General features: G+C 37.4%; 90 protein-coding genes, 1 pseudogene and 1 riboswitch (2 of these 92 cut by a window edge). Of the genes and pseudogenes, 79 read left to right on the forward strand and 12 right to left on the reverse strand.

Annotated features, from left to right (window positions below; genetic code table 11):
• Both CLO1100_RS08520 and CLO1100_RS08525 read left to right on the forward strand, forming a co-directional pair.
• On the forward strand, positions 1-277 hold the 3' end of the coding sequence (locus CLO1100_RS08520) for a radical SAM protein (RefSeq protein WP_014313351.1). Its footprint begins 740 nt before the window's first position; the window shows 277 of its 1017 coding nt (coding positions 741-1017); its start codon lies beyond the left edge, outside the window; its stop codon occupies positions 275-277.
• Between the two features lie 136 nt (positions 278-413).
• Positions 414-674, forward strand: a complete 261-nt coding sequence (locus CLO1100_RS08525; RefSeq protein ID WP_004620400.1) for a stage V sporulation protein S — start codon at positions 414-416, stop codon at positions 672-674.
• 46 nt (positions 675-720) lie between these two features.
• Here the strand turns inward: CLO1100_RS08525 and CLO1100_RS08530 are convergent, their stop codons facing one another.
• The 3 genes from CLO1100_RS08530 to CLO1100_RS08540 all read right to left on the reverse strand — a co-directional run bounded on the left by CLO1100_RS08530 (position 721) and on the right by CLO1100_RS08540 (position 2716).
• Complete coding sequence (locus CLO1100_RS08530) at positions 721-1392, reverse strand: superoxide dismutase (protein WP_014313352.1); 672 nt, start codon at positions 1390-1392, stop codon at positions 721-723.
• Between the two features lie 140 nt (positions 1393-1532).
• Positions 1533-2102: a spore coat protein gene (locus CLO1100_RS08535; RefSeq protein WP_014313353.1), complete on the reverse strand. Its 570-nt coding sequence runs from the start codon at positions 2100-2102 to the stop codon at positions 1533-1535.
• Positions 2103-2299: 197 nt separating this feature from the next.
• On the reverse strand, positions 2300-2716 hold the full coding sequence (locus CLO1100_RS08540) for a hypothetical protein (RefSeq protein ID WP_014313354.1): 417 nt from the start codon (positions 2714-2716) through the stop codon (positions 2300-2302).
• A gap of 228 nt (positions 2717-2944) precedes the next feature.
• Between CLO1100_RS08540 and CLO1100_RS08545 the strand changes: the two genes are divergently transcribed.
• The 11 genes from CLO1100_RS08545 to CLO1100_RS08595 all read left to right on the forward strand — a co-directional run bounded on the left by CLO1100_RS08545 (position 2945) and on the right by CLO1100_RS08595 (position 21286).
• Positions 2945-3709, forward strand: coding sequence for a nitroreductase family protein (locus tag CLO1100_RS08545; protein WP_014313355.1), 765 nt, complete (start codon positions 2945-2947; stop codon positions 3707-3709).
• Positions 3703-4893, forward strand: a complete 1191-nt coding sequence (locus CLO1100_RS08550; protein WP_014313356.1) for an aldo/keto reductase — start codon at positions 3703-3705, stop codon at positions 4891-4893. The genes CLO1100_RS08545 and CLO1100_RS08550 overlap by 7 nt, the downstream gene beginning before the upstream one ends.
• A gap of 140 nt (positions 4894-5033) precedes the next feature.
• A complete protein-coding gene (gene smc, locus CLO1100_RS08555) occupies positions 5034-8606 on the forward strand; it encodes a chromosome segregation protein SMC (protein ID WP_014313357.1) in 3573 nt (1190 codons plus the stop codon).
• Between the two features lie 83 nt (positions 8607-8689).
• On the forward strand, positions 8690-9598 hold the full coding sequence (gene ftsY / locus CLO1100_RS08560) for a signal recognition particle-docking protein FtsY (RefSeq protein WP_014313358.1): 909 nt from the start codon (positions 8690-8692) through the stop codon (positions 9596-9598).
• Between the two features lie 27 nt (positions 9599-9625).
• Positions 9626-12457 (forward strand): UPF0182 family protein, encoded by a 2832-nt coding sequence (locus tag CLO1100_RS08565; protein ID WP_014313359.1) that lies wholly within the window; start codon positions 9626-9628, stop codon positions 12455-12457.
• Between the two features lie 255 nt (positions 12458-12712).
• Positions 12713-14593: an APC family permease gene (locus tag CLO1100_RS08570; RefSeq protein ID WP_014313360.1), complete on the forward strand. Its 1881-nt coding sequence runs from the start codon at positions 12713-12715 to the stop codon at positions 14591-14593.
• A gap of 53 nt (positions 14594-14646) precedes the next feature.
• Positions 14647-15624, forward strand: a complete 978-nt coding sequence (locus CLO1100_RS08575; protein ID WP_014313361.1) for an ROK family protein — start codon at positions 14647-14649, stop codon at positions 15622-15624.
• Positions 15625-15650: 26 nt separating this feature from the next.
• Positions 15651-15872, forward strand: coding sequence for a YdbC family protein (locus CLO1100_RS08580; protein WP_014313362.1), 222 nt, complete (start codon positions 15651-15653; stop codon positions 15870-15872).
• Positions 15873-16384: 512 nt separating this feature from the next.
• Positions 16385-18697 (forward strand): anaerobic ribonucleoside triphosphate reductase, encoded by a 2313-nt coding sequence (locus CLO1100_RS08585; protein WP_014313364.1) that lies wholly within the window; start codon positions 16385-16387, stop codon positions 18695-18697.
• A gap of 68 nt (positions 18698-18765) precedes the next feature.
• The gene (gene nrdG, locus CLO1100_RS08590; RefSeq protein ID WP_187288916.1) at positions 18766-19275 is read left to right on the forward strand and encodes an anaerobic ribonucleoside-triphosphate reductase activating protein; all 510 of its coding nucleotides are present in this window, start codon (positions 18766-18768) and stop codon (positions 19273-19275) included.
• A 124-nt stretch (positions 19276-19399) separates the two neighbouring features.
• Positions 19400-21286: a sulfatase-like hydrolase/transferase gene (locus CLO1100_RS08595; RefSeq protein WP_014313366.1), complete on the forward strand. Its 1887-nt coding sequence runs from the start codon at positions 19400-19402 to the stop codon at positions 21284-21286.
• Positions 21287-21359: 73 nt separating this feature from the next.
• Here CLO1100_RS08595 and coaW read toward each other — a convergent pair whose 3' ends face one another.
• Together coaW and CLO1100_RS08605 are read right to left on the reverse strand one after the other, a co-directional pair.
• On the reverse strand, positions 21360-22205 hold the full coding sequence (coaW, locus tag CLO1100_RS08600; protein WP_014313367.1) for a type II pantothenate kinase: 846 nt from the start codon (positions 22203-22205) through the stop codon (positions 21360-21362).
• Positions 22206-22227: 22 nt separating this feature from the next.
• Positions 22228-23880 carry an OPT/YSL family transporter gene (locus tag CLO1100_RS08605; RefSeq protein ID WP_014313368.1) on the reverse strand — a complete coding sequence of 551 codons (1653 nt, stop codon included), beginning with the start codon at positions 23878-23880 and terminating at the stop codon, positions 22228-22230.
• A gap of 440 nt (positions 23881-24320) precedes the next feature.
• Here CLO1100_RS08605 and CLO1100_RS08610 point away from each other — a divergent pair, with 440 nt between their 5' ends.
• The 44 genes from CLO1100_RS08610 (at position 24321) to CLO1100_RS08810 (ending at position 78606) form a co-directional block, all read left to right on the forward strand.
• Entirely contained in the window at positions 24321-25097 is a 777-nt protein-coding gene (locus CLO1100_RS08610; protein WP_014313369.1) for an NYN domain-containing protein, read from the forward strand.
• A 115-nt stretch (positions 25098-25212) separates the two neighbouring features.
• The gene (gene ylxM, locus CLO1100_RS08615; protein ID WP_014313370.1) at positions 25213-25569 is read left to right on the forward strand and encodes a YlxM family DNA-binding protein; all 357 of its coding nucleotides are present in this window, start codon (positions 25213-25215) and stop codon (positions 25567-25569) included.
• A 35-nt stretch (positions 25570-25604) separates the two neighbouring features.
• Positions 25605-26951 (forward strand): signal recognition particle protein, encoded by a 1347-nt coding sequence (gene ffh, locus CLO1100_RS08620; protein ID WP_014313371.1) that lies wholly within the window; start codon positions 25605-25607, stop codon positions 26949-26951.
• 42 nt (positions 26952-26993) lie between these two features.
• On the forward strand, positions 26994-27239 hold the full coding sequence (gene rpsP / locus CLO1100_RS08625; RefSeq protein ID WP_014313372.1) for a 30S ribosomal protein S16: 246 nt from the start codon (positions 26994-26996) through the stop codon (positions 27237-27239).
• Positions 27240-27386: 147 nt separating this feature from the next.
• Complete coding sequence (locus tag CLO1100_RS08630) at positions 27387-27617, forward strand: KH domain-containing protein (RefSeq protein ID WP_031341788.1); 231 nt, start codon at positions 27387-27389, stop codon at positions 27615-27617.
• 68 nt (positions 27618-27685) lie between these two features.
• Positions 27686-28195 carry a ribosome maturation factor RimM gene (gene rimM, locus CLO1100_RS08635; protein ID WP_014313374.1) on the forward strand — a complete coding sequence of 170 codons (510 nt, stop codon included), beginning with the start codon at positions 27686-27688 and terminating at the stop codon, positions 28193-28195.
• Positions 28195-28884 carry a tRNA (guanosine(37)-N1)-methyltransferase TrmD gene (trmD, locus tag CLO1100_RS08640; RefSeq protein ID WP_014313375.1) on the forward strand — a complete coding sequence of 230 codons (690 nt, stop codon included), beginning with the start codon at positions 28195-28197 and terminating at the stop codon, positions 28882-28884. Before rimM ends, trmD begins: the two co-directional genes overlap by 1 nt.
• Positions 28885-29068: 184 nt before the next feature.
• Positions 29069-29239 carry a YezD family protein gene (locus tag CLO1100_RS20225; protein ID WP_014313376.1) on the forward strand — a complete coding sequence of 57 codons (171 nt, stop codon included), beginning with the start codon at positions 29069-29071 and terminating at the stop codon, positions 29237-29239.
• Positions 29240-29374: 135 nt separating this feature from the next.
• Positions 29375-30283, forward strand: coding sequence for a radical SAM protein (locus CLO1100_RS08645; RefSeq protein WP_014313377.1), 909 nt, complete (start codon positions 29375-29377; stop codon positions 30281-30283).
• Between the two features lie 28 nt (positions 30284-30311).
• Entirely contained in the window at positions 30312-30659 is a 348-nt protein-coding gene (locus CLO1100_RS08650) for a NifB/NifX family molybdenum-iron cluster-binding protein (RefSeq protein ID WP_014313378.1), read from the forward strand.
• A gap of 16 nt (positions 30660-30675) precedes the next feature.
• Entirely contained in the window at positions 30676-31554 is an 879-nt protein-coding gene (gene nifH / locus CLO1100_RS08655) for a nitrogenase iron protein (RefSeq protein WP_014313379.1), read from the forward strand.
• A gap of 18 nt (positions 31555-31572) precedes the next feature.
• Positions 31573-33054: a nitrogenase component 1 gene (locus CLO1100_RS08660; protein WP_014313380.1), complete on the forward strand. Its 1482-nt coding sequence runs from the start codon at positions 31573-31575 to the stop codon at positions 33052-33054.
• Entirely contained in the window at positions 33038-34354 is a 1317-nt protein-coding gene (locus CLO1100_RS08665) for a nitrogenase component 1 (RefSeq protein ID WP_014313381.1), read from the forward strand. The genes CLO1100_RS08660 and CLO1100_RS08665 overlap by 17 nt, the downstream gene beginning before the upstream one ends.
• Positions 34355-34392: 38 nt before the next feature.
• Entirely contained in the window at positions 34393-35574 is a 1182-nt protein-coding gene (locus CLO1100_RS08670) for a PLP-dependent aspartate aminotransferase family protein (RefSeq protein WP_014313382.1), read from the forward strand.
• An 8-nt stretch (positions 35575-35582) separates the two neighbouring features.
• Positions 35583-36491, forward strand: coding sequence for a cysteine synthase family protein (locus tag CLO1100_RS08675; protein WP_014313383.1), 909 nt, complete (start codon positions 35583-35585; stop codon positions 36489-36491).
• Positions 36492-36982: 491 nt separating this feature from the next.
• A complete protein-coding gene (locus CLO1100_RS20770) occupies positions 36983-37132 on the forward strand; it encodes a hypothetical protein (protein WP_014313384.1) in 150 nt (49 codons plus the stop codon).
• Positions 37133-38188, forward strand: a complete 1056-nt coding sequence (rsgA, locus tag CLO1100_RS08680) for a ribosome small subunit-dependent GTPase A (RefSeq protein WP_014313385.1) — start codon at positions 37133-37135, stop codon at positions 38186-38188.
• 152 nt (positions 38189-38340) lie between these two features.
• A complete protein-coding gene (gene rplS, locus CLO1100_RS08685) occupies positions 38341-38691 on the forward strand; it encodes a 50S ribosomal protein L19 (RefSeq protein ID WP_014313386.1) in 351 nt (116 codons plus the stop codon).
• A 184-nt stretch (positions 38692-38875) separates the two neighbouring features.
• The gene (gene lepB / locus CLO1100_RS08690) at positions 38876-39577 is read left to right on the forward strand and encodes a signal peptidase I (RefSeq protein WP_014313387.1); all 702 of its coding nucleotides are present in this window, start codon (positions 38876-38878) and stop codon (positions 39575-39577) included.
• A 27-nt stretch (positions 39578-39604) separates the two neighbouring features.
• The gene (ylqF, locus tag CLO1100_RS08695) at positions 39605-40483 is read left to right on the forward strand and encodes a ribosome biogenesis GTPase YlqF (protein ID WP_014313388.1); all 879 of its coding nucleotides are present in this window, start codon (positions 39605-39607) and stop codon (positions 40481-40483) included.
• A gap of 133 nt (positions 40484-40616) precedes the next feature.
• Positions 40617-41384, forward strand: a complete 768-nt coding sequence (locus CLO1100_RS08700) for a ribonuclease HII (RefSeq protein ID WP_014313389.1) — start codon at positions 40617-40619, stop codon at positions 41382-41384.
• Positions 41385-41440: 56 nt separating this feature from the next.
• Positions 41441-43219, forward strand: coding sequence for a hypothetical protein (locus tag CLO1100_RS08705; RefSeq protein ID WP_014313390.1), 1779 nt, complete (start codon positions 41441-41443; stop codon positions 43217-43219).
• A gap of 40 nt (positions 43220-43259) precedes the next feature.
• Positions 43260-43556, forward strand: coding sequence for an EscU/YscU/HrcU family type III secretion system export apparatus switch protein (locus CLO1100_RS08710; protein ID WP_014313391.1), 297 nt, complete (start codon positions 43260-43262; stop codon positions 43554-43556).
• Positions 43549-43926: a YraN family protein gene (locus CLO1100_RS08715; RefSeq protein ID WP_014313392.1), complete on the forward strand. Its 378-nt coding sequence runs from the start codon at positions 43549-43551 to the stop codon at positions 43924-43926. The genes CLO1100_RS08710 and CLO1100_RS08715 overlap by 8 nt, the downstream gene beginning before the upstream one ends.
• Before the next feature lie 40 nt (positions 43927-43966).
• Complete coding sequence (locus CLO1100_RS08720) at positions 43967-44905, forward strand: dipeptidase (protein WP_014313393.1); 939 nt, start codon at positions 43967-43969, stop codon at positions 44903-44905.
• 601 nt (positions 44906-45506) lie between these two features.
• Positions 45507-46784, forward strand: a complete 1278-nt coding sequence (locus CLO1100_RS08725) for an aminotransferase class I/II-fold pyridoxal phosphate-dependent enzyme (protein WP_014313394.1) — start codon at positions 45507-45509, stop codon at positions 46782-46784.
• Between the two features lie 251 nt (positions 46785-47035).
• Positions 47036-48463: an adenylosuccinate lyase gene (gene purB / locus CLO1100_RS08730; RefSeq protein ID WP_014313395.1), complete on the forward strand. Its 1428-nt coding sequence runs from the start codon at positions 47036-47038 to the stop codon at positions 48461-48463.
• Between the two features lie 97 nt (positions 48464-48560).
• Entirely contained in the window at positions 48561-49301 is a 741-nt protein-coding gene (locus CLO1100_RS08735; RefSeq protein WP_014313396.1) for a GntR family transcriptional regulator, read from the forward strand.
• A 74-nt stretch (positions 49302-49375) separates the two neighbouring features.
• Positions 49376-50455 carry a serine hydrolase gene (locus CLO1100_RS08740; protein WP_014313397.1) on the forward strand — a complete coding sequence of 360 codons (1080 nt, stop codon included), beginning with the start codon at positions 49376-49378 and terminating at the stop codon, positions 50453-50455.
• Between the two features lie 128 nt (positions 50456-50583).
• A complete protein-coding gene (locus tag CLO1100_RS08745) occupies positions 50584-51225 on the forward strand; it encodes a DedA family protein (RefSeq protein ID WP_014313398.1) in 642 nt (213 codons plus the stop codon).
• 102 nt (positions 51226-51327) lie between these two features.
• On the forward strand, positions 51328-51489 hold the full coding sequence (locus CLO1100_RS20230) for a DUF1540 domain-containing protein (RefSeq protein ID WP_014313399.1): 162 nt from the start codon (positions 51328-51330) through the stop codon (positions 51487-51489).
• 89 nt (positions 51490-51578) lie between these two features.
• Positions 51579-52934, forward strand: a complete 1356-nt coding sequence (locus tag CLO1100_RS08750) for an amino acid permease (protein ID WP_014313400.1) — start codon at positions 51579-51581, stop codon at positions 52932-52934.
• A 1004-nt stretch (positions 52935-53938) separates the two neighbouring features.
• The gene (locus CLO1100_RS08755; RefSeq protein ID WP_014313401.1) at positions 53939-57952 is read left to right on the forward strand and encodes a cohesin domain-containing protein; all 4014 of its coding nucleotides are present in this window, start codon (positions 53939-53941) and stop codon (positions 57950-57952) included.
• A 114-nt stretch (positions 57953-58066) separates the two neighbouring features.
• Positions 58067-60229 (forward strand): cellulase F, encoded by a 2163-nt coding sequence (celCCF, locus tag CLO1100_RS08760; protein ID WP_014313402.1) that lies wholly within the window; start codon positions 58067-58069, stop codon positions 60227-60229.
• A gap of 131 nt (positions 60230-60360) precedes the next feature.
• Positions 60361-61743: a glycosyl hydrolase family 8 gene (locus CLO1100_RS08765; protein WP_014313403.1), complete on the forward strand. Its 1383-nt coding sequence runs from the start codon at positions 60361-60363 to the stop codon at positions 61741-61743.
• 56 nt (positions 61744-61799) lie between these two features.
• The gene (locus CLO1100_RS08770) at positions 61800-63977 is read left to right on the forward strand and encodes a glycoside hydrolase family 9 protein (protein ID WP_014313404.1); all 2178 of its coding nucleotides are present in this window, start codon (positions 61800-61802) and stop codon (positions 63975-63977) included.
• Positions 63978-64071: 94 nt separating this feature from the next.
• On the forward strand, positions 64072-66729 hold the full coding sequence (locus CLO1100_RS08775) for a glycoside hydrolase family 9 protein (RefSeq protein WP_014313405.1): 2658 nt from the start codon (positions 64072-64074) through the stop codon (positions 66727-66729).
• A 162-nt stretch (positions 66730-66891) separates the two neighbouring features.
• The gene (locus CLO1100_RS08780) at positions 66892-67572 is read left to right on the forward strand and encodes a cohesin domain-containing protein (RefSeq protein ID WP_014313406.1); all 681 of its coding nucleotides are present in this window, start codon (positions 66892-66894) and stop codon (positions 67570-67572) included.
• 26 nt (positions 67573-67598) lie between these two features.
• Positions 67599-69812, forward strand: coding sequence for a glycoside hydrolase family 9 protein (locus tag CLO1100_RS08785; RefSeq protein WP_014313407.1), 2214 nt, complete (start codon positions 67599-67601; stop codon positions 69810-69812).
• A 143-nt stretch (positions 69813-69955) separates the two neighbouring features.
• On the forward strand, positions 69956-72229 hold the full coding sequence (locus CLO1100_RS08790) for a glycoside hydrolase family 9 protein (RefSeq protein WP_014313408.1): 2274 nt from the start codon (positions 69956-69958) through the stop codon (positions 72227-72229).
• Positions 72230-72268: 39 nt separating this feature from the next.
• Positions 72269-73543 (forward strand): dockerin type I repeat-containing protein, encoded by a 1275-nt coding sequence (locus tag CLO1100_RS08795; RefSeq protein WP_014313409.1) that lies wholly within the window; start codon positions 72269-72271, stop codon positions 73541-73543.
• An 86-nt stretch (positions 73544-73629) separates the two neighbouring features.
• Positions 73630-75210, forward strand: coding sequence for a glycoside hydrolase family 9 protein (locus tag CLO1100_RS08800; RefSeq protein ID WP_014313410.1), 1581 nt, complete (start codon positions 73630-73632; stop codon positions 75208-75210).
• Between the two features lie 150 nt (positions 75211-75360).
• Complete coding sequence (locus CLO1100_RS08805; protein WP_014313411.1) at positions 75361-76728, forward strand: dockerin type I domain-containing protein; 1368 nt, start codon at positions 75361-75363, stop codon at positions 76726-76728.
• A gap of 273 nt (positions 76729-77001) precedes the next feature.
• Positions 77002-78606 (forward strand): cellulase family glycosylhydrolase, encoded by a 1605-nt coding sequence (locus CLO1100_RS08810; RefSeq protein ID WP_014313412.1) that lies wholly within the window; start codon positions 77002-77004, stop codon positions 78604-78606.
• A 73-nt stretch (positions 78607-78679) separates the two neighbouring features.
• On the opposite strand, the gene CLO1100_RS08815 is transcribed toward CLO1100_RS08810, so the two are convergent.
• Positions 78680-80341 (reverse strand): sialate O-acetylesterase, encoded by a 1662-nt coding sequence (locus tag CLO1100_RS08815; RefSeq protein WP_014313413.1) that lies wholly within the window; start codon positions 80339-80341, stop codon positions 78680-78682.
• Between the two features lie 196 nt (positions 80342-80537).
• Positions 80538-81503, reverse strand: a complete 966-nt coding sequence (locus CLO1100_RS08820) for a LysR family transcriptional regulator (protein ID WP_014313414.1) — start codon at positions 81501-81503, stop codon at positions 80538-80540.
• Between the two features lie 174 nt (positions 81504-81677).
• Between CLO1100_RS08820 and CLO1100_RS08825 the strand changes: the two genes are divergently transcribed.
• Positions 81678-82745 (forward strand): SGNH/GDSL hydrolase family protein, encoded by a 1068-nt coding sequence (locus tag CLO1100_RS08825; protein ID WP_014313415.1) that lies wholly within the window; start codon positions 81678-81680, stop codon positions 82743-82745.
• A gap of 69 nt (positions 82746-82814) precedes the next feature.
• Positions 82815-83564, forward strand: coding sequence for an N-acetylmuramoyl-L-alanine amidase (locus tag CLO1100_RS08830; protein ID WP_014313416.1), 750 nt, complete (start codon positions 82815-82817; stop codon positions 83562-83564).
• 11 nt (positions 83565-83575) lie between these two features.
• On the opposite strand, the gene CLO1100_RS08835 is transcribed toward CLO1100_RS08830, so the two are convergent.
• Positions 83576-84538 (reverse strand): metallophosphoesterase, encoded by a 963-nt coding sequence (locus CLO1100_RS08835; RefSeq protein WP_014313417.1) that lies wholly within the window; start codon positions 84536-84538, stop codon positions 83576-83578.
• A 168-nt stretch (positions 84539-84706) separates the two neighbouring features.
• On the opposite strand from CLO1100_RS08835, the gene CLO1100_RS08840 reads away from it, so the two are divergent.
• From CLO1100_RS08840 to CLO1100_RS08900, 13 genes are all read left to right on the forward strand, one after another.
• Positions 84707-86566 carry a sulfite exporter TauE/SafE family protein gene (locus CLO1100_RS08840; protein ID WP_014313418.1) on the forward strand — a complete coding sequence of 620 codons (1860 nt, stop codon included), beginning with the start codon at positions 84707-84709 and terminating at the stop codon, positions 86564-86566.
• Between the two features lie 36 nt (positions 86567-86602).
• Complete coding sequence (locus tag CLO1100_RS08845; RefSeq protein ID WP_014313419.1) at positions 86603-89095, forward strand: heavy metal translocating P-type ATPase; 2493 nt, start codon at positions 86603-86605, stop codon at positions 89093-89095.
• A gap of 126 nt (positions 89096-89221) precedes the next feature.
• Positions 89222-89362: riboswitch (cyclic di-AMP (ydaO/yuaA leader) on the forward strand.
• Positions 89363-90259, forward strand: a complete 897-nt coding sequence (locus tag CLO1100_RS08850; RefSeq protein ID WP_014313420.1) for a C40 family peptidase — start codon at positions 89363-89365, stop codon at positions 90257-90259.
• Between the two features lie 242 nt (positions 90260-90501).
• The gene (locus CLO1100_RS08855) at positions 90502-91578 is read left to right on the forward strand and encodes a uroporphyrinogen decarboxylase family protein (protein ID WP_014313421.1); all 1077 of its coding nucleotides are present in this window, start codon (positions 90502-90504) and stop codon (positions 91576-91578) included.
• Positions 91559-92248 (forward strand): HAD family hydrolase, encoded by a 690-nt coding sequence (locus CLO1100_RS08860; protein WP_014313422.1) that lies wholly within the window; start codon positions 91559-91561, stop codon positions 92246-92248. The genes CLO1100_RS08855 and CLO1100_RS08860 overlap by 20 nt, the downstream gene beginning before the upstream one ends.
• Before the next feature lie 37 nt (positions 92249-92285).
• Positions 92286-93836 (forward strand): ABC transporter substrate-binding protein, encoded by a 1551-nt coding sequence (locus tag CLO1100_RS08865; protein ID WP_014313423.1) that lies wholly within the window; start codon positions 92286-92288, stop codon positions 93834-93836.
• Positions 93833-94774: an ABC transporter permease gene (locus tag CLO1100_RS08870; protein WP_014313424.1), complete on the forward strand. Its 942-nt coding sequence runs from the start codon at positions 93833-93835 to the stop codon at positions 94772-94774. Before CLO1100_RS08865 ends, CLO1100_RS08870 begins: the two co-directional genes overlap by 4 nt.
• Positions 94775-94785: 11 nt before the next feature.
• Positions 94786-95586, forward strand: a complete 801-nt coding sequence (locus CLO1100_RS08875) for an ABC transporter permease subunit (protein WP_014313425.1) — start codon at positions 94786-94788, stop codon at positions 95584-95586.
• Positions 95587-95608: 22 nt separating this feature from the next.
• Positions 95609-96586 carry an ABC transporter ATP-binding protein gene (locus CLO1100_RS08880; RefSeq protein WP_014313426.1) on the forward strand — a complete coding sequence of 326 codons (978 nt, stop codon included), beginning with the start codon at positions 95609-95611 and terminating at the stop codon, positions 96584-96586.
• A gap of 1 nt (position 96587) precedes the next feature.
• On the forward strand, positions 96588-97544 hold the full coding sequence (locus CLO1100_RS08885) for an ABC transporter ATP-binding protein (protein WP_014313427.1): 957 nt from the start codon (positions 96588-96590) through the stop codon (positions 97542-97544).
• An 18-nt stretch (positions 97545-97562) separates the two neighbouring features.
• Positions 97563-98477, forward strand: coding sequence for an alpha/beta hydrolase (locus tag CLO1100_RS08890; RefSeq protein WP_014313428.1), 915 nt, complete (start codon positions 97563-97565; stop codon positions 98475-98477).
• 113 nt (positions 98478-98590) lie between these two features.
• Positions 98591-100222, forward strand: coding sequence for a hydroxylamine reductase (gene hcp / locus CLO1100_RS08895; protein WP_014313429.1), 1632 nt, complete (start codon positions 98591-98593; stop codon positions 100220-100222).
• A gap of 169 nt (positions 100223-100391) precedes the next feature.
• Positions 100392-101288 carry a glycoside hydrolase family 11 protein gene (locus CLO1100_RS08900; protein WP_014313430.1) on the forward strand — a complete coding sequence of 299 codons (897 nt, stop codon included), beginning with the start codon at positions 100392-100394 and terminating at the stop codon, positions 101286-101288.
• 106 nt (positions 101289-101394) lie between these two features.
• On the opposite strand, the gene CLO1100_RS08905 is transcribed toward CLO1100_RS08900, so the two are convergent.
• Entirely contained in the window at positions 101395-102438 is a 1044-nt protein-coding gene (locus CLO1100_RS08905) for a peptidylprolyl isomerase (RefSeq protein WP_014313431.1), read from the reverse strand.
• A 239-nt stretch (positions 102439-102677) separates the two neighbouring features.
• Here CLO1100_RS08905 and CLO1100_RS08910 point away from each other — a divergent pair, with 239 nt between their 5' ends.
• The 4 genes and pseudogenes from CLO1100_RS08910 to CLO1100_RS08925 all read left to right on the forward strand — a co-directional run.
• Positions 102678-104411 (forward strand): glycosyl hydrolase, encoded by a 1734-nt coding sequence (locus CLO1100_RS08910; RefSeq protein ID WP_014313432.1) that lies wholly within the window; start codon positions 102678-102680, stop codon positions 104409-104411.
• A gap of 37 nt (positions 104412-104448) precedes the next feature.
• Positions 104449-106785 (forward strand): glycoside hydrolase family 9 protein, encoded by a 2337-nt coding sequence (locus CLO1100_RS08915; RefSeq protein ID WP_014313433.1) that lies wholly within the window; start codon positions 104449-104451, stop codon positions 106783-106785.
• 128 nt (positions 106786-106913) lie between these two features.
• Positions 106914-108851, forward strand: a complete 1938-nt coding sequence (locus CLO1100_RS08920; protein ID WP_014313434.1) for a glycoside hydrolase family 9 protein — start codon at positions 106914-106916, stop codon at positions 108849-108851.
• 95 nt (positions 108852-108946) lie between these two features.
• Positions 108947-110656 (forward strand): annotated as a pseudogene (locus CLO1100_RS08925) (glycoside hydrolase family 9 protein); the annotation flags it as partial.
• A gap of 91 nt (positions 110657-110747) precedes the next feature.
• Here the strand turns inward: CLO1100_RS08925 and CLO1100_RS08930 are convergent.
• Complete coding sequence (locus CLO1100_RS08930; protein WP_014313436.1) at positions 110748-110954, reverse strand: DUF1657 domain-containing protein; 207 nt, start codon at positions 110952-110954, stop codon at positions 110748-110750.
• A 145-nt stretch (positions 110955-111099) separates the two neighbouring features.
• On the opposite strand from CLO1100_RS08930, the gene CLO1100_RS08935 reads away from it, so the two are divergent.
• The 3 genes from CLO1100_RS08935 to CLO1100_RS08950 all read left to right on the forward strand — a co-directional run bounded on the left by CLO1100_RS08935 (position 111100) and on the right by CLO1100_RS08950 (position 114807).
• Positions 111100-112344, forward strand: coding sequence for a hypothetical protein (locus CLO1100_RS08935; RefSeq protein WP_014313437.1), 1245 nt, complete (start codon positions 111100-111102; stop codon positions 112342-112344).
• A gap of 518 nt (positions 112345-112862) precedes the next feature.
• Complete coding sequence (locus CLO1100_RS08945; RefSeq protein ID WP_014313439.1) at positions 112863-113720, forward strand: YitT family protein; 858 nt, start codon at positions 112863-112865, stop codon at positions 113718-113720.
• Between the two features lie 100 nt (positions 113721-113820).
• Positions 113821-114807, forward strand: coding sequence for a CBASS cGAMP-activated phospholipase (locus CLO1100_RS08950; protein WP_014313440.1), 987 nt, complete (start codon positions 113821-113823; stop codon positions 114805-114807).
• Between the two features lie 73 nt (positions 114808-114880).
• On the opposite strand, the gene CLO1100_RS21025 is transcribed toward CLO1100_RS08950, so the two are convergent.
• Complete coding sequence (locus CLO1100_RS21025) at positions 114881-115048, reverse strand: hypothetical protein (RefSeq protein WP_242836709.1); 168 nt, start codon at positions 115046-115048, stop codon at positions 114881-114883.
• Between the two features lie 56 nt (positions 115049-115104).
• Positions 115105-115343, reverse strand: the 3' portion of a protein-coding gene (locus tag CLO1100_RS21030; protein ID WP_041700196.1) for a copper amine oxidase N-terminal domain-containing protein. Its footprint extends 106 nt past the window's final position; the window shows 239 of its 345 coding nt (coding positions 107-345); the start codon falls outside the window, past its right edge; its stop codon occupies positions 115105-115107.

The following is a 115343-nucleotide window of genomic DNA, read 5'->3' on the forward strand; positions in this document are numbered from 1 at the left end:
CAGCGAATCCGGAGAGGTTGTTGCAGGGCCTTTTCATCCTGCTTTCAGACAGCTTGTGGAATCAAGGCTTACGCTTAAAAGAATTAAACAATATATAATTAATAATAAACTTGATAAATTACCTGAAATAATTATACAGTGCAATCCTAGGTATATTTCTAATGTAATAGGGCAGAAAAGGGTTAATATCAATACACTTAAAAACGAGTTTAATTTTAAAAATATTCAGATTATGGAGAAGCTTAATGTCGAAAAATTCGAAATTATAGGAACATAAATAAATAAACAAAATTTTTTAAAAAATTTTAAATGTAAAAAGCAGGAATTCGATGAAATATATAGAATAGATATAAATACAATTATATTTTATTTTTTTGCTTTTTTTAAAGCATTTTTTTAGGAGGATGTATAATATGGAAGTACTAAAGGTTTCAGCTAATTCACAACCCAAATCAGTTGCTGGAGCATTGGCTGCAGTTTTGAGGGACAACAATTATGCAGAGATTCAGGCAGTAGGAGCCGGAGCAGTAAATCAGGCAGTCAAGGCAATAGCAATAACAAGAGGTTTTGTAGCACCAAATGGAATTGACCTTGTGGCAGTTCCTGCATTTGCTGAAGTAAATATCGATGGAGAAGAAAGAACAGCTATAAAATTCTACATACAACCTCGATAATTCAGTTTATTGAAATTAAAGGCTCGCTTATATAGCGGGCCTTTTTTTATGGGTTTTTATAACTCATTGTATTTATTGTAGTTAAGGGTATTTGACCGTTTGAGGCAAAAATCAGCCTGTTTTCCACCTCATTCCAGTTTACGATTCCCCACCATGAATCTATAAACTTTTTCCGTTCGTTCTGATAGTCAAGGTAATATGCATGTTCCCAAACATCACAAACCAAAATCGGGATACCTCCCCATTGAGTATGGTTCTGGTGCTTTTCAGCCTGAAGGATTTCAAGTCTTCTCCATGCAGGCTGCCAAATAAGGATAGCCCATCCTGAACCTTCCACTTTTTCAGCTGCATTTGTAAATTGTTCCTTAAAGGCACCAAAATTACCAAAATAGTTATTAATATAATTAATGGTTTGCATACCGGGATTCCCTCCCATACCGGGTGGTGCCATAATAGTCCAGAAAATACTATGCAGAATATGCCCTGACCCATTAAACGCCAACTCGTTTGCCCAGTACTTTATATATTCAAAGTCATTTTTCCTTCTTGCATCCGCAAGACTGATTTCTGCTTTGTTTAATCCGTCTACGTAGGCTTTGTGGTGCTTATCATGGTGAATTCGTAATGTTCTTTGACTTATAACCGGCTCAAGAGCATTATAAGAGTATGGTAGAGGAGGCAATTGATGTTGTCCTGTCGGAATATAATTATAGTTCATAATACATGTACTCCAAATAATATGCTAATACTAATATATTATTTTCTATTAGAAAAATGTGATAAATAAAAACAGATATAGTAAAAATAGCTTACTTAAGGATATTTTATTAACCTTTTGTAAGCTATTGTAAAATGTAATTAGTGTACTGTTTCAAAAGTGCTCTGTTCAACTGTGTTATACATACTCCCAAGCTTCTCCATGGTTTCAGCGGGAGCGGCTTCGAGGGGATAATAGCCTTTTTGAACCATCCATTGCCATATATCATACGCATGGTGTGAACTCATTTTAAATGCGTCTTCTAAGAACATTCTGATTTCAGGATTACTTACTTCCATTGCAGCCCAGGCATATTCTCTACCTGCACGCTTTAGTGTAAGCAGGTAGGCTGTTGCAATTTCACGGTCATTCAGTTCCTGTACATCAGTTCTTGGAGTAACAGGAACAGGGGTGGTTTCTGAACTGGTGTAATTCTGAATAATATTTGTTATTGGGGGAATAGGCAAGCCGGTTTTTGCTCCGGAGGTTCTGCTCAGGTATTCCACCTTTGTATTGTAATCTTTAATATGATACGGTAAATGCTTTTGAATCAAAGATTTTAGTTCATTGTCCTGTACTGAATTTAGAAATAAGGCCATGTTTGTAATTGAATTTACACAGCTTGTAGTTAGTTCTCTAAGATCATTTACTTCATGAGAAGCTAATTGCATATTTATTCCTCCTAAGTGATTATTTTTTACTCAGAATCGTGTCTCACTACATATTCTATTTTTACCTCAGTTTTCACAATTATTCGAAGTTAAATTTGCGATATAAAAAACAGGCAGCCTTTGTGAATTAAAGGCTACCTGTCTTGCTCGTGAAAAAATGTAGTATTAATAGATGCAGAGATTAACTTTATTACTGATTAAAAACCGCTGAAACCAAACGGAAAGAATGGACGGCGTCTTCTCCTTAATAATTCCCTAAGCAAGAGAATTGTTATGAGATCGCGTCTGAAACGTCTTCTGCCTCCGCCAAATCCATCGAATACGAATTGTCTGTTTTCACACCCTTCAAAATCCTGATAGTCCATATCAACATCTGCACCAACCCTATTGTCGATATCATCGACCATGGAGTCCATCATTTGACGGCTTGGATTAAACATGGGTCCGTATTGTGCACACATTCTATCGCACATACGTCCAACTTCAGGCATTATAATATGGTAGCATCTGGGGAACATGGCCTGTAGCTGATCTTGAGGCATCTCCATCATGGGTGAAAATTGGCTGGGAACATTCATCATTTGCATATAATCATTACAATTAAAATTTTGCATAATTCCTCCTCTAAAAAAATAATTCCATAGTATTTTATGCACTTTTCTTTCACTTGGTTACATTTTGAGATATTATGTAAATTGAATCGGGAAATAACAGTCCTTTTTTATTGACACTCTAAAATCAGAAATATATACTGAAAACTATAAATATACTAATTTAGGCTGAATTATACGGATACAGATGAATAGAACTTTTATTTATTCAATAAATTGGAGGCAGGTTGTATGATTAACGAAGAACTCTACAAAACGATTTTTACCAGAAAATCTATTAGAAAATATGATATGATACCCCTGACGGATCAAAAGCTAATAGAAATAAAGAACTTTGCTGATAATGTTAAGCAACTGATACCAAGTATAAAGTGTGAATTTTCTTTTCTTACCGATGACAAAGTAAAAAATATACTGCCTATAAAGGCGCCGCATTATATTTTAATTTACTCAGAAAAAAAAGAGGGGTATTTATTGAATGCAGGTTTCATGCTTCAGCAGGTTGACTTGTTTCTTTCATCAGTAAACTTAGGAAGCTGCTGGTTGGGTATGGCAAAGCCTTCTAAAGAAGTTCCGGCTTTACAAAACGGTCTGGAATTTGTTATTATGCTTGCCTTCGGCAATACGCAGGAGAAGCTACACAGGGCTGATAATTCTGAATTTAAACGGAAGGGCATTTCAGAAATAACATCAATTAACGGAGCAGACCAATTGCTGGAAGCGGCCAGACTTGCACCGTCGGCATCCAACTCTCAGCCATGGTATTTTAGCGGTAATACAAATGAAATCATTGTTTGCCGTGAAAAGTTGAATTTATTGAAAGCTCCTATTTATAATAAAATGAATCAGATAGATACGGGGATTGCTTTATGCCATTTATGGCTTTCAATTGAGCATCAGGGTAGAACAGCCTGTTTTGATTATACAAATTCAAATGCCCCGAAAGGATATGAATTTATGTTGAAAGTTAAAGTTGAGGGAGATACATCATGTTAACAAGAATAAATCAAAAAAACGGAGAAGAACTGTCTATTCTGGGATTCGGGTGTATGAGGTTTCCAACCAGAGCAGGAGGAATTGACGAACCAAGAGCAATAGGGATGATACACAATGCTATAGAAAAAGGTGTAAACTATTTCGATACAGCTTATATTTATCACGGAGGAAAAAGTGAAAGTCTCTTGGGAAAGGCTTTGACCGGAGGCTACCGTGAAAGGGTCAAAATAGCTACAAAATTACCCCCATTTATGGTAAAAAATCTTGATAATGCAAAGAAAATATTCAATACTCAATTGGAGCGCCTTCAAACTGACTATATTGACTATTATCTGCTTCACATGCTGACAGACAAAGCGGGCTTCGACAGACTTGCAGATATGGGTGTATTGACGTGGATGGAAGAGCTTAAAGCAAAAGGTACAATAAAAAATATTGGTTTTTCCTTTCACGGAGCTAAAAATGAATTCGAACAGATTCTGAGGGCATACCCCTGGGAATTCTGTCAGATACAATATAATTACATGGATGAAAATAATCAGGCCACAAAGGACGGATTAATTCTTGCGAATGAGATGGGAATACCTGTAATTGTCATGGAGCCGTTAAGGGGAGGGAAACTGGTTACAAACCTGCCGGAAGACGTAAAAAAGGCATTCGCAGAATGCAAACGTGACAGGTCTCCGGCAGAATGGGCCTTGAGGTGGATTTGGAATCATCCGCAAGTAAATGTGATTTTATCGGGAATGAGTGATGAGGCTCAGGTTGAGGACAATATAAGAATAGCCTCGAATTCACATGCCAATTCCCTTACGGATGAAGAACTTGTTGTCTTTGATAATGTCAAAAGGATATTGCATGAAAGAACAAAAATACCTTGTACTGCTTGTGGTTACTGTATGCCATGTCCTGCAGGAGTTGACATACCCGGTTGTTTTTCCCACTATAACGATAAGTATCTTATTAAGGATAAGGGAATAAGATTTCAATATTACAGAAACTTAGGAGCGGTTGCAGCACAGCCTTCCTATGCTTCCCAGTGTAAAGACTGCGGAAAATGTGAAAGCCACTGTCCCCAAAAAATAAGTATAAGGTCTGAACTAAAAACCGTAAGTAAGGAAATGGAAAGTATACTTTATAAAGCAGGAATAGCAATTGCAAGGAAAGTTATGAAAATTAAATAAAAATGTTAACCTTCCAATAAATCACAAAGTATGCTAGAATTATTGAATATTAAGTCATTTCTTTTATAGAAATGACTTAATATTTATATGACATAAACAAAAGAAAAATTACTACGCTTAATCAATTACAGGGGTGCGGCATGTACTTAAGAAAACTTGAAATACAAGGATTTAAATCATTTGCAGATAAAATATCACTTGATTTTAATAGCGGTATAACGGCAGTTGTAGGACCAAACGGCAGCGGAAAAAGCAATATCGGCGATGCTGTTAGGTGGGTACTCGGTGAACAGAGTGCAAAAACATTAAGAGGAAGCAAGATGGAGGACGTAATTTTTGCGGGTACTGAACACAGAAAGCCGGTTGGTTTTGCGGAGGTATCGTTGACTATTGATAATGACGATAATTATCTTCCGGTGTCCTACAGTGAAGTAACCATTACAAGAAGAGTATACCGTTCGGGAGAAAGTGAATATTACATAAATAAGACATCCTGTCGTCTTAAAGATATACATGAACTGTTTCTTGATACAGGAATAGGCAGGGACGGATATTCAATAATCGGACAGGGTAGAGTTGATGAAATACTGAGTACCAAATCGGAAGACAGAAGGCTTATATTTGAAGAGGCCTCAGGTATAATGAAATATAAAGTAAGAAAACAGGATGCAGAGAGGAAGCTTGACCTTACTGAGCAAAACCTTGTACGCATAACTGATATTATAAATGAACTTGAGTCTCAATTGGAGCCTTTAAGAGAACAGTCTGAGGCAGCCAAAAAATATCTTACCTTACGTGAAAGCCTTAAAGAGCTTGAAGTTAATGTCTACCTTAATAATATAGATAAGTTAAAGGAAAAAATAAAAGAGTATGAGAACCAATTTAAAGATATAAGAGATAATATAGAGGCAGAAGAGAGAAGACTGAGGAGTATTACTACTCAAAATCAACAAAAGACTGAACTCCTTAAAAATCTTGATGAGCAGATAACAGAAGCAAGAGGGAAGTTCTATATTATTGAAGCGAATCTTGAAAAGAACAGTTCTGAGGTTAAGCTCAAAAATGAAAAAATAAACAGCCTTGACGGGAACATTGTTCGATTAAACGAAGAAACCTCAGAAATCAGCTCAAAACTGGAATTATTAAACACAGAAGAGAAGAACCGCCAGAAAAAAATAGAATACTTAAATGGCCAGTATAATGATTTTTCCAAAAAACTTGAAAAATATCAGTCTGAACTTGACGGGATTCTGTCAACTCTGGATGAAAGCGAACGACATATTGAAATGCTTAAATCCGGTATTATGGACAAGCTTGATATTCAATCTGACAAAAGGACTCAGATAAACAATATAAAAAATCATATAGAAAACATGAGAAAAAGGCAAAACTCTATTGGCACAGAAATTTACTCCTTGAAGCTTGAAAAAGACAAGGACAATATGAAAAAAGAGGACTTGATTGAGAGTATAAGAAATACTTCCACTCTTATAAAACATTCGAGTGAAAAAATAAATGAATTGAATAACGAGAAGACAGAACTCAAAGGAACTCTGTCTGAACTGGAAAAACAGCATGGGATTATAAGAACCGATATACAGGTAAAAACCTCCAGACACAAGATGCTTAAAGATATGGAAAACAGTATGGAGGGATACAGCAGAAGTGTAAAGGAAGTAATGACAGCCTGCAAGCAATCACCTGACCTGGGCAAAGGGATACACGGTACAATTGCACAGTTGGTAGAAGTAGATAAGAAATATGAAACAGCTATAGAAATGACTCTTGGAAGTGCCTTGCAGAATATAGTTACGTCATCCGAAGATGCCGCAAAGAAAGCCATAGAATTCCTAAAAAGGAATAGGGTGGGAAGAGCTACCTTTCTGCCGATTACATCTGTAAAAGGAAAACGTCTTGACGATAATACTTTACGCAGATTGGAAAACTGTCAGGGCTTTTGTGGTGTTGCTTCAGACCTTGTAACCAGCGATCCGGCATACAACGGAATAGTTTTAAACCTGTTGGGCAGGGTTGTAGTGACAGAAAATTTGGATAGTGGAATCAGCATAGCCAGAAAATTCGGCTATACCTTTAGAATTGTAACTCTGGAAGGGGATATATTAAGCACAAGCGGGTCAATGTCCGGAGGAAGCAGCGACCATAGGAGTTCCGGAATACTAAGTAGAAGCAGAGAAATTTCAGAATTGGAGAACATAATAGAAGGACTAAAAAAAGATGAAATTAAGTATGGTGTTAAGATAAACGATGTTAGGCAAATGTTGTTGGAGATAGATACTGAATTCAATGAGCATAACAATAAGCTCAGGGATAACGAGCTTATTAAAACCAGAGACGAGAATCACCTGCAGATGATTGAGGACAATTTAAAAAAGACAGACGCCAAAATCGGCATGCTTATAAATGAGAAGGATCAAATGGCAAAGCAGGAACAGGAAACATTATTGGAACAGCAAAAATATGAGGCTGAGCTTGAAGCCATAGAAACCGACATATCCGAAACAAAGTCGATAATTGCTGAGCATCAGGAGAAATTCAAGGCAGATCAGACAGTTAGAGATGATTTACATCAGGAGATAACTGATTTTAAGATATCTGTAAATTCAATAACGGAGAGTATACAGAGTGTAACAGAGAATCTTGACAGAATAAAAGGAGAAAGAGAGGCTTTAACCAGAAGTCATACACGGAAACAGGAAGAAATAAACAAAGCAAACACTGAAATTGAATTATTAAAGCAGGAGATAAACGGTCTGGACAACTCAACCAGAAAACTTCAGGATGAAAAGACAGGGAAAACCTTGGAGATTGACAGGCTGGTTGAAGAGAAAAAAGTGTTGGAGGAAGAATCAACCGACTTTATTGAAAAATTAAATGCAACCAACAAGACAATTCATCTCCTGCACGAAGAATATAACAGAATTGACATAAAAAAAGCCAAAGCAGAAGCAGAAATGAAATCAATTCAGGACAGAATGTGGGATGAATATGAGCTTACCTATAGTAATGCTGTTGAGCTTAAAAAAGAAATAGAAAACATATCTGAAGCCCAAAGGAATATATCCGAATACAGGGCGCAGATAAAGGCCCTTGGTCCTGTAAACGTATCGTCCATAGATGAATACATTAAGACAAAAGAACGTTTTGAATTCATGTCTGTTCAGAAGAATGATATGGAGCAGGCTAAAGATAAGCTTCATAAAATCATATATGAGATGGTGCAGGTAATGAAAAAGCAGTTTGTTGAACAGTTCAAGCTTATAAATGAAAACTTTGGAATAGTATATAAGGAGCTGTTCGGAGGAGGAAGAGCTGAACTTATAATTTCTGATGAGGACAATGTTCTTGAAAGCGGTATAGAAATTGAGGTTCAGCCCCCGGGAAAGAAACTCCAGAATATGATGCTATTATCGGGTGGAGAACGTGCATTTACAGCAATAGCATTGTTATTTGCAATACTAAGGCTGAAACCTACACCATTCTGCCTACTTGATGAGATAGAGGCTGCGTTGGATGATGCAAATGTATACAGGTTCGGAGAGTACCTGAAAAAATATTCTCAAAACACTCAGTTTATAATGGTTACACATCGTAAGGGAACAATGGAGTCAGCTGATACCATGTATGGAGTAACCATGCAGGAGCATGGTGTATCCAAGGTTGTGTCAATGAAAATGGGTGAAATGGCAAGTTAAACAAAAATAAAAATTGTTTTTAAAAGACATTTATATAGTAAGAGAGTACATTATAATATAAAAATATCTTACGGAGGCTGCAAATGGGATTTTTTGATAAACTTAAAGAAGGACTTCAAAAAACACGTAAAAGTATAACTGAAAAAATAGACCAGGTACTTGTATCTTTTGGAAAGGTAGACGAAGAACTTTTTGATGAACTTGAGGAGATATTGATTACTTCTGACATTGGAATTGAAACAACAATGCGGGTTATAGAGGACTTGAAGGAAAAAGTTAAAGAAAGGAAGATAATCGACCCAAAGGAGGTAAAAGGCCTGCTCAAGGAGACACTTAAAGAGATACTGGAAAAGGGCGGTAATGAAATGAAGCTCAATACAAAACCGTCTGTCATTATAGTAATAGGAGTAAATGGAGTTGGAAAAACAACCTCTATAGGCAAAATTGCAAATCTGTATAAAAGTCAGGGTAAAAAAGTTTTATTAGCAGCAGGAGATACCTTCAGAGCTGCTGCCATTGATCAGCTGGAGGTATGGGCACAAAGAGTTGGTACTGAGATAATAATGCAAAAGGAGGGTTCGGACCCGGCAGCTGTTATATTTGATGCTGTTCAGGCTGCAAAATCCAGAAATGCAGACCTTTTGATATGCGATACTGCAGGCAGGCTTCACACCAAAAAGAATCTTATGGAAGAGCTTAAAAAGGTTTCAAGGGTACTTGACAGGGAACTTCCGGGAGCAGACAAGGAAACACTTCTGGTGCTTGACGCAACTACAGGTCAGAATGCCATATCACAGGCCAAAACTTTCAGCGAAACTTCTGATATTACTGGAATAGTATTAACAAAATTGGATGGAACCGCTAAAGGAGGAATAGTTGTAGCCATAAAATCTGAGCTTGATATACCTGTAAAATTAATCGGTGTAGGAGAACAGCTGGATGACTTGCAGAAATTTGACGCAGAGGAATTTGTAGAAGCCTTGTTTTCATAGAAAATGAATGTGAAGGGAGAAGAATAAATGGAAGAAGTATACGATTACTACAAAGAAAAGGATAAGAGGCAAAAAAGCGGAAAAGGCCGTAAAGGAAAAATTACAGCTTTGATAGTTTTTGCACTAATAGTAGTTGCTGCAATAATAGGAAGCTCTATATACATGGAGCTGATTCAGCTCAAGGAGTTAAACCCAAATGCTGATTACACTACCGTATATACAAAAAACCTCTTATACAAGACGGTATTCTTTATAATAAGTTTTGTGTTTATCACTTTATTTGTATTTATTACAAACAAAGTGATGGGGAAAAATCTTAAAAAGTACTTTACAAACAATAACCTTGAGCAGAGGAAATTGATTAATGCTCCTGTTGCGTTGGTAATAGGTATAATTGGAGCATTTCTCACCAAGGAGTTCTTTTTTAATAAGGCTCTTCTGTTTCTCAATTCAGCAAATTTTGGTATAAAAGATCCTCAATTCGGACAGGACATAGGCTATTACATGTTTCAGAGGCCTTTTTATATGTCCCTGTTTAATTTTATATCTAATTTGTGGCTGTTCCTTGTATTTTATACAGCTGCATACTATTTAATTGTCCTGATGGCAGCTTTAAACAGCACTCTATCTACTAAAGACCTCAAGGATAAAACTATTTTAAGACACAATCTCATAAATATAGCAATATTCTTTGTGCTTAAAACTATTTCCTTCAAGTTTCAAAGGGAATCGCTGCTTTTTTCAAACTTTACAAATAAGAATATAACAGGTGCTGGCTACGTTGATACAAATATATGGATCAAGTACTATACAATAGCTCCCGTAATTGTTCTTGTAATTGTTTTATTGACAGGTTTCTTCATGTGGAAGGGTAAGTTAAAAAAGTCAGCTGTTGTAATTGCAGCTTTCCCAGCATTATTTATTTTACTTACTTTAGTTTCAACAATAATACAAAATGCTATTGTAGGACCAAATGAAATTGAATTTGAAGATAAATATTTGAAAAATAATATGACTGAAACCAGGACGGCTTTTGGGCTGGATAAAATTCAACCCTACGATTTCAGCAAAATAGATGAACTGACCCCTGAAATAATAAACAATAACAGAAACACCGTGGACAATATACGTGTAGTTGACTATACACCTACTTTGAACAGCAACAAACAGCTCCAGAGTAATACGAATTTTTACACCTTCCATAACGGAGATATTTTAAACTACACAGTTAACGGTAAAGAAATACCTGTACTGATTTCTGCCAGAGAAATAAACTCGAATTATCTCAGGAATCAGAACTTTGTAAATAAAACCTTTAAATATACACATGGTTATGGTGTTGTTGTAAATCCTATAAATAAGTTGACAGCACAGGGGCAGGTAGATTTTTTAATAAGCGGACTTAAAATGGATACTGTTGACAAGGTTAACCTGAAGGTTACCGAGCCAAGGATTTACTACGGACAGCTAACAAACAATTACGTAATAGTAAACCCAAAGAGTGCCGGGAAGCTTTCAGAAATAGACTATGATGGAACGACATTCAGTTATTTTGATGAACAAGGAAACAAGTATGAAAAAATCAAAATGAATCTATTGAACAGGATACTGTTTTCAATAAAATATGCCGATACTAACCTTCTGGTTTCCAGCAATATATCATCTAACTCTAAAATTCTACTCAATAGAAATGTTGTAGAGAGGGCCCAGAAAGGAATACCATTTTTAAAAGTTGATTCTGACCCTGCACTGAACATAACTGCTGACGGAAAGCTTGTATGGGTTCTGGATGCTTATAGCATATCCAACAACTATCCGTATTCACAATATTATTATACTCAATCTGAGGACGATGACCTTCAAGCACTTAACGGTATCAATTATATAAGAAATTCCGTAAAAATAACCGTTGATGCCTATGACGGGACAGTGAAGTATTACGTTATAGACAAGGAAGACCCTATAATAAAAGCTTATCAAAGTGTATATCCGGGACTTTTTGCTAAAGATGAATTTCCTCAGGACCTTGCATCCCATGTAAGGTATCCAGAAACGCTTTTCAAGCTTCAAACAGAGGTACTTAAGAAATACCATCTAGACCCCAAAAAGGAAGATAATATATCAATCTTCTATACAGGACAGGACGAATGGAATATTGCAAAATACCCTGATCCAAATAACGAAAGCGGTGCAAGGGATATTGATGCATACTATAATATGGTGAAACTCCCCGGGGATATCGGCAAAAATGAGGAACTTATTCTTATGAGGCCTTTCACACCTTCAGGGGAGAAGCACAACATGGTATCATGGCTGGCAGTTCGTAATGATATGGCAAACTATGGAAAAATGATACTGTTTAACTTCCCTAAAAATACTAATATTCTTGGTCCTGACCAGTTTGAGGTAAATATAAATCAAATTAGTGAAATATCAGAGGATATGACACTGTGGGGGCAGGGTGGATCAAGGGTATTCAAGGGAAGCCTTCTTGTAATACCTATAGAAAACAGCATTTTATATGTGGAACCAATATATATACAGGCAAACAGTGCTTCATCCATCCCACAGGTTAAAAGGGTGGTAGTCGGATACCAACAGGGAGCAGATTTCAAGCATGGTATAGGAGATAACCTTGATAGTGCCATAAACAATCTGTTTGGAGGCAATGTAAAGCCTGCCGATAAACCTGAACCTAATAATCAAAACCAGCAGGACGAGGACAATACAACGGCTCCTCCAGCGGATGAATCACAAAGTTTAGATAGACAAAAGCTGGATGAATTGCAACAAAAGCTGGATCAACTTATGAAACAATCTCAGGAAATTAATGATCTTTTAAAAAGCTTGAGAAACTAAGAATAGTTAAGGATTATGGGAATAGTTTCCTTAAATGGAGCTATTCCCATTTTTGTTGTAGAAAAATGTTGCTAAATTATAAAAAATGTATATAATACTATGTTATGCAGCAGGATATTATTTATTAAATTTGCTATTGAAAATTGCTTAGAAAAGTATTAGAATACAATAAGCGTTTTGCCATAATATTCCTTGCGACAAAATGCAGAAAAAGCAAATAATAAAAACTAAATAACTTAAAATGGTGGGGCATTTATGTTTAAAAAAGTAAGAAGAATATTGGTCGGCAAACCGTTGAAAAATGAAGCATTGAAAGATCAAAAAATGGGAGTTCTCTGGGGTCTTCCGATTTTGTCCAGCGATGCTATTTCGTCGGTAGCCTATGCGGGTCAGGAAGTTCTGATGGTTTTGATACCTGCTGTGGGTATGCTGGCATTCAGACAGTTGTCGTATATATCTATTGCAATTATATGTCTGCTTATGATACTGATGTTGTCATACAGACAGGTTATTGACAGTTATCCAAATGGAGGCGGGGCATATGTAGTTGCTAAGGAGAACCTGGGAATTCTTGCAGGTGTTACAGCCGGTGCTGCATTGTCTGTCGACTATGTAATGACTGTAGCAGTAAGTATTTCTTCAGGAGTTGAACAATTTACAACTGCGTTTAAGGGCTTTAAGCCTTATTCGGTTATCATAGCAGTTGCCATGGTAATTTTGCTTATGATAGGTAATTTAAGAGGAATAAGAGAGTCTTCGAGAGTTTTTGGTATTCCTGCTTATGCATTTATAATAGGTATGGTTGTTATGATAGCTGCCGGTTTCGCAAAGGTAGCGGGAGGATATGTTCCGCCACCGGCACAGGATATGCCTGACATTGTTAAACCTTTGACACTAATGTTGGTGCTGACTGCTTTCTCAAATGGTTGTGCGGCTGTTACAGGCGTTGAGGCAGTGAGTAATGCAGTACCAAACTTCAAGAATCCAAGTACAAAGTATGCTAAAAGAGTCCTGTTTCTTTTGTCCATGGTTATTCTTGTTTTATTCGGGGGAAGTTCTATTATAGCAAATATATACCATGTTAATCCTTCTCATGGTAATGCAATGCTCGTAATGATAGCAGGTGAAATTTTCCACAATACCAAGTTTGATTTTATGTTTTATTATATAACTGCTACTACATTTATCATACTTGTTCTTGCAGCTAATACGGCTTATTCGGGTTTCCCGATGCTGATATCAATTATGGCAAAAGACGGATATGCTCCAAGACAGCTCAGTATGAGAGGTGACAGACTGAGTTATGATAATGGAATAATTTTGTTGTCCGTACTTGCAAGCGCCTTAATGATTGTATTTAAGGCAGATGTTTCAAAGTTGATAGGACTTTATGCAATAGGTGTATTTATCTCCTTCACACTGTCTCAAACGGGTATGTTCATTAAGTGGAAGAAGAGTAAAGAAAAGGGCTGGAAGCACAAAGCTATAATCAACGGAACAGGAGCAGTTGTATCGGGTATTGTTGTTATAATCATTGCCTTTACTAAGTTCAGGGAAGGCGCATGGCTGGTTGTAATACTTATTCCGATTCTTATATTGTTAATTTTTAAGGTAAAGAAGCACTATGAAGCTGTTATGAGACAGTTGAGGCTCAAGCCTGAAGAAATTGCTAACTTTGATATAAATAAGGCTGTTTACAGGAACAGAGTTATTGTTCCAATAGAAAGTATTAACAGGTCAAGCCTGAGAGCCCTTCGATATGCAAAAACAATATCGGACAATATAACTGCTTTTAGTGTGGTCATTGATGAAGCAGATGCGAAAAAAATAAAAGAAAAATATAATGCACTAAATATGGATATTCCTATAGTTGTCAAATATTCGCCTTTCAGAAAAGTTGTTGATCCGATGCTGAAATTTATTGAGTCGGCTGAGTATGACTATCAGAACGGTGATATGATAACGGTTATACTTCCACAATTTGCAGTTAAGAAATGGTGGCATAGATTCCTGCACAACAATACCAGATATTATGTTGAAAAGGAACTTTTAAAGCATAAGCATATAGTTGTATCAGTTATGCCATTACAATTAAGGGACGATGATTTTGTCCTTAACAGTCATAAATATGATTGATTAGCATGTTATATAGAAATAAATAATATCATTATATAAATGAGGCGTGTTAAATGAAATATACTATTGGTATTGAATTGGGAGTCAAAAATATCGTTGCAGGTATACTTGATAAAAATGGTAAATTAATTCGCAGAGATACTGTACCCACGAATAAAGACAGAGAATTTCAAGAAATAATTAAGGATGTTTGTGCATTAATAAGAAAGATAACTGCAGATGAGGATATTGAAATAAAAAATATAAAATATATAGGAGTAGGATGTCCCGGGGTAACCGATAATAAGAGGGGCATTGTTTTAAAAAACTACTCGCTAAATTTCACAAATGCCCATGTCAGGAATGAGATTCAGAAGCACATAAACCTTCCTGTTTTTGTTGAAAATGATGCAAACTGTGTAGCTATAGCTGAATATCTGCTTGGTGCCGCATACGGTACTGAAAGTTCACTTACTATTAAAGTAGGAGTGGGTATCGGCGGAGGAATTATTATTGACGGAAGTATATATAACGGATTTAACTTCGGTGGGACAGAGTTCGGTCATATGGTTATAGAGTATAACGGAAGGCCGTGCAGCTGTGGCAGAAAAGGTTGTTGGGAGCAGTATGTGTCGGGATCTTCACTTATTAATCAAACCAAACAACTGGCAGCAGAAAATCCGGATTCCATTTTAGGAAAAATGGTTATGAACAATGTTGCACAGATAACTGAATTAACAATATTCGAAGCTGCCAAGGCAGGTGATGAAAAGGCCAAAAAACTGTGCTCTGAATTCGTTGAGTATTTTGCTGAGGGATTAACAAACATTGTAAATATATTAATGCCTGAAGTTGTAATAATCGCAGGGCCTATAAGTAAGCTAGGAAATGCGATTGTAAACCCATTGGTTGAGCTTTTGAAAGACAGAATATATTCAAAAGAGCTTAATCTTCCGGAATTTAAAATGGCTGAAATGGGTAATGCAGGTATTGTAGTAGGTGCGGCAATGTTAGGGTCTTTTAAGGACGAAAAACTTGATGACTTGGTATAATATAAATTTTGGGAGGATTGTTATTTATGGCTGAAATAAAGTTTGAAATAACCGAAAATATTGGTACCCTGTCAGAGTCAGGCAAAGGATGGTACAAGGAACTGAATTTGGTCAGCTGGAATGATCGAGACCCAAAGTATGATATCAGGGATTGGTCTCCAGATCACGAAAAGATGGGCAAGGGCGTCACACTCACAAAAGAAGAATTGGTAGAACTTAAAAAACTTTTAAACAGTTTGGATATATAAGTTTGGACATATAGTAGTTCGGGAGTAATAGAGCAAATAAAAGCATAATAACCCGTAAAAACCTATTTTAAGCAGGTTTAGGTATGTCGGATTTTTACGGCATAGAGGTTGTTATGCTTATTTTATTTGCTATTTTTTACCTAAAATCTTTAATAGTCAAAAATCAAAACAAAAAACGATAAAGGTAGAAAATAAATCTTAATTAAGGCATACAGTCTCAAATTTAGATACATCAAAATAATAACTTGTTGACACAATATCTTGAGAGTGATAGTATAATTGCACCAACATATTGTTAAAAGTGATGAATATATACATATTCAAAATATAAAATTATTTAGACATAACGGCGTAAACAAATGTCCCAAGCTACTGCCAGGTTGGCTTGTGGTCAGACTTATTGTGCGATTTGATCTGCACATTTTTATTTGTGCGCATATTTTGCTTTTTGGCAAAAGGCAAATAATTTAATATACTGCAAAAGAAAAAATTTGAGAAGGGTGGCTAGCCACATGATAACCAAAATCAGAAAGCGTGACGGAAGAGAAGTACCATTTAACATTGAAAAAATTGCTAATGCTATTTTTAAGGCAGCTAGTGCTACCGGAGGTAAGGATTACAGGACGGCAATGGAATTGGCAGAAAGGGTTGTTGATTTCATTGAATCAAGTCTTGACAGAAGGGTACCCAGTGTTGAAGAAATACAGGATGCAGTAGAAAAAGTGTTAATTGAAACAGGCCATGCAAAAACAGCTAAGGAGTTCATTTTGTACAGGGCCGACAGAACAAAGGTACGTGAAATGAACACACGCTTGATGAAGGTTTATGAGGAGCTTACCTTTAAAGACGCAAAAGATAATGACTTAAAACGTGAAAACGCAAATATAGACAGTGATACTGCTATGGGAACAATGCTTAAATATGGTTCGGAGGGTGCAAAACAATTCTACGAAATGTATGTGCTTAAACCGGAGCATGCACAAGCACATAACAATGCAGATATACATATACACGACTTGGATTTTTTGACATTGACTACTACCTGCTGTCAGATAGATATTCAGAAGCTGTTCAGAGGTGGTTTCAGTACCGGACATGGATACCTGAGAGAACCAAATGATATCAGTAGCTATTCAGCTTTGGCTTGTATTGCAATCCAGTCAAATCAGAATGATCAGCATGGGGGTCAGAGTATTCCGAATTTTGATTATGGAATGTCAATGGGCGTTGCAAAGACTTTTGAAAAGGGATATAAACAGAATTTGAAAAAATCATTGGAATTACTAATTGGAAATGATTTTTCAAATGAGATTGCAGAAGCCCGTGAAGAAATATATAAAGAATTCGGTATAAGGCCGGCATTAAATAGAATGGAAGCATATATTAAAGCAGAAAAGAAAATTCTGTTGAAATATATTCCGGACGAATCCTTGCTTGAAAAGGCTCAGACTTTTGCAGTAAAGAAAACTGAAGAAGAGACTGACAGAATAACTTATCAGGCAATGGAAGCATTTGTTCATAACCTTAACACAATGCATAGCAGAGCAGGAGCACAAACACCTTTCAGTTCCATAAATTACGGAACCGACACTTCTCCTGAAGGAAGGCTTGTGGTAAAAAATCTTTTACTGGCTACCGAAGAAGGCCTTGGAAACGGTGAAACTCCCATATTTCCCATACATATATTCAAGGTGAAGGACGGAATAAACTATAAGGAAAGCGACCCCAACTATGATCTTTTCAAGCTGGCCTGCCGTGTCAGCGCAAAGAGATTGTTCCCTAACTTTTCCTTTATTGATGCTCCATATAACCTAAGATATTACAAGGATGGAGAGCCCAATACGGAGATTGCATACATGGGTTGCAGAACCAGAGTTATCGGAAATACATACGATCCGGACAGGGAAGTAATATTCGGTAGGGGTAATCTGAGTTTTACAACTATAAATTTACCTAGAATAGCCCTCAGAAGTAATAAGAATCTTAATATTTTCTTTGAAGAATTGGATAAGAAAATTGATTTGGTAACTGACCAACTTTACGAAAGATATCTTATCCAAGCAAAGAAAAAGGTTAAAAATTTTCCTTTCCTAATGGGACAGGGCGTATGGATTGATTCTGAAAACCTCAACTGGGAAGATGAAGTTGGGGAAGTATTAAAGCATGGAACACTTACAATGGGCTTTATTGGCTTGGCAGAGTGCCTCAAGGCATTAATCGGAAGACACCATGGCGAATCCGAACAAGCACAGAATCTTGGCCTTGAAATCGTAGGTTATATGAGAAAGAGGATGGACGAAGCAAGTGAGAAATACAATATGAATTTTTCTCTTATTGCAACTCCGGCAGAGGGTACGTCCGGCAGATTTGTAAAGTATGATAAAAATGTATTCGGTAATATAGATGGTGTAACAGATAAAGAATACTATACGAACAGCTTCCATGTGCCTGTTTATTATAAGATAAATGCAATGGACAAGATTAAAACTGAAGCTCCTTACCATGAGTTAACTAATGGAGGACATATAACCTATGTTGAAGTTGATGGTGATCCGCTGAACAATCTTGAGGCCTTTGAAAAGATAATAAGGGCAATGAAAGAGTCAGGAATAGGTTACGGATCAATAAACCACCCTGTTGACAGAGACCCTGTATGCGGTTATACGGGAATAATAGGCGATACATGTCCTAGGTGTGGAAGAGAAGAAGACGACGATAGGCATTTTGAAAGGATCAGGCGTATTACCGGGTATCTTGTGGGAACACTTGATCGGTTTAATGATGCTAAAAAAGCCGAGGTACGAGACAGAGTCAAACATATGTAATTAATTCAATAATAGTGTAAAATATGCCAAATGCCAGTTCATTTGGCATATTTATTGTGGTGATAAAAATGAGTAAACAGATAAGAATATCAGGAATAATCAATGAATCTATTGTTGACGGCCCGGGAATACGAATGGTAATTTTTGCACAAGGCTGTCGACATAATTGTAAGGGTTGTCACAATCCTCAAACTCATTCCTTTGATGGTGGTGAACTTATTGAGATTGAAGGAATAGTGGAGAAAATACGTAAAAATCCACTCTTGGACGGAGTCACATTCAGCGGTGGAGAGCCCTTCGAACAGGCAGATACTTTTGCGGTCCTTGCAAAGGAAATTAAAGAACTCGGACTCAACGTTATGGTTTATTCAGGGTACACATTTGAACAGTTAATTGAGAATTCAAACTACAGAAAAGGCTGGATGGAACTTCTTAATAATACAAAAATACTGGTTGACGGGCCCTTTATACAGGAACAAAAGGATCTTCTACTTAAATTCAGAGGTTCAGCAAACCAACGTATTATTGATATTGAAAAAAGTTTGGCAAGTGGTAATATAGAGCTTGCAGATTTGTAAATAAAATTATGGAATAATGGGGCTATTTACAAAGACAATTATTAGACCTAAAATAATATAGGTAAACGTGGAACGGTAGGTTGAATAACGTATTTATTTGTGCTTTCCGGGAATGGAGTTAATAATGGTAAATTTATTTTCGGCTAAATCCAAAAAAAAGATTGAATTGGGATATATTTGGACTTTTCTCTTAATAGCTGTTTTTACAGTGTTTTTAACAGTAACTGGCTTTCTACTTCAGCCAAATGATTTTCATACTATAGCGGCTAATGTACTCAAACATCCTTCTTTATTTATACTTAACGGGTTTCCTGTTTTTGCAGGCATATTGTTTTTTTACCTTGTATTCAATAATGTGTTTTTTTCAGTTTCACTGGTTTCGACTGTGTTCCATGTAGCATCTCTAATTAACCGCTTTAAGATTATTTTCAGAGACGATCCCTTTGTACCCCAGGATGTGTTTCTTGGTGCTGAGGCGGCTAATATAATGTCAGATACAAAGATGAAGCTGGATGTTACTTTAATTTCGTTAGTACTGTTTTTTTCTTTAGCCATGTTGGTTTTAGGAGTATTTATAAAGTTTAAAAAGATCAAAGTACCCATCAAAATAGCAGGATGTGTTGCTATTTTGGGGATAGCAATTTTATCAAATAGCTATGTCTATAGCTCCAGAAAAATATACGACAGAATGCCGTCTAAGTCGAAAGCGTATGTAGCAGGTGTCTTTAATGATGTTGGTTTCAATTACTGTTTTTTGTACAATATGAGCGCATATAAGATGGAAGTACCTGAAAACTACAGTAAGTCTGCTGCAGAAAAGCTGGTTAAAAAATATACAAAAAGTAAAGCTATCCCGAAAGTGAAGGCGAGTGTGATAATCGTTATGAATGAAGCCTTTTCCGATATAAGCTTGGATAAAGCATTCAAGTTTAGCTCTGACGATGATCCTCTCAAAAATTTCAAGGTTATAAGTAAGGAAAAGAATTCGGTGTCGGGACATCTGGTAGTGCCGAATTTCGGCGGCGGAACAGCAAATACCGAATTTGATGTAATGACGGGAATGCAGACATTAAACCTAAATACAGTACCTACTTCGTCTTTCAGACTTATTCACAGGAATATAAAATCCATAGCCGGATTATTCGGCGGTGATTCATATAAAAAATATTTTATGCATCCCGGTGACAGTTGGTTTTATAACAGGGCAAACGTATATAGATTCCTTGGCGTGGAAAACCAGACATTTATAGATCAATTCAAAAAGCCGGAGGACTTAAAGGGTTCGTTGATATCAGATAAAGCAGCAGGTAAAAAAATAATCAGTCTGTACGAAAAAAATACTGACTCCGGAAAAAATCCGGTATTTAATTACAATGTAACTATTCAGAACCATATGCCATATACGTCGAACAAGTACAATGGCTTAAAGGTCAAAGAAGTGCCTACAGACAAACAACTTTCTCCTCAGGCCAAGACCCTCTTATCAAATTATTTTGAGGGAGTAAGGGATGAGGACAAGCTGCTTAAAACTCTCACTGATTACTTCAGAAATAGACAGGAGCCTGTTATCCTTGTATTTTTCGGAGATCACAAGCCTTCATTGGGAGACAGTTACCTTGCGTACAAGGAAGCAGGTATTGATATAAATGAAAGTGGAACAATTGAACAGGCCATGAACAGCCGTGAAGTACCATATATTATTTGGGCAAATGAAAGTGCAGGCAATAGTTTAGATTTTGCAAGTTCTGCCCGAAACCTTGGTTTGCCCGAGGATAATACAATTAGTGCCAACTATCTCGGAGCAATTGTTCTACAATTAATAGGTTATGACGGATATGATCCTTATTTTGATTTCCTGAATGAATTGAGAAAGGAACTTCCGGTTATAACCAGATACAACTTTAAAACAAAGAACGGTTATACTGATAAGCTCACAGAGAAACAGCAGGCTATGGTGCAAGACCTCAGAATATGGCAGTATTACAGGATGACCAGTGATAAAGCAGACTAGAATAAATAAGCTATCAATATAAAAAAGCAAAATGAGCACAATGGCTCATTTTGCTTTTTTAGTATAAGTATATCTACAACACTTCACGCATTGAAATTCCTTCGGTATTAAAGCATATTGCAGCACCCACTGCAGTTGCATATTCTGCATGTTCTGGTATCTGAAAGTTAACATTATACAATGCGCTAAGCTGATCAAATATGTTTTGGGCTTGTGGGACGTTTGTAAGGTTCCCCGTGAGAACAACATCCCTTATATTATCAATTCTTGTATTAAATACAGCTACCATACCTATTGTCTGAAAAACAAGGTTTATAATGCCCAGTGCTAAATCTGCTTTTGTTACAAGGTCACTTATTTTCCCGAAATTAGATGCAGTGGTTTCGCTGGGTAGGGTTTCCAGAGCTTCCTTGGATATGTCACCAATAGTTAAGTCAACGTTAGACAAATCGCCTCCGGCGGCTGTCTCAATAAGTTCATCGAAATGTCGCACATTAAGCATCCTGTTAGAAAGACCCAGGAGTGTACCTCCGCCGATACCGGTTCCTCCCAGATGTACAGCTGTATTATTTTCGGCTTTAACAAGTGCGGTACCTGTTCCCATACTTACGATGATGGCCTTCTTCAAATTACTTAGAAACAGGCCGCCCAAACCAATAGCCATAAATTCATCGACTTTAGCTGTTGGGATACCAAAAAGTCTGCTGTCAACAAACGATGAACCTACACCTGTTACCATAATCTGCTCAATGTCCTCTATTTTAAATGAATTTATACTAAGAAATTTGCCAAAAGCCCCATAAACAGATGCAATTGGGTCATTAGCACGAACGAGAAAAGGACTAATCATTGTTTTACCGTCAAAACCCACAATCTTGGTAGTACTTCCCCCAAGGTCAATCCCTATTACCTTACCCACAAAACCACTCCTCATTAATAAATTATCCTCTTGTAAACATTTTAACCAAAGCAATACCCACGCCTGTTATACCTTCACCGCCAAGAAGACCGGAGGCCGCAACAGTACCTGTATCATCAGATGATGATTTACTTCTTACACGGTCTGCTATAAACCTTATTACTCCACCTATAAATACTGCAGATGAGATTGTAAAGGGAAGGAAAACTCCTATACCGAGAGTAGCAGTTGGAAGACCAAAAAGATATAGAACAGCCCCGATGCCCACTGCAATACCAAAAACAATGGGATTGCCTATACCATTAATCATAGCTGAGACACCTACTGCCTGAGCAGCGGGTAAAGCAGTCTTCGAACCTACCTCACCAAATTGATTGATAATGGCAAACAAGGCAAGGGAAGCTACTACAGTGCCCACAACGCCTCCAACAATCTGAGAAATTAGTTGTGCTTTCGGGTTGGTTCCCAACATTTGCCCTGCTTTATAATCGTTGAATAAGTCTCCGGAGAAGCCGCTGGCAATTGCAGTACATGCCGCAACCATCAGTGCATCCATGGCATCAATTTTAACAAAAATCCTTATAGCCAGAAGAACAATTATTCCGAATATCTCCATGGGATTAATACCTGTCTGCCCCGTAATAGTTGCAGCCATTAGGGAAACAACGTAAATACCTATAATCAGTAAAACAGAAGGCAGCACCGGGATTCCGCCGGCAACTGTAAAAATGAAGGCAATAACAGTGCCTGATACAATTAGAATCCTGCTGGGATTGAAAATGTTATTTTTATTTTTAAAGTTTTCGGCTTTTTCTGAGTAAATACCCTTTTGTCTGCCTTTTAGCTTTTTAACATATGAATATATTATCCCTACTAAAACACCGAGGCCCGTACCTACCAGAAGTCCAATACCTGCACTGGTTGTAAATGAGGATGCGGCTGTTTTATCAGTAAATAACCCCAGCTTTGGGCCGAATGGAATTATAAATGCGTTGGAGAATAATGCTCCCAGAAACCAAACCCCTGTATAAAGTGTTCCGAGAATGTATCCCATACCCACTGCCATAGGTGAATTCCATACACCAAGATTGGAGTTTTTATTAAACATAAACGCATCAGGAACTAGTCTTACCTGATCCCTTAGAAATGTATAAACCGTTGAAATAAGCATTGTTCCAAAAAGAACAGCGGATTTTTTACCGCCTTCGTCGCCTGCCTTTATAGTTTCTGCCGCAGCTTGTCCGATAGGGAAGGGCAGAGCATTTTTTACAATATATCTGTACCGTAGAATGTAGGAAGTAACGCTTCCCAAAAGCATACCGGCAACAGCTATGGCTAATACTTTAATATAGTTTGATGAAAAACCTGCAGACCCTTTCCAAATACCCATAATCCATAAACCGGGCAGAGTAAAGGCAAGTCCGCCTGCTACCATTGCACCTGCAGACATTGCTGTCTGTGTTATATTGATTTCATTGTTAGTCGTTTTTCCAAAAAGCTTAAGAAGGCCCATTGACAATACCGCTACAAAAATTGTTGGCCATGGAAGGGCACTCATTCTCAAAGCAACATACATGGAACTTGCAGTTATAACACAAGAACCCAGAGAGCCAGTTACCAAACTCCTTAATGATAATTGCTCGACGCCCATAAACTTTCTTTCCTGATTATTCAAAATAAAATTCCTCCCCATTCAGTAAACATGTTACACAAGTTTTATGTCATTTATTCATAGCATAAACAGCATCAAAAATAGAAGTAACAAAAGCTGATACTCCTTAAAATAATAAATATTGCATTTACACAATTTAGAAAGAAAGATTTAAGTTTGAAAAACAGATATGAAGTACATCATAGAATCAACCCCCGTTCTCATTCCCTAATGGGATATAAGTCGAATTAAATGTAATTAATAAAAACATGTCTGGTTTCATAATGAATACCAGCTAATAAGATATGATACCATATAAGAAAAACCAGTGCAATCTTTAAAAATGAGTAATTATTATTTTTTGGGAAAAATAGAGGCAATAGTCAACTTTATATACAAAACAAGGGCTTAATGTGCTAGTATTAAGTTAAGTGATTTTATGAATGAAAGGAGTAGAGTGAAAAATGAGTCCTGATGAAATGAGGCTTGCAGTATTGATAGATGCAGAAAATGTGCCTTATAGCAATGTTAAGGGGATTATGGAGGAAATTGCCAGGCACGGTACCCCTACAATAAAAAGGATTTACGCTGACTGGACAAAACCAACCATGTCAGGTTGGAAAAATGTGCTACTGGAGAATGCAATAACGCCAATACAGCAGTACAGCTATACATCAGGTAAGAATTCTTCTGATTCGGCTATGATAATTGATGCAATGGATATTTTATATTCAGATCAGGTAGAAGGTTTTTGTATTATATCCAGTGACAGTGACTTTACAAGACTGGTTACCAGACTACGTGAAGCAGGTAAAAAAGTATATGGCATAGGGGAAAGAAAAACCCCCAGTCCTTTTATAGCGGCTTGTGACAAGTTTACATATATTGAAATAATAAGTGCCTCACTTCAAAATAGCAGGACATTTGATAATGGGGCCAAAAAAGAGGAAATAACCGAGAAGGAACAAAGGAGCGGTACTATATCCATTGGTAAGGATATAATAAATTTAATATCTGTTTCAATTAATGATGTTGAGGATGAGAACGGCTGGGCATTTCTCGGGGATGTAGGTAATCTTATTATCAAGAAGCAGCCTGACTTTGATCCCCGAAACTTTGGTTTTTACAAGCTGACGCATCTGATAAGAAAGCTAAAAGAATTTGAAATAGAAGAACGCGATACTAATAATTCTAAAATTAAACATATTTATGTCCGAAACAGAAGCAAACGTACGGACTAGATTTGTAAAGTAAAAATACTTGACAATATACTATGATTGTTTTAAAATAAGCTGTAAAGTAAAAATACTTGACAATGAATTTGATTAACCCCGCATTCAACTAATGGAGGTTAATATGAATAAAATATACGAAACTTCACTGCTGCTTGATTTTTACGGACAGCTCCTGACAGATCGGCAGTACGAAATACTTGATCTGCATTATAACAATGATTTTACTCTGACAGAGATTGCAGAACAGCTGAATATCAGCAGGCAGGGTGTATATGATAATGAAAAGCGCGGAAGGGCGCTGCTCATAGAGTATGAAAACAAACTGGGACTGCTGGGTAAATTTTCACAGCAAAAACAAAAGGCACAGAATGTGCTTGAGATGATGAAGAAACTTAAACATGGTGAATTGGGCAAAGAAAACACAGATATTATTAAAAAAGTAATTACTGAAATAGAAGATTTGGCAAATAATATATAATACAGGCTTTTGTTTAGCAGATTGGAGGTTTTTAGATGTCAGTTTTTGAGGGTTTGTCAGGAAAGCTCCAGGAAACAATAAAGAAAATTCGCGGACAGGGCAGAGTATCCGAAAAAGATGTAAAGGATATGATGAGAGAAATCAAGCTGGCTCTGCTTGAAGCCGATGTAAACTTTAAGGTTGTTAAAGAATTTATAAGCAAAGTATCTGAAAGAGCGGTAGGTTCTGATGTATTAGAGAGCCTTACACCGGGACAGCAGGTAGTTAAGATAGTTCATGAAGAACTGATAGAATTGCTCGGCAGGGAGCAAAGTAAGGTTACATTTGCACCAAAACCTCCGACAATTTTTATGATGGCAGGGCTTCAGGGTGCAGGTAAAACCACTACGGCGGGAAAACTTGCAAATCTTTTGAGAAAACAGGGTAAAAACCCTTTGCTTGTTGCTTGTGACGTATATCGTCCGGCAGCTATAAAGCAGCTCCAGGTATTGGGAAATCAGTTGAATATTCCTGTATTTACACTGGAGAACAATCAGAATCCTGTGCAAATAGCTAAAGAAGCAGTTAGCTTTGCAGAAATGAAACAGCATGATCTGGTTATAATTGATACGGCGGGAAGACTCCATATTGACGAAAAGCTTATGGATGAACTGTTAAATATAAAGAATTCAGTTAAACCTCACGAAATACTTTTGGTTGTTGACTCAATGACAGGTCAGGATGCGGTAAACGTGTCTGAAACCTTTAATGAAAAGCTGGGTATTGACGGAGTAGTCCTTACGAAGCTTGATGGTGATACAAGAGGTGGTGCTGCTCTTTCTGTTAAATCTGTTACAGGTAAGCCCATAAAATTTGCTGCAATGGGTGAAAAGCTCAACGATATTGAGCCGTTTTTCCCTGACAGAATGGCATCCAGAATACTTGGAATGGGCGATGTTCTCAGTCTCATAGAAAAAGCTCAGGAAGCATATGACGAGAAAAAGGCTATTGAACTGGAAAAGAAAATGCGTACCATGACGTTTACGCTGGAGGATTTTCTAGATCAGATGCAGCAAATAAAGAAAATGGGACCTATCGGCGATTTGCTTGGCATGATGCCGGGTGTGGACTCAAAGGCTTTGAAGGACATAGATATTGATGAAAAGCAGATGGGACGTACGGAAGCTATTATCCAGTCAATGACAAGAAAAGAAAGACTGGATCCGTCAATTATAAACGGAAGCCGCAGGAAAAGAATTTCTGCCGGAAGCGGTACTACCATACAGGAAGTAAATGCACTCTTAAAGCAGTTTGAACAGATGAAGAAAATGATGAAAATGATGAGTGACATGGGCAAGAAAGGTAAAAAAGGCGGGCTTGGAAAGTTTAAGATGCCTTTTTGATAAATGATTTTGATTATAATCCTTTGAAGGAGGTGAAAATAAATGGCAGTAAAGATTCGTTTAAAGAGAATGGGTGCTAAGAAGAACCCTTTTTACAGAGTAGTTGTTGCTGATTCAAGATACCCAAGAGACGGTAGATTTATCGAGGAAATCGGTACTTATAATCCTGTTGTAGAACCAGCTCAGATTAAAATTGATGCTGAAAAGGCTCAAAAATGGATAAAGAACGGTGCTCAACCAACAGATACAGTTAAGTCACTTCTTAAGAAGCAAGGTATTGTTGAATAATTATCTAAAGCATAAAACAAAGGGGCTAAAAGGCCCTTGTGTTTTATTTGGCTGGGTTAGCCTCTTTTATTCTCTTACATACTGAGAATAAAGGAATTCATTTAGTTACAATTCGAAAGCCGCTTTAGGCTCATGGAGGCTAATATGATGAAGGAATTACTTGAAAGTATTGCAAGAGCCCTTGTGGATTTTCCGGATGAGGTTTTTGTAAATGAAATTCAGAATGAAAAGTCTATAATTCTTGAACTCAAAGTTGCAAAAGACGATATGGGCAAGGTTATCGGCAAACAAGGCAGAATTGCCAAAGCAATCAGAACTGTTGTCAAGGCTGCTGCAGTCAAGGATAACAGAAGAGTAGTTGTTGATATCATTCAGTGAGATAAGGGGCATAAGCCCCTTTACTTGCGTTTAAAAAGTTATATTTTCAGTAAAGGTAAGGTGACAATATGCTGGAATATTTGATTGTAGGACAATTGGTAAATACCCATGGTGTAAAGGGCGAACTAAAGGCAACAGCCCAAACTGATGATCCTCAGAGGTTTAAAAAACTAAAATGGGTTTATATAGATAAAAATGGCAGTCTTGAAAAGTACAATATAAGCGGTGTTAAATTTTTTAAGCAGTTTGTTATAATAAAATTTGAGGGCATAGACAGTATTGAAGAAGCTGAAAAGCTGAAGGGCTTTTACATTAAAGTGGACAGGGCAAATGCTGTAAAGCTTCCTAAAAACTCATTTTTTATAACAGATATTATCGGCCTGAAGGTTTATGACGAAAACAATCAGCTTCTTGGAGAATTAAAGGATGTAATACAGACAGGCAGTAATGATGTATATGTTGTAAGAGATTCTGAATCAAAAGAAATTCTCATACCTGCACTAAAGAGTGTCGTGAAAGAAATTTCCATTGAAGAAGGAAAAATTTCAGTTATATTACCGAAAGGACTGCTTGATTAATGAAATTTGACGTACTGACGCTGTTTCCAGAATTATTTGTTAGCGTGATGGGAGAAAGCATTATCGGGCGTGCCCAGAAAAACGGCCTTGTTGAAATAAATGCGGTAAATATCAGAGATTATTCAAAAGACAAGCATAAGAAAGTGGACGACTATCCTTTTGGCGGAGGCAATGGAATGGTAATGATGTGCCAGCCTGTTATTGATGCCTACAAAGCCATAACAGAAGGAAGGGAGCAAAAGCCTAAAGTACTATACATGAGTCCACAGGGAAAAGTATTAACTCAGGAAATGGCCAAAGAGCTTTCAACCCAAGAACATCTTATTCTTTTGTGCGGACACTATGAAGGTATAGATGAACGCATAATAGAAGAAATAGTTGACGAAGAAATTTCTATTGGAGATTATGTACTGACAGGCGGCGAGCTGCCGGCTATGGTACTTATTGATTGCGTAAGCAGGCTTATCCCGGGAGTATTGTCAACGGAAGGCTCTTTCAGTGACGAGTCACATTTCAATGGATTACTGGAATATCCTCAGTATACAAGGCCTGCAGATTACAATGGAAATAAAGTTCCTGACGTATTATTGTCAGGACATCATGCAAATATAGAGAAATGGCGAATGCAGCAGTCATTGGATAGAACCAGGGAAAAGAGACCTGATTTATATGAGAAATTTAAAAAATAATATAATGAAATATATAGGCATTCCTTATAATTAAGAGGAGTGCTTTTTGTTTGAATAATTTGATATAACTATTGACAAATAATTCAAGTCGTAATATACTATCAATAACATATCAAACATATATGAATTATAATTTTACTAGGATTTATTATTTTTAAAAGAAATAAAAAAAGGTGGTGCTATTATGAGTCAACAACAGCAAAGTATTGAGCAATTGAAAGTACCAATCTCAGAACAAGATATCCAAAAGCTATATGATATGGCCAAATCTCTAAGGTATGGCTCAATCACTCTGGTTTTTCAGGATGGAAATCTGATACAACTGGAAAAAAATGAAAAGGTCAGGGTAAAATAATAGAATAATTTTTCTTACATACTTATTTTTAATGATATAGATTTAGTTGACTAAAAAAATTAGAGGCTAAGTTAAAACCATTGTTGGTTTTGCTTGGCTTTTTTTATTGTATATAAACATAAAGGGGGCGGCACTATGACAAACTGCTGCAAGGTTGAAATTGAAGAAATTCAAACTGATCAAAAATTTAATCATCTTTTGGGAAAACACCCGTGTTTTAGTGCAAGGGCACATTTTAAATACGGAAGAATACATTTGCCTGTTAGTCCTACATGTAACATTCAGTGTAAATTTTGCAAAAGATGTATAAATAAAATTGAAAACAGACCGGGTGTTGCAGCAAAAGTACTTACGCCCAAGGAAGCGATTAAAATAGTAGCTAAAGCTTTGGAACTTTGTCCTGAAATAAGCGTGGTGGGTATTGCAGGCCCCGGAGAAACACTTGCTACAGCTGATGCTCTTGAGACTTTTGAAATGTTGAACACTGAATACCCTGATTTAATTAAATGCCTTAGTACAAACGGTCTTATGCTTGACAAATACTCCGAGAGAATTATTAATGCAGGTATAAAAATGGTGTCGGTTACAGTAAATGCTGTGGAGCCGGAAATTCTGCAGAATATCTGTTCAGGAATATTTTGGAATGGCAGTTATTTAAATGGCTATGAGGGGGCTGAAAAGCTCATACAAGAACAAATAAAGGGGATAGAAAAACTGAGCGGTAAAGGCATAGCAGTAAAGGTAAATACTGTACTGATACCGGACTTAAATTACGAGCATATCGAAGAAATTGCACGGGTGGTCTTGAAAGCCGGGGCATCCATTATAAATATAATTCCACTTATTCCGCAGCATGAAATGAAAAGTTTCAGACCACCTGATTGCAATGAATTGAACAATGCCAGAGAGTGGGCAGGAAAATACCTGAATGTTTTCAGACATTGCAGGCAATGCAGGGCAGATGCATGTGGCATTCCGGGTAAGGGCAAGGAGCTTGGAAATCTACTCTATGATTTTCCCATGGAAACCTTTTCACATGGCTAATGAGTAAACAACTAATCAGGAGGCTAATATGGCTTATAAAATAGCAATAGCCAGCAGTGACGGTAAGGTGGTAAATCAGCATTTCGGCCACTGCAGGCAGTTTTTGATATTTGAGAATGATGAAACGGGTAGATGGAAGTTTGTTGAAAGAAGAAACACGTTTCCTGCTTGCAAAGCGGGAGAGCATAGTGAAGCATCCATGCAGTATGTTGTCACACTACTTGAAGACTGTAAAGCTGTGGCCGCTGCGCAAATAGGTTTAGGCGCCGTTCAGGCTCTGACGTTGGCGCAAATAAGGGCCTTTTGTGCTGTAGGTCTTATAGAACAGGTTCTTGAAAAAGTTAATGAAACTTTAAATATAAAGACAGAAAGCTAATATTGGGAGGTTAAAAATGGCTAAAAAAATCAAACAAATTGCAATTTATGGTAAAGGGGGCATTGGCAAATCAACTACAACTTCAAATATAAGTGCCGCTCTTTCGGCAGCAGGATACAAAGTAATGCAGTTTGGTTGCGACCCCAAGAGTGATTCAACAAATACACTGAGGGGCGGAAACTACATCCCCACAGTTTTAGACACTCTTAGAGAAAAAAACACAGTAAAGGCCCACGAAGTTATTTTTGAAGGATTTAACGGTATTTACTGCGTAGAGGCAGGCGGCCCGGCTCCGGGCGTGGGATGTGCAGGAAGAGGTATTATTACAGCGGTTCAGCTGTTCAAACAGCAGAATATTTTTGAAGAGCTTGATTTGGATTTTGTTATATATGATGTTCTTGGAGATGTTGTTTGCGGTGGGTTCGCCGTTCCAATAAGAGAAGGAATTGCGGAACATGTTTTCACGGTTTCATCGGCTGATTTTATGGCAGTTTACGCTGCTAACAACCTTTTTAAGGGAATACATAAGTATTCCAATTCAGGGGGAGCCTTACTTGGCGGTGTCATAGCAAATTCTATAAATGCACCTTATGCAAAGGATATTATCGACGATTTTGCAAAACAGACTCATACACAGGTAGTTGAATATGTACCAAGGTCGGTAACAGTTACTCAAAGTGAATTACAAGGAAAAACCACCATTGAGGCTGCCCCTGACTCACAACAGGCAAAAATATATAAAGCTTTAGCTGCAAAAATTGCAGGACACGAGGAGTCAAAGGTACCATCACCACTGGATGTGAAGGAACTAAGAAATTGGGCTGCAAGATGGGGTGATTATTTGCTGGCTCTTGAAACAGGTGAAATCAGAACGGTTGCAGCAGGAAATCTATAATAAAGGAGACTGGAAAAATTGAGCAACATAAATATGAAAAGCCCGGAGGTTCAGATAAGAGAGGTGCGGTTAGGTTCCATAACAGGCTTTGAAGGAACTGCCGGGGAGCTTGTAAGGTGTGCCAGAGCAGGTAATTTGCAGGATAAATCAAGAAGCTTCAGTCAGTGTATGGGCTGCAGCTCCAGAAATGCATTCTGCCAACTGTCAATGATAAAAGATGCAGTTGTTATTAATCATGCACCAGTAGGTTGCTCGGGGGATTTTTTTGGTTTCAATTTCACGTACCGGGTAGGGCAGATGGAAAGAAATCTGCCTCCTGCAATAGGCAGATACTTTAATACAAATATCGAAGAAAAGGATACTATTTTCGGAGCTACCCAAAAGCTTGAAGCAACTATAAGGGAGGTATATACAAGGCTTAAACCAAATGCTGTTTTTATAACTACCTCCTGTGCCTCTTCCATCATAGGGGATGATGTAGAGTCAGTTGCCAACAATTTGACTGATGAACTTGGAATTCCCATAGTAGCTTGTTTCTGCGAAGGGTTCCGGTCTAAAATATGGACTACGGGTTTTGATTCTGCCTACCATTCTATAGTACGTAAAATAGTAAAACCACCTAGAAAAAAGAGTAATAAGGTAAACATAATCAACTTCTGGGGTTCTCATATTTTTGACGAGCTTTTAAAGCCCTTGGGCTACGAACCCAACTATATAGTACCGTTTTCAACTATTGCCGATTTGGAATACATATCGGAGGCAGCTGCAACTATTCAGATATGCCCTACTCTGGGAACTTATTTCGGGGCTGCTTTAGAGGAGATATACGGGGTACCTGAAATTAAGGCACCTCCGGCATATGGTATTAGCGGTACTGACCAGTGGATGAGAGAATTGGGTAAGGTACTGGATAGACAGGAAGAAGTAGAAAAAATAATCGTCAAAGAGCATATAAGAGTTATTCTCAAGCTTGAAGAATACAGGGATAAGTTAAAGGGTAAAACAGCTTACGTTACAGCAGGAGCATCCCACGGTCATGCTTTGATTGCTCTCTTAAGAGAGCTTGGTTTATCTGTACAGGGGGCTGCCATATTTCACCATGACCCTGTTTATGATAATGGTGAGCCTGATTCTGACACTCTGCTACATACAATAAACACATATGGTGATGTGCATAATTACAATGTCTGCAATAAGCAGGCTTTTGAACTTGTAAATATTTTAAACAGGATGAGGCCGGATATTATGATTGCAAGGCATGGGGGAATGACGCTCTGGGGGGCAAAGCTGGGAATACCTACATTACTCATAGGAGATGAACAATTTGGCTTCGGATATCAGGGGGTTCTTAATTATGCTGAAAGAATATTAGAAACACTTGATAACAGAGAATTTGTTTCAAATTTAGCAAAGTACAGCTCAATGCCATATACAAAATGGTGGCTTGACCAGAACCCATTTTCATTTCTCGGAGGTAATGTACATGTTGAAGTTTATTGAACAGCCAAGATATTCTTGTGCCATAGGAGCTCAGCAGACAGTTGTTGCCATCAAAAGAGGTGTTCCCATTTTGCATGCCGGCCCGGGCTGCAGTGCCAAGGTAAGCGATATAATTGGCCAAGGAGAAGGCTATGCAGGAGGAAATAACATTCCATGTACAAATACCGGTGAAGCAGATGTGGTATACGGTGGAGAAGAAAGGCTGAGAAATGTAATTGACGGAGCATTAAAGGTAATGGACGGTGATCTGTATGTTGTACTTACAGGATGTACCTCTGATATTGTTGGTGACGATGTGGGGAGAGTTACGGCAGAGTACCAACAGCAGGGAAAGCCTATAGTATTTGCTGAAACAGGAGGTTTTAAGAGCAATAATTATGTAAGTCATGAAGTAGTAGTAAATGCAATAATTGACCAGTATGTGGATATCAATTATAAAGGGGAAAAGACCCAAAAAAATCTGGTAAATGTTTTTGCAACGGTTCCTTATCAGGACCCATACTGGAATGGCAATCTTGAAGAACTCAAAAGAATCCTTGAAGGTATAGGCCTTAAAGTAAATATACTTTTCGGAAATGAATCCAACGGAGTTAGTGAATGGAAAACAATTCCTCAGGCGGAATTTAATATACTTGCAGGTGCTTGGACGGGCCTTGGAATAGTAAAGCATCTGGAAGAAAAATACGGGACACCCTATTTGCATTTTCCGTATCTTCCTATCGGGGGTATAGAGACAACAAGATTCTTACGAGATGTTGCGGAATTTGGGAATCTTGATAAGACAAAGGCAGAGGCCTTTATAAAAAGTGAAGAAGAAAAATACTATTCATTTATTGAAAGAACAGCTGATTTTATGCTGGAATTCAGGTATGGCCTTCCAAGGAGGTTCTATACCATACTTGATGCATCATATTCTTTGGGTTTCTCAAAGTTTCTACTCAATGAGCTTGGAATAATTCCTGCAAAGCAATTTATTATTGATGATACTCCCGAAATATACAGAAAACAGATTGAACAACAGTTTTTAAAAATATCTGACTTTAGGACTTCATCAGTAGCATTTTCAATAGACGGGGGCGAAATTCAGAAGGAAATCAGGCAGGAACAACAGAAAAACAGAGCTTTGATTTTGGGAAGCGGATGGGACAGAGATTTGGCAAACGACATAAAAGCTGATCTCCTTATTGTCAGTGCACCTGTTACATACCGTCTGATTCTGAATTGCGGTTATGCAGGTTACAGAGGAGGCCTCAGGGCAATTGAGGACATATATGACAGAGTTTTAAACACATACAGGTAAGGTATTTAATTAATGAAACATCTAAAGGGGGATTTAATATGGAAAGCGACATGATAACAGAAGCGGACATGCAGAGCTTAATTAGTACGTTGGTAATACATGGAGGGACAGACGGAGATGAAAGGACCGGTGCCGTAAGTGTACCCATATATCAGACATCAACATACAGACAGAAGGAGCTCGGTGTACATAGCGGGTATGAATATTCAAGAACGGGTAACCCTACTAGGGAATCCTTGGAAATACTTATAAATGAACTGGAAGGTGGAACGACAGGTTTGGCCTTCGCCTCAGGAATGGCAGCTATAACCGCAGTATTAATGCTTCTTAAAAGCGGTGATAGTGTTATCATACCCAGTAATATCTACGGCGGGACCTTCAGAGTACTTGACAAGATTTTTAAAAATTTCAATATAGAATATGAGATAGTAGATACATCTGACTTGGTAGAGGTAGAAAAACGGATTAATCAAAAGGTGAAGGCAGTACTAATAGAAAGTCCTGCAAATCCTCTGCTTACAATAACAGATATAAGAGGTATTTCAGAAATCGCCCACAGACACGGGGCTCTGGTTATAGTTGATAATACCTTTATGACTCCTTATCTGCAAAGGCCAATTAAACTGGGTGCGGACATAGTGCTGCACAGTGCCACAAAATATCTGGGAGGACACAGTGACGTAATTGCGGGGCTGGTTGTAGCAAAGGATAAAGCCACAGGGGAACGTTTAAAGTTCATACAGAATGCCACAGGTGGTGTCCTCTCTCCATTTGATTCGTGGCTCCTTATTAGAGGAGTAAAGACGCTGACAGTGCGTATGGATAGACATATTGAGAATGCCCGGTATTTAGTTGAATTTCTGAAAAACCATGCCGGAGTCACAAAAATATATTATCCGGGGCTATCTGAAAATGAGGGGTATTCAGTTCATAAAAAGCAGTCTTATGGCCCGGGAGCAATGATTTCCTTTGTATTATCAGATGATTATGATATAAAGGAATTTTTCAGAAATATAAAAGTAATAACCCTTGGTGAAAGCCTGGGCGGAGTCGAATCTCTGGTTAGCCATCCGGCTAGTATGACTCATGCTTCCATTCCTTATGAGGTAAGACAGAAGGTGGGAATCGTAGACAACCTTATAAGACTATCTGTTGGGATTGAAGACAAGGAGACACTTATAAACGATCTTGAAAATGCTTTTAAAAAAGCTGGAAAGTGAGGTTGTTTATGAGATATTATAATGATATTCGAGAGCTTATAGGTGGAACACCTCTTCTAAAACTTAATCATTCTGATATAAAGGAAAATGTAAATACTTATGCAAAATTGGAGCTATTTAATCCCGGCGGCAGCGTAAAAGACAGAATGGGAGTTGCACTTATAGAAGATGCAGAGAACAAAGGAATTTTACAAAAAGGTTATACAATTGTAGAAGCTACAGCCGGAAATGCCGGTATTGGTATAGCTTTAGCTGCATTAAACAAAGGATACAGGATTCTTTTTGCAGTTCCAGAGAAATTTTCACATGAAAAATTGGTTATAATGGAGGCTTTAGGAGCTGAAATAATACATACTCCCCTTGAAAAGGGAATGAACGGTGCGTTTGAAAAAGTAGAGGAACTGCTGGCAGAGGTAAAGAATTCTGTATGCCTTAGCCAGTTTACCAATCCGGTAAATCCAAAGATTCACTATGAAACTACAGGACCTGAAATATACAATGATCTTGACGGAAAGATAGACTATGTAGTAGCCGGAGCAGGTAGTGGAGGTACAATATCAGGAGTAATGAAGTACTTGAAGGAACAGAATAGAAACATAAAGGGGATACTGGCTGATCCGGTTGGTTCCACAATGGGCGGAGGATTACCCGGATGTTATTCAATAGAAGGAATAGGAAATACGTTTATGCCTGAAACCATGGACTGTTCACTCATTGATGAAGTAATAAAAGTCAATGACAGTCAGGCACTTGAACAGGTGAAACTCCTTGCTAAGCAAGAGGGTTTGCTTGTAGGAACTTCTTCAGGAGCTGCAATGTATGCTGCAAGAGTAATTGCGCAAAGAGTGGAACATGCAAGTGTGGTAGTAATTTTTCCTGATAGGGGAGACAGGTACATAAGTAAAAATATTTTTTAAATCTAACGTTTACACCCTCCACAAAAAGGGGTATACACGGTTGTAAACCATATACCCCTTTTTGAGATTTTTATTATTAAGAATCAAATTTAAGACTCAATTGACAATTACTGATATGCCTTGTATAATTGGAAATGTACGGATAATAAGTATGAAAGGAGTTGTTTTAATGTCTGTAAAAAATGTTGAGGTGTTTTTCTATTAATTAAATACTGGCACAGGTATATATTCAAGGGCCTTTTTATAAAATTAAGGTTTAATTGATTTTACCGTGCAGCTTCTTTCGAGCAACCTATATCGTGTATATATGCAGTTATGTGCCGGCACGCATTTAAGTAGCGTGTTTTTTTATTACATTTTTTGCATTATTAAATCGCTTTTATACCCGCAGGTGGTCGTTATCTGCGGGTTTTTTGCGTGCTTTTTAGAGTTGTGAAAAAGTAAGATGGGAAAATAAATTTATTGAAAAATTCAAAAATGGAGTGATGATAATGGCAAAAAAGAAAACTACTTTTGATTATATGAGAGAAATACGTGGAAGCTGGGTTATAAATCCCAGAACCAGAGTTCAGGAAAACAATATGAGAAATAAAAAGAAGAGAAGGCAGGAAGAAAAGAAAATAATAAAGGATGGGTACTAAATGAATATAAATGAATATGGCTGGGACGATTATTTCGAGAGTGAATGGAACAAAATGCCCACAAAAGACATGTATCCGGCAAGAATAATAGCAGACTACGGGCAAATGTTGAGAGTTGTTACTGACAAGGGAGAGCTATGTGTCAACAGACCCTTGAATAAAGATAATAATTATTTACAGCTTGCCGTGGGTGACTGGGTCGGCCTTGAAGAAATTGAAGCTGCGGAATATCCGGTGATACGCTTTGCACTTTCAAGAAAGACAAAGTTTTCAAGGGCTGCTGTAGGTTTTGAAGCAAAGGAGCAGATAGTTGCCGCAAATGTTGATACGGTTTTCCTTATACAGTCATTAAACAGGGATTTCAACATGAAACGTCTGGAAAGATACCTTATAGCAGCCTGGGATAGTGGAGCCATGCCTGTTGTTGTACTTACCAAGGCTGACTGCTGTGATGACATACCACAGAAGATGGCTATTGCAGCGGCCTCTGCGCCGGGTGTTGAAGTAATCAGTATAAGTAGTAAGACGGGAGAAGGGTTGGAAGAAATAAAAAAATTTCTGACACCCGGGAAAACAATAGCTTTGCTGGGTTCATCAGGAGTGGGTAAATCAACACTTTTAAATACACTGGCAGGTAAAGAGCTTCTAAAAACACATGAGGTACGGGAAGACGACAGCAGGGGCAGACACACCACAACCCACAGGGAACTGGTGCTTTTGCCAGAAGGTGGAATACTTATGGATACGCCGGGAATGAGAACCCTTTCGCTATGGGAGTCCGAAACGGGTATGGAAATAATGTTCGGGGACGTGGAAAAACTGACAGGCCAATGTCGGTTTTATGACTGTAAACACCAAAATGAACCGGGGTGTGCTGTCAGATTCGCCCTGGAATCTGGGGAACTTGACATTACCAGATGGGAAAGCTGGCTTAAACTGCAAAAGGAAATGGCACACCTTGAGGCTAAAAAAGAGGGGAAGCTGAGATTGCAGGAAAAGCAGTGGGGACGACAGATTTCAAAGCTTCAGAAGGAATTCCGAAAAGGAAGGGGTTGACAATAATTTTGGTCTAAACTAAATATTTTGATTTAGAATTTTTACTTTACAGTATATATTTTATTATGTTATAATATCACTCGTGTGTAATACGGATGGTCCTCTGCACTTATGATGCACGAACATCTAGGAGAGGAAGGAGGAAACAAATAATGGATATATTGAAGTCAATCGAAAATGAACAAATAAGAACTGACCTTCCTAAATTGGAAATTGGTGATTTTATCAAAGTTCATGCTAAGATTAAGGAAGGAAACAGGGAAAGAATACAGGTATTCGAAGGTACTGTTATAGCTTTAAAAGGTTCTGGATTAAAGGAAACTTTTACAGTTAGAAGAGTATCCTACGGTGTAGGTGTTGAAAGAGTATTCCCTGTTAACTCACCAAGAATCGACCATATTGATGTGGTTAGAAAAGGTGTTGTTAGAAGAGCTAAGCTGTACTATCTCCGTGATAGAGTTGGTAAGGCTGCTAAAGTTAAGGAAAGACTTGACAGAAAATAAGCATTAAGAGACAAAAACCTAGGGGCGACTGTTCCTAGGTTTTTAGTTATATAAAAATATTATATTATATTTATATTATTTATCTAAATCGCATTTGAAAAAAGTGCTATATTTATATATAATAGTAACGTTCTAAATGGAAATTTGGAAATCTTGATTATATAAATTTTAAGGTGGTGTTTCAATGGAGAACCAGAATATGGACGATAAGGATCAATTGAACTCGGAAAAAAACATTTCGGAAAATAATGCAGATGGTTCTGATAATGAAGGTGTTAAAGAAGAAGCAGGTACAGCTAAAAAAAAGAACTCTGTAGGCAGAGAGATTTTTGAGTGGTTTTTGGTGATTGTAGCCGCATTAGTTATATCCATGGTAATAAAGGCTTTCGTATTTTCAACCTATAAAGTTAATATGGTATCAATGGAAAATACACTTTTTGAAGGCCATAATGTAATAGTTTATAAGACAGGTTATTTTTTCAGTGAGCCAAAACATGGGCAGATAATAGTTTTTACACATGAAGAGGGCCAGTTTAAAGGCTTGCTTAAATATTTGCCTGTAGCAAACCCCGGGGAAGTTGATTATATAAAGAGAGTAATCGGAGTACCGGGAGATGAGATTGACATCAGGGATGGTTACGTTTGGAGAAAATCATCGGGAGATAAGGATTTTGTCAAGTTAGATGAGCCATATGCAAAGGGGCTTACAGACTCACATGGAATGCAGCTTCCCTATAAAGTGCCTGAGGATAAGTTATTTGTAATGGGTGATAATAGGGAACAGAGCCTTGATTCAAGGCAAATTGGTCCGGTTGATATTGATTCTGTCATAGGACACGCTGTAGTAAGGATATGGCCTTTTTCGAAATTTGGGGGATTAAAATAACATAACTTCATATACAAAGGAGAAATTATGAACATTCAATGGTTTCCGGGGCATATGGCAAAAACAAGAAGGTTAATAGCCGAGAATTTAAAGCTTGTTGATGTTATTATTGAGCTTCTTGACGCGAGAATACCATTTAGCAGCAGAAATCCTGAAATAAATTCATTAATAAATAATAAGCCCAGACTGGTTGCTTTCAATAAATCCGATCTTGCAGATGATAGAATATCAAGGCAGTGGATAAAGTGGTATGCTGATCAGGGAATTGATTGTATTCTGATTAATTCCATAAATGGAAAGGGACTTAACGAAATTAAAGCCAGGGCTAGGGAATTAATGTCTGAAAAAATAGAGCGTAACAAGGCAAAGGGAAAACTATTTACCCCTGTGAGAACCATGGTTGTGGGTATTCCCAATGTGGGTAAGTCATCCTTTATAAACAAGATTGTTGGTAAGGCAACAGCGGTTACCGGTGATAGGCCCGGTGTAACCAGAGGTAAGCAATGGATACGAATAAACTCAGAAATGGAGCTTCTTGATACACCCGGTATACTATGGCCAAAGTTCGAAGATCAGGAAGTAGGTATGAACCTTGCATTTACCGGAGCCATTAAGGATGATATTATGGACACAGGGGAAGTTGCCATGGAGCTTCTCCACAGGTTGTCTAAAACGTACAATACCGAGCTTTGTACCCGATTTAAGCTGGATCCAGAAGCTATAAAAGACATGGAACCTCTTGAATTATTGGAGACGGTTGGACGTAAAAGAGGGTGTATTGTTTCAAAAGGTCAAATAGATTATTCGAGAATTTCAGCTATAGTTCTGGATGAATTCAGGGGTGGGAAGATAGGACGGATAACCCTTGAGAAGCCAGGTGACAGGGCTGAAACAAAGACTGAATAGAAATTTAAAAAGGTTGCCCTTTTAGGGCAGCCTTTTTATGGCAAGAGCCATTTCTTTATAACACTAGTCATTATAAATAATATATAATAAAGTAAATGCATTTATTATATTGAATATATTGGAGAATGTAAAAATGGGAAATTTAACACTTAAGCAAATTCAGGAAGAGGCTCAAAAGCTTTCAGTTCAGGAAGCAATTGAGTACTTGTCGTCTTTACATAACACAGGTTTTAAAGTAGATAAGCTGTTGGAAAAGTATTACAAACTAAAAGAAAAGCACGGAAAGGAAATGGAACGCCTTCAAAAAATGCTCTGCTTTGAAAGACAAGCTATAAGTGAAGGCTTTGATTACATCGCAGGCGTTGACGAAGCAGGACGCGGACCTCTGGCCGGCCCTGTAGTTGCAGCTGCTGTTGTTTTACCTAAGGGACTGACAATAGAAGGTGTAAATGATTCAAAAAAACTTTCAGAGGCTCAAAGAGAAAAATTGTTTGATGAAATAAAAGATAAAGCCCTTTCTTATGGGATTTCAGTTATTGATGAAAAATACATAGACGAGGTTAATATTTTAAATGCTACCAAAATGGCAATGGCTGATGCATTAAGCCAGCTTAATCCCATTGCTGATTTTATTCTTTTAGATGCTGTAAGCCTTGATAATATAAGTACAAAGCAAGTTCCTATTATAAAGGGCGATAGCTTGAGTCTGTCCATTGCAGCAGCTTCAATTCTTGCAAAGGTTACAAGAGACAGGCTTTTAACAGAATATGATGCAAAATATCCCCAATACGGGTTTGCTGCACACAAGGGTTATGGAACTCCACAACATATTTCTGCTATTAAAAAATTCGGTCTTTGTCCGATACATAGATTAAGCTTTGTTAAAAATTTCGTGGAGTGATACATATTCTTCAGAGATTTGCATAGCAATTTATTGTATGGCTGGAGGATAAGAGATTGAGAATAGATGGGTTAGCAGCAGGTCAAATAAATATTTCAAATAACAATACAGATATTCTGAATAAGCTTAAACCGGGTGACGTAATCAGGGCACAGGTACTTGAAAACAGCGGAGAAGAGCTCATCATAAAGCTTTCAGACGGTTCAGAGGTACATGCAAATGCCTTAACAACCATAAATGCAAAAGAAGGAGACTTTGTCAACTTTGTTTTCAAGGGAACAGAGGGTGGTAAGCTTGTACTTGAGTCTTTAGGCACTAACATGACGCAGCCTGTTAATGAGGCTCTTGTAAATGCTAAAAGTGCTTTAGCTTTAATTAATGTGCCTATTTCTGACAAAAATATAGAAATGGCGATGGCATTACTTAAACAAAATTTACCTGTAACCAATGAATCCTTACTAAAAATAGCAGAATTGATAAGTCCAGACAAAGGGTTAAAAGCGGATGCAGCTGCTTTTCTTATAGCTTCAAAATTATCTGATAATATAAATAATATAGAAAAGCTTCAAAGCCTGCTTTCCGGTCGTTTAAAAATAACAGATAACATAAGTGGTCTTATAAAACTTGTGGAGGGTGCAGGGGAAACTGAACCCCCTAAAACCCCACAAGAAATTGTTAACAGACTTGCAAGTATCGTGAAGGAAAACAGTGAAAATGTACCTGTAAAAGCAGCTGTTATGGATAATCTCCTTGAAAGGCTTACTTCCGGTATAAAAATGAAGTTTGGAAATGCTGAGGGTATAGTTGAGGGAAGCAGTGCAAGTAATAGTTCTGCCGTAAAATCAGGGGCAGCACTCTCGACTGTGAATAGTCCCGCTACAGTTGTACAAAGTTCTGATACATCTGAAAATCAGGTAAATACGGCAAATACTCAAAACAGTCAGGCTAAAACTGAAACGATTAAGGCATCATTACGTGCAGAGAATGGTTTTGGCACAGATAACAGCATAACTCCGGCAGCACTTTCCAAGGCAGACCTGCCTGTACTCAAGGAACTAAGAAACCAACTTCAAACAATTACAGAAGAACAAAAACTTACTCAAGAACAAATTACTGCTGTAAAATATATTGCCAAGGAAATTAGCAATTCTATTGACAAAATAGGAGTTAGACAGCAGGAATTAGATAACTTCAACTTTGATGCAGGTAAGCAGCATATTATAAAGGATGCGGTAAATACTCTAAAAAACCTGATTGTCAGAATAGACCGTCAGAACAACGAGGAAATTAATCCTGTAAAGTTTTACAATGAGTTGGAAAGCTCCTTAACAGTAGTAAAAAATGCCATACAGCATTTGCCTTCCGTAGTTAGGGAAGCAGCCGTAAACATAGTCAATAGTTTGGAGAGTAATGTTAATTTTATTAACCAACTGAATAATTACAGTTCATATGTTCAGCTTCCTTTGAGTATTTTCAACCAAAACACTACCGGTGAACTTTATATGCTTAAAAAAGGTTCCAAGGCAAAAAAGCTGGATCCGTCAAATATAACGGTACTTCTTTCATTGGAAACTAACAATATCGGAAGGATAGATACCTTACTAAGTATAAAAGAAAAGGATGTCAGCACAAATTTCAGGCTTGAAGACAGCGGAGTTTTCAATATATTAAAGGACAGCCACAAGATGCTGTACAATTCACTACTAGAAAAGGGCTATAGGTTAGTAGATTTTACTTACAAGCTCTTAGAAGACCCAATCAGCATTGTAAATTTTGAAGAAGAAGCTAAAAAAGAGTTTATAAAAACGCCAAATAATATAGATATTTTAGTGTAAATACAGCAACAACAGAAAATACGAATGGTGGGGATGTCGGTTGAAGGAAGACAACGTAAAAAAACAAATAAAACATGCAGCTGCCCTGCAATATTCACCTGAAACTGACGCAGCTCCTAGAATAGTTGCAGCCGGAAAGGGCCAAATAGCAGAGAGAATTATTCAGAAGGCACAGGAAAGTAATGTTCCATTATATCAGGACAGTAATCTTGCCCAAACCCTCTCCTCTTTAAGCATAGGGGATGAAATTCCTCCGGAAATATATGAAGTGGTAGCAGAGATACTTATATTTATAGGCTGTGTGGATGAAAGCTATGGAGATTTGTACGATGACTGATACAAATAAAAGGGAAATTGGAGCAGTCGGCGAGAAGGAAGCAGCGGAATTTCTTCAAAGAAACGGATACACTATTCTGAAAACAAATTATAGGGTAGGACGTTTGGGCGAAATAGATATAATTGCCAATGAAAAGGAATACACTTGTTTTATAGAGGTTAAAACAAGAAGAACAAGTACATTCGGAACACCAGGGGAAGCAGTAACACGGACTAAACAGCAGAAGATTCGTCAAATAGCAACTATCTACCTGACAAACACAAGAAAAATGGATACTAAGGTAAGATTTGATGTTATTGAAATATTAATGGATAAATCCATGGGAAGTGCAAACGTAAAAAGTATAAACCTTATAAAAAACGCCTTTTAATTAAGTAAGAAATTTAAATTATTAAAATGGAGATGACAGCATGACTTTTGTTGATGCACATTGTGATACCATTACAACTATAATGAAAACAGGTGGAGCCCTGAAAAGTAATACTGGTCATATTGATATAGACAGATTAAAAAAGTATGATAGTTTTGTTCAGTTTTTTGCAGCATTTATTGCTCCTGAACAGGCAAAAATGGGGGCTTTAAGGCGTACACTTGATATTATTGACAAACTTTACAGAGAAATTGAAATTAATAAGAATGATATAATGTTATGTCGTAATTACAACGATATAGTAAACGCAATAAATAGTCGTAAAGTAGCTGCCGTTCTAACCATTGAAGGCGGGGAAGCACTTGAGGGAAGCTTATCTGTATTGCGTATTCTCTACCAACTGGGTGTAAGGGCAATAACTCTTACTTGGAACTTTAGAAACCAGATTGCTGACGGTGTAGCTGACTCTGTTACAAATGGAGGTCTTACACCCTTCGGCAGGGAAGTAGTTGCTGAAATGAACAGACTGGGAATGATGGTAGATGTATCCCACTTGTCAGAACCAGGATTTTGGGATGTAATAAATCTTTCGTTGGTACCCATAATAGCTTCCCATTCCAATGCTAAAAAGATTTGCGGTCACAGTAGAAACTTAACCGACGAACAGCTTCTTGCATTGAAAAAAAACGGAGGAGTAACAGGTATAAACTTATACCCATTTTTTATAATAAATGATGGGAAAGCTGAAATGAAACATGTCATATCTCACATTGAACATATTGTAGGACTTACAGGTGAGGATACTCTTGGACTTGGAGCTGATTTTGACGGAATAGATAAAACGCCAGTAGGCCTTGAAGGAGTACAGTGCTTCTCGGATTTAATCAATGAACTGCTGAAATTAAATTATAGTGAATCACTTATAAATAAAATCACAGGAGAAAATTTTTTAAGAGTGATAAAAACAGTTGTTAAGTAAAATAATTTACAAGCCGCTAATCTCAGCTGGACAGAAGGGGGAGTATTAGCGGCTTATATTATTATTCTTGAAAATGCCCTTTGAAGGCATTCATGTCTGATGTGGAAGCCTTACAGGCTTCTTTATTTTTCAGAAATAAGATGGAAGGTTTCTTAAAATACTTCTGTTTCCAGCTGATTCAGCCTAAAAAATTAAGGCACAGGTTACGCTGGCACCTATGTAAGATAACCAAACCTGAGCTTATGTCCTTATATCGGTTTACATAATATTATAATCTGTAAATTATTATATAAAGTACATAGAGTAATGTCAATTAACAAAATATATGTAATATCTGTATTTGTTGCTGTATTTCCCCTTCAAATAAAGAGGTGGTATAATAGCCTTTTATTGCTATATTTCAACATAAAAAGCCATTTAGAAAACTAACTGCAGTTTGTTTTTTGAATTCCTGCATAATTTCTAAAAAAAGTCTTTTAAAGAATATTGGAGGTTATATTTTTTGAATTGGTAAGAACATAAAACTTGCAAATATTAATAATATGTATTAAAATTTAAATATGTTTGTTACAGGTCAAAATGGCAATCGGAGGAGATAATTATGAAGAGCTATAAAGATTTTTCCAAAGAAGAATTAAAAAATGAAATTGAAATATTAGAAAAAAGATATAATGAATTTAAAGCACAGAATCTTAAACTCGATATGACCAGAGGTAAGCCCTGTGCTGAACAGCTTGATATAAGCATGGATATACTTGATATACCAGCAAAAGAACTCAGAAAGGCTGCAGATGGCACAGATTGCTTCAATTATGGGGTTCTTGACGGTATTCCTGAAGCAAAAGCTCTTTTTGCTGAAATGCTGGAAGTAAGTACAGATGAAATTATGGTTGGAGGTAATTCCAGTCTGAACTTAATGTATGATACTATTGCAAGAGCTATGTCATTAGGTATCTTGGGAAGTACTCCATGGTCAAAGCTGGACAGTGTAAAATTCCTTTGTCCGAGTCCCGGATATGACAGACATTTTGCTATATGTGAATTATTTGGAATAGAAATGATTACCGTAGATATGAAACAGGACGGACCAGATATGGATGCCGTTGAAAAACTTGTTTCTGAAGACGAAAGTATAAAAGGTATATGGTGCGTTCCCAAATATAGCAATCCTGACGGAATCACTTATACTGACGAGGTTGTTACAAGATTTGCAAACCTGAAACCAAAGGCAAAGGATTTCAGAATATTCTGGGATAACGCTTATTGCGTACATCATCTGTCAGAAAGTCCTGACAAATTAAAGAACATACTTAAAGCATGCAAGGATGCGGGAAATGAGAATATGGTATATATTTTCAGCTCAACATCAAAGATAAGCTTCCCTGGTGCAGGGGTTGCGGTAATGGCAACCAGTACTGAAAATTTAAAAGGAATCAAAAAGAGTCTTACTATACAGACAATTGGACACGATAAGATAAATCAATTAAGACATGCAAAGTACTTTAAAGACCTTGAGGGTATTAATACTCACATGAAAAAGCATGCCGACATATTAAAACCAAAATTTAATACAGTTCTTGAAATTCTAGATGAAGAACTCGGAGGCAAGGACATTGCTTCCTGGAATAAGCCAAACGGCGGATACTTTGTCAGCCTCAATACTATGGACAATTGTGCAAAAGAGGTTGCTAAGCTTGCAGGCGAGGCAGGTGTGGCATTAACTAAAGCGGGTGCTACATTCCCATATGGTAATGACCCAAGGGATAGGAACTTGAGAATAGCTCCAACAATGCCTCCGGTTGAGGAATTGAAGAAAGCAATAGACGTTCTGGCAATATGTGTTCAGCTTGTAAGTGCTACTAAACTGTTAAATCAATAATTATTTTATAAATAGCTTGAACAGGTGCATTTTTCAAGCTATAATAATCCATGAGTTAGAATTGTAATGTCAATTACAATCTCATATTCATAAATGTCTAAAGCGGGATAAAATCCCGCACTTTTTTTTGCAACTTTAAAATCCGAACATTTTTAAATTTATTGATGCAAATATTCGGCATATGTTGTATAATATTTGAGTGACATGAGATATGATTAAATTAAATATTTTGTTAGTTGGGGGATTGTTGAATGAAAAACGTCTATGAAAGTCCTTTTAATGCAAGATATGCAAGCAGTGAAATGCAGCAGATTTTTTCACCGGACATGAAATTTACTACCTGGAGAAAACTCTGGATTGCACTGGCAGAAGCTGAAAAGGAACTGGGATTGAATATAATCGATGCTCAAATTGAGCAAATGAAGAAAAATCAAGATAACATTAATTATGAAGTTGCCGAAAAGTATGAAAAAGAGTTCAGACATGATGTTATGTCTCATGTTCATGCTTTTGGTGAGCTTTGTCCCGACGCAAAGCCTATAATTCATCTTGGAGCAACATCCTGTTATGTAGGAGATAATACCGATATTATAGTAATGAACGAAGCATTGAAGCTTGTAAAAAGTAAAATGCTCATTCTTATTAAGAAACTTTCTGACTTTGCAATGGAGTATAAGGATCTGCCGACGTTAGGTTTCACGCACTATCAACCTGCACAGTTGGTTACAGTAGGTAAAAGAGCTACCTTGTGGATTCAGGAACTTCTGATGGACATGGAAGATTTAGAGCATGTAATTGAAAACATGAAACTCCTTGGCTCAAAGGGTACAACCGGTACACAGGCAAGCTTTTTGAACTTGTTTGACGGTGATCATGAAAAGGTTAAGAAACTTGAAAAACTAATCGCTGAAAAGATGGGCTTTAAAAATGTATTTGCCGTTTCCGGACAGACTTACCCAAGGAAGCTTGACAGCAGAGTTCTTGGTGTATTAAGTGCAATTGCTCAAAGCGCTTACAAATTCAGTAACGATATGAGACTGTTGCAGAGTATGAAGGAAATAGAGGAACCTTTTGAGGAAAAACAGATAGGTTCGTCAGCAATGGCATACAAGCGTAATCCTATGAGATGCGAGAGAATTTCTTCCCTTGCTAGATATGTTATAGTTGATGCTTTAAATCCGGCTATTACAGCGTCAACACAGTGGTTTGAAAGAACACTGGATGACTCGGCAAACAAGAGAATTTCCGTACCTGAAGCTTTTCTTGCAATAGATGCAATACTTAACATATATATTAATGTAGCAAGCGGACTGGTAGTATATCCTAAGGTAATTACAAAGCACGTTTTGGATGAACTTCCTTTTATGGCTACTGAAAATATAATGATGGAAGCCGTTAAGCGTGGGGGAGACAGACAAGAACTCCATGAATTGATAAGGACTCATTCAATGGAAGCCGGTAAGCGTGTTAAAGTTGACGGTGAGAAAAACGATCTCATCGAAAGAATTGCCGGAGATGCACGTTTTGGAATGACACTTGAAGAACTGAATTCCGTGCTGGAACCAAAGAACTATATAGGAAGAAGTCCGGAGCAGGTTGTTGAATTCATAGCGAATGAAGTTACCCCGATACTCGATACAGAACGCTTAGCTGATATTCAGGTTGATTTGAAAGTTTAGAATATTTATGTTGAAGTTTAATATTATGTTGTTATAATTATAAAGATAGGATGTCTATACATCATCCTATCTTTTATCACATTCTGGGAGTGATTCAATGATAAATAAATTTAGCAGCATACCGCTATATTTGCAATTAAAAGATCTATTAATTAAAAAAATAGAAAACAATGAATTTCCTGCAAATTCCCAAATACCTTCCGAACAGGATTTATGCCAGATGTATGACATAAGCAGGCCTACTGTGAGACAAGCTGTCAGTGAGCTGACTAACAGCGGTTATCTTTATAAGGAAAAGGGAAAGGGAACATTTGTATATGGAAGAAAAAACGTAATTGATATTAAAGATTACAGCGGGTTTACAGATTCAGTACTTGACTGCCAGACTCCTGCAGAAAAAAATATTATTGACTTGAAAGATATAGGGAGTTCATCTATAGGTCAACTTAATGAAATATTTAACTTTAATTCAAGTATGGCAATTGCAGAAATAACGTATTTATCATTTATAAATAATCAGAGAAATGAAGTCTATTCTCTTAATAAGTCGTACATATCTCTAAGTCTTTTCCCTGACATTATTTCCCAATTAAAAGATGGAAAATCTTCTATAGATATTTTAAGGGGGAAATACCCTTTAATTCCTGATAAGAGCAGGAGTATACTGGAAATAGTGTTTGCAGACCAAAATGATTCGCCACTTCTGAGAGTTCAGCCTGGTCAGCCACTTATTAAGCTTCAGAATACACTATTTTCAAAAAGCGGTCAGCCTGTTGAATATATAATATCAAAATACAGGGCAGATAACTGCAGATTATTGTTTGAAAATAGTAAATAACAGATATATTTTACAGATTACATTAATACTACTATAATGATAGAAGCAAATGTAATCTTATACGGAGGATAAAAATGAGTTCTTACTACTTTAAAAATGAAAAAAAGTATAAAAAAAGACGTGCACTTATTACTACAATAGGTGTGTTAGGAATAATAGCTATAGCTATGGCAGCTTACCTGTTCATGAATAAGGGGGAAACAGCGGCTACTTCTCCCACGGCTTCATCAAAGTCTGCTGCTGCACAAACCAGTATATCCACAACTACACCAACGCCATCTGATTCCACTGCAGCAACAGCGACAACATCAACTTCCGATACCACACTAAACGGAGCCAATACAAAGGATCACGGCTTTCTTCCTAATATAGGATCTGTTAAAAAAAGCGGTAAGATGGATGGATTAAAAAAATTAATAACTGACTATACTGCAGGGCTATCAGGAAAGTACGGAGTTACATTTATTGATCTGGCTACCGGAGAGATGGTCAATGTTAATGATACTGACCGATATATAGCAGCAAGTACTTCGAAGCTTCCTATCAATGTTCTTTTGTATAAAAATGTTGAGGCCGGAAAAGTTAATTTGGACGATATGCTTACTTATCAGAAGGAAGACGTTGAACCCGGTACGGGAATAATACAGAAATCTGCTTTCGGAACCCAGTATACCGTTCGTGAAACATCAAAGCTGGCAATAAGAAAAAGCGATAATTGCGGTGTTAATATGTTAATCAGGCTTCTGGATATACAAAATGTCCGTCAATATCTGGTTGATCTTGGTGGAAAGGTCTATTATGATAATCGCCATCGATCATGTCCATACGATATGGCATTGGTAGCACAGGATTTGTACAAACACTATCTTAAAAATCAAGATGTTTATGGGGAACTTATAAATAACCTTGAAAATACAGATTGGCATGACAGGATTGATGCACAGCTTACAGGTGTAAAAGTTGCTCATAAAATAGGTAATCAGGTAAAAACTGCCAATGATGTAGGCATAGTATTTGCATCGCATCCATATGTACTTTCGATTATGACAGATAATGTGGATTTTGGAACAGCCTGCAAGAATGAAGCTACATTATCAAAAAAGATTTACGATTATGTAGAGAATTACGCAGGGAAAGACGAATTACAAAAATAATACAAAAAATACAAATTGCAAAAAGCTCATTCACAAGTCATGTGCAATGAGCTTTTTGCCTTTTTCAGACAAACTATGAGTTATTGGGTATAATAGATATATGTTTACCAAGGAGGCTCCTAAAAATAATGCAAAATTTTATTTTTAATTTAATACATCATGTAATAAATAATAATGTTATAGTTACATATTTATTTTTCTTTTTAACCGGAATTCTTCAGTTGGTTTTTCCGCCTTTTCCTTCAGATGTTATCATTGTATTTGAAGGTTATCTGACAACACTGGGAGGGCAATTCCATTTTGCACCGGTATTAATTAATTCAATATTGGGGAGCCTTGTGGGTTCAATTCTTGTTTATTGGTTCGGGTATAAAAAGGGTAATGAAGTTTTAAGGTATAAGATAGTATTAAAATATATTGACGAAAAACATATAAAACGTTCCGAAAAGGTATTTCATAAATATGGTAAATATGGATTAATACTAAGTAAGTTCATACCGGGGACAAGCACCATAATGGTTTTATTTTCAGGAGTTTTTCGGGTTAAAAAGAGAGTTTATTTTTCGTATATATTTATCTCAATATTATTACAGCAGGCTATATATATGGTTATAGGACGTCTTATAGGTAATAATATTTCTGCGGTAAACAGATTTTTGTCATACTTTAATATTCTTTCTGTAATAGTTTTAGCTTGCTTGATTATAGTAGGATTTATCCTCTACAAAGTTAAAAAGTCCAAAAAGAGTGTAAGTACAGATAACGAGTAATTTTATTAATGTTAAAAATTCCTTAGTTTAATTATTTATAATGTGAAAATAATATCTTTTAGTACAGCATTACAGAAAAATAATACTGGGAGGTGATTGTGAATGGATGCACCTTGTATGAAAGTTAAGTGTGGCGTCACAAACTGTGCCTACAATGAAGGTCAAATGTGCTATGCCAATGCACTTGAAGTTAACTCAATGGATGGAGCCAAAGCCAGTATAAGTGATGAGACATGCTGCACAACATTTAAAGATAAAACTTGATATAGTATAACCTTGAATAGGATAATCGGTTTAGCACTGATTATCCTATTCTTTAGAAGGAATAAATATATTAAACAAGGAGAATTTAATTGAGCAGTAAATCTATAAAAAAAGGATTTAGCAGAAATCATCTAATTATAATGGCACTTGGGAATATAATCGGCTCCGGTATATTTCTCGGTAGCGGGACAGTAATTTCAATTGCTGGCCCTGCGGCAATTCTGGCCTACATTTTTGGTGGGATTATTATGGTAATGGAAGTAATGTTTATAACTGAAATGACTATTATTAATCCTGCACCGGGGTCTTTCAGGGTACATGCATCAGAAATATTCGGACCATGGATAGGTTTTGTAAACGGTTGGATGTTTTGGTTCAGCGGTGTCCTTGGAATGGCCAGTGAAGTTGCTGCTGCGGCAATTTTTACAGGTTTGTGGTTTCCCGGTATTCCACTATGGGTGTTCTGCGTTATTTATGCATTAGTAATGACGGGAATAAATCTAAAGGATGCCAGGGGATTGAGTATAATTGAAAGTTTTCTTGCTTCGATTAAAGTTTTGTCTCTTATTGTTTTTATTATATTTGGTCTTACTACTATAGTTGGTATAACATCCTTTGGCGGAATTAAGCCACTTCCTGTTTTCCAATCTGTCAATAGTTTTATGCCAAACGGATTAAGAGGCATTTTTGCGTCTATGATTATGGTAATGTTTTCCTTCACGGGTACCGGTATCATAGGACTTTCAATTGCCGAATCAGAAAATCCTGAAAAGGATGCACCTCCTGCTATTTATACAATAACCATTACAGTAATAGTTCTCTATACATTTTCAATACTTTTTATTATTTGTTTAATGCCCTGGGGAGCATTCTCAACTTCAGAAAGTCCTTTTGTTCAAATTTTAAACAGGGCAGGGGTGCCTTTTGGCAGTGATATTTTAAACTTCGTTGTGTTGACAGCGGCACTATCCGGACTTAACTCATCAATGTACAGTGCTTCAAGGATGCTGAACTCACTAAGTTTGGGGAAACAGGCTCCAAAGACCTTTTTAATAAAAAATAAAAACGGTGTTCCTGTTTATGCACTTGGACTCAGTAGTATCGTTCTACTTTTGACTGCTGTTATTTCATATATAGTACCATCAAAGGTATTTGAAATTCTGGCGGCAGCCAGCGGGTTTACTGCACTTGTTAACTGGCTTACAATTTCAATTACACATTTATTCTATAGAAGGAAGACACTAAAAGAGAAGCCTGACAGACTTAAATATAAAGTCCCCGGATGGCCTTTAATAAATTTTATAGCGATAACATTTATAGTAATAGTATTTGCCACATCACCTTTATATCCCGGACAGATATCAGGGCTGATAGGAAGTATAATTTTGTTTGTGTTTTTAGTAATTATTTATACTATACTGAAAAGTAAAAAGCTAATAAATTAATTATGTTGATATCATGTAAAGAAGTAATTACATGTAAAACTTATTAAAAGCGACAAAAAAATCATAAATTTTAGTTTGTTCATTCAACTTATAACTGTGGACAAGTTATAAAAGTATGTTTTAATATTGCATATTATTATTATTTATGATAATTTTATATCTAGAAAATTACAAAAGAGGTAGATAATTAACATAAAATAGTAATTATTTACTTTACGGTATGTAGAAAAATAGCACAAAAAACCAAAAAATAGAAGGACTAAGTTTATAAAAAATTACCAAAAATCCTGTTGAAAAAATGTTAAAAAAGTACTTGTCATTTAATTACATAAATGGTAATATGAATTTAAAGCATTTATGGCTATACGAAAAATATGAAAAAAGCGTTTAAAGGGGTAATGTATTATTAATTATTAAAACAAAAAATGATAAAATTTGATAATGGTAAGCACCTAAGGTAAACGGCTTAAACATATTCATTTCAAATATCTGTAAGATTCGCTTTTATAAGTATTAATTCTCTAAGTTATATTCTTTCTAACTATCATTATATCTTATTTTCAATTACGTCTACGAACCATTTGGTTATATTAGCTGTAAGCATTATGACAGAATAGTACCTTCTTTTCAGAAAAAGTTATCGTTATTTAAAAATCTAATAAAAAGTGATTATAAAAAGTATCAAAATAATCGTAATAGATAACTACGGTAATGCGGTTATGTTTTGAGAATTTTTATAAACAGTTGAAGCATTTCTGAATTAATTTAAATTATGAAAAACCACTTAGCCAATAAAGATTAAGGAGGTGAAAATATTTATTCAGTTATATCAGTGTGCCTAAAAATGAAACATTTTTAAGTAAGGCGGTTTAAAAGCATCTTTTTTTAAAAAGTACCTTTTATTATAACTGCCTTAAACTGATAAGCGGCTGAATATTGGTGATAAAACCTATAGTCAGAAGGCCAAATGGTTTTCATGTAAAATAAAAATAGGAGGTTTACAAATGCGTAAAAAGTCTTTAGCATTTTTATTAGCACTAACAATGTTGGTGACATTATTAGGAGCTCAGCTTACAGCTTTTGCAGCAGGCACTGGCGTCGTATCAGTTCAATTTAATAATGGCGGTTCACCGACATCATCAAATTCCGTATACGCTAGATTTAAAGTTACAAACACAACTGGTTCACCAATCAACTTGGCAGATTTAAAACTTAGATATTACTACACTCAGGACGCAGACAAACCGGTAACATTCTTTTGTGACCATGCAGGTTATATGAATGGTAGCAGCTACGTAGATGCTACTTCAAAAGTAACTGGTACATTTGTAGCGATGAGCCCTGCTATTACCAACGCAGATCATTATCTTGAAGTTGGATTAAAGAGTGATGCAGGAAGTCTTCCAGCTGGAGGATCCATAGAGATTCAAACTAGATTTGCAAGAAATGACTGGACTAATTTTGATCAATCAAATGACTTGTCATATACTTCAGCTAGTTCATACATGGATTGGCAGAAAATTAGTGCTTACGTAGGCGGAACTCTTGCTTATGGTTTTGACGGCGGTATCGTACCACCACCACTACCTACAATCAATCCTACTTCTATTTCTGCAAATGCAAAAGCATTTACAGATACTAAGATAGCTATTACTCCAAACGGTAATACTTTCAATGGAATTACTGAATTACAGAGCAGCCAATATACAAAAGGAACAAATGAAGTAACATTATTGGCAAGTTACTTGAATACACTTCCAGCAAATAGTACAAAAACTCTTACTTTTGATTTCGGTCTGAGCAGTAATAATCCTAAGTTGACTATTAATGTTGGCCCAGACGGTACTACGGATTCACTTAAAGTTACAGTTGGAACAGCTACTGGTGCTCCTGGAGAAACAGTAACAGTTCCTGTTACATTTGCTGATGTAGCAAAAATGAAAAACGTAGGAACATGTAATTTCTATCTTGGATATGATGTAAATCTGTTGGATGTAGTATCAGTAGCTGCAGGTCCAATAGTTAAGAATGCAGCAGTTAACTTCTCAAGCAGTGCAAGCAATGGAACAATCAGCTTCTTGTTCTTGGATAACACAATTACAGATGAATTGATTACTTCAGATGGTGTGTTTGCAAATATCACATTCAAATTAAAGAGTGTAACAACTAAAACTACAACACCAGTATCATTTAAAGATGGTGGAGCTTTTGGTGACGGTACTATGGCAAAGATATCTGCAGTTACTAAGACAAACGGTAGTGTAACTATAGATCCAGGTACTCAACCTACAAAGGAACTTAAAGTATCAGTAGGAACAGCTTCAGGTAACGTTGGAGATACAGTAACAGTTCCTGTTACATTTGCTGACGTAGTAAATGCAGGTAATGTAGGAACATGTAATTTCTATCTTGCATACGATGCAAGCCTTTTGGATGTAGTATCAGTAGCTGCAGGCCCAATAGTTAAGAATGCAGCGGTAAACTTCTCAAGCAGTGCAAGCAATGGAACAATCAGCTTCCTGTTCTTGGATAACACAATTACTGATGAATTGATAACTGCAGATGGTGTATTTGCAAATATCACATTCAAATTAAAGAGTGTAACAACTAAAACTACAACTCCAGTAACATTTAAAGATGGTGGAGCTTTCGGTGACGGTACTATGGCAAAGATAGCTACAGTTACTAAGACAAACGGTAGTGTAACTATAGATCCTGGTACTCAACCTACAAAGGAACTTAAAGTAGCAGTGGGAACAGCTTCAGGTAACGTTGGAGATACAGTAACAGTTCCTGTTACATTTGCTGACGTAGTAAATGCAGGTAATGTAGGAACATGTAATTTCTATCTTGCATACGATGCAAGCCTTTTGGATGTAGTATCAGTAGCTGCAGGTCCAATAGTTAAGAATTCAGCAGTAAACTTCTCAAGCAGTGCAAGCAATGGAACAATCAGCTTCCTGTTCTTGGATAACACAATTACTGATGAATTGATAACTGCAGATGGTGTATTTGCAAATATCACATTCAAATTAAAGAGTGTAACAACTAAAACTACAACACCAGTAACATTTAAAGATGGTGGAGCTTTTGGTGACGGTACTATGGCAAAGATAGCTACAGTTACTAAGACAAACGGTAGTGTAACTATAGATCCTGGTACTCAACCTACAAAGGAACTTAAAGTAGCAGTGGGAACAGCTTCAGGTCTCGCAGGCGATACAGTAACAGTACCTGTTACATTTGCTGACGTAGCAAGTGCAGGTAATGTAGGAACATGTAATTTCTATCTTGCATACGATGCAACCCTGTTAGATGTAGTATCAGTAGCTGCAGGTCCAATAGTTAAGAATGCAGCAGTAAACTTCTCAAGCAGTGCAAGCAATGGAACAATCAGCTTCCTGTTCTTGGATAACACAATTACCGATGAATTGATAACTGCAGATGGTGTATTTGCAAATATCACATTCAAATTAAAGACCGTAGCAGCTAAAACAACAACACCAGTAACATTTAAAGATGGTGGAGCTTTTGGTGACGGAACTATGGCAAAGATAGCTACAGTTACTAAGACTAACGGTAGTGTTACTATTGATGTTGGTAATCCAAGCCCAGCTATTACACCTGCAACTGCAACTTTTGACAAGTATGTTCCAGCAAATGTAAGTGTTACTCTTACACCAAACGGAAGTACATTTAAAGGTATTACCGGTTTGACATCAGGTACTGATTACACAGTATCAAATAATGTTGTAACAATCTTAAAGAGCTATTTGAGCACTCTAGCAGTTGGTTCAAAGACACTCACATTTGATTTTGGTGTTACAAACAATCCTACTTTGGCATTAACAATTATTGATACAACTCCTCAACCTACAAAGGAACTTAAAGTAGCAATAGGAACAGCTGCAGGCAAAGCTGGAGATACTGTAACAGTACCAGTAACTTTTGCAAATGTAGCAACTGCAGGCAATGTAGGAACTTGTAACTTCTATGTTACATATGACGCAAGTCTGTTGGAAGCAACAACAGTGACACCTGGTTCTATAGTAACAAATGCTGCTGTTAACTTCTCAAGCAGCATCAGTAATGGTACAATCAGCTTCTTGTTCTTGGACAATACAATTACTGACCAATTAATCAAGACTGATGGAACATTTGCTACAATTACATTCAAATTAAAGAGCACTACATCAAAGGTTACTACTCCTGTAGCATTCAAAGATGGAGGAGCTTTCGGTGACGGTAATATGGCAAAAATAGCTACAGTTACTAAGACAAACGGTAGTGTGACTGTTGATGTTGGAGATGTTACTCCAGTAAACCCAACTATCACTCCTACAACTGCATCTTTTGATAAGTATGTTCCTGCAAATGTAAGTGTAACTCTTACACCAAACGGAAATACTTTCAAAGGTATCACCGGTTTGACATCAGGTACTGACTACACAGTATCAAATAATGTTGTAACAATCTCAAAGAGCTATTTGAGTACTCTAGCAGTTGGTTCAAAGGCACTCACATTTGATTTTGGTGTTACAAGTAATCCAGTTCTGACTTTATCAATCACTGACTCTACACCTGTTCCTACAGGACTTGGTGTAAAGATTGCTTCAGTATCAGGAAAAACTGGTGATACTATAACAGTACCTGTAACCCTGAGCAATGTTGTTAAATCAGGTAATGTAGGAACATGTAATTTCTATCTTACATACGATGCAACTTTGTTACAGGCTGTATCAGCAACAGCTGGTGATATAGTAATAAATGCACCTGTTAACTTCTCAAGCAGCATCAACGCAACAACTGGTACTATCAGTATTCTTTTCCTTGATAACACTATAACTGATCAACCTATCGCAAGTGATGGAATAATCGCTAATCTTACTTTCAAGGTATTAGGTACTTCAAGCACAACAACTCCTATCGCTTTTAAAGCTGGTGGAGCATTCGGTAATGGTAACATGGCAAAAATCTCTGATATCACATTCACAAACGGAAGTGCAAAACTTAATTAATTATTGAATTTAAATTTTCCATACTTTATGGCTGCAAGGCCATAAAGTATGGAGTTTTAAAAAGCTTATGGCAGTTTTACTGCCATAAAATTCAAATAATAAGGAAGGTGTAAAATGAGTAAGAATTTTAAAAGAGTAGGAGCAGTTGCAGTTGCTGCTGCAATGTCATTATCAATAATGACAACAACAAGCATAAATGCAGCAGCAAGTCCTGTAAACAAGGTGTACCAGGATCGTTTCGAATCCATGTACAGCAAGATTAAAAATACTTCAAACGGATATTTCAGTCCTGAGGGAATTCCGTACCACTCAGTAGAAACATTAATGGTAGAAGCTCCTGACTATGGACATGTTACCACAAGTGAAGCTATGTCCTACTATATGTGGTTGGAAGCAATGCATGGAAGATTTTCCGGAGATTTTACAGGCTTTGATAAGTCTTGGTCAGTTGCTGAAAAGTATTTGATCCCGACAGAACAGGATCAACCTAATGTAAGTATGAGCAAGTATGATCCTAACAAGCCTGCTACATATGCTCCAGAATTCCAAGACCCAAGCAAATATCCTTCTCCGTTGGATACAAGTCAACCTGTTGGTAAAGATCCAATTAATTCACAATTGACTTCAGCATACGGAACCAGCATGATGTATGGAATGCACTGGATTTTGGACGTTGATAACTGGTATGGATTTGGTCAAAGAGGAGACGGTACAACTAGACCGTCCTACATCAATACTTTCCAAAGAGGTGAGCAGGAGTCAACTTGGGAAACCATACCTCAACCGTGCTGGGATGCACATAAATTTGGTGGACAGTACGGATTCCTGGATCTCTTTACAAAGGATACAGGTACTCCGGCAAAACAATTCAAATACACAAATGCTCCAGATGCTGATGCTCGTGCAATTCAAGCAACTTACTGGGCTGACCAGTGGGCAAAAGAACAAGGTAAGAGCGTAAGCACAGACGTAGGTAAGGCATCAAAGATGGGTGATTACCTCAGATATTCATTCTTTGATAAGTATTTCAGAAAGATCGGACAACCTTCACAGGCTGGTACCGGATATGATGCAGCACATTATCTGCTTTCATGGTATTACGCATGGGGTGGTGGAGTTGACTCCAACTGGGCTTGGATAATCGGTAGCAGTCATAACCATTTCGGTTACCAGAATCCATTTGCAGCTTGGGTACTTTCAACGGATGCAAGCTTCAAGCCTAAGTCATCAAATGGTGCAACTGACTGGGCAAAGAGTTTGGACAGACAGCTTGAATTCTATCAGTGGTTGCAGTCATCAGAAGGTGCTATTGCCGGTGGTGCTACAAACTCATGGAATGGACGCTATGAATCAATTCCTGCAGGTACTTCAACATTCTACGGAATGGGTTATGTAGAAAACCCTGTATATGCTGATCCAGGCAGTAACACTTGGTTTGGTATGCAGGTATGGTCAATGCAGCGTGTAGCTGAATTGTACTATAAGACTGGCGATGCCAGAGCTAAGACACTCTTAGACAAATGGGCAAAATGGATTAACGGCGAAATCAAGTTTAATGCTGACGGAACATTCCAGATTCCTAGTACAATTGACTGGGATGGACAGCCGGATACTTGGGATCCGACAAAAGGATATACTGGAAATGCAAACCTGCATGTTAAGGTTGTTAACTATGGTACTGACCTTGGTTGTGCTTCTTCACTTGCAAACACATTGGCTTACTATGCTGCTAAATCAGGAGATACAACTTCTAGAGATAATGCTAAGAAGCTTCTTGACTCAATGTGGACTAACTATAGCGATTCAAAGGGTATATCAGTTGTTGAACAACGTAATGATTACCACAGATTCCTTGACCAGGAAGTTTATGTACCGGCTGGTTGGACTGGAAAAATGCCTAACGGAGACGTAATCAAATCTGGTGTTAAATTCATAGACATTCGTTCCAAGTACAAGCAGGATCCTGAATGGCAGACAATGGTTGCTGCATTGCAGGCAGGACAGGTTCCTACACAGAGATTACACCGTTTCTGGGCTCAGAGTGAATTTGCAGTTGCAAATGGAGTATATGCAGTACTCTTCCCAGGTGGTGAAGAGCTTCTTGGAGATGTAAACGATGACAAAACTGTAGACGCTCTTGACCTTGCTTTACTTAAGAAATATCTTTTAAACAGTAGTACTACAATAAATACTACAAATGCAGATATGAATAAGGATAGTGCAGTTGACGCTATTGACTATGCTCTTTTAAAGAAAGCGCTCTTGTCTAATCAATAGTATTTAGTGCTATAACGCATATGTAACCTTAAAGTCCGGACGGTATTTGATGTGATTAAATTATTCATTCTTGTACTGTCCGGGCTTATGAGTTACAAAGAAAAATAAGAAAAAAGGATTAAGGTAAGAACATGATCAAAAGTTCAAGCTTAAAAAGAATTAAATCACTTGTAATGGTGGCTATATTCAGTGTTTCAATAATCTCAACTGCTATCGTTTCAAGTGCAGCTGATCAAATTCCTTTCCCATATGACGCAAAATATCCAAATGGAGCTTATAGTTGCCTGGCGGATAGTCAATCAACCGCAGATAATTTAGTTCGCAGTGAATGGGAACAGTGGAAAAGTGCACATATTACATCAAATGGAGCAAAGGGCTACCGCAGGGTTCAGAGAGACGCATCTACAAGCTATGATACGGTTTCTGAAGGCCTTGGATACGGTATGCTGCTTGCAGTTTACTTTGGAGAACAACAATTATTTGACGACTTATATCACTATGTTAAATTATTTTTAAATACCAATGGACTTATGTCCTGGCATATAGACTCCAGTGGAAATATAATGGGAAAAGACAGTGTTGGTGCCGCTACAGATGCAGATGAAGATATTGCAGTATCCCTCGTGTTTGCTCACAAAAAGTGGGGAACAAGTGGTGGATTTAATTACCAATCTGAAGCTAAAACTTACATAAGTAATATATACAATAAAATGGTAGAACCGGGTACATATGTAATAAAGGCAGGAGATATGTGGGGTGGGTCAGATGTTACTAATCCATCATATTTTGCCCCCGCTTGGTATAGAATCTTTGCTGATTTTACAGGTAATTCCGGATGGATCAATGTAGCAAATAAATGTTATGAAATAGCGGATAAAGCAAGAAACAGCAATACAGGACTTGTTCCTGATTGGTGTACGGCAAATGGTACCCCAGCTACAGGACAAGGCTTTGATTACAAGTATGATGCTGTTCGTTATCAATGGAGAGCAGCTATTGATTACAGTTGGTACGGGACTGCAAAAGCTAAAACACATTGCGACGCTATCTCAAACTTCTTCAAAAATATTGGGTATACTAACATAAAGGATGGCTACACAATATCAGGAAGTCAGATAAGTGCAAATCATACCGCTACATTTGTCAGTTGTGCTGCTGCTGCTGCAATGACAGGTACTGACGCTACATATGCGAAGAACATCTATAATGAGTGTGTTAAAGTAAAAGACTCAGGTAACTACACCTATTTCGGTAATTCTTTAAGGATGATGATTCTTCTGTATACTACAGGTAACTTCCCAAATCTATACAACTACAACTCTCAACCACAAACAGGTTTAAAAGGCGATGTCAATAATGATGGTGCTATAGATGCACTTGACATTGCTGCACTCAAGAGGGCTATTTTAACTCAAACTACTTCTAATATTAATTTAACAAATGCTGATATGAACAGTGACGGAAATATTGATGCCATTGATTTTGCTCAGCTCAAAGTTAAACTGCTTAATTAGACCTTAACTATTTTAAAGGAAATATGTCAAATTTAATTTTAGGGAGTGATTGCAAATTGCTTAAGACTAAAAGAAAATGGACAAAAGCTATTGGTGTTGCATTATCGATTTCGGTTTTGTCTTCTTTGGTTTCGTTTATACCTCAAACAAACACATATGCTGCAGGAACATATAATTATGGAGAAGCACTGCAGAAATCAATAATGTTTTACGAATTCCAGCGTTCAGGTGACCTTCCAGCTGATAAGCGTGACAACTGGAGAGGCGATTCCGGTATGAAAGACGGTTCTGATGTAGGAGTTGATCTTACAGGCGGATGGTACGATGCAGGTGATCATGTAAAGTTTAACCTACCTATGTCATACACATCTGCAATGCTTGCATGGTCTTTATATGAGGATAAAGATGCCTATGATAAAAGCGGCCAGACCAAATATATCATGGACGATATCAAATGGGCTAATGATTACTTTATTAAATGTAATCCCACAGCGGACGTATATTACTACCAGGTAGGAGACGGAGGCAAGGACCACTCTTGGTGGGGTCCGGCAGAAGTATTACAGATGGAAAGACCGTCGTACAAAGTTGACGCTTCTCATCCCGGTTCTGCAGTATGTGCTTCCACTGCAGCTTCTCTGGCATCTGCAGCAGTAGTCTTTAAAAACAGTGATCCTACTTATGCTGAAAAGTGCATAAGTCATGCTAAAAACTTGTTTACAATGGCTGACAAAGCAAAGAGTGATGCCGGCTATACAGCTGCTTCAGGCTTCTACAGCTCAGGCGGATTTTATGATGATCTTTCATGGGCTGCAGTATGGTTATATCTTGCAACAAATGACAGTGCATATCTGGACAAAGCAGAATCCTATGTACCGAATTGGGGTAAAGAACAGCAGACAGATATTATATCCTACAAATGGGGACAGTGCTGGGATGATGTACATTATGGCGCTGAACTTCTCCTTGCAAGGCTTACTAACAAACAGTTATATAAGGACAGTATAGAAATGAACCTTGACTTCTGGACAACCGGTGTAAACGGCACACGTGTTTCTTACACACCAAAAGGTTTAGCATGGTTATTCCAATGGGGTTCATTAAGACATGCAACAACTCAGGCATTTTTAGCAGGTGTTTATGCTGATTGGGCAGGCTGTACGCCATCCAAAGTATCTGTGTATAAGGATTTCCTTAAGAGTCAGATTGATTATGCACTTGGAAGTACCGGAAGAAGTTTTGTTGTCGGATATGGAGTAAATCCTCCTCAACATCCGCATCACAGAACTGCTCATAGTTCATGGACAGATCAAATGACTTCACCAACATACCACAGGCATACTATTTATGGTGCGTTGGTAGGAGGGCCGGATAATGCGGACGGCTACACTGATGAAATAAACAATTATGTAAATAATGAAATAGCTTGCGACTATAATGCCGGATTTACAGGTGCACTTGCAAAAATGTACAAGCAGTTTGGCGGAGATCCGATTCCTAACTTCAAGGCTATCGAAAAAATAACCAACGATGAAGTTATTATAAAGGCAGGTTTGAATTCAACCGGCCCTAATTATACTGAAATCAAGGCTGTTGTGTATAACCAAACTGGATGGCCTGCAAGAGTTACAGACAAGATATCATTTAAATATTTTATGGACTTGTCTGAAATCGTAGCAGCAGGAATTGATCCTTTAAGCCTTGTAACCAGTTCAAATTACTCTGAAGGTAAGAATACTAAGGTTTCCGGCGTATTGCCATGGGATGTTTCAAATAATATTTACTATGTAAATGTTGATTTGACAGGAGAAAATATCTACCCAGGCGGTCAGTCTGCTTGTAGAAGAGAAGTTCAGTTTAGAATTGCAGCACCACAGGGAACAACCTACTGGAATCCTAAGAATGACTTCTCATATAATGGATTACCAGCCACCAGTACTGTAGATACAGTTACCAACATACCTGTTTATGATAACGGTGTAAAAGTATTCGGTAACGAACCTGCCGGTGGATCTGGAAACCCTGATCCTGTAATTTTGTATGGCGATGTAAACAGCGACAAGAATGTAGATGCGTTGGACTTAGCTGCATTAAAGAAATATTTACTGGGCGGCAGTTCCAGTATAGATGTTAAGGCTGCAGATACATATAAGGACGGAAATATTGATGCCATAGATATGGCTACTTTGAAAAAATTCTTATTGGGGACGATTACTACATTGCCCCAGGGTTAAGAAGGACCTTTTGTAAGTATAAGAAGTTTTTAATGCTTGCTTTACTTTTAAATGCGAGCTTTAAAAAATAAAAAATTTTTACTAGGAGGTAAATATGAAAAAAAGGTTAGTGAAGAAAATTGCGATGGTTATCGCAATCGTGCTGGTTCTATCTTCTTCAATAGGACAAGCATTTGCCCTGGTTGGGGCAGGAGACATAATTCAGAACCATACCTTTGACAACAGAGTAGGTCTTCCATGGCACGTGGTTGAATCATACCCTGCAAAGGCAAGTTTTGATATTACATCTGACGGTAAGTACAAAATAACTGCTGAAAAGATCGGCGCAGCAGGAACAGGTGAAAGATGGGATATTCAGTTCCGTCACAGAGGACTCTCATTAGTGCAGGGACATACTTATACAGTGCAGTTTACTGTTACTGCCAGCAGAGCCTGCAAAATCTACCCTAAAATAGGTGATCAGGGTGACCCATATGATGAATACTGGAATATGAATGATCAATGGCAATTCCTTGAATTACAGGCTAATACTCCGAAAACTGTAACACAGACATTTACACAGAAAAAGGGAGACAAGAGCAACGTTGAATTTGCTTTCCATCTTGCTCCTGATAAAACTACATCTGAAGCACAGAATCCTGCAAGTTTTCAACCTATAACATATACTTTTGATGATATTTACGTAAAGGATCCACAGTTTGCAGGATATCCAGATCCTATCCCTGAACCTACTAATGTTGTACGTTTAAATCAGGAAGGATTCTATCCTAATTCTGATAAGATTGCAACAGTAGCTACAAGTTCAACAACTCCAATTAACTGGCAGTTGGTTAATAGTGCTGGAACAGCCGTTTTAACCGGTAAATCAACCGTTAAAGGTGCTGACCATGCATCAGGTGACAATGTTCATATCATTGATTTCTCAAGTTACAAAACAGTTGGTACCGGCTATAAGATAGTAACAGATGTTTCTGTAACCAAAGCCGGAGACAATGAAAGTATGAAGTTCAATATTGGAAATGACATTTATACACAAATGAAATACGATTCAATGAAGTATTTCTATCACAACAGAAGTGCTATTCCAATAGAAATGCCATACTGTGATCAATCACAATGGGCTCGTCCTGCAGGACACACAAGTGATATACTTGCTCCAGATCCTTCAAGGGATTACAAGGCTAACTACACACTTGACGTTACAGGTGGTTGGTATGATGCCGGTGACCATGGCAAGTATGTTGTTAATGGTGGTATTTCAACATGGACTGTAATGAATGCATATGAGCGTGCACTTCACTTGGGAGGAGACATGTCAGTTGCTCCATTTAAAGATGGTTCATTGAAAATACCTGAAAGCGGAAATGGCTATCCAGACATACTGGATGAAGCTCGTTATAATTTGAAAACATTATTAAATATGCAGGTTCCAGCAGGAAACGAATTAGCAGGTATGGCTCATCACAAAGCTCATGACGAACGTTGGACAGCTCTTGCTGTACGTCCTGACCAGGATACAATGAAGCGTTGGTTGCAGCCTCCAAGTACAGCTGCTACATTAAATCTTGCTGCTATGGCTGCACAAGGTTCACGTCTATGGAAACAGTATGATTCTGCTTTCGCAACTAAGTGTTTAACTGCAGCAGAAACTGCATGGGATGCAGCTGTAGCTCATCCTGCAATATATGCAACAATGGAACAGGGCCCTGGTGGTGGAGCATACGGTGACAACTATGTTGGCGATGACTTCTACTGGGCAGCATGTGAATTGTATGCTACTACAGGCAGCGACAAGTATTTGAACTACATAAAGAGTTCAAAGCATTACCTCGAAATGCCTACAGAATTAACAGGCGGTGAAGACAATGGCCTTACAGGAGCTTTTGACTGGGGTAATACAGCAGGTATGGGTACAATAACACTTGCTCTTGTTCCTAACAAACTTCCAGCTACTGATGTTGCTAAAGCTAAAGCTAATATTCAAGCAGCAGCTGACAAGTTTATTACAATAGAAAAAGCTCAGGGTTATGGTGTACCAATAGAAGAAAAAGTAATTTCTTCACCATTTGATCAATCTACTGTTTCAGGTTTCCCATGGGGATCAAACTCATTCGTAGTTAATGAAGCAATTGTTATGTCATATGCTTATGAATTCAGCAATGTTAACGGAACAAAGAATAATAAATATATCAATGGTGCTATAACAGCAATGGATTACATCCTCGGACGTAACCCAAATGTTCAGAGCTATATTACCGGTTATGGTGACAACCCACTTGAAAATCCTCATCACCGTTTCTGGTCATATCAGGCAAACAACTCATTCCCGAAGCCACCTGCAGGATGTTTGTCAGGTGGACCTAACTCCGGTTTACAGGATCCATGGGTTAAGGGTTCAGGTTGGCAGCCAGGTGTAAGACCTGCTGAAATGTGCTTCATGGATAATATCGAATCTTGGTCAACAAACGAAATAACCATCAACTGGAATGCTCCTCTTGTATGGATGTCTGCTTACCTTGCTGAAGCAGGACCAAAGATTGGCGGTACAACTCCTCCTCCAACCGATTTAGGAGATGTTAACGCTGACGGTAACAAGGATGCATTGGACTTCGCAGCATTGAAGAAAGCTCTGTTAACTCAGGACAATTCTACAATAAATGTTGCAAATGCTGATATAAACAAAGATGGTGCTGTTGACGCTGTTGACTTTGCATTACTCAAATCATTCTTGTTAGGAAAGATAACACTGTAATTTAGAAGTAATATATGGAACAATAGGAATGCTTTATGCATTCCTATTGTTCCTATCCTATTATAGTTTCAAGTGTTTAAACGGATATGTTATTTCCTTTAATTAAAATGTCTATAGTCATTTTATAGTAATAAATATATTGAATAAACAAGGAGAAAAGCCATGAAAAAAGTAATATTGGCAATATTAATAATTGTTTGCGTGACTGCTGCAGTAATATTTGGGGTAAACCATTTTTCATCTGATTCAGAAACATCAACTTCAACAATAAGTAGTACAGCTCCATCATCATCTTCTTCATCTGCTTCGGTATCCACATCTTCACCAGCAAAAAGTTCAGATTCCAAATCTACTAAATCAACAGCCGCCAAGGATAGTAATGATACAAAGAGTAATCCAAAAGACAAAACTCCGGGCGGAGAGGCAGAAATATCGATCGGAAAAGCAAGCGGAGCTACAGGTTCAACTGTAACAATCCCTGTAAAGCTTAATAACTTACCTGAAAAAGGTATTGGAAGCTTTAATTTTAATATTAAATATGACACAGATGCTCTTGAAGTTGTTGAGGTAAAACCAGGTGAAATTTTTGGAAGTAACAATTCCAATTTTGATTATACAGTTATTGATACAACCGGTCTGGTCAGTTTTCTCTATACAAGCAGTAATAGTGGAAAGGATGCTGTAACTAAGCCGGGAGTTATCACAAATATCACTTTCAAAATAAAGAGTAATGCTAAGAAAGGTTCAATTAAAATTTCACAAGGTACTTCAGGTGCATTTGGAGATACTGCACTCAAGAAGATTAATCCTGTATTCTCAGAGGGTGAGATAACAGTTAAATAACTGATTAATGCATGGAGTGTGTAAATATGGATAAAATGAAAAGAGTAAGTATATATGCCCTTATCGTTGCCATAGTAATAACCATAACTCAATTTAATTTTCAGTATGAATGTTCTTCTGCAACAGCCGCTTTTAACTATGGAGAGGCTTTGCAGAAATCTGTTTTATTTTATGAAGCACAGAGGTCAGGTTCATTATCTACATCAAATATTCCGACCAGATTATTATGGCGTGGAGATGCTCAATTAACAGACGGGCAGAAGGAAGGTTTAGACCTTACCGGAGGCTGGGTAGATGCAGGTGATAATATCAAGTTTGGTGTTACATGTGCTTATACAACAAGTTTACTCGCTTTTGGTGCTATAGAATATAAAGATGCATATGAAAAAAGCGGTCAGATGAAATGGCTTCAAAACCAGTTAAAATGGATAAATGATTATTTTATAAAGTGTCATCCGGAGCCAAATGTTTTTTGGGCTCAGGTTGGAATGACTGCAAATGATCATAACAACTGGGTTCCCATTGAAGTTACACATTTAATGAACGACAGGGCAGCAATAAAGCTGGATGAACAGCATCCGGGAACGGAAGTAGCCATGGGAACAGCTGCGGCAATGGCTGCTTCATCTATTGTTTTCAGAAACACCGATCCGACATATGCTGATAAATTGCTTGAGCATGCAAAGCAGTTATATGTATTCGGAGATAAATACAGAGGTGTTTTTTCTGATGTAATAAGTAAAGTTGACCCCCAAGGTGCAGCTGCTTATACCTCACACAGCGGTTATAATGATGAATTGGTATGGGGTTCAATCTGGCTTTACAAGGCTATGGAAGCTAAGTCTTCAGGAAGCGGTTCTGATTACCTTGCAAAAGCAAAAGAATATTATAATGGTATTGGTAAAGAAGCAAATCAACAGGTTCATAAGTATAAGTGGGCACACTGTTGGGATGACCAATCATTTGGATGTTATATTCTAATGTCTCAGATTGACCCTGAAACAAGCTTGTACAGGGAAGATGCAGAACGTTGGTTAAACTGGTGGACTGTTGGCGGTACCGAGAACAATGCCGACGGCACCAAGATTTCTTATACTCCTGGCGGACATGCCAAGTTGGACAGCTGGGGTTCTTTCAGATATGTTTCCACAACGGCATTATTTGCTTTGGTTTATTCCGATAAACTAAGTGATACTGTAAAAAAAGCACGTTACCATGACTTTGCAGTAAAGCAAATAAATTATATCTTAGGTGATAATCCTCGTAAAGCAAGCTATATCGTAGGCTTTGGCCAGAATTATCCTCAACATCCTCACCACCGTACAGCTCACAGCTCATGGGGACAGAAGATGGACAACCCGACGGAACATCGTCATATTTTATACGGTGCACTGGTTGGGAGTGTTGATTCAACAGATGGATTCAATGATGCCATAAGTGATTACGTTAGCAATGAAGTAGCCATAGACTATAATGCCGGTCTTACCGGGGCTCTTGCAAGAATGTATTCTGAATTCGGCGGAACTCCTATACCGGACAGCAGTTTTCCATTACCTGATAAACCTTATCAGCCTAAAGATGAATGGCCTGTATTTGCAAACACATATTTTAATGGTACAAGTGGTACCCAGTTTACATTAACAGTAGAAAACCGTTCTGCATGGCCGGCCCGTCCAAGTAACAAATTAAAAATTCGTTACTTCTTTACCCTTGATGCCAAGGATATAAGTGATATAAGCATAAAGGCTCCTACCTGGGTTAAAGTAACAGGCCCAACAGCGTGGGATACGGAGAAAAAAGTTTATTACTATACACTTGATTTGTCAGGTAAAAATATCTATCCCGGTTATGGCTGGGATGCAGGAGGACCTGAACTTGATTTTACAATAAGTTCAGCTTCTAATACATGGAATGTGTCAAATGATTGGTCCTATGAAAATTGGGATGCAACATACATAAACGGTACAAGAAAATATGCTCCGAATATTCCAATATATGAAGGTGACAGTTATAAAAAACTGGCCGGAAATGAGCCGTCAGGTGGAAGTGAAGAACCTGTTATTATACCTGGTGATATTAATAAAGATGGAAATATTGATGCATTGGATGTTGCTCTTTTAAAAAAATATTTGCTGGGTAACACATTGGAATATGATATCTCTGCAGCAGACATGAATTCTGATAAAAATATTGATGCTCTAGATTTTGCACTACTCAAGAAAGCTCTTCTGTCCCAATAAAATCCTTTTAACTAATCAACATAAATACTCTAAAGTCATTGTCTATTGCCCGACAAATGTATTTGCCGGGTAATGACATTGCTGAAGCAAGTCTATATTCAACATACTTAATTCACCAAAACTATAAAAAAGGGGGTATTATTTTGAATTTTAGGAAGTACGTCAGAAAATCAACGGCTTTTGCTACAGCATTGGCGGTTGTATCATCAGTGTTTTTGAGCAGCAGTGTTTATGCAGGCTCAACAACACCTCCTTTCAACTACGCAGAAGCATTGCAAAAATCACTGTATTTTTATGATGCTGAAAAATGCGGCCCTGGTGTAACAGGTGGTAAGATCGAATGGAGAGGTGACTGTCATGTTGAAGACTGTCAGCTTCCACTAGTTCCTATGAAAGACCATGTAGGAACTAATATGTCACAGACTTTTATTGATAAAAATAAGGCTTTTCTTGACCCGGACGGGAACGGAAGCCTTGATCTCCATGGGGGATTCCACGATGCGGGAGACCATGTCAAATTTGGTTTGCCCCAGGGCTATGCTGTTTCAACACTGGGATGGGGATTCTATGAATTTAAGGATTCCTTTACAAAAATCAACGAAGAGGATCACATGAGAGATATACTCAGGTGGGGAAATGACTATTTCTTACGTTCCACATTTATGGATAATAACGGGGAAGTAGTTGCATTTTGTTTCCAAGTCGGTGACGGAACTGTGGACCACGCATGGTGGCAGCCACCGGAACTGAATAAAAAGCAAGATGTACCAAGGCCTGCGTACTTTGCAACCTCCGAGACTCCTGCCAGTGACCAATGCGGAGAAGCGGCAGCTTCATTGGCAATAAATTACTTGAATTTCAAGGATTCTGATCCAACATATGCAAAGAAATGCTTGGACACAGCAAAAGCTTTATACAGGTTTGCCGTAAAGAACCGTGGCTTGGGTGATTCAGGCGGGTTCTACGGTTCGGCGTATGATGAGGATGAATTGTCATGGGCAGCTGTATGGCTGAATATTGCAACAGGAGTACAATCATATATAAATGATATTACTGCTGTTACTGACGGTAAATATACCGGTTATATGAGTAAGATTATAAAATCAACTCAAGACAATTGGCAGAATATATGGGTACATTCATGGGATGTAGTATGGGGAGGAGTCTTTGCAAAGTTGGCTCCAATAACAAATGATCCTATGCATTGGTATTTATTCAGATGGAACCTTGAATATTGGTCAGGTATACCTCATGAAAATACTACCGATCAAACATTTATGGCTGCAACTCCCGGAGGATTCAAGGTTGTAAACACATGGGGTTCTGCAAGATATAATGCGGCAGCTCAACTGTGTGCGGTTGTGTATACAAAATATAAAGATAAAATGGATGTTACTGAATGGGCAAAGTCACAAATGGATTACATTCTGGGTGATAACCCCATGAAGAGAAGCTATGAAGTAGGGTTCTCCGATATCTCTGCAAAGCACCCTCACCACCGTGCGGCACACGGATCAAAAACTCTCAGCATGAATGATCCTGTTGAACACAGGCATACTTTATGGGGAGCATTGGTAGGAGGCCCTGATGCAACAGATAATCACAATGACGAAACTACGGACTTTGTTTCCAACGAGGTTGCAATAGATTACAACGCAGGCTTTGTAGGTGCACTTGCTGGATTGTACAAATACTACGGCGAAGGCATGAAACCATTGGAGAATTTCCCTCCAAAGGAACCGGCTTCCGATGATTTCTATGCTGAATCAAAGCTTGAACAGGAGAACACAGAAAGAACTCAGGTTACAGTTAATATTCATAACGAAACAAGCAGACCGCCTCAATTTGTTGATGGTATTAAAGCCAGATATTTCTTTGACATTTCAGAAATGCTTGCGGCAGGCCAGACCATAGATGATATAACTGTTGCGGTTATGTATGACGAAGGTAAAGCCAGCGACGGCAAGGAAACAGCAATCAAGGGACCATTTGCTTGGGATGCAGAAAAGGGAATTTACTACGTTGAAATAGACTGGACAGGAAATGCCTTTTATGGAGACAAAGAATTCCACTTCGGATTGGTTTCATCTCTTGATTCCAACTGGAAGTCCCACTGGGATCCAACCAATGACTGGAGCAGAAAAGATATAGGAAAGGAATATTCTATAAACAAGAATATTTCTGTATACAGGGGGGATGTAAAAGTGTATGGAAATGAACCGCCAAAAGGTATCGTAGGAACAAAACTGGGAGATCTGAACGGTGATGGAAGCGTTGATGCTCTCGACTATGCAATAATGAAAAAATACATTCTATTGCCGACAGGAGACGTTAACCTCAGCGTATGGGATATGAACCAAGATGGTGAAATAAATGCTCTTGACCTTGCTTTATTAAAGAAGACTTTACTTGGTTAAGGTAAGTCTGTTGAATCAAAAGAAGTAGGAGGATTTACTATGAAAAAGATTGTTAGCCTGACAATTTCTGCAGCAATCGTATTCCTGACAGCATTGCCGTTGCCTGCTTCGGCTGCAACTACATACAAACTTGGTGATGTTGATAATGATACTCAAATTTCAGCGCTTGACTTGGCAACTGTTAAGCAACATCTGCTTGGCATCAAAACCTTGACGGGAGATGCTCTTAAAGCAGCTGATGTAAATGCTAACGGAGAAATTGAAGCATTAGATTTATCTGAAATAAAGCAATATCTTCTCGGAAAGATTACAAAATTCTCCGGTGAAGGACAACAACAACCGTCTGGAGTCGGAATAACTTGGATGGACGGTAATACCCTGTACCCTGTTGGAGTTAACTATGCATGGTATAACTGGTCATATGAATTTTCCGATAATAACTGGACTTCCAACTTTACAAGAATTAAGAGTGACTTAGACACAATGTCCACAAAGGGAATTCATTCACTAAGGTGGTGGGTATTCCCAGACTTGGCGTATGGTCCGCTATGGTCAGGTGCTAATGAAGGTAGCCTTTGTACAGGTCTCCCCGCAAAATGGGTTGACCATATGAAGGAAACTTGCGATTATGCATATTCAAAGGGTATAAAGATTTACTGGACAATAACCAGCTTTGATTGTGCAAGAGCAGATGATTCCGTTGACCATGACGATATCATTGATAATCCTACAGTACTTCAAAGTTTCCTTGACAATGCCATGAAGCCAATACTGCAAACATTAGGTACACATCCGGGCGTACTGGGCTGGGATATTATCAATGAACCGGAATGGATTATTAACAAAGAAGACAACGGTGAGCCAAACAATAAGGGAGAAAGCTTCCCACTTTCCGCAATGAGGAACTACATAAAAACTACATGTGAATTTATACACCAGTATGCAAAGCAGCCTGTAAGCTTCGGAAGTGCAAATATGAAGTGGCTGGGTGCACAGTATGATTTATGGGACGGATTGGGTCTTGATTTCTACGATTTTCACTGGTATGACTGGGCGACTCCATATTTTAACCCTGTTACAACACCAGCTTCAAGTTTGAAACTGGATAAACCGGTGATAATAGGTGAGATGATGCCTGACACCCAGGGTTCTTCACTAAAAATGACACACAAGCAGGTGCTGGATGCCATATATAAGAACGGTTATGCCGGATATATGCTTTGGTCATGGAATGATGGCGCATTTGACTGCAAGCCTTACGTTGGAAACAACTTTATTGATTTTGCAGTAGAACATCCGGATGTCGTGAGATAAATTTAATACAGTACTGGTAACCTGTCCGGTAGAGGACATTTCTGCCGGACAGAATTTTACATATATAAAAAAGGGAGGGATAGTTTTTGAAAAATAAGTTAAGTAAATTAGGTGCTTTGATGATTTCTGGAGTTATGTTAACAACTTCGTTTGTTAGCACAGGTACTACATTTGCCGCAGGTACACATGATTATTCAACTGCATTAAAGGACTCAATTATTTTTTATGATGCAAATAAGTGTGGTCCTAAAGCAGGAGAAAATAATGTATTTGATTGGAGAGGTGCATGTCACACAACTGACGGAAGCGATGTAGGTATTGATTTAACAGGTGGATATCATGATGCAGGAGATCATGTAAAGTTTGGCCTGCCTCAAGGCTATTCGGCAGCAGTTTTAGGTTGGTCACTGTATGAATTCAAGGATTCCTTTGATGCAACTGGAAACACTACCAAAATGCTGCAACAGCTAAAATATTTTACAGACTACTTCCTTAAGTCACATCCGAACTCAACCACATTCTACTATCAGGTTGGAGAGGGAAATGCCGATCATACATATTGGGGTGCACCAGAGGCGCAAACAGGTGAAAGACCTTCTTTATACAAGGCTGATCCAAGCCATCCTGCTTCAGATATTCTTGGAGAGACAACTGCTGCACTTACTCTGATGTATCTCAATTACAAGAATATTGATTCCGCTTATGCGACAAAGTGCCTTAACGCAGCAAAAGAATTGTATGCAATGGGTAAGGCAAATCAAGGTGTTGGAAACGGTCAGTCATTTTATCAGGCTACCAGCTTTGGTGATGACCTGGCTTGGGCAGCTACATGGTTGTACACTGCAACTAATGATAGTGCTTACATTACTGACGCTGAACAGTTTATAACATTGGGAAATACAATGAATGAAAACAAGCTGCAAGACAAATGGACCATGTGCTGGGATGACATGTATGTCCCTGCTGCTTTGAGATTGGCTCAAATTACTGGAAAGCAGATATATAAGGATGCTATACAATTTAATTTCAACTACTGGAAAACTCAGGTAACAACTACTCCTGGAGGTCTAAAGTGGCTTTCCAACTGGGGTGTCCTCAGATATGCAGCAGCAGAATCCATGGTTATGCTTGTTTACTGCAAGCAAAACAATGATCAATCACTTTTGGATTTAGCTAAAAAACAGGTAGACTATATTCTAGGTGATAATCCTGCCAATATGTCTTATATAATTGGCTATGGAAGCAATTGGTGTATTCATCCTCATCACAGGGCAGCAAACGGTTACACTTATGCAAACGGAGACAATGCAAAGCCGGCTCAACACTTATTGACTGGTGCATTGGTAGGCGGTCCTGATCAGAATGACAAATTCTTTGACGATGCAAACCAGTATCAGTACACAGAGGTAGCCCTTGACTATAACGCAGGTCTTGTTGGTGTACTTGCAGGAGCTATTAAGTTCTTTGGGGGTACAATTATTACTCCTCCTGCTAAAAAAGGTGATTTGAATAATGATACATTTGTAGACGCTATTGACCTTGCACTTTGTAAGAACTATATTCTTACTCAAAACGGAAATATTGATAAAAATAATGCAGATATGAACGGTGACGGCTCCATAGATGCAATTGATTTTTCTCTATTAAAGAAGGCTTTATTGGGATAAATGTCTTATTTATCAGCTCAAAAGATGTTTTTACTTTATAATTAGTTATATTAGCTGACTCAATGTTTTGCATATTCTAAAAGAATTGCAAAGCATTGACCCGGCTATTTGAGTCTTATAACTGTACCTGCCGATTGGAGGGTATAAAAAATGAATAAAAAATCATTTATAATCTTATCTTTTATTTTTATATTCCAGATAGTGTGCTTTATCCCAAGTATGAAAACCAATGCAGTTTCCACAACAATAAGCGGTATTGTAACAACAAACGGAACTTCTTTTATTCTTGACGGAAAAGTATTTCGCTTTGCCGGATGCAATAATTACGATTTGTTTACGTATGGAGACGGGTCAAATGATGCCACTCCAGATGATATTGAAACAAAATTTATGAACAAGGCCAGAATTGATGAAATGATGAGTAATATGGCTTCTGACGGAATAAAGGTTGTAAGGACATGGGGCTTTTCTCATGAAACCTGGCATGGATTTGAAAGCCAGAAAGGTGTTTATAATGAAGCACAATTCATGCTATTTGACTATATACTGGAATCTGCAAAGAAGCACAATATCAAAGTAATTATTGTATTGGAAAACTATTGGGAAGCTTACGGCGGAATTGACACAAGGTTAAAATGGGAAGGGCTTCCGGGAATAACTCATCCCAACCGTGCTGCATTCTTTACAAATGCAGGTTGTAAGGAACAGTACAAAAATTATGTAAAGCATTTTGTAACAAGAATAAATCATTATACAAATGAACCATATAAAAATGACCCGGCAATTTTCTCGTGGGAACTGATGAATGAACCAAGATATCAGGATGTAAGCGAGGAAGAAAATTTAAATGGAACAACACTAAGGGCGTGGGTAGATGAAATGGGTAAGCTTATAAAGGAGCTTGATCCAAACCACATGGTTAGTACCGGGCTGGAAGGTCAGGCTGCGAAATACGGTTATGGTGCCAATGCCGGTAATCCATTTGTATATATACATCAGTCTCCATACATTGATTTTACCACCGCTCATCCTTATCCGGATGAAGGCTGGGCAGGGTTAAATCCTGACCAGGCAGCGAAACTTGTTGCAACATGGATTGATGAATCTCACAACATAGTTAAAAAGCCTTTCGTTATGGAGGAATTTAATACCCATAACAATAAAGAGCAGTACTGGAACGCAATGTATGGGCAGATTGAGAAATTAAATGCTTCCGGTGACTTATTCTGGGCTTATGCTTCTTATTCGGGGGGATTCTACCTCACCCATGGTGATCCGTTGCTAAAAAGTGTATTTGCACCTCATGCGGCAAAAATGGCGCAAGATATTCCGATAATACCTGTCACTCCGGGTGACCTTAACGGGGATGGAAGTGTGGATGCACTTGATTTTGCAAAAATGAAGGTGTATTTACTTAATCAGAGTGGTTCCACTGATATGAATATTTGGGATCTGAATAATGATGGACAGATTGATTCCCTTGATCTTGTAACATTAAAGAAAATTCTGCTTATATAAAGGGGAAAATTCAAATTGAAGGAGGTATTTATTTTAAAAAAGTTTTTTATCTTTACTGGGAGTTTTTTTAGTAACAATGCTTACTATTAGTGTTGTTCTGCCAGCTCAAACTTATGCTGCCGTTCCTCAGCAGTCATATAACTGGCGTAATGTAACAATAGGAGGTGGCGGAGGATTTATTCCCTTTATGAAATAGTAAGCATATAGACCTTGTATTACTAAAAGTAAGTTTGCTTTCGTAGTTTTAAATTAAAATAAAAAGGAGAAAAACCTATGAAAAAAAGAATAGTTTCAATGCTTATGGCATTAGCAATGGTTTCAACTATGATGTTGTCCAACCATGGCCTTACTGCATCAGCTGCAGTAGATACAAATAATGATGACTGGCTTCATTGTGTTGGCGACAAGATATATGATATGAATGGACGTGAAGTCTGGCTTACCGGTGCAAACTGGTTTGGTTTTAACTGCAGTGAAAATGTATTCCACGGTGCCTGGTACGATGTTAAGAATATATTGACCAGCGTTGCAGACAGGGGAATAGGATTATTAAGAGTACCGATTTCAACTGAACTTTTATACAGCTGGATGGTTGGTAAACCAAACAAGGTTTCCAGTGTTACAGCCAGCAATAATCCGCCATATACCGTTGTAAATCCGGATTTTTATAATCCTGCAACCGACGGGCCAAAAAACAGTATGGAAATATTCGATATAATAATGAAGTATTGCAAAGAGTTGGGAATCAAGGTAATGATAGATGTACATAGCCCTGACGCTAACAACTCAGGTCACATGTATCCGTTATGGTATGGTCTTGAAACAACAACAGCGGGCATGATAACTACAGATAAGTGGATAGACACATTGACTTGGCTTGCAGACAAATATAAGAACGATGATACAATACTTGCCATAGACCTGAAAAATGAACCTCACGGAAAAAGAGGATATACTGCTGCAGCACCAACTGATATGGCAAAATGGGATAACACTACAGATGAAAACAACTGGAAATATGCAGCTGAAAGGTGTTCAAAAGAAATATTGGCTGTAAATCCAAAGTTGTTAATAATGATTGAAGGTATTGAGCAATACCCAAAAACTGAAAAGGGCTACACATTTGATACTCCGGATGTCTGGGGTGCTACCGGCGACGCTGCTCCTTGGCATGGCGGATGGTGGGGCGGAAACTTGAGAGGAGTTAAAGACTATCCTATCAACTTGGGCGCATTAAACAGCCAGATAGTGTATTCACCTCATGACTACGGTCCTTCAGTATATAATCAATCATGGTTTGATAAGGATTTCACAACACAGACCTTACTCGATGATTACTGGTATGACACATGGGCATACATAGACGATCAAAAAATTGCTCCTCTTCTTATCGGTGAATGGGGAGGATTCATGGACGGCGCAAAGAACCAGAAGTGGATGACTTTATTAAGAGATTACATGATTAAGAACCGTATCAACCATACCTTCTGGTGCTTGAATCCGAACTCAGGTGATACAGGAGGATTGATAGGAAACGACTGGTCAACATGGGATGAGGAAAAGTATGGATTACTTAAGCCTGCATTGTGGCAGTCAGGCGGCAAATTTATCGGTCTTGACCATCAGATACCACTTGGTAAGAATGGAATGTCCCTCGGACAGTACTATGGAGATGGACCAATTATAGTAGATCCTGAGCCTGTTGTTGGAGATGTAAACGATGACAAGAACATTGATGCTTTGGATATAGCTGTATTGAAGCAGTATATCCTTGGTGCAAACCCAAAGATTAACTTAAAGAATGCTGACATGAATTCAGATGGAGATATAAATGCCCTTGACTTTGCACTTCTAAAGGCAAAGGTTCTAGGTAAGTAATCAAATTTAATATGAGATAATGAAAAATAGGCTACCGGAAATTTCCGGCAGCCTATTTTTATATAAAAGTAACTTAATTAAAAACAATTTGTCCTAGAAGATACTTTTTGAATAAAGCTAAATCAATAGCGTCAACACTTCCGCTTGAATCTACATCTGCAGCTTTCAGAGCATCTCCTGAAAGAGTTTTAATACCCAGAACATGCATCTTCACTAAAGAAAAATCAATAGCATCAATCTGGGAATCATTATTTATATCGCCTTTAAGAGTAGGAGATATAATTACAGGCCCGTCAGTCCTGAAAGGCGAGGCAGGAAGACCTTCCTTATTATATAGATTCCCAACAGGATTGTTTGCCCAAGAATACCTGACAACTGTTGGATTTGAAATTGACAGGGAAGAGACAATAACACTGCTTCCGTCTATTACGGCATCAGCCCAAACAAACTTACCGTCGCTTCCAGCTATTGCAAAACCTTTAAGTGTTCCGCCAGCTACCTCTTTCACAGGGTCAAGACCTGCCTTTGTCCCGGCCATTAATCCGCTTGATGAATTTTTAAAATTTAACCGTATTTTATTGTTTTCTTTTGTCATTCCTGTATAAATAGGTCCTGAGTATGTAAGGTTTTTTCCATACTGTTTTCCGAGTGCACAGATGGCTGCACGCTTGCCCACATCCTGTTTGTTTTTTGGATGAATATCTTCCTCACCTATATCTATTGTGGTGACAAGACCTATATTATTATCCATCTGTGAAACAGTTGATTGAGCTTCTCGTATAGTAGCCCATGGGACGTTTTCTACCGGATTAGTCTGAACTTGGAGATAGTTGGGTAGCTGTACAATTATAAAAGGAGTATTTGCACCCAAACCTATTCTCCAGTCTTGTACAAGAGTATTGAGCTGTTTTTCATATAAATAATCATATTGAGTATTGGATTCACCCTGATACCACAAAACTCCCTTTACCTTTAAGGACAATAAAGGTGAAATCATACCGTTATAATATACATTTGGAGAACTGGGTGTATAGCCGGATAAATTGTTTTCCTTCATAAATTTATCAAAAGAAGAAGTACTTATCCAACTTTCAATAAATGAACCGCCGACAGCAGAGCATACAATTCCAATTGGAACATTAAGCTCCTTATTTAGTTCCCGTGCAAAGAAATACGCAGCAGCAGATAGATTTCCTACTGTGCCGGGGTTACTGGTATACCAGCTTCCTCCATAACCAAATGTGTCACTTGGTGCAGAAGTACCTGCATAGGGAGTTGTAAAAAATCTGATGTTTGTATTTGTTGAATTCTGAACTTCCGTGTCGCCGTTTAAGCAATAAGGAAGCTGCATAGCCATGTTTGACTGACCTGAACACAGCCAGATCTCACCGAAATATACATCATTTACAGTGGCGGTTGATGAACCCGTTACCTTTAACTGATAGGGGCCTCCTGCGGAAAAAGGCTTAATTGTGCAATTCCACTTTCCATCGGATTTTGCAGTACATTTAAAGACGTTTCCTCCTACATCTACAGAAACAACCTCACCCGGGTTTGTCCAACCCCAGATTATGTTTTCTACATCTCTTTGAAGAACCATATGGTCACCGAAAATAGGATGTAGAAAAGGTTTTCCTGTGGAATCGGCCGCTTTGACCGGAGAAATCTGGAGTATAGCCAAAAAGGCAATTACAGCCAAAAAAAACGAGAAGCACTTAATTCTTACAGTTTTCATTTTAATCCTCCTTAATAAATTATTTTCATATGGACGCAACTTAACAGGTAAGCGTTAATAGAAAATAACAGGAATGATACATCGAAACTGCAATGAATTATGGTGTACTTAACCATGTAGGCCGCACCAATGAAATGTAAGTAAATCTATAACATTATAGCATATTAAGCTAAAACAGTAAATATATTACACATAACTATTCGTTAGGAGAAAGCCAGGTACCGCAGCCTATCAACTGTTTTAGAAGCAGCATATACTCGGACGCAGCCTTGGATAAATATCTATTTTTCTTATATGCAACCAGAATATCACGTTTAGCAAAGGAAGTATTTAATTTGTAATACACAGGATGTTTCTGGTAATTACCATACCGTATAAGTGTATCCGGAATAAAAGAACATGCAATACCGGCTAACGTCCATGAAAAAGCCGTTTCAATACGGTCGGTAAATATTGTGTTTTGAAGATGGAACTCAGAAAACTGGGATAGCTCATTGGCGATAGTATCGTCATCCTGCATAAGAACAAAATTCTCTTTTACACAGTCGGAAAAGTCAAGAGGTTTTGCCTGAAATAATGCAGAGTTGTCATAAATTACATCCTTGGCACTTAGTTGATAAGCTTCTTTTCCGGTGTTAAAAGGACTATCAATGGGAACTGCAAGGTAAAGCTGTTCCTGAGCCAGAACTTCAGTTTGAAGAAGTTTATTATGAAGAGAACCTGACAAAATACATAAATCAAGACGGCTTTCTGTAAGCAAGGATTCAAGATTCGCTTCTTCATTTTCAATAATATGAATATCAACACCGGGATATTTTTTCCTGAAGGCTACAATACTTTTGGGAAGCATGCAAGAGGCACGAAAAGGAATAGTGCCTATGGCTAGTTTTCCGATATTTAGAATTGTAAGGTCAGTAAGCTCATTATCCAGTTCTGTGAGGATTATTTGAATCTTACGAGCAGCGTTAACGTAAAGTTCACCTGCATAAGTTAGTTTTATTGGGGTTGTACTTCTATCGAATAATTGCACTTTCAACTCAGTTTCAAGGTTTTTAACAAATTGACTTAATGCTGGCTGGGAAATAATAAGTTTTTGGGAAGCTTTTGAAAAGCTTTTTTCGTCAGCTAAAGTAATTATATATTGCAATTGTTGTGAAGTCATAGAAAAATCTCCATTAAAAAAGTATTATAAGCTTATACTTATACAAATCATACTACTATGACTATTGGATTATTTCAACAAAAAGTATTATAATTATAAACTAACATTTTCTTAAAATACGTTTGATTATATATGTTGTTATGTAAATATTTTTCAGTATCGGAGTGTAAAAATATGTATAAACGGTCTTTGATTAGTACAGGAAATAATTTCAGAATGAAAAAGGCCATGGAAAAGGCAGAAAATGGGGAAAGGGTTACAATCGCTTATCTTGGAGGATCAATTACCGAAGGTTATAATGGAGGCCCTAATAATTGCTTTGCAAAGTTAACCTGTGATTATTTTGCACAAACTTTTTGTAAGGGAAATAATGTAAGATACATAAATGCAGGTATGGCAGGAACACCATCTACAATAGGATTAATAAGGGTTGAACGGGATTTATTAATACATAAACCTGATATTGTATATATTGAATTTGCTGTTAATGATACAAAGGATACAACAAATATGGCTGTTTTTGAAAGCCTTCTACTCAGAATATTAAATTCGGAATCTCAACCTGCGTTAGTCTTAATTTTTACAGTATCTGAAGCAGGTTTTTCCTGTCAGAATGAGATGACACAAATCGGAAGTCATTATGAATTGCCTATGATTAGTGTAAAAGATGTAATAATTCCTGAATTTGATGAAGGCAGAATGAGATGGCAGGATTATTCAGATGACTATATACATCCACATGAAAAGGGACATGAACTTATTACAAAGCTTATAATATATTATCTGGAAAAAGTCAGCAAGGAAGATATAGATAGTGTTTACAAAATTCTACAAACACCTATTGTTGGTAATGAATTTGTAAACCTTAAAATGCTGGATAATACAAATTTGCAGGTAAAAGATTCAGGCGGATTTTTCCCGGACAGCACTATCAACCAGTTCCCTAGAGGATGGACACACAAAGCCGGAACCGCAAAGGGAAGGTTCACTTTTGATTTACACTGCAAGAATCTGTTTATAGTGTATAAGGAGTCCAAAAACACAGATACAGGGTCAGCAGATGTCTATGTTGATGGTGTATGTGTATTTACTGCAAACGGATTTAACAGCTCGGGGTGGAATAATCCGGTAGTAAAATTATTATTAAACACTGAAAATTCTGCAATACATAAAATAGAAATTAAAATGTCAAAGGGTTTTGAAGACAAAGAATTCAGTATTCTGGCCTTTGGATACAGCTAAATTCTTTAACATATATTTATCTCAAATATAGTATATTAAAGGAGAGAACAAATATTAAGAAGCAAATGAATGAAAAAATTTAATGTTATTTTTATAAAAAGAAAGTTTTTAGTACTCGTAGCAATTTTAATAATTGCTATATTAACTGTACCAATTATTTTGTTTATAGAAATGTCTAGCTCAGATACATTTACAGATCCCAAAAGCGGTGTAATTGTAATTGATCCGGGCCATGGAGGAATCGACGGAGGAACAAGTAGGGACGGAGTACTGGAAAAAGAAATAAATCTTGATATCGCTAAAAAGCTAAAATCTATTCTTATTAAGCAAGGATATAAAATAATTATGACTAGGGAAGAGGATGTATCTCTTGAAAGTCCAGAGAATAGCCGGAAATCAAGACATTTGAGGGATTTGACTGCGAGGGCCAATATTATTAATAACAGTAATGCACAACTGTTTCTCAGCATCCACGTTAACAGCAATTTAAAAAAGCCTGCTACTAATGGTGCAATAGTCTTTTTCAATAAAAAGTATGAGCAAAATAAAACTTTGGCATTATGCATTCAGCGTCAATTGAACAACATGGTTAAAGACGGAAAAAAACGAAACACACATGACCCGGTACAGGCAAAATACTATGTTCTTGACTATACTGAAATACCCGGTGTTATAGTTGAAACTGGTTTTATTTCAAACGAGGAAGAAAGGCAGGAATTAGTAAAGGACACCTTTCGACAGGAGCTCGCAAAATCAATATCAAATGGAGTAGAACAATATTTAAATGAATCCAGTAAGGTATCCTCGCCTGGCTTATAGAGTTAGAAATATTAATCAATTAACTCTATAGTTTCAGTAAAATTATCAATACCTTCTCCAAAATAGCTGTCCTTTTTAGAATATGGAGAATACAAGGAAACTTTAAGGGTGCCGGAGCGGGGACAGAATTTGAGAAATCGTAAAAATCCGTTACCGCCATTTGGGGCCTTCTGATAATCAGAGAGAATCTCCAGAACCTTTCTTGTAGTCCCATCAGAATTGCAAACCATTTTAACCTTTTTTTGAGCACCATGATAATGTCCGCACAATACCATAAAGACATTGTCGTTTTTAAGGACAATACTGTCCGAAACTATCCGGGCCTTTTCTGTCATCTCTCCATCTTCGTTAAGATATTCATGTAAAACCAGAATAGCATTTCTGTCTGGGTACTTTTCAAGAACTCCATTTACCCAAGTTGTTGTTTCAAGAGAAGTTTCGCTACTAAAACCTAGGTATAGTATAATAAAATCATGAGAGCTAAAAGATATTAGGTCGTAGTGGTTACGGTTATCATCCATGCTGCCTCCGTACCAAGGCTTATCTATATATCGGGAAGCACCAAAATAACTTTTAAATATGCTATAATTAAGTCCATTCATCATAACGTCATGATTACCAGCCAGAACACCATAAGGCACATTTGCATCATCAAGTTTTTTAAAGTTTCGGCTTGAAACCTCCCATTGGTTTAAACAGCTTGCATTGTCCACAATATCGCCTGATACAATCAAATATCCAAAAGAGTTATGCTTGTACTTTTTGACAAACCAATCCCCAAGACAATCATAAATTTGAGGATAGCTTTTGGCATAGTACTGAGAGTCGGAAAGCCATACCATAGTAAAAGGCTTTTCCTTACAGGAATCTTTTAATTGACCGGAAAAGAGTGATGCTTCTGCATGGAAACAGTTAAAGGACAATGAAATCAGCATAAATACAGTAAATAAACACATTAACAGTCTTTTTTTCATAAAACTACCCCCGTCAGCTGCAAAATTTAATTCTATAATATATAGTCTGTAAATCTATTTAAAAATATTATAAAAACCAACTTGATTTCCTCCATAAAATCTTCACATAGAAATGATAAGCTACTAAAAGCTAAATAAGCAGATTGTGAAATGAAGGAGGAAAATCTGATGAATATAATTCTTCAAATAGAAGGCATGACTTGTACGGGTTGCGAAACGAGAATAGAAAATGCAGTTAAAAAACTGGACGGAATTATAAATGTTAAGGCAATTTACAGCAGTTCAAATGTTTACGTAACCTATAATGAAGATGCCGTTAAGCTGAATAAAATAATAGAAACAATTGAAAGACTGGATTATACGGTAAAAAATAAGCCAAAAGATATGTCAAATAACATACAGACTTCAAATATTCCCGATAAAAAGTCGGAGTGGCCGGGAGCCGGGCAGGTTGCGGGAATAGCAGTAATTATACTCGCCCTTTACGTAATTATAAAAAATACGATTGGGTTTAATTTTGTACCTGATGTAAACCAGTCAATGGGGTACGGAATTCTGTTTTTTATAGGGCTGCTGACATCACTTCATTGTGTGGCCATGTGCGGAGGGATAAATCTATCGGTATGCGTCCGATACAAAGCTTCAGCCGGGGATTCAAAATTTGACAAACTAAAACCAAGCGTGTTATACAACATAGGACGTGTAATTTCCTATACCATCGTAGGTGGGATTGTAGGAGGAATAGGCTCAGTTGTAAGTTTTTCAGGTACTGCTAAGGGTGTAGTTGCAATTCTATCGGGTATTTTTATGGTTATAATGGGTATAAATATGTTGAATATTTTTCCTGCACTTCGAAAATTGAATCCCAGAATGCCCAAGATTTTTGCCAAAAAAGTACATGAAAACAGCGGAAGCCGTGGGCCTTTGTTGGTTGGAATGCTGAATGGACTTATGCCCTGCGGACCTTTGCAGGCAATGCAGCTATATGCACTGGGCACGGGAAGTGCCATGGCAGGAGCCTTATCAATGTTTCTATTCAGCCTTGGAACGGTTCCCCTGATGTTTGGGTTTGGTGCTGTCAGCTCATTTCTCAGCAGCAAATTTACACACAAAATGATGAAGGTAAGTGCTGTACTGGTATTGATTCTTGGTATTATAATGTTAAACAGAGGGCTTTCACTTTCGGGATTTAATACAAGCATAGTCCTTGGTGCATCATCTTCTGAAGGAGGAGTTGCAAAAATAGAGGGAAATGTTCAGGTAGTTACCACAAAGCTTGATTCCGGAAGGTACAGTCCTATAACGGTTCAAAAAGGTATTCCTGTAAAATGGACAATTACAGCTGATCAAAGTGATATAAACGGCTGTAACAACAGAATAAACATACCTGAATACAATATTGAGAATCTGCCATTGAAGGCCGGAGAAAATGTTATTGAATTTACCCCGGACAGTGAAGGAAAATTTGTTTACAGCTGCTGGATGGGAATGATTAGTAGCAATATAAAGGTTGTCGGTGATCTGTCTGCTGTAAGTGCTGAAGATTCAACTTCCGACACCGATTCTCAGGGTACTGTTTCCGGTTCAGGAGGGTGTTGTGGAGCAGCCTCGAAGGCTACTAAATTTGCAAATGGCAAGATTCCTACTGACGAGGTAGCCATTTCAAAGGTAAACGGAGATAAACAGGAGGTAACTGTAACAGTAAACGATTACGGGTATTCACCTGCGGTTGTTGTTTTGCAAAAGGGAATACCTGCTAAAATAAAGTTTGATACAGACCAATTAAACATATGCAACAGCATAATTGTATTTCCGGAGTATCAGGCACAGATGGATTTGAAAAGTGAAAAGGAAACACCTGAATTGTCGCCGACTCTTGACTTTACCTTCCAATGCGGAATGGGTATGTTACACGGCTATGTAAAGGTGGTAGATAATATAAATACAATTAATATTGAAGAAATAAAGGATGAAGTAAACAGCTATACACCATCTGCGGGAGCGTCAGCAGGAGGGTGCTGCGGCTAATGTATACACTATTACAACAAAAAAGGAGCAGATAAAATGGATAGGAAAGAATCCCTTAAAATCACAGGTATGAGCTGTGCAGCTTGTGCAGCAAGGATTGAAAAGGGTCTGAATAAGCTTGAGGGAGTAAAGAATGCAAATGTTAATTTTGCGGTAGAAAAAGCAACTGTTGAATACGATGACAGTATGACCGATTCAGCGAAATTTCAGGAAATAATCGAAAAGCTGGGTTATGGCGTTATAAAGGAAAGCGCAAAATCCGGAAACAAAATTGAATTGAAGCTTTCCGGTATGTCCTGTGCGGCATGCTCTGCAAAAATTGAAAAAAAGCTTAGTAAGACCGAAGGAATTGTTAAGGCAGCCGTTAATCTTGCCACAGAAAAGGCAAATATTGAATACGACCCGTCTACGGTAAAAGTTTCAGACATAATAAAAATAGTTGAAGGCTTAGGCTATGGAGCGGAGAAGGCCGAGGAGGTAAACACGGATACTGAGAAAGAGCAAAGGGAGAAGGAAATAAAATCCTTGAAGCTTTCTCTGATTGTATCGGCAGTACTAAGTACTCCTCTTGTACTTGCAATGATACTGGGAATGCTGAATCTGGACAGCCCTTTGCTTTCATTACTTCATAATCAGTATTTCCAGCTGATAATAGCAACTCCGGTACAGTTTATAATTGGTTTCAGATTTTATAAACATGCATATTACGCATTGAAATCAAAAAGTGCCAACATGGATGTATTAATAGCCATGGGTACATCTGCTGCATATTTTTTCAGTCTTTACAATGTTTTTTTTGAGGAAGTTCATAAAGGCATGATGAAAGACCTCTACTTTGAAGCTGCAGCAGTTATTATTACACTTATTTTATTGGGCAAATACCTTGAAGCGGTTGCAAAGGGCAAAACTTCTGAAGCAATAAAGAAGCTTATGGGTTTGCAGGCTAAGACGGCCAGAGTACTCAGGAACGGTACTGAAGAAGACATACCTATAGAAGATGTTCTGCCCGGTGATGTCGTAATTGTAAGACCTGGAGAAAAAATTCCTGTTGATGGTAAAATATTGGAAGGTAATTCATCCATAGATGAATCAATGCTCACAGGAGAAAGCCTTCCGGTTGAGAAGAAAGCAGGCGATGTTGTAATCGGAGCAACCATAAACAAATTCGGAACCTTCCGTTTCGAAGCTACAAAGGTAGGCAAGGATACTGCATTGTCACAAATAATCAAGATGGTTGAAGATGCCCAGGGCTCAAAGGCTCCAATTCAGAAGATTGCTGACAAGGTTTCAGGTATATTTGTTCCTGTGGTTGTGGCAATTGCGTTATTAACCTTTGTAATATGGTTGCTGGTAACCGGTGATGTAACGAAGGCAATAGTAAGTGCGGTAGCAGTTTTGGTTATAGCGTGTCCATGTTCCCTTGGGTTGGCAACTCCTACCGCAATAATGGTAGGTACCGGAAAGGGTGCTGAAAACGGCATACTTATTAAAGGTGGAGAACATCTGGAAATGGCTTATAAGCTAAACGCTGTAGTTCTTGATAAAACAGGAACAATTACAAAAGGTGAGCCCGAAGTTACCGATATAGTTGTTATAGACACTTCCTATACTGAAAAAGAAATATTAAGGCTTGCGGCAATTACTGAAAAAAGTTCAGAGCATCCTTTGGGAGTAGCAATTTATGAGCATGGTAAAAAAGAACTTAGTAAAATAAATGATCCCGACAAATTTGAAGCAATACCGGGAAGAGGCGTAATGTCTGTTATAGACGGTAAAACAATATATATGGGTACCAGAAAGCTTATGAGTGAACAGGGTATTGATATGGGGAATGTTGAAGCTGACATTGCAAGACTTGAGGATGAAGGTAAAACAGCAATGCTGATGTCTATAGACAACAAACTTACTGCTCTTGTTGCAGTAGCCGATACCTTGAAGGAAAATTCAAAGGAAGCAATTGAAGAATTGAAAAATATCGGCATTGACGTATATATGATTACAGGTGACAATAAAAGGACTGCTAATGCTATTGCAAAGCTGGTAGGAATAACTAATGTACTGGCGGAGGTACTTCCTGAAAACAAGGCAGAGGAAGTAGAAAAGCTAAAAGCACAAGGCAAAATAGTTGCAATGGTTGGTGATGGAATAAACGATGCTCCGGCTTTAGCTACCGCAGACATCGGTATGGCAATAGGCACAGGTACGGATGTTGCCATTGAAGCAGCAGATATTACCCTTATGAGGGGTGATTTAAGAACCATTCCAGCTGCCATAAGACTATCAAGAAAAACAATGACCAAAATAAAACAAAATCTATTCTGGGCATTCTTCTACAATATCATAGGAATACCATTTGCAGCGCTGGGATTACTCAATCCAATGATTGCAGGTGGAGCAATGGCCTTCAGCTCTGTATCCGTAGTAACGAATTCATTAAGCCTGAAAGGTTATGAGCCAATGGATACCCGTAAGTTTGATACTGTTGAGGAGTGGCAGAAACAGGAGTGGAATACGGGTAAAAAACAATAAGCATATATTACCAGGGCTTTGACCCCGCAAAGTATTATATATAATTCGAATTATATATTGACTGCTTGTATTTTTTGACTTAATTAAAGGAGGTGGTGAGGAAATCTAGTTTTATATAGAAGCAGTCAAAAAAATTTGCTGAATCTTCGTCACAAGTACGAAGTACGGAGGAACCAAGAAAAAGGGGGTTAATCCATTTTATATGGTAGGGTGATCCTATTACCCGAACCCGGCAGCTAACTTCGGAAGCACACTATAGGAGGAACAATGAAACAAAAGATTACCAAGGCACTTGCAGGATGTATTATTGCCCTGATTTTTGCATTTGCATCTACGGCTGTAATGGCTGCAACAATGCCGGCAAAAGTTACAGGTACAAATGTTAAAATGAGAAAGGCATCGACAACATCTTCTTCAATTGTTACCAAATTGACAAATGCAAAAGTAACTGTAACTGACCACTCCAAAGGCTGGTACAAGGTTTCGTATAACAAGAAAACCGGCTGGGTGAACGGCAATTATGTTAAATTGCAGTCTGTAAAAGGAGCAATAAATGCAAATGGCGTCAATTTCAGGAAAAGTGCCGGAACTTCAAGCAAGGTTATAAGCTCGCTTAAAAAAAGTACTTCCGTACAGATTCTTGATGTTGTAAAGGGTTGGAACAAGGTTAAAATAGGTTCAAAGGTGGGCTATGTATCATCTAAATTTGTGAATATTTCATCTGCCAGTACAAAAACGTCCAGATCGGTAAATGTAGTTGCATTCTCAGCCGTTGAGGACGATGGCTCTGTAAACAGTAAACTAATTGCGTATGCCCGTGAGTTTGAAGGGGTCAGATATGTTTATGGTGGAACGAATCCACAAACCGGTTTTGATTGTTCAGGTTTTGTAGGCTACGTATACAAAAAGTTTGATGTCAATCTTAACAGGTCGGCACAGGGTATGTATTCCAACGGAGTTAAGGTAGCAAAGGCCCAGCTAAAGGCAGGAGATATATTATTTTTTGATGCTTCAAGTAGAAAAGCATCAGGACAAATAGACCACGCAGGAATTTATATTGGTGGTAATACCTTTATTCATGCATCTTCATCAAACGGCAAAGTCCGCGTACAAAAGCTGTCAGAATACAGGGGTACTTATATTGGAGCAAAAAGAGTAATTTAGAAATCATGTAAATATAAATAATTCATAGCCGCAAAATTCATCTTTTGATGTTTTTTGCGGCTTTTTGTTTACTGTATAGCGGATAGGGACACAGATTGACATTAACAACCAATTAAAGTATAATTAGGGTAATAATTACAAAATATTTATAAAAAGTTAATCTAATTATGTAGAAATTAGAATATCGGCTGATGTTCATTGCTTTTTGTTGAAGGATTTATTTGATACGGGAGGAATGAGTAGTGTGTGTGGATCAAATGACACCAAGGGAAAGAATGTACGCATTTAAACATCAGCAGGCTGTTGACAGAATACCTTGCGGTCTTTGTCCTGGAGATTATATATATAAATTGGTGGGAGACAGTGTTTCAGATTTATATTTATCTTCCAAACAAATTGTAAAATCCCAAATTCAGGCTCGAAAAGTTTATGAAATACAGTCTGCCGGTACCGGACCAATAGTAAACGGTATAGCCGAAGCAGTAGGCTGTAAAGTAATTTATCCTAAACATGACACACCTTACATATCTGAAAATATCATTAATGATTACAATGATTATAAAAAGTTGGAGATTCCCGATCCTCGAAAAAGCGGAAGATTAAATATCATATTGGAAGCACTTGAGGAACTTTTGGAATGTTTGGGAAATGAACTTCCTATTGTATCTGAAATTCCCGGTCCGTTGACAACTGCATCCAATATACGGGGATTAGAGAATTTGATGATTGATTTATATGAAAATCCGGAGTTTGCAAAGGAAATGATTGAATTTTCACTAAAAAGTACTGTTGAATATATAAATGAAGCCTCAAAACTAGGGGTTGAATTTAGTATTTCAGACCCTGTTGCATCTCTTATAGGTGATTCCTTTTTTCAAGAATTTGAATTTCCGTTTCTAAAAGAACTAGTGCAAAGTGTTGTAAATTTGACAAAAGAAACTCCATTAATGCACATCTGCGGGAACACTACGAAATTGCTGGGACAGATTGCAGACACGGGAGCAGGGATAATCAGTCTTGATGAAAAGGTGGATATGGAAACTGCTAAAAATGAAATAGGCTCTAAGGTTGCATTATATGGTAATATAAGTCCTACTAAAGTTATGTTGTCAGGACGTCCTGTTGATGTTTTTAATGAAGCGAAGAGATGCATACAAAAAGCTTCAGATAATCCGAAAGGATTTGTTCTGGGTCTAGGATGCGGTATGCCAATCGATACGCCGGAAGAAAATATTTATGCGTTGCTTGAATCAGTCAGAAAGTTTGGACAATATCCGTTAAAAGGGGAATTTAATATAAATGAGAATATCTGCTATTAGCATTGATATGTTTCAAACACTAATCAATGTGGATAAAAGAGCTGAAAATATCTGGAGGGCAATATTAGGGGAACAATATCATCCGGATTCAATAAAAAAATATATACAGGAATATTACATTTTTTTAAGTAAAGCAATGGGAAAGGTTTATGAGACAAATGAATTTATAAACTTGAGAACAATTTTTACAGATATATTTTCACTTATAAAACATAATAACAACTACAATTTTATAGCTGAAGAAGCAGCTGACATACTGATGGAAGAACACTCAAAATCGTGTTTCTTCACTGATGCAACGGCATTTTTAAACCAGTGGAATCATTCTTGTGAGTTATGGATATCAAGTGATGCAGATCATATTATGATTGACCCATTATTATCTAAAATAGAATTTGACAAGAAATTTATATCTGAGGATCTAAAAGCATATAAGCAGGATAAAAAAAACAGATTTTTTAAAAAGGTGCTTTTAGAAACGTGTATTGACAGAGATGAAATATTGCATATCGGAGACAGTCCTTCTGATGTAATAGGAGCAAAGAATGTAGGCATTAAAACCTGTTGGATTAACCGTCTGAAAACGGAATGGAACAAACAATCCACACCAGATTACATAATATACGATTTAATGGAATTACCTGAACTTTTGCAGAGAATTGAAGGTTAAACGGTTAAGAATAAAAAAGTTAAAGGAGGAACACAACATGTATTTAGCAAAAAAGTTAAAGGGTGCATTAGCTTTGGTTTTATCCCTTACTTTCCTTTTAGGAGTTACAGGATGCAGCAGCAGTAATCCTTCTCCGATAACCAGTACCAACACGGAAGGTACTGTGAAGAACGGAGGAAACTTTACATTTGGTATAACAACGGAGCCGGATCACCTTGATCCATATCTTGCATCGGCTGCAGAGACTCGTGAGATTCTTTTTAATATTTTTGAAGGTCTTGTCAAATCCGATAAAGACGGAAATATTATCCCTGCGGTAGCTGAAAGCTATGATGTTTCCAAGGACTCTCTTACATATAGCTTCAAGATAAGAAAAGGACTAAAATTCCATAATGGAAGTGATGTTACTTCTGCGGATGTTAAATATTCTCTGGAAAAGGCTATGAGCTTGTCGGTTGCAGGTATGGACAATGTTAAGTCAGTGGATGCACCTGATGCTTACAACATAACGGTTAATCTGAAGAGTGCCGATAGTGACTTCTTACCATACCTGACTATTGCCATTGTACCAAAGGATTATTCGGATGGCGATGTCCACCCTGTAGGAACAGGCCCATTTGTATTTGATTCTTTTACACCTCAACAATCCTTAATATTAAAGAAAAACCCTAATTACTGGCAAAAAGAATTACCTCATCTTGATAAAGTAACTTTTAAAATTGCGTCTGATACAAATGCGTTGTTGTTGGAATTACAAGCGGGTAGCATAGACGGGTCAACGGTTTATAATGATCAAACCCTTTCAAAGCAGCTTGATCCCAATACATTTAAGATTGAACAGGCAAATTCCAATTCGATACAGCAATTAAATCTAAATAATTCCGTAAAGCCTTTTGATAATGTTAAAGTACGTCAGGCAATCAGTTATGCTGTAGACCCTGACGAAATAATAGAAACTGTAGTATACGGAAAAGGTACAAGGGTTGGAACACCGGTAATACCGGGTTTAAAGACTTACTTTGATTCAAGCCTGACTAATGCATATAAAAAGGACATTGAAAAGGCTAAACAATTGTTAAGTGATGCGGGTTATCCCAACGGTTTTAGCTTTACAATCTCTGTACCATCCAATTATCAGGTTCATGTGGATTCAGCACAAGTAATTGTAAATCAGCTGAAAAGTATCGGTATTACCGCTTCTATAAAGCAGGTGGATTGGGCTACCTGGTTAAGTAAGGTCTATAAGGAAAGACAATATGAAGCTACTATTATTTCTGTTGATGGTATCAATGTATCACCTAGAAGTTACTTGGAAAGATATGTTTCAACCAATGCATCGAATTTTATAAACTATAAGAGTTCAGATTTTGATTCACTTTACAAGAAAGCAAAAGATGAACCGGATGCTTCAAAAAGAGTGGAATTGTACAAGCAGGCACAGCAAATGTTATCCAAAGATGCTGCAAGTGTGTATATTCAGGATATTGCGGCATTGACGGCACTAAGAAAAAACATATCGGGATTTACACCATATCCGTTATATGTCTTTGATGCTTCAACCCTGTATTATACGAGTGAATCAAAATGAAATACATACTCAGAAGGTTTGTAACTCTACTTTTGACACTGTTTTTAGTATCGGTTTTAACCTTTATAGCATTTGATATTATTCCCGGTGATCCTGTGGAATTAATTTTGGGAACACAGGCATCACCGGAAAGGATAACAGCTTTAAGAACCCAGTTAGGATTAAATGAAAGCTTGCCCGTCAGATATTTCGACTGGTTATCAGGATTATTAAAATTTAATGCCGGAAACTCAATTCAGTATTCAAGACCGGTTAATTCGCTGATTTCCAACAGCTTTCCCGTAACTGTATGGCTGACTCTTATATCTTTTTCGCTTATTGTGCTTTTTTCAATACCACTTGGTATATTTGCTGCAAAGTGGAAAAACAAATTAATAGATAAGATTATCAGCACGGTAACAATGTTTAGTGTATCGATTCCAAACTTCTTTCTGGGAGTGATTTTCATTTGGCTATTTGGAATTGTTTTTAAATTGTTTTCACCTGGAAGATATGTGGATTATCATGAAAATTTTTTAGGCTTTTTGAATTATTTGATATTTCCGGCCTTGGCAATTGCCATACCCAATATCGGAATATCAGTGAAATTTTTAAGGACATCTCTTATAGGTCAAATGAATGCAGACTATGTTAGAACTGCCTACAGTAAAGGCAACAGGGACATTGCTGTCCTGTGCAGACATGTATTCAGAAATGCTTTAGCACCTTTAATGACTTTATTTGGCATGATAATTGTTGAAATCTTGTCAGGCAGCATAGTAATTGAGCAAGTGTTTGCATTACCGGGTATAGGCCGTTTACTGATTTCATCAATAACCTTCAGGGATTTACCTGTAATCGAATCACTTGCTATCTATATTGCTTTTATTGTAGTATTTATTAATTTTGCAGTTGATATAGCATTACAGTTAATTGATCCGAGGATAAAAATAAAGTAAGGAAAACAAGCATGAATAAAAAAATCGATTTTGATATGAAACTTGGCTTTTTTATAATAGGTATAATAATTTCTCTAGCTGTTATCAGCTTTTTTTATACACCTTATGACCCGTACACAATGGATATATCACATAGGTTTAATGGGGTGTCAATCAAACATTTACTTGGTACTGATAACTTTGGAAGGGATATTTTCAGCCGTGTAATAACAGGGGCAAGGTTTACGCTTTTTGTTGCGATATGTACTGTATCGTCAGGAACATTGTTCGGAATAGTTTTTGGACTAACAGCAGGTTATTTGGGAGGTGTAGCCGACGAAATCATTATGAGGATTATTGACGCTATAAACTCTTTCCCTGCCATTTTACTTGCGTTAGTTATGGTAACTGTCCTTAATCAGGGTAAATATACTATTATTGTGGCATTGTGCATACTGTTTGTACCAAGTTTTACAAGAATCGTAAGAAGCGGTACGCTACAATATAAAAATAATGAATTTGTAAAGCTTGCTCAGGTAATAGGTGCATCACCAATAAGAATTATGTTTGTTCATATTCTGCCGAATCTTTATCCTACGCTGCTTTCGGCAATTGTGGTAGGTCTGTCCAACGCTATTTTGGCTGAATCGGGAATGAGCTATTTGGGACTTGGGATTCAACCGCCTATACCAAGTTGGGGACGTATGCTATACGAAGCGCAAACTCATTTGTTCCATTCACCTCTCAATGCACTTGTCCCCGGAATGTTTATAATTATTACGGTATTGGGCTTTAATTTTCTTGGAGAAGGTATTCGTAAAAGACTAAATTGATAAATATCATACAGGAGGAACAATGTCGGATATATTACTGCAAACGGAAAATCTCGCTATAGACATAAAAAGTCAAAATAAAAACTTAACCTTTGCTTATGATATAAATTTCAGTGTAAAAAAAGGTGAAATTTATGGAATCGTTGGAGAATCCGGTTGTGGTAAGAGCTTGCTTGCACATTCAATAGCAGGTCTTCTACCGGAAAACGTTAAAATTTCAAGTGGAAGCATAATGTTTGACGGAGTAAATCTGTTGGCTTTAAATAAAAAGGAATTCCGAAAAATGCAGGGAAAAGATATTTCAATGGTTTTTCAGGAGCCTTTGACTTCATTGAATCCATTAATGAAGATAGGCAGGCAGGTTTCTGAGAATATAAAAATACATACTGATTTAACAAAGAATGAAATACAAATAGAAACACTTAATATATTAAAAAAAGTAGGCCTAAATAATCCGGAAGAATTGGTAAACTGTTATCCTTATCAATTATCGGGAGGAATGAGGCAGCGAATTATGATAGCTTCTGCGATAATCTGTAAACCAAAACTGGTTATTGCAGATGAGCCTACAACTGCACTGGATGTTACAATACAGTCGCAAATTTTGAATTTATTGCAGGACATAAATAAGACCTACGGTTGTGCGATTGTATTTATTTCACATGATTTAGGTGTTATAAGCCGTATTTGCGACAGAGTAGCTGTAATGTATTGCGGAAACATAGTTGAAGAAGGAGATACAAGGAGTGTATTCTGTAATCCCCAACACCAATATACTAAAGGTTTGATTGACTCTATTCCCACAAAGGACAAAAAAGGTCAGAGCCTTGTAACTATACCGGGTAAGGTTCCCGGCATAGTTGAAAAAAAAGAAGGCTGCTATTTTGCGAAGCGTTGTACAAAGGCCAAAGAAATGTGTTTTAAAACTAAGCCGAAATATACTTTAATAACCCAAAACCATAAGGTGAGCTGTTTTTTAGCTGGGGAAACAGGTGAATAAAATGACTGAAAAATCTAACTACATCTTAGAAATTAATAATCTCAGTAATTATTACAATAAAGCAAAACTAAAAGTACTTAAAAATGTCTCATTTAATATCAGACATGGTGAAATTTTTGGTCTTGTGGGAGAAAGCGGCTGTGGAAAATCAACACTTGGCAGGTCAATAGCGGGGCTAGTGGAAACAGACGGCAACATCGAAATTGATGGGGAAAGTGTGGGTAATAAAAGAAGTATGTCATTATGCAAAAAAGTGCAAATGATTTTTCAAGACCCATTAAGCTCCTTAAACCCTTGCAAAAAGGTAGGCTGGATACTTGAAGAGCCTCTTAGGATTCACAAAATTGGCAGTAGAAGAGAAAGGAAGAAGAAAGTAATTCAAATATTGGAGCTTGTAGGTCTTGATTCATCATATTATGAACGATATCCAAGAGAATTAAGTGGAGGGCAGAGACAGCGTGTAAGTATAGCCTGTGCCCTGATGCTTAAACCCAAGCTGATTATTGCAGATGAGCCTGTTTCAGCACTTGATGTCTCTATACAGTCTCAAATACTTAATCTCTTAAAAAATTTGCACGAAAATCTGCAGTTATCATTTTTATTTATTTCTCATGACCTGAATGTAATTTACTATCTGTGTGACAGAGTAGCAGTAATGTATTCCGGCCGCATAGTTGAACTTGCAAAAGCAGAAGAAATTTATAGCTTGCCTTTGCACCCCTATACAAGGGTTTTGCTCTCGTCTGTACCTGAAATGTCAGGTGAAACTGTTTTTTCACGTATTGATAAAGAAGCAGAGCTTAATGATAAAGTAGATACAGACATATTAGAAAAAGGCTGTGTGTTTTACAGTCGTTGCCCTGGAGCCAAGGAAAAATGCAAAAGAGAGGTCCCCGAATTGAAATGTATTGAAGGAAACGGTTCTTTAAAGCATTATGTCAGTTGTCATTTTGTTTGATAGGGAGGTTATGCATCAATGGGAAACTCACAAAGTTTTTATTTTTCTTCCTTTGATGGAACCACATTATATGTAAAGTACTGGTATTCTATAAAAAGTCAGAAAAAAGGACTTATACTAATAGCACACGGCCTTGGAGAAACAGCAGAATATTATGATGATTTTTGTACTGAAGCAATAAGCTATGGGTTTGATGTAGTTATTCCGGAAGCCAGAGGACACGGTAAAACGGCTGGAGAGAATGTTGGCAATCCCGGTAAAGACAGTATGCATAACATGGCAGAAGATTTAAAAGTACTACTTCAAGCTATCAAAAAAGAAAATCCTTATGACAATGTAGTATTGCTGGGGCATAGTTTAGGTTCTCTGGTGGCACAATTATTTGCTTTAAAATATAGCGAAGAGCTTATTGGCCTTGTACTTACAGGTATTCCTTATCTGGACAATGTTAATGAATTGCTTGCTATTGTAAATAGGGAGATTGAATCAAGAGGGCTCAAAGCACCTTGTACAGATGCATTTCAAACTATATTTTCAGGTATTAATAAACCCTTTGAGCCAGTTAAAACAGATTTGGACTGGATAACAAGCGATGAAAAGATGGTAAAAGAATCACTTGCGTTGCCCTCCACTTTTGTTTTGTTTAGCAATGAGTTTTATCGGGATTTTTTTAAATCTATAAAAGAAACCAATGAAACTGCAAACTGGCATAATATTTCAAGTTACTGTTCAATATTACTTTTAAGCGGCGGAATGGATGTCATGAGCCATTATGGCAGAAGCATAAAGGAAAGATATCATCAGTTGACGGCAATTGGCATAAAAAATTTACGATATAAGATATACGAAAATATGCGGCACAGTATTCTAAGAGAGGTATCACGCCAAGAGGTTATAAGAGATATATTGGAATGGATAAGATTGCGTATATAATATCAGTTTATACAAAATCATAATCCTTGTTGCATTTGCAACAACTCTCAAAATAGTTTTCTTGTATCATTGTATTATTAAAACCAAGAGACTATTATTTGGGAGGATTTGTCATGGGCATGTTTTGCTACCAATGTCAGGAAACTGGGAGAAACAAAGGCTGTGAATTTGGTGGTGTTTGCGGCAAAAGTGAAGACCTTGCAGATTTGCAGGATCTTTTAATATATACTCTAAAAGGAATTTCAGAAATTATAATAAAAGGGAAGCTTGATATTAAAAACTTATATTATGTCAACCGTGAAGTTGTAAAAAGCTTGTTTATGACAATAACAAATGCTAATTTCGATGATGATATTATTATAACTAAAATTAATCAAATGCTTTCTATCAGAAATGAACTAAGAAGTAAAGTATCTGTAGAAAATCTACATGATGCGGCCACATTTGAAATTGAAACCTTGAACGAAATGGTGTATAAGGCCTCATATGTCGGTATGATACCCAAGGATAATGAGGATGTCAGGTCTCTGAAACACCTTATTTTATTTGGGATAAAAGGGCTGGCTGCATATACTTATCATGCACTGAATCTCGGAAGGGAACTTGAAATTCTCTACGCTTTTATCTATGAAGCACTGGAAGCAACACTGAAAACAGACCTTACAGTTGAATACCTTGTTACCCTTGCCATGAAGGCAGGAGAGGCAGGTGTTAAAGCAATGGCACTTTTAGATGAGGCGAATACTTCTCAATACGGTAATCCTGAAATAACAAAAGTTAATATAGGAGTAAGAAAGAATCCAGGAATTCTCATATCCGGACATGATTTGACCGACCTGGAGCAGCTTCTTGAACAGACAAAGGGGACAGGAGTTGATGTTTATACTCACAGTGAAATGTTGCCGTCACATTATTATCCGGCATTTAAGAAATATGCTAATCTAGCTGGGAATTACGGCAATGCATGGTGGAAGCAAGAGGACGAGTTCGTTTCCTTTAACGGGCCAATTCTTTTTACCACAAACTGCATAGTCCCGCCAATTAACGAGGAAGTAAAGTCAAGAATCTTTACTACAGGCGTAACGGGCTTTCCGGGCTGTGTCTATATTGAAACCGATTCTGACGACAAAAAAGACTTTTCTAAAATAATAGAACTTGCAAAAACTCTGAAACCACCAGTAGAGATTGAATCAGGAAATATAGTTGGAGGATTCGCACATAATCAGGTTTTTGCTTTGTCTGATAAAGTAGTAGATGCAGTCAGAACCGGAGCCATAAAAAAGTTTTTCGTAATGGCAGGTTGTGACGGAAGAATGGAAAGCAGAGAGTATTACACCCAATTCGCAAAAAAACTTCCGAAGGATACCGTTATTCTTACAGCCGGGTGTGCTAAATACCGTTATAACAAATTAGGCCTTGGTGACATCGGAGGAATTCCCAGAGTGCTTGATGCAGGACAGTGCAATGATTCATATTCACTTGTAATGATTGCATTGAAATTAAAAGAAGTATTGGGACTTCAGGATATAAACGACCTTCCAATTGTATATAATTTATCATGGTATGAACAAAAAGCAGTATTGGTGCTTCTTGCCTTGCTTTATTTGGGTGTCAGGAACATTCATCTTGGCCCTACACTACCGGCATTTTTATCTCCAAACGTTACAAAATTTCTTGTAGATAATTTTGGTGTTGCGGGGATTGGAACAGTAGATGATGATATTAAACTACTCATGGGAATATAGGTTCAAAATCAGATTGTATAGGCCATGGGATTAAATGGTAAATATTCATAAATATTTCGAAATTTTTTCAACTTTATTTGTGGAAGTTGCACCAAATGGTAGATAAAGATTGTAAATTATGATATAATTGGAAAAGAAACAAAAAATTTATAAGAAAGGAGGATATTGAATGAAAAAGAAAATAATGAAGGCCCTGACTTTGGGCTTATCAATCGCATGTTGTGCCTTTGCTTTAAACGTACAGGCAGCAACAACCATTACTGAGAATAAAACCGGAACCATTGACGGATACGACTACGAGTTGTGGAAGGATAATGGTACTACAAGTATGACTTTAAATGGTGGCGGTAAGTTCAGCTGCTCGTGGAGTAATATCAATAATGCATTATTCCGTACAGGTAAAAAGTACAATGAGACTCAGACACATCAGCAACTTGGAACCATCTCATTGGACTACGCATGTAACTACCAGCCATCAGGTAATTCATACTTGTCTGTCTATGGTTGGACAAGCAGTCCCCTGGTAGAGTATTACATCATCGAGAGCTGGGGCAGCTGGAGACCACCTGGAGCTTCGTCAAAGGGAACCATTACTGTTGATGGTGCTACATATGACGTTTACGAGACTACTCGTGTAAACCAACCATCAATTAAAGGTACTGCAACTTTTCAGCAGTATTGGAGTGTTAGGACATCGAAACGTACAAGCGGAACAATATCTGTAAGTGAACACTTCAAGGCATGGGAAAAGATGGGCATGACAATGGGTAAGATGTATGAAGTTTCATTCGTTGTTGAGGGTTACCAAAGTAGCGGCAGAGCTGATGTTACTGATATGACAATTAATGTTGGTGGAGGAACTCAACCTATAGTAAAAGGTGATTTAAATGCTGATGGAAGTATTAATGCATTAGACTTTGCAGCACTAAAATCGCATTTAGTAGGAGCTACAAAACTTTCAGGAACAGCTCTTTCTAATGCTGACGTTAACGGAGATGGTCAAGTTGACGCTCTGGATTTTGCAATTATGAAAAAGTTTATATTAGGTATAATAACTACTTTCTAAGAAGTATTATAAACAGGAAGGAGCATCGCATACTGAAAAGGTAAGCGATGCTCCTTTATATTTTGCAAAAAAATCGGACTATTCTTACAGCCCAATTAATAGTTGTTTAAGGAACCTTTATTGCGTTGAATACCGATTCGTTTTTTACTACTTTGTATTTTTTATCTTTTCTCCAAGCGTTTAAATCATCATCATATTTTTTAATAATATAGCTGCTTTTTATTTCATCTTTTAATTGTGTAAATGAGTAAATTTTCATCAGCTTCATTACATGATAGCCATAGGAGGTTTTAACAATACCCGTATCTCCGACTTTCTTTGAAGTATCTACTGCCCAGTTCTCAAATTCCGGTACAAACTGGTTGTTTTTCATTACTGTGTATTTTCCGCCTGTTTCTTTGGAACCCGGATCTTCTGAAAGCTCTTTTACAAGTGCTGCAAAATCAGAATTGGGATCATTTACTTTTAGTAAGGTGTCTTCAGCTTTTTTTCTTGCTTCCGCATCTTTTTCGGGAGTGGACTGATTATTTTCGTCTGTAGTCAGGAACAGTATATGTCCTACAATTACCTTGTAAAACTTATCTTTGTTACTATTATAGAATTTTTTAAGCTCAGTGTCGGTGCATTTGTAACTATTTTGTGTTTCCGATGCAAATTTTCTTACTATATAGACGTTGTTATAAAAACTTTTGAATTGAGAAAGGGTATATCCTGTTTCATTTTTAATAATCTTTTCTTGATCAGCAGCTGTTGATGCAAGAGAATTTAGATATGAATTCATATTAGCGTTGAATTCATCCGTTTCCTTTTTAGTTAATGTTGTTTTTGCGACTTTAGCCTTTGAAAGCTGAATTTTATAATCTACGATGTTATCAAGAGCCAGTTTTTTTGCATAATCAGATGCTTTCATATTGTTAATGTTTGCATTCCAATCAACATTATAAGAATTATAATAGCTTTGTATCATTGAAATGGCATCTTTAAGGAAAAAGTTGTATTCTTCCTTTGATATCTTATCAGTTCCCACCTTTGCAACATATGTTTCCGGAGTGGCTGTCTTTGTAGTCGCTGCAAAGGTATTTGCGGCCGGAATCATCGATGTTAATACTAATGCAACCACAACAAGTGCATTTACAAACTTCCTATACATTTTTTACCTCCTGTTTTGACCGCTATGCGGCAAAAAAATTAATGTTAAAAAACCCCACTATATATAATTTAACACCGAGCTTCCAAAATCCTCTAATATATTATAAAAAATTACTTTTTTTAATCAATTGTAAGAAGCACGAAAATGTAATAATATATGTATATAAAGCTATTTTATGACATTTATGTAAAATGACATAAAGTAGTTAAAATTAAATTATTGAAAGGAGGGGATTAAAAATGGGTAAAAAATTCTTTTTAAAGGTTTTCTTAGTATTGGCATTAGCAGCACTGATACCCTTAATGTCAGCTGCAAATGTTCCTGCAAATGCCATGTCAGCAGAAGGTGTAAAGTATGAATTCGAAAACGGCATTCAGAATAATGCCGAAATTCATACTGACTATGTTGGGAAGACCGATGATGGCCTGACATTCGACCTAAGCGGTGCAACTTGCAGTTTCATTGGACAAAAGGGGACAAGAACTTCTGTTAATGTTGACATTGACCAGGCAGGATTTTACGAATTGGTTGTTCGGTATGCACAGCCATATGACAAGACCAAGAAGGTACAGTATCTTAATGTCAATGATTCCAATCAGGGAGAAGTTAGCTTTCCGTACACTCTCAATTGGAAGGAAATGTCCGCAGGAATTGTCAAGCTCAACAAGGGTACTAACAATATTGAATTTGAAAGCTACTGGGGATACACTTTTTTTGACTACCTTATTGTTAAACCTGCAGATGAAAGTATTACGGGTCTGAAAGTTGAAAAAAAGCTGGTGAACCCTGATGCTACAAAAGAAGCGAAAGCACTAATGAGCTATCTTGTTGACGTTTATGGAAAGCATATCATTTCAGGACAGCAGGAACTTTGCGGATCTCATAACTATGACGGCTCAGAGGCAGAATTTACCTATATTAAGGAGAAAACAGGTAAGATGCCTGCACTAAGAGGGTTTGATTTTATGAACTTCAGGGGCAACGGCTTGTTATGGGATGATCTTTGTGCCGAACGTGTCATTGACTGGTACAAAAATAAAGGCGGTATACCAACAGTTTGCTGGCACTGGTTTTCACCCGGCAATATCGGCAAAAAAGCTGATAACAGCTTCTATACAGAAAGCACAACTTTCAGTATATCAAAGGCTCTGACATCGGGAACTGCCGAAAATACTGCATTACTTAATGACATTGAATTTATGGCAGGAAAATTCAAACAGCTTCAGGATGCAGGTGTTCCGGTACTTTTCAGACCACTCCATGAGGCAGAAGGAGGATGGTTCTGGTGGGGTGCCGAAGGCCCTGAGAATTGTGTAAAGCTGTACAGGCTGTTATACGACAAATTTACAAATGAATATCATTTAAACAATATCATATGGGTTTGGACATCCTATACATATGACACATCTTCAAAATGGTATCCGGGTGATGATGTAGTTGATATTCTTGGTTATGACAAATACAATGCCAAGGATGGACTGCCAAACGGAAGTGCTATTTCTTCAACCTTCTATAATATGGTTAAGCTCACCAACGGTAAGAAGCTTGTTACTATGAGTGAAAATGATACAATTCCGCAGGTTTCAAACCTCACAAATGAGATGGCCGGCTGGTTGTATTTCTGCCCTTGGTACGGATGGTATCTAACAGGAGAGCAGAATAATCCGATAGATTGGCTAAAACAAATGTATACCAGCGATTATTGTACTACACTGGACGAGCTTCCCGATCTTGAAACCTACCCATTCCCGTCAGGCGGGGATACTCCTACAATCATGTATGGTGATTTGAATGGAGATAAACTAATCGATGCAATTGATCTTGCTTTATTAAAAAAATGTATATTAGACAACAATCAGAGTATAAAGTCAGCAGATGTTGACGGTAACGGTTCTGTAGATGCTATAGATTTTGTATATATGAAGAAATTTCTGACAGGTGAAATTTCCAGCTTTCCAGCAAGTGGAAAGTAATTGATTTTTTTGTTATTTAAAGAAAGGAAGATATAATATGAAAAAAGGATCGATTTTAAAGGTAACAAGAGCTTCCATAATGAGCATTGTTATCCTTGCAATGCTTGTAACTTCATTCACCGTTATGAATGTAAGTGCAGCAGGTACAGACTACAACTATGCAAAATTATTACAGTACTCACAATATTTCTATGATGCAAATATGTGTGGTACAGAAGTTAGTGAAAAAAACCAATACACTTGGAGAAATGACTGCCATATTTATGATGCAAAACTACCACTAGATTCAAAAAATACAAATATGACAGACAGCTTTATCAGTCAAAATAAGAGTGTGCTTGACCCTGACGGAGACGGAAAGGTGGATGTTTCCGGCGGTTTTCATGATGCAGGTGACCACGTAAAATTCGGAATGCCTGAAGCATACTCAGGTTCAACCCTCGGATGGGGATTTTATGAATTCAGGAATCAATATGTTACAACCGGACAAGACAGTCATATAAAAACATTATTAAGATATTTCAATGATTACTTTATGAAAAGTACTTTCCTTGATTCAACCGGTAAGGCTATAGCATTCTGCTACCAGGTTGGAGACGGAGATGTAGACCATGCATACTGGCAAGCACCTGAAGTTGATGAAATGTTCAGAAGAGGCTGGTTTGCAACTGATGCAATGCCTTCAACCGATTGCGTGTCAGCAGCAGCTGCTTCACTTGCAGTCAATTACATGAATTTTAAGGATGAAGACCCTGCATATGCAGAAAAATCCCTTAAATATGCAAAAGCCTTATTCCAATTTGCAGAAAGATGTCCTAGTAAATCAGTAAACACAGATGGACCAAAAGGATATTACACATCCTCCAAATGGCAGGATGATTACTGTTGGGCTGCATCATGGCTGTATTTGGCAACAAAGGATGACCATTACCTTGACGAAACACTAAAGAATTTTGATTATTATGCACCTTCATGCTGGACACATTGCTGGAATGACGTTTGGGCAGGTACGGCATGTATTATTGCTGAAATAAATGATTTAATTGATAAAAACGGACAAGTATTGGAAGATAGATATAAAACCGCTACAAATAAGAGTCCGTACGAAGAGATTGATTTTTGGAGTCAGATAGCAAAGACAGTAGATGGTTGGATGACAGGCAAAAATGTTACAATATCACCTGCTGGATACGCTTTCCTGAATCAATGGGGTTCTGCAAGATACAATACAGCTACACAGCTGTTAGCCCTTGTTTATGATAAGAATCATGGCGATACTCCGTCAAAATACAGCCAATGGGCTAAATCACAGATGGATTACCTGTTGGGAAACAATCCGTTAAACCGCTGTTATGTAGTAGGATACAGTGATAATTCCGTAAAATATCCGCACCACAGAGCTGCATCCGGATATGCTACTGCAGAAGGAACCGGTCCTCAAAAATATGTTCTTTACGGTGCATTGGTTGGTGGCCCTGATGCCAGCGATCAACATAAGGATATTACCTCAGACTACGTATACAATGAAGTAACAATAGACTATAATGCTGCCTTTGTTGGAGCCAGTGCGGGTATTTATAGATACTTCGGAAACTCAACAATGCAGGTTACACCTAATTTCCCACCACCGCCACCCGAAGATGATCCCGAAGATCCTTCCGGTTCCGGATACTGGGTGGAAGGTTTCTGTGTGGATGTAGCTCAATCTGACGGACCAAAAGCAACTGAAGTTACCTTATATGTAAAATCCAATGTTTCAAAAACTTCAAAAAATATTTCTGTAAGATACTACTTTGATTCTACAGGAATGACATCACTTGACCCTAACAAAATTGAAATGAGACAGTTGTATGACCAGACGGCTGCAGAAACAGATTATGCAGCTGAAATTTCAGGGCCACACCTCTATAAAGATAAAATTTATTATATAGAAGTAAAATGGCCTGATTATGTAATTGCAAATTCAAACAAGAAATATCAGTTTGCTATAGGTACATATGCTTGGCAAAATTACTGGAATCCGACTGATGACTGGAGTCATCAGGGCTTAAAGGTTGTTGAAGATAGCTGGAAAGGGACACCTGAAAAGGCAGATAATATCTGCGTTTACGATAATGGTGTTCTTGTGGGAGGTACTGAGCCTGATGGAACTACACCGGGTGGAAATACTCCTGACCCAACAATTAAACCGGGTGACCTAAATAGTGATAAAGCAATAGATGCTTTGGATTTGACATTGCTAAAAATGCACTTGTTGGGAATCAAAGTTCTTGCAGGAGATGCGCTGAAAGCGGCAGATATAGATGCCAGCGGTACAGTTGATGCTATTGATTATGTTCAACTGAAAAAGATTATATTGACACAGGCAGTATAACAACAAATGCAAAGGGAGTTTAACTACTTAAAAGTAGCTTGGAAGCTCCCTTTGCTTTTACTTAATTTAAGGCTGTTTTACTTTCAAGTGGAAACAACAGTAATAAAATAATTTAGGAGGTAAATTTGATGAATTTAATAAGTTCTGAAAAAAAGCGTAAAATAAAAGCAGGGATTGCATGCTTTACCATAAGCGGAATTCTCGCAACATCCGGGGGCATCATTCCTGGAATTTTAAATCAAAATGTGTATGCGGCAAGTACGTCTCCCGGAGATTATCAGCAGGATTCCCGCATACGTCTCAACTCTATCGGGTATCTTCCCGAAGCCGAGAAAAAAGCAACAATCGCAGCTTCATCCGGTGATTTTATTGTAGTAAATTCAAGCGGAACAGCTGTTTTAACGGGTAAAACTACTACAGTTTATGACTCTGATACCAATGAGCAGGTTAGTATTGCTGATTTTTCACAGGTAAAGACGGAAGGAAGCTACACCTTGCTTGTACCGGGAATAGGAAAGAGTGTAACCTTTAAAATCGATCCGAATATTTACTTAAATCCATTTAAAACAACAATGCTTGGAATGTATCTGTGGCGCTGCGGAACGTCAGTTTCCGCAACATATAACGGCAAGGTATTCTCTCATGAGGCTTGTCATACCAAAGACGCATATACTGACTATATTAATGGACAGCATAACATAAAAGATGGCGGAAAAGGCTGGCACGATGCCGGGGATTACAATAAATATGTTGTTAATGCCGGTATTACACTAGGTTCCATGTTTTTCGCATGGGAGCAGTTTAAAGACCAGATAAAAGACATTTCATTAACAATGCCTGAGAGTAATAACTCAATGCCGGATTATTTAGATGAACTAAAATATGAAACGGATTGGCTTTTAACCATGCAATATCCCGATGGAAGCGGGAAAGTAAGCCATAAGCTTTCTACAAAAGACTTTGGTGGGTTTGTGCTACCTGAAAGAGAAACTGCCGACAGGTTTTTCACTTCATGGGGAAGTTCTGCAACAGCAGATTTTGTTGCTATGATGGCAATGGCCTCAAGAGCATTCAGGCCGTATGATGCGGCATATGCCGACAAATGCATTGCTGCCGCAAAAGTCAGTTATACATTTCTAAAAGCAAATCCTGGAAATACAAAACCTGACCAGAGTGCTTTTACCACAGGTGCTTATGATACCACAGATACGGATGACAGACTTTGGGCGGCTGCGGAAATGTGGGAAACTACTGGAGACAGCAGCTACCTGGCAGATTTTGAAGCAAGCGCAAATACCTTTACTAAGAAAATTGACGTTGATTTCGATTGGGGAAATGTAAATAATCTTGGAATGTTTACATACCTGTTATCTGAAAAGAGCGGAAAAAACACAACACTCTATAATACAATTAAGAATGCATTGATTTCAGTAGCAGACAGTATCGTTGCTACTGCTGACGGACACGGCTATGGAAGGCCATTGGGAGCTACCTATTACTGGGGCTGCAATGGTACCGTGGCACGTCAAACCATGATTCTAAATATTGCAAATAAATTATCACCAAAGTCTGAGTATGTTAATACATCTCTTGATGCATTGAACTTCCTGTTCGGCAGAAACTATTATGATCGTTCCTTTGTTACAGGGCTGGGACTAAACCCTCCGATGTACCCACATGACAGACGTTCAGGCGGTGATTCCTTGACTGATCCCTGGCCCGGATATTTGGTCGGAGGAGGTTGGCCGGGAGCCAAAGATTGGAAGGATAATCAGGAGAGTTATCAGACCAATGAGATTGCAATAAATTGGAATGGTGCATTGATTTATGCTCTGGCTGCTTCTCTTGACATATCTGATACTCCTGATGCACTATTAGGAGATATAAATATGGATGCAAAAGTGGATGCTATTGATTATGCTTTGCTGAAACAGTATATATTGGGTTTGAGTAATTTGTCCGTAGATGCATTGAGATCTGCTGACGTAAACCATGATAATACAGTAGACGCATTAGATTTATCAATTTTAAAACAGTATTTGTTAGGCAAGATTACAAGCTTATAATTCGGTTGGTTTTTGATAATAATGCAATCGGGAGTGAATAAACAGCTCCTGATTGCAGCTTATAATTATCTGAAAAATGTCGGAGGTAGGCTATTATGGCACGATTAAAAATAAAAAGTATTATTTTGTCATGTATTATGATTATTACAGGAGTGTATTCTTCAGAGTTTTCAGAATTGGATGCAAAAGCAGAGAACATTAATCTTGATAATTATCAGATTGACTCTCGGGTTCGTCTAAACTCAATAGGCTTTATACCTAATCAGGAGAAAAAAGCCACAATAGCAGCGGAGTGCAGCCGTTTTTATATTTTAAGACAGAACGGTCAGGTGGTCTTTACGGGAAGTCCCACATCAGTTTATAATACAGACACTGATGAGCAGGTAAAAATTGCAGACTTTTCTGCTGTAACCAGTGAAGGAAGTTATGTTCTGGTAGCTGAAGGAGTTGGTAAAAGCACAACATTCAAGATAGATAAGAATATCTATATAGAGCCTTTTAAAACAGCAATGTTGGGTATGTACTTGTGGCGCTGCGGAACAGCGGTTTCTGCCACCTACAACGGTGATGTATTTTCCCATCAGGCATGTCACACAAATGATGCGTATACAGATTACATAAACAATCAACATACTATCAAGGATGGTACAAAGGGCTGGCATGATGCCGGAGATTATAATAAATACGTTGTAAATGCCGGTATTAGTGTAGGTTCAATGCTGTTTGCATGGGAGCAATTTAAAGACCAGATTAAAGATATTACCTTAACCATGCCTGAAAATAATGATGGAATTCCAGACTATCTTGACGAAATAAAGTTTGAAACTGACTGGCTTTTGACCATGCAATATCCCGATGGCAGCGGAAGAGTCAGCCATAAGTTATCAACGCTGGATTTTGGCCCTTTTCAGCCCCCCGAAAATGAGACAACGGAAAGATATTTCACTCCTTGGAGCAGTGCGGCTACAGCAGATTTTGCTGCAGTAATGGCCATGGCATCAAGAGCATTCAGGCCATATGATTCTGCTTATGCTGACAGGTGTATAGAGGCAGCCAAGATAAGCTATGACTTTTTGAAAGCAAACCCTCAAAATGTAAGACCTGATCAGAGTGCTTTTTTAACAGGAGCATATGATTTACCTGATTTTGACGACACTGACGACAGACTATGGGCAGCCGCAGAAATGTGGGAGACTCTTGGGGATAGCTGTTATCTTTCAGATTTTGAGTCGAGAGTTTCAAACTTTAATAATATAGTTGAAATTGATATGTTCGAGTGGATGCAGGTAAATAACCTTGGAGTCTTCACTTATTTGCTTTCAAACAGATGCGGTAGAAGTCAGGAGGTTTATAACACAGTTAAAAATGCGCTTATTTCCGCAGCTGAAACCTTAGTAGCAAACAGAGAAAATCATGGCTACGGACGGCCAATGGGAACTCTGTATTATTGGGGTTGTAACGGCACTGTTGCACGGCAGACAATGATTCTCAATGTTGCAAACAAGCTGTCACCCAAAGAATCTTATTTAAATACTACTTTAGATGCACTTGGCTTCCTGTTTGGAAGAAATTATTTCAATTGCTCATTTGTAACAGGTATTGGAATTAACCCGCCAATGCATCCTCATGATTCACGTTCTGCCAGCGATTCCATAACTAATCCGTGGCCGGGATATCTGGTTGGCGGAGGGTGGCCCAGTGCAAAAGATTGGGTAGATGAAGAAGAAAGCTATATGACAAACGAAGTTGCTATTAACTGGAATAGTGCATTGATATATGCTTTAGCTGCTTCGTTAAGCATAAGTCATCAATGCGGATGCCGTTAATTAACTTATGAATAGAAAACTCCTTTTTACAGTTGATAATTCAGCTATAAAAAGGAGTTTTTTGCTTAAATTACTGCTGTTGGTTTAATTCATTACCCTGGCTTATATAATTCAATCTGCTATTTAAATATTGAAGATGCTTTTCAAGGTCGCTGCTCATTTCATCATACATCTGTTTTGCAGATTGATCTTGAGTAGACTGACCCATTACCTTATAAGTTCCTTTTGCTGCTTCACAAGCGGCAACTGCTTTTTGTAAGTCACTTTGTACAGTCATTATTATCACCTCGCCTTCGACAAATAATATTTTAACCATGAATCAATTTAGAATTCAAAAATTAAGTAAACAAATAATGGATATATGGAATTAAAAATAATTTCTTAGGAATTATATAAATGTATGAAATTCCAAAGGAGTTATTATGATTGGAAAAAATTCCAGACGCCAGGTAGCATATATTAGTGTTCTTGGTACAACGCAGCTTCATTTAAGAAATCCATATGTTATAGCCTGGTGGTCAGCGGCATTTCCGGGTATGGGCCATTTACTGCTTTCAAAATACATTAGAGGGTTCCTTTTGTTTATATTTGAGATTACGGTAAACCTAAAAGCTAATATCAATACAGCTATACTTTACTCGTTTACAGGAAGGTTTGAGTCGGCAAAGATTATTTTGGATAAGAGATGGTTAATTCTATACTGTTCATTATATATATTTGCAGTGTGGGACAGTTACCGGACGACAGTTGACATCAATAACAATTATATTCTTGCGGAAAGAGAAGATTCTCAAATTAGTAGCTTCAAACTCAGCAGCTTGGAATTCAATTATCTGGATAAAAGGTCACCGATAGTTTCGGCAATCTGGTCCCTGCTTATGCCCGGCACGGGTCAGCTTTATATTCACCGTATTGTTATGGCAGCATTTTTAATCACATGGTGGATAGCCATTATATATTTATCAAATATACTTCCGGCTATACATTATACATTTATGGGGGATTTTGTAAAGGTAAAGCCGGCAGTTGACCCTCATTGGGTTTTAAATATTTCATCAATATACATGTTTGCCATGTATGACGCATATACAAACACTGTGGAGAATAATAAACTGTTTGATTGGGAGCAATCAAAGTTTATACAAAGAGAATATCAGAGTAACAATTTTAATATGCCAAGTAAAAAAAAGTGTTTCAGGGGTGACATAATGCACATTATTGCTACATTTGAACATTCTATATATCTGGAAAAAGCTATTACGGAAATTGAAATGAATGGTGTTCCAAAAGAAGACATACTTGCAGTGCCAATGGATAAACGGAACGAAAAGAGAAAGGTGTTTGATTCTATACATGGGTCAGACGGACTTAGTTTGATTGACCTGGGTGCCATACTGGGCACTATATTTATGCTCATGGGTACAATTTATGGTTTTTTACTCAAATGGGGTCCAATAATTTGGGGGTTGATAGGGTTGGTAGCAGGTTTTATTATAGGCCTTATAATTAAGCTGATTATCACTAAAAAGTATACAGATAGACCTGAAAGTAAAAAATCTACAGAGGTTGTTCTAATAATCAAGTGCGGGGAAGACAAGTCCAACATGGTGAAAAACGTATTCTGGAATAACAATGCTCTTGGCATAAGTAATATTAAATTTGAATAATATTAAGAGTAAAATGTTAAGAATTCAAAATTAATTTAAAAATTATATAGTATAATTATGATATAATAAATAAAGGTTCAAAATATAGAAAATAAATAAGAAACAAATGAAAGGATAATTATTTGGTGAAAAAGGGAACCGAGAGAACTGCTTTAATTATACTAATTATAAGTTTCATATTACAAATAATTCCTAACGTTATTTATATTAATAAAAAGTTTCCTCTCCATTCTCATAATCAGTTATTACCTAAAAACCTTTATATTTCTAATCACGTAATTAATAAAAGAAATGAAAATTATTCAAATCTCAAAAATTTACTTAGGGTCAGTACCTTAGATAATAATATTATTTTGTTTACTGCCTATTCGATGACAAAACCCTTACAAAATGACAAACCATTTGACCATAGAAAAAGTATAAGACAAACAATTCCTAATTTTTTTCACGGGAGTAACAATAAGCATCCTTATATGTAGAGTTAACATAATATAAAAATCAACTATAGGGGTGGGTCAATGACAAGAAAAAATCATATTAAAAGAGAAATAGTAAGATATATATTTCTATTTATCGGCTCAGTTTTAGCGGCTACAGGATTGGAAATATTCCTAATACCAAATAACATCATTGACGGTGGGATTGTAGGTATATCAATAATTACAAGTTATCTAACAAAGCTGCCGGTAAGTATATTTATAATTGTATTTAATATTCCATTTCTGTTTCTGGGATATAAACAGATAGGAAAAACTTTTGTTCTTTCATCATTATTCTCAGTTGTATCTTTTTCTTTTTGGGTGTCAGTATTCCATCCTGTACCCGAACTTACAAGTGACATCTTACTTGCTTCGGTTTTCGGAGGTATAGTTCTAGGAATCGGAGTAGGTATAATAATACGATATGGTGGTTCACTTGACGGTACAGAAATGGTGGCAATAATCATTAATAAACGTACATCCTTCTCAGTAGGTGAAATGGTTATGTTTTTTAATGTGTTTATTTTAAGCAGTGCCGGTCTTGTATTTGGTTGGAACCATGCAATGTATTCTCTTATTGCCTACTTCATTGCTTATAAAGTCATAGATATTATAATAGAAGGGCTTGATGAAACAAAAGCAGCGATTATTATATCCGAAAGCGGTGAAGAAATTGCTAAAGCAATTACGGCTCGGCTTGGAAGAGGAGTTACATTTCTTGATGGAAAAGGTGGCTTTTCAAAAAATGAAAAAACAATACTGTACTCGGTTGTAACAAGGTTGGAGGTTTCAAAGCTTAAATCAATTATATATGATAAAGATGAAAATGCTTTTGTTACTATAAACGATGTGTCGGAAGTAATGGGAGGAAAGCACAAGAAACGGGCAATTCATTAAAAATAACAAGTATCGACTGAAAAGTAATATAATGGTAAAATAACTATATTATAAACTTGACTTCAAGGAAATTAATAACAAATAAAGGGGTTGTTTTACCATGAAAACCATTAAAGTGCTTTCAATCGATGGGGGCGGCATAAGGGGAATTATACCTGCCATGATTCTTGCCAAGGTTGAGGAAATGACATCTAAGCCAATTTGCGAGTTATTTGACTTAATTGCAGGAACCTCAACTGGGGGAATACTGTCACTCATGCTAACTGTGCCGTCAAAGGAGAATAACGGTAAGCCTGCTTACACAGCCAATGACCTTATCAAGCTATATACTGAAAATGGCAAGAAAATATTCTCTAGTAGTATTTATCATAAAATTATTTCTATGGATGGTATATCAGAAGAAAAATACCCTGCTACTGGAATAGAGTCTGTTTTAAAGGAGTACTTTGGTGATGTAAAGCTTTCAGCAGCCTTGACAGATATAATTGTTCCGGCATATGAACTGAGTCTGAGAGAGCCGTATTTCTTTAAAAGTGTACATGCAAAGGATGTAAGCAAGGTAAATAAGGATTTTTACATGTGGCAGGTAGCAAGAGCTACATCTGCGGCACCTACATACTTTGAGCCATGTAAGCTTGAAATCGGCCAAAAGGACGGTGCAGATTATTATACTTTGATTGACGGCGGTGTATTTGCCAACAATCCAGGCATGTGTGCCTATGCAGAGTCTAGAGTACTTTATACGGATACACCGGATATACTAATGCTTTCACTTGGAACCGGGGAACTTAACCGCTGTATTCCATACGATGAAGCAAAGGACTGGGGCCTTATGAAATGGGCAAAGCCAATTCTGAGTACAGTATTTAGCGGGGTAAGTGAAACGGTTGATTTCCAACTCAGTCAGATATTAACTGATAATCGGTACTACAGGATGCAGGCCAGTCTTGCACAGCTTGGGAGTGATGCGATGGATGATGCCAGTGATGAAAACATACATGAACTAAAACTCCTTAGTCTAAGCTTAATTGATGAGTGGCTCCAAAATGGAAAGTTGGAAAAACTGTGTAAACAGCTTACTGAATAATAATTAAAAAAGTACGGATCACTCGTTCAAAGAGCTTCCGTACTTTTTTAATGGTTTATCTTTTTTAAACGGTTTAACTACCTAACGGTTCTTCGGAATACTCTGTAATCCCATCAAGGTCTATTGGCTCAGTTTCGTTGGGTTCACCGATTATCTTAATTTCGTCAGTATTAAAAGTATTTGTAAAGCCTCTTTCCTTATCAATAAATTTTTCAACAATTGTAGATGCATCCTGTGACACACTCTGATAAAATAACCAGTCATAATAAACCTTTCCAAAGGTCTTGGACAGCCAATCTAAAGAGTAACAACATTTTTAGCCAGTGACGGCGCTATATCAAGAGACTTGGGTTTACCGTTTACATATGCCGTTTTACTGCTTACAGAAACAGAAATATTAGACTTATCATTTTTAACAGTAGCCTTTTTTAATTTATTATCCCAAGAGTATTTTAGTCCGAGAGCCTCAGAAACATTTTTTAAGGGAACTATAATGTTACCGTTTTTAGATATAGGCTGAACAGGTAAAGTAAGTA

Origin of the sequence: Clostridium sp. BNL1100 (genome assembly GCF_000244875.1) — a bacterium.
Lineage (GTDB): Bacteria > Bacillota > Clostridia > Acetivibrionales > DSM-1351 > Ruminiclostridium.

What these genes read in the sequence shown, in the direction of transcription:
- CLO1100_RS08525 (WP_004620400.1), top strand. Translation starts at nt 414, where the DNA reads ATGGAAGTACTAAAGGTTTCAGCTAATTCACAACCCAAATCAGTTGCT.
- CLO1100_RS08530 (WP_014313352.1), bottom strand. Translation starts at nt 1,392, where the DNA reads ATGAACTATAATTATATTCCGACAGGACAACATCAATTGCCTCCTCTA.
- CLO1100_RS08535 (WP_014313353.1), bottom strand. Translation starts at nt 2,102, where the DNA reads ATGCAATTAGCTTCTCATGAAGTAAATGATCTTAGAGAACTAACTACA.
- CLO1100_RS08540 (WP_014313354.1), bottom strand. Translation starts at nt 2,716, where the DNA reads ATGCAAAATTTTAATTGTAATGATTATATGCAAATGATGAATGTTCCC.
- CLO1100_RS08545 (WP_014313355.1), top strand. Translation starts at nt 2,945, where the DNA reads ATGATTAACGAAGAACTCTACAAAACGATTTTTACCAGAAAATCTATT.
- CLO1100_RS08550 (WP_014313356.1), top strand. Translation starts at nt 3,703, where the DNA reads ATGTTAACAAGAATAAATCAAAAAAACGGAGAAGAACTGTCTATTCTG.
- smc (WP_014313357.1), top strand. Translation starts at nt 5,034, where the DNA reads ATGTACTTAAGAAAACTTGAAATACAAGGATTTAAATCATTTGCAGAT.
- ftsY (WP_014313358.1), top strand. Translation starts at nt 8,690, where the DNA reads ATGGGATTTTTTGATAAACTTAAAGAAGGACTTCAAAAAACACGTAAA.
- CLO1100_RS08565 (WP_014313359.1), top strand. Translation starts at nt 9,626, where the DNA reads ATGGAAGAAGTATACGATTACTACAAAGAAAAGGATAAGAGGCAAAAA.
- CLO1100_RS08570 (WP_014313360.1), top strand. Translation starts at nt 12,713, where the DNA reads ATGTTTAAAAAAGTAAGAAGAATATTGGTCGGCAAACCGTTGAAAAAT.
- CLO1100_RS08575 (WP_014313361.1), top strand. Translation starts at nt 14,647, where the DNA reads ATGAAATATACTATTGGTATTGAATTGGGAGTCAAAAATATCGTTGCA.
- CLO1100_RS08580 (WP_014313362.1), top strand. Translation starts at nt 15,651, where the DNA reads ATGGCTGAAATAAAGTTTGAAATAACCGAAAATATTGGTACCCTGTCA.
- CLO1100_RS08585 (WP_014313364.1), top strand. Translation starts at nt 16,385, where the DNA reads ATGATAACCAAAATCAGAAAGCGTGACGGAAGAGAAGTACCATTTAAC.
- nrdG (WP_187288916.1), top strand. Translation starts at nt 18,766, where the DNA reads ATGAGTAAACAGATAAGAATATCAGGAATAATCAATGAATCTATTGTT.
- CLO1100_RS08595 (WP_014313366.1), top strand. Translation starts at nt 19,400, where the DNA reads ATGGTAAATTTATTTTCGGCTAAATCCAAAAAAAAGATTGAATTGGGA.
- CLO1100_RS08610 (WP_014313369.1), top strand. Translation starts at nt 24,321, where the DNA reads ATGAGTCCTGATGAAATGAGGCTTGCAGTATTGATAGATGCAGAAAAT.
- ylxM (WP_014313370.1), top strand. Translation starts at nt 25,213, where the DNA reads ATGAATAAAATATACGAAACTTCACTGCTGCTTGATTTTTACGGACAG.
- ffh (WP_014313371.1), top strand. Translation starts at nt 25,605, where the DNA reads ATGTCAGTTTTTGAGGGTTTGTCAGGAAAGCTCCAGGAAACAATAAAG.
- rpsP (WP_014313372.1), top strand. Translation starts at nt 26,994, where the DNA reads ATGGCAGTAAAGATTCGTTTAAAGAGAATGGGTGCTAAGAAGAACCCT.
- CLO1100_RS08630 (WP_031341788.1), top strand. Translation starts at nt 27,387, where the DNA reads ATGAAGGAATTACTTGAAAGTATTGCAAGAGCCCTTGTGGATTTTCCG.
- rimM (WP_014313374.1), top strand. Translation starts at nt 27,686, where the DNA reads ATGCTGGAATATTTGATTGTAGGACAATTGGTAAATACCCATGGTGTA.
- trmD (WP_014313375.1), top strand. Translation starts at nt 28,195, where the DNA reads ATGAAATTTGACGTACTGACGCTGTTTCCAGAATTATTTGTTAGCGTG.
- CLO1100_RS20225 (WP_014313376.1), top strand. Translation starts at nt 29,069, where the DNA reads ATGAGTCAACAACAGCAAAGTATTGAGCAATTGAAAGTACCAATCTCA.
- CLO1100_RS08645 (WP_014313377.1), top strand. Translation starts at nt 29,375, where the DNA reads ATGACAAACTGCTGCAAGGTTGAAATTGAAGAAATTCAAACTGATCAA.
- CLO1100_RS08650 (WP_014313378.1), top strand. Translation starts at nt 30,312, where the DNA reads ATGGCTTATAAAATAGCAATAGCCAGCAGTGACGGTAAGGTGGTAAAT.
- nifH (WP_014313379.1), top strand. Translation starts at nt 30,676, where the DNA reads ATGGCTAAAAAAATCAAACAAATTGCAATTTATGGTAAAGGGGGCATT.
- CLO1100_RS08665 (WP_014313381.1), top strand. Translation starts at nt 33,038, where the DNA reads ATGTTGAAGTTTATTGAACAGCCAAGATATTCTTGTGCCATAGGAGCT.
- CLO1100_RS08670 (WP_014313382.1), top strand. Translation starts at nt 34,393, where the DNA reads ATGGAAAGCGACATGATAACAGAAGCGGACATGCAGAGCTTAATTAGT.
- CLO1100_RS08675 (WP_014313383.1), top strand. Translation starts at nt 35,583, where the DNA reads ATGAGATATTATAATGATATTCGAGAGCTTATAGGTGGAACACCTCTT.
- CLO1100_RS20770 (WP_014313384.1), top strand. Translation starts at nt 36,983, where the DNA reads ATGGCAAAAAAGAAAACTACTTTTGATTATATGAGAGAAATACGTGGA.
- rsgA (WP_014313385.1), top strand. Translation starts at nt 37,133, where the DNA reads ATGAATATAAATGAATATGGCTGGGACGATTATTTCGAGAGTGAATGG.
- rplS (WP_014313386.1), top strand. Translation starts at nt 38,341, where the DNA reads ATGGATATATTGAAGTCAATCGAAAATGAACAAATAAGAACTGACCTT.
- lepB (WP_014313387.1), top strand. Translation starts at nt 38,876, where the DNA reads ATGGAGAACCAGAATATGGACGATAAGGATCAATTGAACTCGGAAAAA.
- ylqF (WP_014313388.1), top strand. Translation starts at nt 39,605, where the DNA reads ATGAACATTCAATGGTTTCCGGGGCATATGGCAAAAACAAGAAGGTTA.
- CLO1100_RS08700 (WP_014313389.1), top strand. Translation starts at nt 40,617, where the DNA reads ATGGGAAATTTAACACTTAAGCAAATTCAGGAAGAGGCTCAAAAGCTT.
- CLO1100_RS08715 (WP_014313392.1), top strand. Translation starts at nt 43,549, where the DNA reads ATGACTGATACAAATAAAAGGGAAATTGGAGCAGTCGGCGAGAAGGAA.
- CLO1100_RS08720 (WP_014313393.1), top strand. Translation starts at nt 43,967, where the DNA reads ATGACTTTTGTTGATGCACATTGTGATACCATTACAACTATAATGAAA.
- CLO1100_RS08725 (WP_014313394.1), top strand. Translation starts at nt 45,507, where the DNA reads ATGAAGAGCTATAAAGATTTTTCCAAAGAAGAATTAAAAAATGAAATT.
- purB (WP_014313395.1), top strand. Translation starts at nt 47,036, where the DNA reads ATGAAAAACGTCTATGAAAGTCCTTTTAATGCAAGATATGCAAGCAGT.
- CLO1100_RS08735 (WP_014313396.1), top strand. Translation starts at nt 48,561, where the DNA reads ATGATAAATAAATTTAGCAGCATACCGCTATATTTGCAATTAAAAGAT.
- CLO1100_RS08740 (WP_014313397.1), top strand. Translation starts at nt 49,376, where the DNA reads ATGAGTTCTTACTACTTTAAAAATGAAAAAAAGTATAAAAAAAGACGT.
- CLO1100_RS08745 (WP_014313398.1), top strand. Translation starts at nt 50,584, where the DNA reads ATGCAAAATTTTATTTTTAATTTAATACATCATGTAATAAATAATAAT.
- CLO1100_RS20230 (WP_014313399.1), top strand. Translation starts at nt 51,328, where the DNA reads ATGGATGCACCTTGTATGAAAGTTAAGTGTGGCGTCACAAACTGTGCC.
- CLO1100_RS08755 (WP_014313401.1), top strand. Translation starts at nt 53,939, where the DNA reads ATGCGTAAAAAGTCTTTAGCATTTTTATTAGCACTAACAATGTTGGTG.
- celCCF (WP_014313402.1), top strand. Translation starts at nt 58,067, where the DNA reads ATGAGTAAGAATTTTAAAAGAGTAGGAGCAGTTGCAGTTGCTGCTGCA.
- CLO1100_RS08765 (WP_014313403.1), top strand. Translation starts at nt 60,361, where the DNA reads ATGATCAAAAGTTCAAGCTTAAAAAGAATTAAATCACTTGTAATGGTG.
- CLO1100_RS08775 (WP_014313405.1), top strand. Translation starts at nt 64,072, where the DNA reads ATGAAAAAAAGGTTAGTGAAGAAAATTGCGATGGTTATCGCAATCGTG.
- CLO1100_RS08780 (WP_014313406.1), top strand. Translation starts at nt 66,892, where the DNA reads ATGAAAAAAGTAATATTGGCAATATTAATAATTGTTTGCGTGACTGCT.
- CLO1100_RS08785 (WP_014313407.1), top strand. Translation starts at nt 67,599, where the DNA reads ATGGATAAAATGAAAAGAGTAAGTATATATGCCCTTATCGTTGCCATA.
- CLO1100_RS08795 (WP_014313409.1), top strand. Translation starts at nt 72,269, where the DNA reads ATGAAAAAGATTGTTAGCCTGACAATTTCTGCAGCAATCGTATTCCTG.
- CLO1100_RS08805 (WP_014313411.1), top strand. Translation starts at nt 75,361, where the DNA reads ATGAATAAAAAATCATTTATAATCTTATCTTTTATTTTTATATTCCAG.
- CLO1100_RS08810 (WP_014313412.1), top strand. Translation starts at nt 77,002, where the DNA reads ATGAAAAAAAGAATAGTTTCAATGCTTATGGCATTAGCAATGGTTTCA.
- CLO1100_RS08815 (WP_014313413.1), bottom strand. Translation starts at nt 80,341, where the DNA reads ATGAAAACTGTAAGAATTAAGTGCTTCTCGTTTTTTTTGGCTGTAATT.
- CLO1100_RS08820 (WP_014313414.1), bottom strand. Translation starts at nt 81,503, where the DNA reads ATGACTTCACAACAATTGCAATATATAATTACTTTAGCTGACGAAAAA.
- CLO1100_RS08825 (WP_014313415.1), top strand. Translation starts at nt 81,678, where the DNA reads ATGTATAAACGGTCTTTGATTAGTACAGGAAATAATTTCAGAATGAAA.
- CLO1100_RS08830 (WP_014313416.1), top strand. Translation starts at nt 82,815, where the DNA reads ATGAAAAAATTTAATGTTATTTTTATAAAAAGAAAGTTTTTAGTACTC.
- CLO1100_RS08835 (WP_014313417.1), bottom strand. Translation starts at nt 84,538, where the DNA reads ATGAAAAAAAGACTGTTAATGTGTTTATTTACTGTATTTATGCTGATT.
- CLO1100_RS08840 (WP_014313418.1), top strand. Translation starts at nt 84,707, where the DNA reads ATGAATATAATTCTTCAAATAGAAGGCATGACTTGTACGGGTTGCGAA.
- CLO1100_RS08845 (WP_014313419.1), top strand. Translation starts at nt 86,603, where the DNA reads ATGGATAGGAAAGAATCCCTTAAAATCACAGGTATGAGCTGTGCAGCT.
- CLO1100_RS08850 (WP_014313420.1), top strand. Translation starts at nt 89,363, where the DNA reads ATGAAACAAAAGATTACCAAGGCACTTGCAGGATGTATTATTGCCCTG.
- CLO1100_RS08860 (WP_014313422.1), top strand. Translation starts at nt 91,559, where the DNA reads ATGAGAATATCTGCTATTAGCATTGATATGTTTCAAACACTAATCAAT.
- CLO1100_RS08865 (WP_014313423.1), top strand. Translation starts at nt 92,286, where the DNA reads ATGTATTTAGCAAAAAAGTTAAAGGGTGCATTAGCTTTGGTTTTATCC.
- CLO1100_RS08870 (WP_014313424.1), top strand. Translation starts at nt 93,833, where the DNA reads ATGAAATACATACTCAGAAGGTTTGTAACTCTACTTTTGACACTGTTT.
- CLO1100_RS08875 (WP_014313425.1), top strand. Translation starts at nt 94,786, where the DNA reads ATGAATAAAAAAATCGATTTTGATATGAAACTTGGCTTTTTTATAATA.
- CLO1100_RS08880 (WP_014313426.1), top strand. Translation starts at nt 95,609, where the DNA reads ATGTCGGATATATTACTGCAAACGGAAAATCTCGCTATAGACATAAAA.
- CLO1100_RS08885 (WP_014313427.1), top strand. Translation starts at nt 96,588, where the DNA reads ATGACTGAAAAATCTAACTACATCTTAGAAATTAATAATCTCAGTAAT.
- CLO1100_RS08890 (WP_014313428.1), top strand. Translation starts at nt 97,563, where the DNA reads ATGGGAAACTCACAAAGTTTTTATTTTTCTTCCTTTGATGGAACCACA.
- hcp (WP_014313429.1), top strand. Translation starts at nt 98,591, where the DNA reads ATGGGCATGTTTTGCTACCAATGTCAGGAAACTGGGAGAAACAAAGGC.
- CLO1100_RS08900 (WP_014313430.1), top strand. Translation starts at nt 100,392, where the DNA reads ATGAAAAAGAAAATAATGAAGGCCCTGACTTTGGGCTTATCAATCGCA.
- CLO1100_RS08905 (WP_014313431.1), bottom strand. Translation starts at nt 102,438, where the DNA reads ATGTATAGGAAGTTTGTAAATGCACTTGTTGTGGTTGCATTAGTATTA.
- CLO1100_RS08910 (WP_014313432.1), top strand. Translation starts at nt 102,678, where the DNA reads ATGGGTAAAAAATTCTTTTTAAAGGTTTTCTTAGTATTGGCATTAGCA.
- CLO1100_RS08915 (WP_014313433.1), top strand. Translation starts at nt 104,449, where the DNA reads ATGAAAAAAGGATCGATTTTAAAGGTAACAAGAGCTTCCATAATGAGC.
- CLO1100_RS08920 (WP_014313434.1), top strand. Translation starts at nt 106,914, where the DNA reads ATGAATTTAATAAGTTCTGAAAAAAAGCGTAAAATAAAAGCAGGGATT.
- CLO1100_RS08930 (WP_014313436.1), bottom strand. Translation starts at nt 110,954, where the DNA reads ATGACTGTACAAAGTGACTTACAAAAAGCAGTTGCCGCTTGTGAAGCA.
- CLO1100_RS08935 (WP_014313437.1), top strand. Translation starts at nt 111,100, where the DNA reads ATGATTGGAAAAAATTCCAGACGCCAGGTAGCATATATTAGTGTTCTT.
- CLO1100_RS08945 (WP_014313439.1), top strand. Translation starts at nt 112,863, where the DNA reads ATGACAAGAAAAAATCATATTAAAAGAGAAATAGTAAGATATATATTT.
- CLO1100_RS08950 (WP_014313440.1), top strand. Translation starts at nt 113,821, where the DNA reads ATGAAAACCATTAAAGTGCTTTCAATCGATGGGGGCGGCATAAGGGGA.